General features: G+C 73.1%; 108 protein-coding genes, 1 tRNA gene and 5 pseudogenes (1 of these 114 cut by a window edge). 64 read left to right on the top strand and 50 right to left on the bottom strand.

The genetic code is table 11. The annotated features are described in order from the left end of the window. A protein-coding gene (locus tag K7640_RS30540) for a DUF2786 domain-containing protein (protein ID WP_308042484.1) crosses the window boundary here: on the bottom strand, positions 1–643 show its 5' portion. It extends 563 nt beyond the left edge of the window; the window shows 643 of its 1,206 coding nt (coding positions 1–643); it begins with the start codon at positions 641–643; its stop codon lies beyond the left edge, outside the window. 169 nt (positions 644–812) lie between these two features. Between K7640_RS30540 and K7640_RS07610 the strand changes: the two genes are divergently transcribed. The 4 genes from K7640_RS07610 (at position 813) to K7640_RS07600 (ending at position 3,368) form a co-directional block, all read left to right on the top strand. Further along, complete coding sequence (locus K7640_RS07610) at positions 813–1,325, top strand: response regulator (RefSeq protein ID WP_255608366.1); 513 nt, start codon at positions 813–815, stop codon at positions 1,323–1,325. Next, a complete protein-coding gene (locus K7640_RS30025; protein ID WP_308042483.1) occupies positions 1,326–1,478 on the top strand; it encodes a winged helix-turn-helix domain-containing protein in 153 nt (50 codons plus the stop codon). Between the two features lie 7 nt (positions 1,479–1,485). Next, positions 1,486–2,676 (top strand): cell wall metabolism sensor histidine kinase WalK, encoded by a 1,191-nt coding sequence (locus K7640_RS07605; RefSeq protein WP_222953997.1) that lies wholly within the window; start codon positions 1,486–1,488, stop codon positions 2,674–2,676. Between the two features lie 200 nt (positions 2,677–2,876). Further along, positions 2,877–3,368, top strand: coding sequence for a DUF2231 domain-containing protein (locus K7640_RS07600; RefSeq protein ID WP_222953996.1), 492 nt, complete (start codon positions 2,877–2,879; stop codon positions 3,366–3,368). Positions 3,369–3,377: 9 nt separating this feature from the next. Here K7640_RS07600 and K7640_RS07595 read toward each other — a convergent pair whose 3' ends face one another. The 5 genes from K7640_RS07595 to K7640_RS07575 all read right to left on the bottom strand — a co-directional run bounded on the left by K7640_RS07595 (position 3,378) and on the right by K7640_RS07575 (position 7,102). Beyond that, positions 3,378–3,806, bottom strand: coding sequence for an ATP-binding protein (locus tag K7640_RS07595; RefSeq protein ID WP_222953995.1), 429 nt, complete (start codon positions 3,804–3,806; stop codon positions 3,378–3,380). Between the two features lie 65 nt (positions 3,807–3,871). Next, positions 3,872–4,960 carry an ABC transporter ATP-binding protein gene (locus K7640_RS07590; protein WP_222953994.1) on the bottom strand — a complete coding sequence of 363 codons (1,089 nt, stop codon included), beginning with the start codon at positions 4,958–4,960 and terminating at the stop codon, positions 3,872–3,874. Between the two features lie 104 nt (positions 4,961–5,064). Further along, a complete protein-coding gene (locus K7640_RS07585) occupies positions 5,065–5,901 on the bottom strand; it encodes an ABC transporter permease (RefSeq protein WP_222953993.1) in 837 nt (278 codons plus the stop codon). Further along, complete coding sequence (modA, locus tag K7640_RS07580) at positions 5,898–6,689, bottom strand: molybdate ABC transporter substrate-binding protein (RefSeq protein ID WP_222953992.1); 792 nt, start codon at positions 6,687–6,689, stop codon at positions 5,898–5,900. Before modA ends, K7640_RS07585 begins: the two co-directional genes overlap by 4 nt. Further along, complete coding sequence (locus K7640_RS07575; RefSeq protein WP_222953991.1) at positions 6,689–7,102, bottom strand: molybdopterin-binding protein; 414 nt, start codon at positions 7,100–7,102, stop codon at positions 6,689–6,691. Before K7640_RS07575 ends, modA begins: the two co-directional genes overlap by 1 nt. Before the next feature lie 161 nt (positions 7,103–7,263). Between K7640_RS07575 and K7640_RS30745 the strand changes: the two genes are divergently transcribed. The 3 genes from K7640_RS30745 to K7640_RS07560 all read left to right on the top strand — a co-directional run bounded on the left by K7640_RS30745 (position 7,264) and on the right by K7640_RS07560 (position 11,294). Continuing rightward, a complete protein-coding gene (locus tag K7640_RS30745) occupies positions 7,264–8,415 on the top strand; it encodes a histidine kinase (RefSeq protein WP_222953990.1) in 1,152 nt (383 codons plus the stop codon). Continuing rightward, complete coding sequence (locus tag K7640_RS07565) at positions 8,412–9,107, top strand: response regulator transcription factor (RefSeq protein WP_222953989.1); 696 nt, start codon at positions 8,412–8,414, stop codon at positions 9,105–9,107. Before K7640_RS30745 ends, K7640_RS07565 begins: the two co-directional genes overlap by 4 nt. A gap of 69 nt (positions 9,108–9,176) precedes the next feature. Further along, positions 9,177–11,294, top strand: coding sequence for an MMPL family transporter (locus K7640_RS07560; protein WP_222953988.1), 2,118 nt, complete (start codon positions 9,177–9,179; stop codon positions 11,292–11,294). Positions 11,295–11,332: 38 nt separating this feature from the next. On the opposite strand, the gene rfbB is transcribed toward K7640_RS07560, so the two are convergent. After that, complete coding sequence (gene rfbB / locus K7640_RS07555; RefSeq protein WP_222953987.1) at positions 11,333–12,316, bottom strand: dTDP-glucose 4,6-dehydratase; 984 nt, start codon at positions 12,314–12,316, stop codon at positions 11,333–11,335. Between the two features lie 124 nt (positions 12,317–12,440). On the opposite strand from rfbB, the gene leuC reads away from it, so the two are divergent. Genes leuC through K7640_RS07540 form a run of 3 tightly spaced genes read left to right on the top strand, consistent with a single transcriptional unit; the run spans position 12,441 to position 15,336 of the window. Beyond that, the gene (gene leuC, locus K7640_RS07550) at positions 12,441–13,844 is read left to right on the top strand and encodes a 3-isopropylmalate dehydratase large subunit (protein ID WP_222953986.1); all 1,404 of its coding nucleotides are present in this window, start codon (positions 12,441–12,443) and stop codon (positions 13,842–13,844) included. Between the two features lie 14 nt (positions 13,845–13,858). Beyond that, positions 13,859–14,497: a 3-isopropylmalate dehydratase small subunit gene (gene leuD / locus K7640_RS07545; RefSeq protein ID WP_222953985.1), complete on the top strand. Its 639-nt coding sequence runs from the start codon at positions 13,859–13,861 to the stop codon at positions 14,495–14,497. A gap of 56 nt (positions 14,498–14,553) precedes the next feature. After that, complete coding sequence (locus K7640_RS07540; RefSeq protein ID WP_222953984.1) at positions 14,554–15,336, top strand: L-threonylcarbamoyladenylate synthase; 783 nt, start codon at positions 14,554–14,556, stop codon at positions 15,334–15,336. A gap of 69 nt (positions 15,337–15,405) precedes the next feature. Here K7640_RS07540 and K7640_RS07535 read toward each other — a convergent pair whose 3' ends face one another. Beyond that, the gene (locus tag K7640_RS07535) at positions 15,406–16,161 is read right to left on the bottom strand and encodes a cyclopropane-fatty-acyl-phospholipid synthase family protein (RefSeq protein WP_222953983.1); all 756 of its coding nucleotides are present in this window, start codon (positions 16,159–16,161) and stop codon (positions 15,406–15,408) included. A gap of 278 nt (positions 16,162–16,439) precedes the next feature. On the opposite strand from K7640_RS07535, the gene K7640_RS07530 reads away from it, so the two are divergent. Together K7640_RS07530 and K7640_RS07525 are read left to right on the top strand one after the other, a co-directional pair. After that, complete coding sequence (locus K7640_RS07530; protein WP_222953982.1) at positions 16,440–17,474, top strand: PHB depolymerase family esterase; 1,035 nt, start codon at positions 16,440–16,442, stop codon at positions 17,472–17,474. 73 nt (positions 17,475–17,547) lie between these two features. Further along, positions 17,548–17,880: a putative quinol monooxygenase gene (locus K7640_RS07525; protein WP_222953981.1), complete on the top strand. Its 333-nt coding sequence runs from the start codon at positions 17,548–17,550 to the stop codon at positions 17,878–17,880. Positions 17,881–18,324: 444 nt separating this feature from the next. On the opposite strand, the gene K7640_RS07520 is transcribed toward K7640_RS07525, so the two are convergent. Beyond that, positions 18,325–18,927 carry a TetR/AcrR family transcriptional regulator gene (locus K7640_RS07520; RefSeq protein ID WP_222953980.1) on the bottom strand — a complete coding sequence of 201 codons (603 nt, stop codon included), beginning with the start codon at positions 18,925–18,927 and terminating at the stop codon, positions 18,325–18,327. 70 nt (positions 18,928–18,997) lie between these two features. Here K7640_RS07520 and K7640_RS07515 point away from each other — a divergent pair, with 70 nt between their 5' ends. Further along, positions 18,998–19,552 carry a hypothetical protein gene (locus tag K7640_RS07515; RefSeq protein ID WP_222953979.1) on the top strand — a complete coding sequence of 185 codons (555 nt, stop codon included), beginning with the start codon at positions 18,998–19,000 and terminating at the stop codon, positions 19,550–19,552. Positions 19,553–19,809: 257 nt separating this feature from the next. Then, positions 19,810–20,268, top strand: coding sequence for a lamin tail domain-containing protein (locus K7640_RS07510; protein ID WP_222953978.1), 459 nt, complete (start codon positions 19,810–19,812; stop codon positions 20,266–20,268). Positions 20,269–20,373: 105 nt separating this feature from the next. Here K7640_RS07510 and K7640_RS07505 read toward each other — a convergent pair whose 3' ends face one another. Further along, positions 20,374–22,149 (bottom strand): ricin-type beta-trefoil lectin domain protein, encoded by a 1,776-nt coding sequence (locus K7640_RS07505; RefSeq protein WP_308042481.1) that lies wholly within the window; start codon positions 22,147–22,149, stop codon positions 20,374–20,376. A gap of 219 nt (positions 22,150–22,368) precedes the next feature. On the opposite strand from K7640_RS07505, the gene K7640_RS07500 reads away from it, so the two are divergent. The 4 genes from K7640_RS07500 to K7640_RS07485 all read left to right on the top strand — a co-directional run bounded on the left by K7640_RS07500 (position 22,369) and on the right by K7640_RS07485 (position 27,096). After that, positions 22,369–23,619: an extracellular solute-binding protein gene (locus K7640_RS07500; protein ID WP_222953977.1), complete on the top strand. Its 1,251-nt coding sequence runs from the start codon at positions 22,369–22,371 to the stop codon at positions 23,617–23,619. Between the two features lie 21 nt (positions 23,620–23,640). Further along, on the top strand, positions 23,641–24,528 hold the full coding sequence (locus K7640_RS07495) for a carbohydrate ABC transporter permease (protein WP_222953976.1): 888 nt from the start codon (positions 23,641–23,643) through the stop codon (positions 24,526–24,528). Positions 24,529–24,590: 62 nt separating this feature from the next. Next, entirely contained in the window at positions 24,591–25,352 is a 762-nt protein-coding gene (locus tag K7640_RS07490) for a carbohydrate ABC transporter permease (RefSeq protein ID WP_222954334.1), read from the top strand. Positions 25,353–25,383: 31 nt separating this feature from the next. Then, complete coding sequence (locus tag K7640_RS07485; RefSeq protein WP_222953975.1) at positions 25,384–27,096, top strand: amylo-alpha-1,6-glucosidase; 1,713 nt, start codon at positions 25,384–25,386, stop codon at positions 27,094–27,096. 19 nt (positions 27,097–27,115) lie between these two features. Here the strand turns inward: K7640_RS07485 and K7640_RS07480 are convergent, their stop codons facing one another. Next, positions 27,116–28,141 carry a LacI family DNA-binding transcriptional regulator gene (locus tag K7640_RS07480; protein WP_222953974.1) on the bottom strand — a complete coding sequence of 342 codons (1,026 nt, stop codon included), beginning with the start codon at positions 28,139–28,141 and terminating at the stop codon, positions 27,116–27,118. 502 nt (positions 28,142–28,643) lie between these two features. Here K7640_RS07480 and K7640_RS07475 point away from each other — a divergent pair. Further along, the gene (locus tag K7640_RS07475) at positions 28,644–29,954 is read left to right on the top strand and encodes a cellulose binding domain-containing protein (RefSeq protein WP_308042480.1); all 1,311 of its coding nucleotides are present in this window, start codon (positions 28,644–28,646) and stop codon (positions 29,952–29,954) included. A gap of 43 nt (positions 29,955–29,997) precedes the next feature. Here K7640_RS07475 and K7640_RS07470 read toward each other — a convergent pair whose 3' ends face one another. Then, positions 29,998–31,065 (bottom strand): LacI family DNA-binding transcriptional regulator, encoded by a 1,068-nt coding sequence (locus K7640_RS07470; protein ID WP_222953973.1) that lies wholly within the window; start codon positions 31,063–31,065, stop codon positions 29,998–30,000. 242 nt (positions 31,066–31,307) lie between these two features. Here K7640_RS07470 and K7640_RS07465 point away from each other — a divergent pair, with 242 nt between their 5' ends. Beyond that, the gene (locus tag K7640_RS07465; protein ID WP_222953972.1) at positions 31,308–33,134 is read left to right on the top strand and encodes an alpha/beta hydrolase-fold protein; all 1,827 of its coding nucleotides are present in this window, start codon (positions 31,308–31,310) and stop codon (positions 33,132–33,134) included. A gap of 61 nt (positions 33,135–33,195) precedes the next feature. Here the strand turns inward: K7640_RS07465 and K7640_RS07460 are convergent, their stop codons facing one another. Together K7640_RS07460 and K7640_RS07455 are read right to left on the bottom strand one after the other, a co-directional pair. Next, positions 33,196–34,887 (bottom strand): hypothetical protein, encoded by a 1,692-nt coding sequence (locus K7640_RS07460; RefSeq protein ID WP_222953971.1) that lies wholly within the window; start codon positions 34,885–34,887, stop codon positions 33,196–33,198. A gap of 193 nt (positions 34,888–35,080) precedes the next feature. Next, on the bottom strand, positions 35,081–35,719 hold the full coding sequence (locus tag K7640_RS07455) for a hypothetical protein (protein ID WP_222953970.1): 639 nt from the start codon (positions 35,717–35,719) through the stop codon (positions 35,081–35,083). 62 nt (positions 35,720–35,781) lie between these two features. Between K7640_RS07455 and K7640_RS07450 the strand changes: the two genes are divergently transcribed. The 3 genes from K7640_RS07450 to K7640_RS07440 all read left to right on the top strand — a co-directional run bounded on the left by K7640_RS07450 (position 35,782) and on the right by K7640_RS07440 (position 38,393). Beyond that, positions 35,782–36,675: a C40 family peptidase gene (locus tag K7640_RS07450; RefSeq protein WP_222953968.1), complete on the top strand. Its 894-nt coding sequence runs from the start codon at positions 35,782–35,784 to the stop codon at positions 36,673–36,675. 17 nt (positions 36,676–36,692) lie between these two features. After that, positions 36,693–37,268 carry a hypothetical protein gene (locus K7640_RS07445; protein ID WP_222953967.1) on the top strand — a complete coding sequence of 192 codons (576 nt, stop codon included), beginning with the start codon at positions 36,693–36,695 and terminating at the stop codon, positions 37,266–37,268. Positions 37,269–37,688: 420 nt separating this feature from the next. Beyond that, on the top strand, positions 37,689–38,393 hold the full coding sequence (locus K7640_RS07440) for a hypothetical protein (protein WP_222953966.1): 705 nt from the start codon (positions 37,689–37,691) through the stop codon (positions 38,391–38,393). An 84-nt stretch (positions 38,394–38,477) separates the two neighbouring features. On the opposite strand, the gene K7640_RS07435 is transcribed toward K7640_RS07440, so the two are convergent. Both K7640_RS07435 and K7640_RS07430 read right to left on the bottom strand, forming a co-directional pair. Beyond that, the gene (locus K7640_RS07435; protein WP_222953965.1) at positions 38,478–39,668 is read right to left on the bottom strand and encodes an MFS transporter; all 1,191 of its coding nucleotides are present in this window, start codon (positions 39,666–39,668) and stop codon (positions 38,478–38,480) included. 299 nt (positions 39,669–39,967) lie between these two features. After that, positions 39,968–41,980 (bottom strand): family 43 glycosylhydrolase, encoded by a 2,013-nt coding sequence (locus K7640_RS07430; RefSeq protein ID WP_374198071.1) that lies wholly within the window; start codon positions 41,978–41,980, stop codon positions 39,968–39,970. Between the two features lie 425 nt (positions 41,981–42,405). Between K7640_RS07430 and K7640_RS07425 the strand changes: the two genes are divergently transcribed. The 6 genes and pseudogenes from K7640_RS07425 to K7640_RS07400 form a co-directional block, all read left to right on the top strand. Next, positions 42,406–42,939 (top strand): SigE family RNA polymerase sigma factor, encoded by a 534-nt coding sequence (locus K7640_RS07425; protein WP_222953963.1) that lies wholly within the window; start codon positions 42,406–42,408, stop codon positions 42,937–42,939. Further along, positions 42,926–44,155 carry a hypothetical protein gene (locus K7640_RS07420; protein ID WP_222953962.1) on the top strand — a complete coding sequence of 410 codons (1,230 nt, stop codon included), beginning with the start codon at positions 42,926–42,928 and terminating at the stop codon, positions 44,153–44,155. Before K7640_RS07425 ends, K7640_RS07420 begins: the two co-directional genes overlap by 14 nt. A gap of 403 nt (positions 44,156–44,558) precedes the next feature. Continuing rightward, complete coding sequence (locus tag K7640_RS07415) at positions 44,559–45,935, top strand: glycoside hydrolase family 6 protein (RefSeq protein WP_222953961.1); 1,377 nt, start codon at positions 44,559–44,561, stop codon at positions 45,933–45,935. A 130-nt stretch (positions 45,936–46,065) separates the two neighbouring features. Further along, complete coding sequence (locus K7640_RS07410) at positions 46,066–46,761, top strand: DUF4386 domain-containing protein (RefSeq protein ID WP_222953960.1); 696 nt, start codon at positions 46,066–46,068, stop codon at positions 46,759–46,761. 85 nt (positions 46,762–46,846) lie between these two features. Then, positions 46,847–47,101: a hypothetical protein gene (locus tag K7640_RS07405; protein WP_222953959.1), complete on the top strand. Its 255-nt coding sequence runs from the start codon at positions 46,847–46,849 to the stop codon at positions 47,099–47,101. Between the two features lie 117 nt (positions 47,102–47,218). Beyond that, positions 47,219–47,338, top strand: a pseudogene (locus K7640_RS07400) (multicopper oxidase domain-containing protein); the annotation flags it as partial. Between the two features lie 42 nt (positions 47,339–47,380). Here K7640_RS07400 and K7640_RS07395 read toward each other — a convergent pair. From K7640_RS07395 to K7640_RS07385, 3 genes are all read right to left on the bottom strand, one after another. Further along, on the bottom strand, positions 47,381–48,133 hold the full coding sequence (locus K7640_RS07395) for a DUF305 domain-containing protein (RefSeq protein ID WP_222953958.1): 753 nt from the start codon (positions 48,131–48,133) through the stop codon (positions 47,381–47,383). An 82-nt stretch (positions 48,134–48,215) separates the two neighbouring features. Next, on the bottom strand, positions 48,216–48,692 hold the full coding sequence (locus K7640_RS07390) for a hypothetical protein (RefSeq protein ID WP_222953956.1): 477 nt from the start codon (positions 48,690–48,692) through the stop codon (positions 48,216–48,218). Between the two features lie 46 nt (positions 48,693–48,738). Then, positions 48,739–50,808: a copper-translocating P-type ATPase gene (locus K7640_RS07385; protein ID WP_222953955.1), complete on the bottom strand. Its 2,070-nt coding sequence runs from the start codon at positions 50,806–50,808 to the stop codon at positions 48,739–48,741. 96 nt (positions 50,809–50,904) lie between these two features. Here K7640_RS07385 and K7640_RS07380 point away from each other — a divergent pair, with 96 nt between their 5' ends. Both K7640_RS07380 and K7640_RS07375 read left to right on the top strand, forming a co-directional pair. Beyond that, the gene (locus K7640_RS07380; RefSeq protein WP_255608365.1) at positions 50,905–51,057 is read left to right on the top strand and encodes a hypothetical protein; all 153 of its coding nucleotides are present in this window, start codon (positions 50,905–50,907) and stop codon (positions 51,055–51,057) included. Beyond that, positions 51,054–51,365 (top strand): cation transporter dimerization domain-containing protein, encoded by a 312-nt coding sequence (locus K7640_RS07375; RefSeq protein WP_255608364.1) that lies wholly within the window; start codon positions 51,054–51,056, stop codon positions 51,363–51,365. Before K7640_RS07380 ends, K7640_RS07375 begins: the two co-directional genes overlap by 4 nt. On the opposite strand, the pseudogene K7640_RS30950 reads toward K7640_RS07375, so the two are convergent. Next, positions 51,284–51,467: pseudogene (locus tag K7640_RS30950) on the bottom strand (hypothetical protein); the annotation flags it as partial. The gene K7640_RS07375 and the pseudogene K7640_RS30950 overlap by 82 nt on opposite strands. Positions 51,468–51,470: 3 nt before the next feature. Between K7640_RS30950 and K7640_RS07370 the strand changes: the two are divergent. The 10 genes from K7640_RS07370 to K7640_RS07325 all read left to right on the top strand — a co-directional run bounded on the left by K7640_RS07370 (position 51,471) and on the right by K7640_RS07325 (position 61,451). Further along, positions 51,471–51,809 carry a hypothetical protein gene (locus K7640_RS07370; RefSeq protein WP_222953954.1) on the top strand — a complete coding sequence of 113 codons (339 nt, stop codon included), beginning with the start codon at positions 51,471–51,473 and terminating at the stop codon, positions 51,807–51,809. Further along, positions 51,761–52,153, top strand: a complete 393-nt coding sequence (locus K7640_RS07365) for an ester cyclase (protein ID WP_222953953.1) — start codon at positions 51,761–51,763, stop codon at positions 52,151–52,153. Before K7640_RS07370 ends, K7640_RS07365 begins: the two co-directional genes overlap by 49 nt. 156 nt (positions 52,154–52,309) lie before the next feature. Next, complete coding sequence (locus K7640_RS30015) at positions 52,310–52,669, top strand: hypothetical protein (RefSeq protein ID WP_255608363.1); 360 nt, start codon at positions 52,310–52,312, stop codon at positions 52,667–52,669. Positions 52,670–52,955: 286 nt separating this feature from the next. Continuing rightward, positions 52,956–53,045: a K(+)-transporting ATPase subunit F gene (kdpF, locus tag K7640_RS07355; RefSeq protein WP_222953952.1), complete on the top strand. Its 90-nt coding sequence runs from the start codon at positions 52,956–52,958 to the stop codon at positions 53,043–53,045. Continuing rightward, entirely contained in the window at positions 53,045–54,700 is a 1,656-nt protein-coding gene (gene kdpA / locus K7640_RS07350; RefSeq protein ID WP_222953951.1) for a potassium-transporting ATPase subunit KdpA, read from the top strand. The genes kdpF and kdpA overlap by 1 nt, the downstream gene beginning before the upstream one ends. Positions 54,701–54,705: 5 nt before the next feature. After that, on the top strand, positions 54,706–56,907 hold the full coding sequence (kdpB, locus tag K7640_RS07345; protein ID WP_374198070.1) for a potassium-transporting ATPase subunit KdpB: 2,202 nt from the start codon (positions 54,706–54,708) through the stop codon (positions 56,905–56,907). After that, on the top strand, positions 56,907–57,788 hold the full coding sequence (locus tag K7640_RS07340) for a potassium-transporting ATPase subunit C (protein ID WP_222953950.1): 882 nt from the start codon (positions 56,907–56,909) through the stop codon (positions 57,786–57,788). Before kdpB ends, K7640_RS07340 begins: the two co-directional genes overlap by 1 nt. A 74-nt stretch (positions 57,789–57,862) precedes the next feature. Further along, entirely contained in the window at positions 57,863–60,418 is a 2,556-nt protein-coding gene (locus tag K7640_RS07335) for a DUF4118 domain-containing protein (RefSeq protein WP_222953949.1), read from the top strand. Next, positions 60,415–61,101, top strand: a complete 687-nt coding sequence (locus tag K7640_RS07330) for a response regulator (protein WP_222953948.1) — start codon at positions 60,415–60,417, stop codon at positions 61,099–61,101. Before K7640_RS07335 ends, K7640_RS07330 begins: the two co-directional genes overlap by 4 nt. A gap of 277 nt (positions 61,102–61,378) precedes the next feature. Further along, positions 61,379–61,451: transfer RNA gene (locus tag K7640_RS07325), tRNA-Arg, on the top strand. Positions 61,452–61,514: 63 nt separating this feature from the next. On the opposite strand, the gene K7640_RS07320 is transcribed toward K7640_RS07325, so the two are convergent. Then, the gene (locus K7640_RS07320; RefSeq protein ID WP_222953947.1) at positions 61,515–61,985 is read right to left on the bottom strand and encodes a hypothetical protein; all 471 of its coding nucleotides are present in this window, start codon (positions 61,983–61,985) and stop codon (positions 61,515–61,517) included. 52 nt (positions 61,986–62,037) lie between these two features. On the opposite strand from K7640_RS07320, the gene K7640_RS07315 reads away from it, so the two are divergent. The 4 genes from K7640_RS07315 to K7640_RS07300 all read left to right on the top strand — a co-directional run bounded on the left by K7640_RS07315 (position 62,038) and on the right by K7640_RS07300 (position 66,888). Then, on the top strand, positions 62,038–62,334 hold the full coding sequence (locus tag K7640_RS07315) for a hypothetical protein (protein WP_222953946.1): 297 nt from the start codon (positions 62,038–62,040) through the stop codon (positions 62,332–62,334). Positions 62,335–62,387: 53 nt separating this feature from the next. Beyond that, the gene (locus K7640_RS07310; RefSeq protein WP_222953945.1) at positions 62,388–62,654 is read left to right on the top strand and encodes a hypothetical protein; all 267 of its coding nucleotides are present in this window, start codon (positions 62,388–62,390) and stop codon (positions 62,652–62,654) included. Between the two features lie 142 nt (positions 62,655–62,796). Beyond that, complete coding sequence (helR, locus tag K7640_RS07305) at positions 62,797–64,962, top strand: RNA polymerase recycling motor ATPase HelR (RefSeq protein ID WP_255608362.1); 2,166 nt, start codon at positions 62,797–62,799, stop codon at positions 64,960–64,962. A 144-nt stretch (positions 64,963–65,106) separates the two neighbouring features. Beyond that, on the top strand, positions 65,107–66,888 hold the full coding sequence (locus K7640_RS07300) for an adenylyl cyclase (RefSeq protein ID WP_222953944.1): 1,782 nt from the start codon (positions 65,107–65,109) through the stop codon (positions 66,886–66,888). Positions 66,889–66,963: 75 nt separating this feature from the next. Here the strand turns inward: K7640_RS07300 and K7640_RS07295 are convergent, their stop codons facing one another. Together K7640_RS07295 and K7640_RS07290 are read right to left on the bottom strand one after the other, a co-directional pair. Beyond that, a complete protein-coding gene (locus K7640_RS07295; protein ID WP_222954330.1) occupies positions 66,964–67,560 on the bottom strand; it encodes an ATP-dependent Clp protease proteolytic subunit in 597 nt (198 codons plus the stop codon). Positions 67,561–68,278: 718 nt separating this feature from the next. Then, positions 68,279–68,516: pseudogene (locus tag K7640_RS07290) on the bottom strand (helix-turn-helix domain-containing protein); the annotation flags it as partial. Between the two features lie 157 nt (positions 68,517–68,673). Here K7640_RS07290 and K7640_RS07285 point away from each other — a divergent pair. Continuing rightward, entirely contained in the window at positions 68,674–69,705 is a 1,032-nt protein-coding gene (locus K7640_RS07285) for a TrkA family potassium uptake protein (RefSeq protein ID WP_222953943.1), read from the top strand. Positions 69,706–70,451: 746 nt separating this feature from the next. Here the strand turns inward: K7640_RS07285 and K7640_RS07280 are convergent. From K7640_RS07280 to K7640_RS07270, 3 genes are all read right to left on the bottom strand, one after another. Further along, positions 70,452–71,486: a 2-oxoacid:ferredoxin oxidoreductase subunit beta gene (locus K7640_RS07280; RefSeq protein WP_222953942.1), complete on the bottom strand. Its 1,035-nt coding sequence runs from the start codon at positions 71,484–71,486 to the stop codon at positions 70,452–70,454. Further along, positions 71,479–73,323 (bottom strand): 2-oxoacid:acceptor oxidoreductase subunit alpha, encoded by a 1,845-nt coding sequence (locus K7640_RS07275; RefSeq protein WP_222953941.1) that lies wholly within the window; start codon positions 73,321–73,323, stop codon positions 71,479–71,481. Before K7640_RS07275 ends, K7640_RS07280 begins: the two co-directional genes overlap by 8 nt. Before the next feature lie 341 nt (positions 73,324–73,664). Then, a complete protein-coding gene (locus K7640_RS07270; protein ID WP_222953940.1) occupies positions 73,665–75,113 on the bottom strand; it encodes a hypothetical protein in 1,449 nt (482 codons plus the stop codon). Between the two features lie 132 nt (positions 75,114–75,245). On the opposite strand from K7640_RS07270, the gene K7640_RS07265 reads away from it, so the two are divergent. Further along, entirely contained in the window at positions 75,246–75,623 is a 378-nt protein-coding gene (locus K7640_RS07265) for an NADH-quinone oxidoreductase subunit A (protein ID WP_222953939.1), read from the top strand. Positions 75,624–75,701: 78 nt separating this feature from the next. Here K7640_RS07265 and folP read toward each other — a convergent pair whose 3' ends face one another. After that, positions 75,702–76,571 (bottom strand): dihydropteroate synthase, encoded by an 870-nt coding sequence (gene folP, locus K7640_RS07260; protein ID WP_222953938.1) that lies wholly within the window; start codon positions 76,569–76,571, stop codon positions 75,702–75,704. Between the two features lie 174 nt (positions 76,572–76,745). Between folP and K7640_RS07255 the strand changes: the two are divergent. The 5 genes and pseudogenes from K7640_RS07255 to K7640_RS07235 form a co-directional block, all read left to right on the top strand. After that, positions 76,746–77,268: pseudogene (locus K7640_RS07255) on the top strand (DivIVA domain-containing protein); the annotation flags it as partial. Between the two features lie 286 nt (positions 77,269–77,554). Next, a complete protein-coding gene (locus K7640_RS07250; RefSeq protein ID WP_222953937.1) occupies positions 77,555–78,052 on the top strand; it encodes an SRPBCC family protein in 498 nt (165 codons plus the stop codon). A 76-nt stretch (positions 78,053–78,128) separates the two neighbouring features. Next, the gene (locus K7640_RS07245; protein WP_222953936.1) at positions 78,129–78,716 is read left to right on the top strand and encodes a DNA-3-methyladenine glycosylase I; all 588 of its coding nucleotides are present in this window, start codon (positions 78,129–78,131) and stop codon (positions 78,714–78,716) included. Positions 78,717–78,779: 63 nt separating this feature from the next. Then, positions 78,780–79,424 carry a hypothetical protein gene (locus tag K7640_RS07240; RefSeq protein ID WP_222953935.1) on the top strand — a complete coding sequence of 215 codons (645 nt, stop codon included), beginning with the start codon at positions 78,780–78,782 and terminating at the stop codon, positions 79,422–79,424. A gap of 67 nt (positions 79,425–79,491) precedes the next feature. Then, on the top strand, positions 79,492–80,244 hold the full coding sequence (locus K7640_RS07235; RefSeq protein WP_222953934.1) for an SDR family NAD(P)-dependent oxidoreductase: 753 nt from the start codon (positions 79,492–79,494) through the stop codon (positions 80,242–80,244). Between the two features lie 16 nt (positions 80,245–80,260). On the opposite strand, the gene K7640_RS07230 is transcribed toward K7640_RS07235, so the two are convergent. Together K7640_RS07230 and K7640_RS07225 are read right to left on the bottom strand one after the other, a co-directional pair. Then, positions 80,261–81,052 (bottom strand): enoyl-CoA hydratase/isomerase family protein, encoded by a 792-nt coding sequence (locus tag K7640_RS07230; protein ID WP_222953933.1) that lies wholly within the window; start codon positions 81,050–81,052, stop codon positions 80,261–80,263. Between the two features lie 3 nt (positions 81,053–81,055). Continuing rightward, positions 81,056–81,874, bottom strand: a complete 819-nt coding sequence (locus K7640_RS07225) for a PaaX family transcriptional regulator C-terminal domain-containing protein (RefSeq protein WP_222953932.1) — start codon at positions 81,872–81,874, stop codon at positions 81,056–81,058. A 190-nt stretch (positions 81,875–82,064) separates the two neighbouring features. On the opposite strand from K7640_RS07225, the gene K7640_RS07220 reads away from it, so the two are divergent. Then, positions 82,065–82,232, top strand: coding sequence for a DUF3117 domain-containing protein (locus K7640_RS07220; RefSeq protein ID WP_013283866.1), 168 nt, complete (start codon positions 82,065–82,067; stop codon positions 82,230–82,232). 145 nt (positions 82,233–82,377) lie between these two features. After that, on the top strand, positions 82,378–83,844 hold the full coding sequence (locus tag K7640_RS07215; RefSeq protein WP_222954329.1) for a M17 family metallopeptidase: 1,467 nt from the start codon (positions 82,378–82,380) through the stop codon (positions 83,842–83,844). Positions 83,845–83,901: 57 nt separating this feature from the next. Here the strand turns inward: K7640_RS07215 and K7640_RS07210 are convergent, their stop codons facing one another. Beyond that, the gene (locus K7640_RS07210; RefSeq protein WP_222953931.1) at positions 83,902–84,522 is read right to left on the bottom strand and encodes an O-methyltransferase; all 621 of its coding nucleotides are present in this window, start codon (positions 84,520–84,522) and stop codon (positions 83,902–83,904) included. A 265-nt stretch (positions 84,523–84,787) separates the two neighbouring features. On the opposite strand from K7640_RS07210, the gene K7640_RS07205 reads away from it, so the two are divergent. Both K7640_RS07205 and K7640_RS07200 read left to right on the top strand, forming a co-directional pair. Beyond that, the gene (locus tag K7640_RS07205) at positions 84,788–86,107 is read left to right on the top strand and encodes a S1C family serine protease (RefSeq protein ID WP_222953930.1); all 1,320 of its coding nucleotides are present in this window, start codon (positions 84,788–84,790) and stop codon (positions 86,105–86,107) included. Positions 86,108–86,181: 74 nt separating this feature from the next. Further along, positions 86,182–86,622: a preprotein translocase subunit TatB gene (locus K7640_RS07200; RefSeq protein WP_222953929.1), complete on the top strand. Its 441-nt coding sequence runs from the start codon at positions 86,182–86,184 to the stop codon at positions 86,620–86,622. Positions 86,623–86,885: 263 nt separating this feature from the next. Here the strand turns inward: K7640_RS07200 and K7640_RS07195 are convergent, their stop codons facing one another. From K7640_RS07195 to K7640_RS07185, 3 genes are all read right to left on the bottom strand, one after another. Next, positions 86,886–88,031 (bottom strand): P-loop NTPase, encoded by a 1,146-nt coding sequence (locus K7640_RS07195; protein WP_222953928.1) that lies wholly within the window; start codon positions 88,029–88,031, stop codon positions 86,886–86,888. Positions 88,032–88,141: 110 nt separating this feature from the next. Next, complete coding sequence (locus K7640_RS07190; RefSeq protein WP_222953927.1) at positions 88,142–88,741, bottom strand: DUF1003 domain-containing protein; 600 nt, start codon at positions 88,739–88,741, stop codon at positions 88,142–88,144. Further along, a complete protein-coding gene (locus K7640_RS07185; protein WP_222953926.1) occupies positions 88,734–90,017 on the bottom strand; it encodes a magnesium transporter MgtE N-terminal domain-containing protein in 1,284 nt (427 codons plus the stop codon). Before K7640_RS07185 ends, K7640_RS07190 begins: the two co-directional genes overlap by 8 nt. A 33-nt stretch (positions 90,018–90,050) precedes the next feature. Here K7640_RS07185 and K7640_RS07180 point away from each other — a divergent pair, with 33 nt between their 5' ends. After that, positions 90,051–90,920, top strand: coding sequence for a PhzF family phenazine biosynthesis protein (locus K7640_RS07180; protein ID WP_222953925.1), 870 nt, complete (start codon positions 90,051–90,053; stop codon positions 90,918–90,920). A 54-nt stretch (positions 90,921–90,974) separates the two neighbouring features. Continuing rightward, positions 90,975–91,490: a hypothetical protein gene (locus K7640_RS30010; protein WP_255608360.1), complete on the top strand. Its 516-nt coding sequence runs from the start codon at positions 90,975–90,977 to the stop codon at positions 91,488–91,490. A gap of 127 nt (positions 91,491–91,617) precedes the next feature. On the opposite strand, the pseudogene K7640_RS07175 reads toward K7640_RS30010, so the two are convergent. Continuing rightward, positions 91,618–92,178: pseudogene (locus tag K7640_RS07175) on the bottom strand (HAD family hydrolase); the annotation flags it as partial. 102 nt (positions 92,179–92,280) lie between these two features. Here K7640_RS07175 and K7640_RS07170 point away from each other — a divergent pair. Together K7640_RS07170 and K7640_RS07165 are read left to right on the top strand one after the other, a co-directional pair. Continuing rightward, the gene (locus tag K7640_RS07170) at positions 92,281–93,234 is read left to right on the top strand and encodes a DMT family transporter (RefSeq protein WP_255608358.1); all 954 of its coding nucleotides are present in this window, start codon (positions 92,281–92,283) and stop codon (positions 93,232–93,234) included. 86 nt (positions 93,235–93,320) lie between these two features. Further along, positions 93,321–95,477, top strand: coding sequence for an APC family permease (locus K7640_RS07165; protein ID WP_222953922.1), 2,157 nt, complete (start codon positions 93,321–93,323; stop codon positions 95,475–95,477). Here K7640_RS07165 and K7640_RS30005 read toward each other — a convergent pair. The 3 genes from K7640_RS30005 to K7640_RS07150 all read right to left on the bottom strand — a co-directional run bounded on the left by K7640_RS30005 (position 95,467) and on the right by K7640_RS07150 (position 97,352). Beyond that, positions 95,467–96,117: a hypothetical protein gene (locus K7640_RS30005; protein WP_255608357.1), complete on the bottom strand. Its 651-nt coding sequence runs from the start codon at positions 96,115–96,117 to the stop codon at positions 95,467–95,469. The two genes, K7640_RS07165 and K7640_RS30005, sit on opposite strands and share 11 nt — an antisense overlap. Positions 96,118–96,196: 79 nt before the next feature. Next, a complete protein-coding gene (locus tag K7640_RS07155; RefSeq protein ID WP_222953921.1) occupies positions 96,197–96,487 on the bottom strand; it encodes a hypothetical protein in 291 nt (96 codons plus the stop codon). A 40-nt stretch (positions 96,488–96,527) separates the two neighbouring features. Continuing rightward, the gene (locus tag K7640_RS07150) at positions 96,528–97,352 is read right to left on the bottom strand and encodes an SDR family NAD(P)-dependent oxidoreductase (RefSeq protein WP_222953920.1); all 825 of its coding nucleotides are present in this window, start codon (positions 97,350–97,352) and stop codon (positions 96,528–96,530) included. 116 nt (positions 97,353–97,468) lie between these two features. On the opposite strand from K7640_RS07150, the gene K7640_RS07145 reads away from it, so the two are divergent. After that, positions 97,469–98,425 (top strand): CoA ester lyase, encoded by a 957-nt coding sequence (locus K7640_RS07145; RefSeq protein WP_222953919.1) that lies wholly within the window; start codon positions 97,469–97,471, stop codon positions 98,423–98,425. Between the two features lie 42 nt (positions 98,426–98,467). On the opposite strand, the gene K7640_RS07140 is transcribed toward K7640_RS07145, so the two are convergent. Next, a complete protein-coding gene (locus tag K7640_RS07140; RefSeq protein WP_222953918.1) occupies positions 98,468–99,001 on the bottom strand; it encodes a DUF4190 domain-containing protein in 534 nt (177 codons plus the stop codon). A 184-nt stretch (positions 99,002–99,185) separates the two neighbouring features. On the opposite strand from K7640_RS07140, the gene K7640_RS07135 reads away from it, so the two are divergent. Continuing rightward, entirely contained in the window at positions 99,186–100,022 is an 837-nt protein-coding gene (locus K7640_RS07135) for an SDR family NAD(P)-dependent oxidoreductase (RefSeq protein ID WP_222954327.1), read from the top strand. 64 nt (positions 100,023–100,086) lie between these two features. Here K7640_RS07135 and K7640_RS07130 read toward each other — a convergent pair whose 3' ends face one another. Further along, entirely contained in the window at positions 100,087–100,590 is a 504-nt protein-coding gene (locus K7640_RS07130) for a DUF4190 domain-containing protein (RefSeq protein WP_222953917.1), read from the bottom strand. Between the two features lie 177 nt (positions 100,591–100,767). On the opposite strand from K7640_RS07130, the gene K7640_RS07125 reads away from it, so the two are divergent. Continuing rightward, a complete protein-coding gene (locus tag K7640_RS07125; protein WP_222953916.1) occupies positions 100,768–101,964 on the top strand; it encodes an acyl-CoA dehydrogenase family protein in 1,197 nt (398 codons plus the stop codon). Between the two features lie 55 nt (positions 101,965–102,019). Here K7640_RS07125 and K7640_RS07120 read toward each other — a convergent pair whose 3' ends face one another. The 8 genes from K7640_RS07120 to K7640_RS07085 form a co-directional block, all read right to left on the bottom strand. Beyond that, positions 102,020–102,757, bottom strand: a complete 738-nt coding sequence (locus K7640_RS07120) for a hypothetical protein (RefSeq protein WP_222953915.1) — start codon at positions 102,755–102,757, stop codon at positions 102,020–102,022. 95 nt (positions 102,758–102,852) lie between these two features. After that, entirely contained in the window at positions 102,853–103,560 is a 708-nt protein-coding gene (locus tag K7640_RS07115) for a hypothetical protein (RefSeq protein WP_222953914.1), read from the bottom strand. A 44-nt stretch (positions 103,561–103,604) separates the two neighbouring features. Continuing rightward, positions 103,605–104,180 carry a PH domain-containing protein gene (locus tag K7640_RS07110; protein WP_255608354.1) on the bottom strand — a complete coding sequence of 192 codons (576 nt, stop codon included), beginning with the start codon at positions 104,178–104,180 and terminating at the stop codon, positions 103,605–103,607. 151 nt (positions 104,181–104,331) lie between these two features. Beyond that, positions 104,332–107,439, bottom strand: a complete 3,108-nt coding sequence (locus K7640_RS30740; RefSeq protein WP_222953912.1) for a tetratricopeptide repeat protein — start codon at positions 107,437–107,439, stop codon at positions 104,332–104,334. Next, a complete protein-coding gene (locus K7640_RS07100) occupies positions 107,436–107,879 on the bottom strand; it encodes a hypothetical protein (RefSeq protein WP_222953911.1) in 444 nt (147 codons plus the stop codon). The genes K7640_RS30740 and K7640_RS07100 overlap by 4 nt, the downstream gene beginning before the upstream one ends. A gap of 96 nt (positions 107,880–107,975) precedes the next feature. Next, complete coding sequence (locus tag K7640_RS07095) at positions 107,976–108,383, bottom strand: CoA-binding protein (RefSeq protein ID WP_222953910.1); 408 nt, start codon at positions 108,381–108,383, stop codon at positions 107,976–107,978. Between the two features lie 88 nt (positions 108,384–108,471). Beyond that, positions 108,472–109,191 carry a hypothetical protein gene (locus K7640_RS07090; RefSeq protein ID WP_222953909.1) on the bottom strand — a complete coding sequence of 240 codons (720 nt, stop codon included), beginning with the start codon at positions 109,189–109,191 and terminating at the stop codon, positions 108,472–108,474. A gap of 27 nt (positions 109,192–109,218) precedes the next feature. Beyond that, on the bottom strand, positions 109,219–110,265 hold the full coding sequence (locus K7640_RS07085) for an Rv2578c family radical SAM protein (RefSeq protein ID WP_222953908.1): 1,047 nt from the start codon (positions 110,263–110,265) through the stop codon (positions 109,219–109,221). A gap of 91 nt (positions 110,266–110,356) precedes the next feature. On the opposite strand from K7640_RS07085, the gene K7640_RS07080 reads away from it, so the two are divergent. Continuing rightward, a complete protein-coding gene (locus K7640_RS07080; RefSeq protein ID WP_222953907.1) occupies positions 110,357–110,773 on the top strand; it encodes a thiol-disulfide oxidoreductase DCC family protein in 417 nt (138 codons plus the stop codon). 56 nt (positions 110,774–110,829) lie between these two features. Here the strand turns inward: K7640_RS07080 and K7640_RS07075 are convergent, their stop codons facing one another. The 3 genes from K7640_RS07075 to trxA all read right to left on the bottom strand — a co-directional run bounded on the left by K7640_RS07075 (position 110,830) and on the right by trxA (position 112,734). After that, positions 110,830–111,771 carry an HTTM domain-containing protein gene (locus tag K7640_RS07075; RefSeq protein WP_222954326.1) on the bottom strand — a complete coding sequence of 314 codons (942 nt, stop codon included), beginning with the start codon at positions 111,769–111,771 and terminating at the stop codon, positions 110,830–110,832. Positions 111,772–111,776: 5 nt separating this feature from the next. Continuing rightward, positions 111,777–112,214 carry a hypothetical protein gene (locus tag K7640_RS07070; protein ID WP_222953906.1) on the bottom strand — a complete coding sequence of 146 codons (438 nt, stop codon included), beginning with the start codon at positions 112,212–112,214 and terminating at the stop codon, positions 111,777–111,779. A gap of 157 nt (positions 112,215–112,371) precedes the next feature. Beyond that, a complete protein-coding gene (gene trxA, locus K7640_RS07065; RefSeq protein ID WP_222953905.1) occupies positions 112,372–112,734 on the bottom strand; it encodes a thioredoxin in 363 nt (120 codons plus the stop codon). Between the last annotated feature and the right edge of the window lie 361 nt (positions 112,735–113,095).

Genomic DNA, 113,095 nt, shown 5'->3' with positions numbered 1-113,095 from the left:
CGGTGTCGTCGAGCAGCGCCTGGTCGATGCTGTGCCGGGCCATCAGCTCCTGCGCCTTGCCGGTCAACGCCTCCGCCTCCGCCGGGAAGGTGGTCGACTCGGCCTTGGCCAGCAGCGCGCGTACCCGGTCCAGCATCGGCGAGCCGGTCCGTGGGGCGCCGGCCCGGGTGGCCCCCGCCGGGGCGCCGGGCGGCGGGCGCAGCACCGCGATCGGTGGCAGCGACTCCAGCAGCACCAGGGCGTCCACCGCGTCCCGCAGCGCGGTGATCCGGTCCACGCCGGCGCCGCCGGCCCACCGGTCCAGCCAGTCGCCGTCCGGCGGCCCGCCCCAGCCGGCGAGCTGCTCGTCGAACCAGCCCGGCACCGGGCCGGGCAGCTCGGCGCGCTGGGCGACGGCCGCGTCCCGGACCAGTCGCGCGGCCCGCGGGTCGAGCCGCCGGGCGGCGATCCGGTCCAGGTCGACCGGTTGCCAGCCACGCGGCCACAGCCGGCCGACCACGCCGGTCAGCCGGGCCCGCAGCGCCGACCGCACCGCGTCGGGCTCGCCGACCACCAGCCGGTCCAGGGCCCGCTCCGCGGCGCGTACGTCCGCGGCACGCGCCGCCGTCACGGCCTCGCGGACCAGAACGTCACCGTCCGGCACGACTGTCCCCTTCGCGGTGCTCCTCGCGTCGGCCCGGCGGGCCGCTCACCGGCGGAACGGTACCGCCGCCGGCCCGACCACCGCCCCCGTACCGGCCGCCCGGGGGCGGCGAGGTGGCGCAACTCTCCCGTCCGGCGGCGGTCCGGCCGGCCGGGGGAATACTGGACGGATGGAGAGCGCCCGGCCCCGCCTGCTGCTGGTCGAGGACGACCGCGCGCTGACCGCGCTGCTGGCCGACCTGCTGACCGAGGAGGGGTACGCCGTCGACGTGGCCGGGGACGGGCACCGCGGCCTGCATCTGGCGCTGACCCGGGACTACCAGGTGCTGGTGGTGGACCGGGGGCTGCCCGCCCTGGACGGGTTGGAACTGGTGGCCCGGTTGCGCGGGCGCGGGATGACCTGCCCGGTGCTGCTGCTCACCGCCCGGGGCGCGGTGCAGGACCGGGTCGCCGGGCTGGACGCCGGGGCGGAGGACTACCTGGTCAAGCCCTTCGAGGTGACCGAGTTGCTGGCCCGGCTGCGGGCGCTGCGCCGGCGGCACCCGGAGTCGGCGGGCTGGCTGCCGGTGGGGCATCGGCGGCTGGACGTGGCGAACCGGCGGGTGTGTGACGGCGGCGCGGAGATCCCGCTCTCCGCCCGGGAGTTCGCCGTGCTGCACGCCCTGGCCGGCCGCCCGACGTAGGTGTTCACCCGGGCCGAACTGCTCAGCGCCGCCTTCGACCGGGCGGACGCCCCCGGCACCGTCGACGCCTGCGTGCACCACCTGCGCCGCAAGCTCGGCCGGCAGGTGGTCCGTACCGTGCACGGCCTGGGCTACCGGCTCGGCGCGGAGTGAGGCCGGGTTGGACGAGGCTCGGCTGATCCGTGCCCGCCGGCGCAGCGTGGCCCAGACGGTGGCCGCGATCGCCGCGGTGCTGCTGCTGGTCGGCGGGCTGACGTTCGTCCTCACCGGCCGGGCGGGGTCCCGGGCGCTCGACGCGGAGTTGCGCCAGGTCCTCACCCAGGCGGAGGACGTGGATGACCCGCCGCCCGGCGACCACCTGGCCCGGCTGCCCGCGGGCGGGGGTGCGCCGGAGATCACCCCGGGCGCGCCACCGGAGGTGGTCCGGGTCCTCGACGGCGCGGTCCGGCGGTCGCCGGCCCGGTACGACACCGACGCGGGCGACGACCGGCCGGTCCGGGTGCTGATCGCCCGGCGGGCCGACGGCAGCGTCTGGGCGGTCGCCGCCGACCTGCGCCCGCTGCGCGACGAGCGGCGGCAGCTGGCCGGTGCCCTGCTGCTGGCCGGGGCCGCCGGGCTGGCCGGCGCGCTGGCCGTGGCGGCGCTGCTGGCCCGGCGGGCGGTGGCGCCGCTGGCCACCGCGCTCACCCTGCAACGCCGGTTCGTCGCGGACGCCTCGCACGAGCTGCGCACCCCGCTCACCGTGCTGCACACCCGGGCGCAACTACTGGCCCGCCGGGCCCGCGCCCGGCCGGCCGGGGCGCTCGCCGACGAGTTGGCACAGCTGGTGGCGGACACCCGGGCGCTGGGCGACGTGGTGGAGGACCTGCTCGTCTCCGCCGCCGCCGAGCAGCAGCCGCTGCCGGAGACGGTGGTGGACCTGGCCGAGGTGGCCCGGGCGGTGGTGGCCGGCATGCGCGGCTACGCGGCCGAGCGGGACGTCGAGCTGCTCGTCGAGACGGCCGACGCGGCCCCGGTACGCGGTGCCGGCACGGCCCTGCGTCGGGCGCTGACCGCCCTGGTCGACAACGCGATCGGGCACGTACCGGCCGGCGGTTGGGTGCGGGTGGCGGTGCGCCGGGAGGACGGCCTGGTCCGGGCCCGGGTCGCCGACAACGGGGTGGGGCTCGACCCCGCCGACGCGGAGCGGCTCTTCGCCCGGTTCGCGCACGGCACGTCCGGCGCGGGCCGCCGCTTCGGCCTCGGCCTGGCGCTGGTGCAGCACGTGGCGCGGGCGCACCGGGGCACCGTCGAGGTGGCCGGCGCGCCGGGCGAGGGCGCGACCTTCACGCTGGCGCTGCCCGCCGCCTGACCGGCCGTGGCACTGTGCCGCCGTGCCGCCGTGCCGCCGTGGTGCTGTGCCGCCGTGGTGCTGTGGCGTTGTTCGGCCGTGGGGCCGTGGCGGGCCGAGCGGCGTCGGGTCGCGACCGCCCGGGGCCGGCCGGCCAAGAAATTCGCAAGAAACGGCGGCCAGGGTGGGTGGCGGACAACCACCGGACCGAGGAGTCATCCGTGTTCGACACCGTCAACGGACTGCCGCTGCATCCGCTCGTGGTGCACGCCGTCGTCGTACTCCTGCCGCTGGCCGCGCTCGGCGTGCTCGCGCTCGCGGTCCGCCCGGCCTGGCGCGGCCGGTTCGGGGTCCTGGTCGTGGCGGTCGCCGCCCTCGCCACCGCCGCGATCCCGCTGGCCACCGAGAGCGGGGAGAGCCTGGAGCACCGGGTGGGCGACCCCGGCCGGCACGCCGAGCTCGGTGACACCCTGCTCTGGTACGCCCTGCCGCTGCTGGTCGTGGCGCTGGGGCTGGTCCTGCTGCATCGCCGGGCCGTCCGCAGGGGTGACGGGCGGCGCCCGGCGACGCTGGGCGTGGTGGTCGCCGTGCTGGCGGTGGTGGTCGCGGCGGCGAACCTGGTGCAGGTCTACCGGGTGGGCGAGTCGGGCGCGAAGGCGGTCTGGGGCGACACCCCCGCGGCGCAGCAGCGCCCCGGCGGCGGGGACGACTGACCCGGCGGCTCAGGGGCGGGGGAAGGTGGCCCAGATATGCTTCGAGGTGTCGGTGGCGTACCAGCCGACATCGAGGGAGAACGCGCGGGCGAGTTGCAGGCCCCGGCCGCCGGAGCCGAGCGGCCGGGTGTCGGCCATCTCCGGCGTGGTGGACAGGTCGTGGTCGGCGACGTCGAGCACGAAGCAATCCGCCGCCTCCAGCAGCCGGACCGTGGTCGGTGGCAGGCCGTGCACCAGCGCGTTGGTGGCCAGCTCGGTGGCGACCAGGACGACCTGCTCGGGGATGTGGTCCAGCTCCTCGCCCTCCTTGAGCACGCGGCCGGTCAGCGCCTTGTGCAGGGAGGCGCGCAGGCCGCGCAGCTCCGCCCCGCTGGTCAGCTCCCAGCGCTGGATCTCGGTGGCTGCCGGCGGGGGCGGCGACGTCCGCAGTTCACCCATGATCTGTTCTTACCCCTCGTGGTCGCCCGCCACACCGGTACCCGGACCCGGGTGCGCACGTTCCGTCACCCCGGTCCGGGGCCGCCCCCGGCGGGGTAGGCGCGGGTCTCGGCGGCCTTGACCGCCGCCCAGACCGCCTGACCGGGCACCAGACGCAGCTGCGCCGCGGCGGCCGGCGTGACGTCGGCCGCCACCCCGAGCGGGCCGTCGAGCTGGATCCGCAGGTTGTCGCCGTGCCGCTGGACCCCGACCACGGTGGCCGGCCAGGTGTTGCGCGGGCTGCCGTCGGGCCGCCCGGCGTGCAGCGCGACGGCGGCCGGCGGGAAGGCGACGAAGGCGTCCCCGGTCACCCGGTCGGCCGTGGTCAGGGCCAGCCCCGCCCCGACCCGGACGGTGTGCCCCTCGCCCCGGCCCCGGTGCAGGTTGAGCCCGACCAGATGGGCGACGTAGTCGGTGCGCGGCCGGGCGGTCACGGTGGCGGCGTCGCCCTCCTGCACCACCCGGCCCGCCTCGACGATCACCAGCCGGTCGGCCAGCACCAGCGCGTCGAGCGGGTCGTGGGTGACCAGCAGCGCGGCGTTGCGGTGTGCGGTGAGGTGCCGGTGCAGTTCGGTACGCGTCTCCAGCCGGGTCCGCGCGTCCAGCGCGGCGAGCGGCTCGTCGAGCAGCAGCAGCGCCGGGTCGACGGCGAGCGCCCGGGCCAGCGCCACCCGCTGCGCCTGGCCGCCGGAGAGCTGGCGGGGCCGGCGGCGGGCGTACCCGTCGAGGCCCACCCGGTCCAGCCAGTCCGCCGCCCGGGCCCGCGCGGCCCGCCGGTCCAGCCCGTGCCGGCGCGGGCCGAAGGCCACGTTGTCGAGCGCGTTCAGGTGCGGGAAGAGCAGGTGGTCCTGGAACACCACGCCGATCCGGCGGCGCTCCGGCGGGACGAAGAGGCGCCGGTCGGGCCGGTCCAGGTCCACCCCGGCCACGGTGACGTGGCCGGCGGTGAGCGGATGCAGCCCGGCCAGCACCCGCAGCGCGGTGGTCTTGCCGGCGCCGTTCGGGCCGAGCAGCGCGACCACCTCGCCGGCGGCGATCCGCAGCCGCACGTCCAGCTCGAAGGCGTGCTGGTCGGCGACCAGGTGGGCGTCGAGCAGCGGCCGGTCGGCGCTCACCGGCCGGCCATCCGGCGGTTGCTCGGCGGCGCTCACGGGCCGGCCATCCGGCGGTCGCTCGGCGGCCCTCGTGGGCCGGTGGCCGCGCGGTTGCTCGGCGGCGCTCACGGGCCGGTGACCCAGCGGTCGCGGAGCGCGGCCAGGATGCCCACCGACACGGTGAGCAGGATCAGGCTCAGCACGACGGCGGCCTGCAGATCGGTCTCCAGGGCCAGATAGACGGCGAGCGGCATGGTCTGGGTCCGGCCCGGATAGTTGCCGGCGAAGGTGATGGTGGCGCCGAACTCGCCAAGCGCCCGGGCCCAGCAGAGCACCGCCCCCGCGACGACCCCGGGAGCCACCAGGGGCAGGGTGACGTGGGTGAAGGTGGTCCAGCGGCCGGCGCCGAGGGTCGCGGCGGCCTCCTCGTACCGGCGGTCGGCGCCGCGCAGCGCGCCCTCCACGGCGATGACCAGGAACGGCATCGCCACGAACGACTCGGCGACTACCACCCCGGTGGTGCTGAACGGCAGGGTGATCCCGAACGTGGCGTCCAGCCAGCCGCCGAGCAGGCCGCGCCGGCCGAAGACCAGCAGCAGCGCCACGCCGCCGACCACGGGCGGCAGCACCAGCGGGACGGTGACCAGCGCCCGGACCAGTCGCCGGCCGGGGAAGTCGACCCGGGCCAGCAGCCAGGCCAGCGGCACCCCGAGCAGCAGGCAGAGCAGGGTGGCCAGGGTCGCGGTCTGCACGGACAGGCGCAGCGCGGTGAGCACGCCCGGTGCGGTGAGCCGCTGCGGCAGCGTCGTCCACGGCGCCCGGGCCAGCAGCCCGACCAGCGGCAGGACCAGGAAGAGCAGGCCCAGCCCGGCCGGCACCAGCAGCGCGAGGGGCAGCCGCCCGGCCGCCGCCCGCCGCCGGGCCGCGTCGGACCGCCGGACGGTGCCGGGCGCGACGGTCATCCGACCGGGGGCGGCTGGAAACCGGCGTCGGTGAGGACCGCCCGGCCGGCGTCGGAGCGGACGTACGCGACGAACGCCCGCGCCCCGGCCGGGTTTCCGGCGGCCGTCAGCACCACGATCGGGTAGTCGTTGACCGCGCCGGCCGACTCGGGGAACTCCACCGCGGTCAGCTCGGGGGTGGCCCGCACGTCGGTGCGGTAGACCAGGGCGGCGTCGACCTCGCCCAGCTTCACCTTGGCCAGCGCGCCCTTGACGTCCTGCTCCAGGGTGACCGGGGTGAGGCGTACGCCGCTGTTGTCGAGGGCCTTGCCGGCCGCCTCGCCGCACGGCACCTGCGGGGCGCAGAGCGCCACCTTGGTGCCCGGTCGGATCAGGTCGGCCAGCCCGGTGACCCGCTCCGGGTTCTCCTTCGGCACGGCGATCACCAGCTGGTTGCGGACGAAGACGGCCGGCTCCCCGGCGGCGTCGCCCGCCTCGGTCACCGTACGCATCGGGCCGGGCGCGGCCGAGGCGAACACGTCGGCCGGCGCGCCCTGGGTGATCTGGGTGGCCAGCGCCGAGCTGCCGGCGAAGTTGAAGGTGACCCGGGTGCCCGGGTGTGCGGCCTCGAACTGCCGGCCCAGCGTGCCGAACGACTCGGTCAGCGACGCCGCGGCGAACACCGTGACGGTGCCCCGGACGGTGTCGGTGTCGGCGCCGGACGACGGGTCGTCGGCGCCCCCGCAGCCGGCCAGGGCCAGCACGGCGAGGGCGGCCACGGCGGCCGGCAGCCTACGGGGAGGTCTCATCAGCCGCTCCTCTGCTGACCGGGGGTCGGGGCGCGCTCCACCACCACGGTGGTCGACTTGATCACGGCGACGGCCACCGAGCCGACCCGCAGGTCCAGCTCGTCCACCGCCTCGCGGCTCATCAGGGACACCACCCGGAACGGGCCGGCCTGGATGTCGACCTGCGCCATCACCGTGTCCTTGACGACGGCGGTGACGATGCCGCGCAGCCGGTTGCGGGCCGAGGACCGCCCGGTGCCCTCCGGGTCGGCCGCGCCGGCCCGGACGAAGGCGGCCAGGTCGGCCCCGCCGATCACCCGGTGCCCGTGGTCGTCCCGGCTGGCCGGGAGGCGGCCGGCGTCGACCCAGCGCCGCACCGTGTCGGTGCTGACGCCCAGCAGCTCGGCGGCCTCGCCGATCCGGAATGCGGACACTCCGCCAGCCTAGTGCTTGCATCTGCCCGCGTAAAAGGCGCTCCCAGCTCGCACTTGCGGCTGGGATGTAAGGAGGGGCCCCTTATTAACAGACGTCTGTTAATAAGGGGCCCCTCCTTACATCCTGGCGCGGTGTGGGGGCGGGTGCCTACGGTGTCCCCGTGGTGAGCGGGCCGGCGGTGCGACCGTGGTTGGTGGACGGTGCGCTGGTGCTCGCGGTGTTCGCCGCCGCCGAGCTGGCCATCGCGACCGGGCACGAGGTCGAGGCCACCCCCCGCGACTGGCTCGCCTACGCGCTCGGGTTGGCGATGGCCGCGCCGCTGCTGCTGCGCCGGCGCTACCCGCTGATCGTGCTCTACCTGGTCACGCTGGCCCTGTTGCTCTTCTACGCGCTGGGCTACCCGGGCTTCCCGCCGGCGTTGGTGCTCGCCGCGCCGCTGTACTTCGCCACTCTCGCCGGCCACCTGTGGCCGGTGATCCCGGTGCCGGTGTTCTTCCTCGCCGTCGGCGGCGCGGTGAGCGTCCACCACGGGTTTCCGCCGCTGGAGTTGGTCGCCCTCTTCCTGCCCCAGGCCGCCGTCCTGGCGGTGGCGATGCTGCTGGGCGCCCTGGTCCGCAGCCGCCGGGCGTACGCCGCCGAGGTGCGGCACCGGCTGGCGCAGGGGGAGCGGGAACGCGAACTGGAGGCGGAACGGCGGGTGGCCGAGGAGCGGTTGCGGATCGCCCGGGAGGTGCACGACACGGTGGGGCACGCCATCGCCACCATCACCGTGCAGTCTGCGGCGGCGTTGCACCTGCTCGACCGGGATCCGGCGCGGGCCAGGGAGGCGCTGACCGCGATCCGGGGCACCGGCAAGGCGGCCCTGGCCGAGCTGCGCACCACCCTGGAGGTGCTGCGCGGGGACGCGGACACCCCGGCCGCCGACCGGGACGTGGGCCTGCACCGGCTGCCCGACCTGCTGGCAGCGGTCCGCGCCGCCGGCCTGCGGATCGAGTTCGACAGCGACGCGGACGGGCTGCGGCTGGCCGATCCGGTCGACCACGCGGCGTACCGGATCCTCCAGGAGTCGCTGACCAACGTGCTGCGGCACGCCGGGCCGCAGGCCCGCGCGGAGGTTCGGCTGCGCGCCGCGCCGGAGACGTTGACCATCGAGGTCGGCGACGACGGGGTGGGCGGGGGCGCGGCCGGCGGCGGGCGCGGGCTGGCCGGGATGCGGGAGCGCGCGCGGGCGCTGGGCGGGAGCTTCGACGCGGGCCCCGGCCCGGACGGCGGCTTCCGGGTACGGGCCGCACTGCCGAGGGGGACGACGTGATCCGGGTACTGCTCGCCGACGACCAGGGTCTGGTCCGGGCCGGGCTGCGCGCGTTGCTGGACTCCGCCGGCGACCTGGCGGTGGTGGGCGAGGCGGCCAACGGCGGGACGGCCGTCGCACTGGCCCGGGAGCTGCGGCCGGACGTGGTGCTGATGGACATCCGGATGCCGGACGTGGACGGGGTGACCGCCACCCGGCGGATCACCGAGGACCCGCGGCTGTCCGCGGTGCGGGTGGTGATGCTGACGACCTTCGTCGAGGAGGAGGACGTCTTCGCCGCGTTGCGCTCGGGTGCGAGCGGGTTCCTGGTGAAGGACGCCGAGCCGGAGGAACTGGTGCAGGCGGTCCGGGTCGTCGCCCGCGGGGACGCCCTGCTCTCGCCCGCGGTCACCCGGGCGGTGATCCGGCGTTCGGTGGGCGCCGCGGCCCGACCGACCGGGCCGCGCCGGGAGCCACCGGAGGTCGCCGCGCTGACCGCCCGGGAGCGGGAGGTGGTCCGGCTGGTCGCGGAGGGGTTGAGCAACGACGACATCGCCGCCCGGCTGGTGGTCAGCCCGCTGACCGCGAAGACGCACGTCTCCCGGGCGATGACCAAGGTCGGGGCCCGGGACCGCGCCCAACTGGTGGTGGTCGCGTACCAGAGCGGGCTGGCCACCGCCGACGGCTACTCCCCGGGGAGTACGTCCCGGTAGTAGCCGGCCGGGTCGGGTGCCTGCGCCGGCAGGACGCCCGGAGCCCGTACCCGGACGAGCATCGGCGTCATGGAAACGTCCTGGCTCTCCCGGCTCGCCGCCCTCTGTCACCGGCGCCGGCTCACCGTGCTCGCCGGTTGGCTCGTCGTGGCGGTGGCCGGGGTCCTCCTGGCCGCCCAGTACGGCGGTCCCACCTCCGACGACTTCAACACCGGGGCGACCCAGTCCGGCGTCGCCCAACGGCTGGTCGAGGAGCACTTCCCCGAGTTCACCAACGACGCGGTCACCCTCGCCGTACGCTCCGACGCCCCGGTCGACGACCCGGCGGTGCGGGAGCGGGTGACCCGGGTGGTCGAGGCGCTCGGCTCGGCCGAGCACGTGGCCGCGGTCACCTCCCCGTACGACGGGCCGGGGCAGATCTCGGCCGACCGGCACACCGCGTACGCCGTGGCGGCCCTGACCGTGCCCAGCGGTGAGATGCCGGTGGCCGAGACCGCGAAGCTGCTGGACACCATACGGGCGGCCACCGGGGACGGGGTGACCTTCGCACTCGCCGGCGGGGCCGTCGACGCGGTGGAGACGCCCGGTGGCGGGCCGGCCGACGCGGTGGGGCTGGCCGTCGCGGCGGTGGTGCTGCTGCTGGCGTTCGGCTCGGTCTTCGCGATGGCGGTGCCGATCGTCACCGCCGTCTTCGGGATCGCGGTCGGCCTGTCGGCGATGCAGCTGCTGCAACACCTGTTCCCCACGCCCGGCTTCGCCGCCGTGCTGGCCACCATGATCGGGCTGGGCGTGGGCATCGACTACGCGCTGTTCATCGTGACCCGCTACCGGGAGGCGCTGGCCACCGGCCGTACTCCCGCCGAGGCGGTGGTGGCGGCGGCCGGCACGGCCGGTCGGGCGGTGCTCTTCGCGGGCGGCACGGTGGTGGTGGGTCTGTGCGGCCTGCTCCTGACCGACCTGGGCTTCCTGCGCGGCGTCGCGGTCGGCTCGGCGGTCACCGTGGCGGTCACCATGCTCGCCGCGGTGACCCTGCTGCCGGCGCTGCTCGGCCTGCTCGGGCACCGGATCGACCGGCTCTCGGTGCACCGGCGGGCGGCTTCGGCCAACCCGTGGTCGGCCCGCTGGGCCGGGGCGGTCGGCCGGCACCCCGTGCCGGCGACGCTGCTGGCCGCGCTGGCGCTGCTGGTGCTGGCCGCGCCGGCGCTGGGCCTGCGGCTGGGCAGCCCGGACGCCAGCACCCAGCCCCGGGACACCAGCGCCTACCAGGCGCACCGCCTGCTCGCCGAGGGTTTCGGCGCCGGCTTCGACGCGACGCTCTCGGTGGTGGTCCGGCTGCCCGAGGGCGATCCGGCGCGGGTCGCCGCGCGGATCACCGGGCAACCCGGGGTGGCGTCGGTGAGCCCGGCGCGGCGCAGCGCGGACGGGGCGGTGGCCGTCCTCGCCGTCCAACCGACCACCGGCACCCAGGACCCGGCCACCATCGACCTGGTGCACCGGCTGCGCGCGGCGGTCGCCGGCCAACCGGCGTACGTGGGCGGCGCGGCCGCCGCCACCATCGACTTCGCCGAGCTGACCCGGGACCGGCTGCCCGTGGTGATCGTGGTGGTCGTCGGGTTGTCCCTGCTGCTGCTCCTGGTGATCTTCCGGTCGGTGCTGCTCGCCCTGAAGGCCGGCCTGCTCAACCTGCTCTCCATCGGCGCCTCGTTCGGGGTGCTGGTCGCCGTGGTGCAGTGGGGTTGGCTGGGTGAGGTGCTCAACTTCCCGACCGCGATGCCGGTGACCGCCTGGGTGCCGCTGATCATGTTCCCGCTGCTGTTCGGGCTCTCCATGGACTACGAGGTCTTCCTGGTCTCCCGGATCCGGGAGGCGTACGACGTGATGGGCGACACCCGGCGGGCGGTCCAGGCGGGGTTGGCGGGCAGCGCCCGGGTGATCAGCGCCGCCGCGGCCATCATGATCGCGGTGTTCCTCTCGGTGATGCTCGGCGCCGACCTCGGGGTCAAGCAGCTCGGCCTCGGCCTGGCCGTGGCGGTGTTCGTGGACGCGACGATCGTCCGGCTGGTGCTGCTGCCGGCGTCGATGGAGCTGCTCGGCCGGTTCAACTGGTGGCTGCCCGGCTGGCTGGACCGGGCACTGCCGGCCGTACGCCTGGAGGGCGCCCCGGCGCCCGCACCGGAGCTGAGCTGACCGGCTGAAAGGAGGGGGCCCTTATTAACAGACGTCTGTTAATAAGGGCCCCCTCCTTTCAGGGGTTCCCACCAGGCGCGGTTCTCCCGGTACCAGCGGACGGTGTCGGCGAGGCCGGCGTCGAAGGGGACCCGCGGCGCGTACCCCAGCTCTTCGCTGATCTTGGTGCTGTCCAGCGAGTAGCGGCGGTCGTGGCCCTTGCGGTCCGCCACCCGCCGGACCCGGTCCCAGTCGGCGCCGCACGCGGCGAGCAGCCGCCCGGTGAGCTCCCGGTTGGTCAGCTCGATGCTGCCGCCGACGTGGTAGACCTCGCCGGGGCGCCCCCGCTCCAGCACCAGCTGCACACCCCGGCAGTGGTCGTCGACGTGCACCCAGTCCCGCACGTGCTCGCCGTCGCCGTAGAGCGGCACCTGCCGGCCGTCGAGCAGGTCGGTCACGAAGCGCGGGATCAGCTTCTCGGGGAACTGGTAGGGCCCGTAGTTGTTGGCGCAGCGGGTGATCACCACGTCCAGGCCGTGGGTCCGGTGCGCGGCGCGGACCAGCAGGTCCCCGCCGGCCTTCGAGGCCGCGTACGGGGAGTTCGGGGCGAGCGGTTGGGTCTCCCGCCAGGAACCGGCGTCGATCGAGCCGTACACCTCGTCGGTGGAGACGTGCACGAACCGGCCGATCCGGTGCCGTACCGCCGCGTCGAGCAGGCACTGGGTGCCCAGCACGTTGGTGCTGACGAACGGCGTCGCGTCGATGATCGACCGGTCGACGTGCGACTCGGCCGCGAAGTGCACGACCACGTCGTGGCCGGGGAGGAGGTCGTCCAGCAGCGCGGTGTCGCGGATGTCGCCCCGGACGAAGGTCAGCCCCGGCCGGTCGGCGACCGGGGCCAGGTTCTCCCGGCAGCCGGCGTAGGAGAGCGCGTCTAGCGCGGTCACCCGGGCGTCCCGGCAGCCCGGGTAGCCCCCGGTCAACAGGGTACGGACGTAGTGGGACCCGATGAACCCGGCGGCGCCGGTGACGAGGACTCGCACACGCCGGAGCCTAGGTCATCCGCGGGCCCGCCGATCCCATCCCAACTGGTGGTCGGCTTTTGACCCTGGCCAGGCGCTCGGCCACTATTGGCCCAGAATGTAGACACGTAATCCACACTGTGAGATGAGGACCGTGGCCGAGAGAACGCTTGTCGAACGCATCTGGGCGGAGCACGTGATCGAGGGTGCCGGTGAGGAACTGATCTTCATCGACATGCACCTGATCCACGAGATCACCTCTCCTCAGGCGTTCGAGGGGCTTCGCGAGTCGGGGCGGCCGGTCCGCCGGCCCGACCTGACCGTGGCCACCGCCGACCACGACGTGCCGACCAGCAGCCGGCAGGTCCCGCTCGCCGACGAGATCGGCCGGCGGCAGCTCATGCTCCAGATCCGCAACTGCCGCGAGTTCGGCATCGAGCTGCACCCGATGAACAGCCTCGGCCAGGGCATCGTGCACGTCATCGGGCCGCACATGGGCCTCACCTTGCCCGGCATGACCATCGTCTGCGGCGACAGCCACACCGCCACCCACGGCGCCTTCGGCGCGGTGGCCTTCGGCATCGGCACCAGCCAGGTGGAGCACGTGCTGGCCACCCAGACGCTGCGGATGGCCAAGCCCAAGAGCATGCTGGTCCGGCTGACCGGCACCATCTCGCCGCAGGCCACCGCGAAGGACGTGGCGCTGGCGGTGATCCGCGCGATCGGCACCGACGGCGGCACCGGCCACCTGATCGAGTTCCAGGGCCCGGTGATCGACGCGATGAGCATGGAGGGCCGGATGACCCTCTGCAACATGGCGATCGAGGCCGGCGCCCGCAGCGGCCTGATCGCGCCGGACGAGACCACCTTCGCGTACCTCCAGGGACGGGAGCGGGTGCCCGCCGGGGCGGACTGGGAGCGGGCGAAGGCCGAGTGGGCCACCTACCGCAGCGCCCCGGACGCCGTCTTCGACACGGTGGTCGAGCTCGACCTGGACGGGCTGGGCCCGCAGGTGACCTGGGGGACCAACCCGGGGCAGACCATCGACATCGACGGCGCGGTGCCGGACCCGTCCACCATCACCGACCCGGGGGCCCGGGACGCCGCCACCCGCGCGCTGGACTACATGGGGTTGCGGCCGGGTCAGCGGATCGCCGACATCCCGATCCGGACGGTCTTCATCGGCTCCTGCACCAACGGCCGGCTGGAGGACCTGCGGGCCGCCGCCGACGTGGTCAAGGGCCGGGCGGTCGCCGAGGGGATCACCGCGCTGGTGGTGCCGGGCTCGGAGCAGATCAAGCGGCAGGCCGAGGCCGAGGGGCTGGACGCGGTCTTCACCGCCGCCGGCTTCCAGTGGCGCAACCCGGGCTGCTCGATGTGCATCGCCATGAACGGCGACGTGGTGGAGCCGGGCACCCACGCGGCCTCCACCTCCAACCGCAACTTCGAGGGGCGGCAGGGCCCGGGCGCCCGTACCCATCTCGTCTCGCCGCGGGTCGCGGCCGCCACCGCCATCTCCGGCCGTCTCACCGCCGCCGCGGTCGACTGAGAGGGGACCTCGTCATGGACAAGATCGAGACCATCACCGGCACCGCCGTGCCGCTGGACGCCTCCGACGTCGACACCGACCAGATCATCCCCGCCGTGTGGATGAAGCGGGTCGAGCGCACCGGCTTCCAGGACGGCCTGTTCCAGAAGTGGCGCCGCGACCCCGGCTTCGTGCTCAACCAGCCGGAGCGCGAGGGCGCCACGATCCTTGTCGCCGGCCCCAACTTCGGCTGCGGGTCGTCCCGCGAGCACGCGCCGTGGGCGCTGCGCGACTACGGCTTCAAGGCGATCATCGCGCCGAGCTTCGCCGACATCTTCCGCAACAACCTGCCCAACATCGGCCTGGTGCCGGTCACCCTGGACCCGTCGTCCTGCCGGCGGGTGCTGGACGCGGTGACCAAGGACGCCAGCGCGCCGGTCACGGTCGACCTGCTCGCCCGGACGGTCACCTGCGCGGCGGCCGGGGTGGTCGACGTCCCGTTCGAGATCGAGGAGGGGGCGCGGTACCGGCTGACCAACGGCAAGGACCTGATCGACCTCGCGCTCGACCTCGACGAGCAGATCCGCCGGCACGAGGAGCGCCGCCCGTTCTGGATGCCCCGCACCAACGGCCAGGTCGAGTCCCCGTTCGAACTCTCCGGCGTCGAGCAGTAGCACAGCCATCCGCCCCCGACCGGGGCAGTCAGCACGAGAAGCGAGGTTGATCTTTCATGACCACCACCGTGGCCCGGGTACAGTGGCCGGGCTCCGCGCCGGACGAGGCCGTGCACGCGCTGGCCGCCGAGGGCGGGCTGGTCGTGGCCGCGACGAAGGTCGGCTACATCCTGATGACCACCGACGGCGCCGGCCTGGAGCGCAAGTTCGACGCCAAGCAGCGCCGCCGGGACAAGCCGGGCGTGGTGCTCTGCGCCGACCTGGCGCAGCTCCAGGAGCTGGCCGTGCTCAACGACGAGATCCTGCGCTTCTACACCACCCACTGGGAGCAGGACGTCCTGCTCGGCTGCATCCTGCCGTGGCGGGAGGAGGCCAAGGCGCTGATCCCCGACCCGACGGCGCACGAGCTGGTGATGGACTCCCGGGGCACCAGCTGCTTCGTGATCCGGTTCGGGCGGCCGGCCGAGCAGCTGGTGGAGCGGATGTGGGCGTCGCGCACGCTCACCTTCGCCAGCTCCGCCAACCCGTCCGGGGTGGGCAACAAGGGCCGGGTCGACGGGATCGGCGCGCGGATCGAGGGGGAGGCGGACTTCATCCTCGCCGCCGACGACTACGTCGCCTCCATCCAGCCCGACAAGGACGAGCACAGCCGGCACGAGCAGGGCGTGATGGTCTCCATGGTGGACTCCGCCGGGGAGCTGGTGCCGGAGCAGCACGGCCAGCGGTCGGTCACCCCCTGCCCGGTGCTGATCCGCCGCGGCCTGGACTGCGACCGCATCATGGAAAACCTGGCCCAGACCTTCCCGTCCTGGGACTACCGCCACGGCCAGTACTACTGAGGTGTAAGGAGGGGCCCCTTATTAACAGACGTCTGTTAATAAGGGGCCCCTCCTTACACCCGCGCCGGGTCAGCGGCGGAGTAGCGCGAACACGCCCCAGCCGAGCAGTTCCCGCCGGAAGCGGACGTGCCGCAGCGGGTCCTCGGTCAGCTCCCGACGCAGCTCCCCGGCGAGTTCGTCGTCGGGGTTGGCGTCCAGCCAGCGGCGCAGGTTGAGCCAGTGCGCCGCCGCGTACCGGTCCCAGCTGTCCTGGTCGGCGAGGACCATCTCGACCAGGTCCCAGCCGAGGTCGCCGAAGAGCGCGACCAGGCCGGGCAGGTCGTGGAAGTCCTCCCTCGACTCGGCGTGGCACGCCCGCACGGCGTCCTCGTCCGGCGGTTCCCGCCGCCAGTAGGGCTCGCCGACCAGCGCCATGCCGCCGGGGCGCAGACTCCGGGCCAGGATCTCCAGCGTGCCGGGGACACCCCCGCCGATCCAGGTGGCGCCGACGCAGGCGGCCACGTCGACCGGCGATTCGGGTACGAACACCGCGGCGTCGCCGTGCGCGAACCGGACCCGGTCGGCGACGCCGAGTTCGGCGGCGCGCTCCCGGGCGGCGGCGGTGAAGGCGGTGCTGATGTCCACGCCGGTGCCGACGACGCCGTGGTCGCGGGCCCAGGTGCAGAGCAGTTCGCCCTTGCCGCTGCACAGGTCGAGGATCGAGGTGCCGGGCCGGAGCTTGAGCGCGCGGCCCAGCGTGGCCAGCTTGCCGGCGTCGTACGGGTTGAGGATGCGCAGGTCGCCCTCGCGGATGACGAAGCTACGTGGCAGGTCCAAGGCGGTCACTCCAGGTGGTGGATGCGGCTGTCGGGAAGGGCTGATGCTGGTCGGCTCGGCTCAGCACGCTCGGCAGCGGCACAAAAACACCCTCTTCGGTTCGCCGGAGTGACGGTGTGCCCAGGGTAGGGATCCGGGGGCGGTCGGGCCACCGGTATTCCCGGCGTGGCCGGTCCACATCGCCAACGCGTCGGCGGTGTCGCCGGCGCGGATATCTGCTGTGGTCTATGTCACGTTAGCGTCGGCGCACGCCGGCGCCGTCCCGCGCCGGCGGGACGGAGGACGCCATGACCACACCGCGGAAGACCACCACCACGCTCGTCGCGGCCCTGCTCCTGCTGCTGTCCCTCGCGGTGCCCGCCCGCGCCGCCGCCACGCCGTACACCAAGGCGCCGGTCGCCGGCTCGCTCGGCACCTACAACATCTCCGGGGTGTATGTCGCCGGGGTCTCCTCCGGCGGCTACCTGGCCACCCAGCTCCAGGTGGCGTACTCGGCGCGGATCCGCGGCGCGGCTATCTTCGCCGCCGGGCCGTACTACTGCGCGCAGAACAACGTCACCCAGGCGCTCTACGGCTGCGGGGACAACATCTACCCCACCTACGTGCCCACCCTGGAGAGCTACACCCGCACCTGGGCGTCGTACGGGTGGATCGACGGCACCGGCAACCTCTCCGGCCAGCCGGTGTACGTGTACCACGGCGGCAACGACAGGACGGTGCAGAAGTCCGTCACCGACGACCTGGTCCGCTACTACCAGGACTTCGGCGCCAGCGTCCGCTACGACAGCGGCAGCGCGGCCGGGCACGCGTGGGTCACCCCGTACGGCACGGTCGGTTGCACGTCGACCGCCTCGCCGTACCTGAACGACTGCGGCACTGACCCGCAGAACGCCCTGCTCGGCAAGCTCTTCGGCGCGGTCTCCGCGCCGAACACCGGCCCGCTCGGCGGCACGCTGGTCCGGTTCGGCCAGAACACCTTCGCCACCAACGGCTGGGCGAACGGGCTGAGCATGGACGCCAACGGCTTCGCGTACGTGCCGGCGTCCTGCGCCGCCGGGCAGAGCTGCCGGCTGCTGGTCGCCCTGCACGGCTGCGCCCAGGGCTATGCCCGGGTCGGCACCGCCTTCGTCGACCGGGCCAACCTCAACCAGTACGCCGACACCAACCGCACGATCGTGCTCTACCCGCAGGCGATCGCCACGGCGGTGAATCCGAACGGCTGCTGGGACTGGTGGGGCTACCTGGGCGCCACCAACTACCCGATCAAGGGCGGCGCGCAGGTGGAGACCATCATGAACATGGTCCGCCGGTTGGGTGGCTGAGCCCGCCGGGTACTGCTCGGAGTGACCGAGCCGTCCCGTCCGCCCAGGCAGGGTGGCCACGAGAGGAGAGCTGATGATCTTCATTACCGCGAAGTTCCGGGTCCGGCCGGAGGATGCCGACCGCTGGCCCGAGATCGCCGGCGACTTCACCCGGGCCACTCGCGCCGAGCCGGGCTGCCTCTGGTTCGACTGGTCCCGCAGCCTCGACGACCCCACCGAGTACGTGCTGGTGGAGGCGTTCCGGGACGACGAGGCCGGTGCCGCGCACGTGCAGTCCACGCACTTCCGCGAGGCCCAGCGGACGCTCCCGCCGCACCTGGCGGAGACGCCCCGGATCGTCAACGTGACGGTGCCGCAGGACGGCTGGTCGGAACTCGGCGAGATGGCGGTGCCCCCGCAGGGCTGAGCGGCCGGGCCGCCCCGGCCGGTTCCCTGGGTTTTCGGGGCCGTCCGGGGCGGTCCGTCCGTGTCGTGCGGGTCGCCCCAGAGTGGCTCGTGCGGGTCGCCCCGGGGTGGCCTGGGCACGTCGTCCGGGCTCCCTGAGGCCGGGCCAACCCGGTCGATTCATCCGTGCTGGGCGCCGCCGCTCTGCACTCCCTGGGACCGCGCCACCCCCGGTCGGCCCACCCCCGGTCGGCCCACCCGTGCTGGCGCCTTTGCTCTGCTGCCCCGGAGGCAACGGAAACGCCCGGAAAGTGTTGCGCGCGGGGCAGCAGAGCAAAGCGTGCGAGAGGGGTCCGGTGTCTCGAGCCCGGGCCATGGCCGGGCGTAGCGCGACCCGGGCCGCCGCCGTGCTCGTGCGAGAGGGGTCCGGTGTCCCAAGCCGGGCCACGGTCGCGGCGGGTGGCCGTCAGGCCCTCCGCTCGTGCCGCAGCCCGTCCAGGTGATCGGCCAGCAGCGCCCGGACCCGTTCCGGCGGCATCAGGTCGGGGTGCAGTAGGGCGTGCAGGGTGAGCCCGTCCAGCAGGGCGTGCAGCCGGGCCGTCTCCAGGTCCGGCTCGCGACCCGGGGCGACGAGCCCGTCGGCGGCGAGCGCGCCGATGGCCGAGGCGCAGACGCGCCGGACGCCGTCGTCGGCCTCCCGCATCAGCGTCCCGGTCTCCGGGTCGGTCCGGGTGCGCGCGGCGAGCATCAGCCAGACCTCGGCCTCGCGGGTGCGCTGCCGGTCCAGCGGGAGCACCTCCTCCAGCAGTTGCCGCACCGCCTCGCGGACCGAGCCGGGCCAGCTGCGGGCGGTCAGCCGCTCGGTCGCCCGGGCGATCACGTGCTCCATGGCGAAGGCGAGCAGTTCCCCCTGGGTGGCGAAGTAGTGCCGCAGCGCGCCGGGTGACCAGCCGGCCTCGGCGGCGACGCTGCGGACGGTGGCCGCCGCGACGCCGTCGCGGTAGACGACCTGCCAGAGCGCCTCGGCGAGTTCGGCGCGGCGTTCGTCCCGGTTGACGATCTTGGGCACCCGATCCTCCGGCGGTGGGCGTGACAGCCGTTGCTACGGTTATCGCACAGCGTACTAAAAAGGGGTGGTCATGCTGGTCGGACTGATCGTCGCCTGTGAGGTGGCTTTCTGGGTACTGCTGCTCGCCGGGCTCGTCGCGCGCTACCCGCTGCGCCGGCCGCGAGTGGGTGCCGCGCTGCTGATCGCGGTGCCCCTGGTCGACCTGGTGCTGCTCGGCGCGACGGTGGTCGATCTGTACGGCGGCGCGACCGCCACCTTCGCGCACGGCCTCGCCGCCGCGTACCTCGGCTTCTCGGTCGCCTTCGGTCACTCGATGGTGCGCTGGGCCGACCAGCGGTTCGCCCACCGGTTCGCCGGCGGGCCGCCGCCGGTCCGGCCGCCGCGGTACGGCCTGGCCCGGGCCAGGTACGAGTGGCGGGAGTGGGGCAAGGGCATGCTCGGCTGGGCGGTGGCCTGCGGGCTGCTGCTGGCCGCCATCCTGCTGGTCGGCGACGCTGAGCGGACCCGGGAACTGGAGTCCTGGATCGGCCGGCTCAGCCTGGTCATGGCCGGTTGGCTGATCTTCTGGCCGGTCGCGTACACGGTGTTCCCCAAGCGCCGGCCACCCGGCGTCGCCGCCGGGTGATCGGCCCGACGGCCGCCGGGGGTCCCTGCCGGACACCTCGCAGTGCAGGGTGGCGCCAGGGGCCTTCAGCGTGTCGGACTCCACAGTGTCACCTGTCATCGGATGGCCGCTCCGACAACTGATCGTCACCGCGACCGGACGGGCAGGTCGGGCTGCCCGGGAAGGGCTCGGCGGTGGCCTTCGCGTGGTAGCGGGCCGGTAGCCCCCCGTGGTTACGATCTTGCCCGCACCTGCTCTCTACCACCAGGGGGGACCACTTGAAGAGAAGGCTGATCGGGCTCGTCTCCGCGCTCGCGGTAACGGTCGGCGGGTCGCTGGCCGCCGCCGCCCCGGCGCACGCCGCCACCCCGGCCGTCATGATCACCAAGGTCTACTACGACTCCCCGGGCAAGGACACCGGAGCCAACAGCAGCCTGAACGCCGAATACGTCCAGCTGACCAACAAGCGCCGCACCGCCGTCAACCTGAAGGGCTGGACGCTGCGGGACAAGGCCAACCACACGTACAAGTTCGCCACGGACCTCCGGCTCCCCGCCGGCAAGAGCGTGGTCGTGCACACCGGAAAGGGCCGTAACACCAGCGCCCACCGCTACTGGGGCCGCTCCTGGTACGTCTGGAACAACACCGGTGACAAGGCGTTCCTGCGCAACGCGTCCGGTGGTCTCGTGGACAGCTGCACCTGGACCAAGAAAGGTAACGGCTACACGTCCTGCTGATCCGGCTCGGCCGCTGACGGCTGACCCGGTGCCGGCCGCTGAGGTGTTAAGCGGGGCCCCTTCCTATACCGAAAGCGTTAAGAAGGGGCCCCGCCTTTCACGCGGTCAGCTTCGCAGGGTCCACTTCTGGTTGGCGCCGTTGAGGCACTGCCAGAGCTGGATCCGGGTGCCGTTGGTCGTGCCGAACGCGCTGGCCTCCAGGCACAACCCGGACTGCGCGCCGGTGATCGAGCCGTCGGCGTTCAGGTTCCACTGCTGGTTGGCCTGGCCGTTGCAGTCCCAGATGATTACGGCGGTGCCGTTGGCGGTGCCCTGGCCGGAGGCGTCCAGGCACTTGTTGCCGTACACCGTCAGTTGCTTGCCCGCGGTGTAGCTGAAGCGCTGGTTGGTGCCGCCGTGGCAGTCCCAGAGCTGAACCTGGGTGCCGTTGGTGGTGGTGGAGCCGGGCACGTCGACGCACCGGCCGGATTGGCCGCCGACGATCTGGATGTTCTGGTTCGTCGGCGGCCCACCGCCGCCGGGCGGCAGCAGCGTGACCGTGGAGGTGTCGTTGATGTTCGCGTGCGACACGGTGACCGTCGTGCCGTTGTTCGCCAGGCTCACCACGCTGTCGCGGACCGTGACCGGGCCGGACACCGCCCCGCCGTTGTTGTGGGGGATGTTCTGCACCACCACCCGGACCTGGTTGTTCACCACGATCCCGGTGGTGGTGTCCAGGCGTTGGAGGTTGACTGTGACGTTGCCGGTGGTCGAGTTGCCGCCGACGAGGATCTTCGCGGAGCCGGTGTCGCGGGTGGCGAACGCGTCGTAGGAGGCGCTCGGGGTGACCGCGGCGATCTGGCCGGTCATCGAGCCGTAGTACTGGTAGGCCCACCATTCGCCCTTGGGCTGGTACTGCCCGGCGGAGTTGCGGGTGAGTAGGCTGGCCAGGTCGTTGTGCAGGTTCTGACCACCGGCCCAGTTCGCCCGCAGCCCGTCCGCGCCGGCGCGTTCCAGCCGGGCCAGGTACCACGCCCCGCCGGCCGGGTTCTGCTGGTTGGCCGCGCCGTACTCGTTGATCTGGTGCGGTCGCGGGTGCGCGATGCCCCGCGCGTCGAGCGTCTGGTTGGCGGTGGCCACGTTCGCCACCGGGTCGCCGGGCAGCGAGTGCCAGCTGAAGATGTCCGGCACCACGTTGTTGGCCTTCACGTAGTCCAGGAACTGGGTCCACCAACCACTTGTCGACGGCACGCACGCGCAGCTCGGCCCGACGATCAGCATGCCGGGGAACGCCGCGCGGATCCGCTGGTAGGTGCGTCGCCACAGCTCGAAGTACTGCGACTGGGGCCGGTTCCAGAACAGGCTGATGTTCGGCTCGTTCCAGATGTCCCACTGCACGGTGATCCCCGACGAGCGCACGTCGGCGAAGAGCCGGTCCAGGAAACGGTCGTAGTCGCTCCAGTCGCCGTTGTCACCGGGGTAGCGGCTGATCGAGGCGCCGTCGGCGCCCCACAGGTCGTGGTCGAGCAACACGAACGTGCCGCCCAGCGCGGCGGTCCGTCTCGCCTGCGCCACGGTGGCGTTCCACCGGCGGTCGTACCCACCGCCGACCCAGCCCTGGCCGGGTAGTTGCGCGCCGCCGGCACGCATCGCCCGGAACCGTACGTCCCGGAAGAAGCTGTCCGGCGGATTCTGGCCGTTCTCGGTCATCCCGTAGATCCAGCCCGATCCCCGGTAGGTCGGCGTACCCAGCGAGGCGGAGAAGTTGACGGTGAGCGACTCGTCGGCGGCCCGCGCGGGGGACGGGACGGCTGCGAGCGAGCAGGCGACGGCGAGGGCACCGGCGGCGATCCGGGCGGCGAGGCCACGGATCCGTGGTGCCCGGGCGTGGGGGAGGTTCACTGCGACTCCTTCGGCAGTGTGGTGGGGCTGCGGAGGACGCCCTAGCGAATCGATTCGCCGGGCAGCCTAGGCGTCGATGTCCATGGATGTCAACGCCGTGACCAGCTCGTCAAGATTCGGTATCGGCAAGCAGGGATCCATCGTCTTGACCGCATACATTCATCGGCTTATCTTCGGTCGAACCGATTCGCCAGATCGCTTCCCGAGAGGGGCCAACCCATGACGACATCCGGATGGCGGCGGGGCGTGGCCGGCGTCGCCCTCACCGCGCTCACGGCCGTCGGCGCCGTCACCGGCTGCTCCGCGGCCGACGGGCCGGCGGGCGGCGCCGGTGGCGCGTACACCGTCTGGGACCCGTACCCGCAGTTCGCCGGCGGGTCCGACTGGGAGAAGCTGCTCCAGAGCTGCGGCGCTGACGCGGGCGTGACCGTGCGCCGCACCGGCTACGACACCACGGACCTGACAAACAAGGCGTTGCTGGCGGCGCAGCAGGGCAACTCACCCGACGTGCTGATCGTCGACAACCCGGTGATCTCGACGCTCGCCCAGGCCGGCGCGCTGACCTCCGCGGACGAGACCAAGCTGGACACGTCGGCCTCCGCGCCCAACCTGCTCGGCGCCGGCCAACTCGACGGCAAGGCGTACGGCGTCCCGATCGGGGCGAACACGCTCGCGCTCTGGTACAACAAGGACCTGCTGGGCCAGGCCGGGGTGGACGTCGCGTCGATCAAAGACTGGCCGTCGCTGACCGCCGCGCTCGCGAAGGTCAAGGGCGCCGGCAAGAAGGGCATCACCTTCTCGGCGATCGGCACCGAGGAGGGCAGCTTCCAGTTCCTGCCCTGGTTCTGGGGTGCCGGCGCCCAACTGACCGCGCTGGACTCGCCACCGGCGGTGTCCGCGTTGACGCTCTGGACGGACTGGCTGACCCGGGGGTACGCGCCGAACTCCGTCATCAACAACACCCAGACGACCAGTTGGCAGGAGTTCGCCGGCGGTGACTACGCGTTCGCCGAGAACGGCACCTGGCAGCGGGCGAACGCCGAGAAGCTCGACTTCGCGTACGGCATCATCCCGGTGCCGGCCAGCGCCGGCGGCACCGCGCCGGCCCCCACCGGCGGCGAGTTCGTCGCCCTCCCGGTGCAGCGCGACACCGGCCGGTACGACGTCTCGACAAAGCTGGTGACCTGCCTGACCAGCCCGGACAACCTCCTGAAGACGGACACCACACTGTCGTACGTCGCCCCGGTGGCGGCGGTGCAGCAGACGCAGGTCACGGCGGATCCGGAGCTGAAGGTGTGGGTCGACGCGGTGAACGCCGCCAAGGGCCGCACCGGCGACAACCTCGGCACGAAGTACCCGAAGATCCCCGAGCAGCTGTGGACGGCCGTGCAGGGCGCGCTGAGCGGTGCGAAGTCGCCCCAGGCGGCGCTCTCCGCCGCCCAGGACGCGGCCGCCGCCGCCACCCGGTAGACCCGGCCGGACGCGCCGCAAATGAGCAGCACCCGCGGCGGTCGGTGGACGGCGTGGGCGTTCCTGGCCCCGGTGACCGTCTACCTGCTGGCCTGCTACGCCTACCCGCTCTACCGCAACGTCGAGCTGAGCCTGCGGCGCTACACCGTCCGGTCGTTCGTCTCCGGCGGCGCCCCGTTCGCCGGGCTGGACAACTACCGGGACGTGGTGACCCACCCGACCTTCGGGCCGGCGCTGGCGCACACGGCCGTCTTCACGGCGGTGTCACTGCTGTGCCAGTTCACCCTCGGACTGGCGCTCGCGGTCTTCTTCCACCGGCACTTCCCGCTGTCGCGGACGCTGCGGGCGCTGTTTCTCGTACCGTGGCTGCTGCCGCTCATCGTCTCGGCCTCGACCTGGTCGTGGCTGCTCAACAGCGAGGCCGGCGTGGTCAACGCCGCGCTCGGCGCGTTGGGCCTCGATCCGGTCAACTGGCTCACGTCTCCGCGCTGGTCGCTGGTCTCGGTCATCGTCGCGAACATCTGGATCGGCATCCCGTTCAACCTGGTCGTCCTGCACAGCGGCCTCCAGGCGATCCCGACCGACGTGTACGAGGCCGCGGCGCTGGACGGGGCGAGCGGGTCGCAACGGTTCTGGCGGATCACCTTCCCGTTGTTGCGCCCGGTGTCGGCGATCACGCTGCTGCTCGGGCTGATCTACACGCTGAAGGTCTTCGACATCATCTGGATCATGACCCGGGGCGGGCCGACGGATTCGTCCACGACGTTCGCCACCTGGTCCTACCGGCTCGGGTTCGGCAGCCTGCTGCCGGAGTTCGGCCCGGGCGCCGCGGTCGGCAACCTGCTGATCGTCGTCGCCCTCATCGGCGGGTTGAGCTACGTCCGGGCACAGCGGAGGCAGCGGTGGTGACGCGAGGACCGGCCCGGGCCGCCTGGTGGCGGACCGGCCTGGGCGTGGTGTTCACCGCGCTGATGCTGTTCCCGGTCTACTGGATGGTCAACGTCTCGTTCACCCGCGAGGGCGACCTGCGGGCCGACCCGCCGCACCTGTTCCCGGTCGACGGCACCGTCGACGGCTACCGGGTGGTGCTGCGCGAGCAGCTGCCCTACCTCGGCACCAGCCTGCTCGTCGGGCTCGGCACCGTGGCGCTGACCGTGGCCCTCGCCGCGCCCGCGGGATACGCGCTTGCCAAGTTGCGTCCGGTCGGCGGCGGTGCGTTGAGCTTCGTGCTGCTGATCGCGCAGATGGTCCCCGGGATCATCATGGCGATGGGGTTCTACGCCATTTACCTCCGGCTCGGGGTGCTCAACTCGGCGGCCGGGCTGGTGCTGGCCGACTCCACAATCGCCGTACCGTTCGGGGTGTTGATCTTCACGGCGTTCATGTCCGGCATCCCCGACGAGGTGTTGCAGGCCGCGCTCGTGGACGGCGCCGGCCGGTGGCGGACGTTCCGGTCGGTGGTCCTGCCGCTGAGCCGTGGTTCGATCATCACGGTGTCCCTGTTCGCCTTCCTCTGGGCCTGGTCGGACTTTCTCTTCGCATCCACCCTGGACGCCGGCGGCGCCAGCCGGCCGATCACCCTCGGCATCTACCGCTACATCGGCAACAACAACCAGGAGTGGAACGCGATCATGGCCACCGCCGTGGTCGCCTCCGTCCCCGCCACCGTCCTGCTGATCGTGGCCCAGCGGTACGTCGCCGCGGGCGTGACGGCCGGCGCGGTCAAGGACTGAGCCACCCGCACGACAGAAAGGCAGCCCTCCGATGACCGTCGCCCCCACCGGTCCGGCCTTCTCCGTCCGGGAGATCCCGTTCAGCCAGCACGGTTCCTGGCTCAGCGTCTCCCCGGTGGTCGCCGAGAACAGCTACGCCGAGGACCTGCACCTGATCTCGCACCGCAACGGCATGCACCCGGTGCTGCGGTTCACCCCGTCCGGCGACGCCACGGTGACGGCCCGGCCGGCGCTGCTGGGCTGGCACGACCGGGCCGGCCGGGTCGAGCTGACCTTCGCCAGCCCGGACACGGTGCGGCTGCGGGGCCGCGGCGCCGGATTGCGGATCACGGCTGCCGCCGCCACCCTCACCCCCTTCAGCGGGACCTACCTCTACGCCGACCCGGTTGCCTCCGCATCCGTGTTCACCTCCTACGAGACCGGCCGCCGATACCGGGTCACCGTGCTCACCGGCACCGCCGAGACGAGCGGCACGCAGGCCCTCGGCACCGCCGAACGGGGCCTGGTCCTGCCCGCGGACCAGGCGTGGGAGATCGCGATCGAGGAGTACGCGACGGCCCGGGGGCCGTACCTGTCGAGCGCGGACTTCGACGGTCTGGTGCACGCCGGTCGGGCCGACTTCGCGGCGTTCGTCGAGGCGGTGGCGCCCTGGCGCGACGCGGAGACGCCGGCCGCCGAGCTGGCCGCGTACGTGCTGTGGTCGGCCACGGTGGCGCCGGCCGGCTTCGTCACCCGCCCCGCCACCCTGATGTCGAAGCACTGGATGAACAAGGTGTGGAGCTGGGACCACTGCTTCAACGCGCTCGCCCTCGCGGCGGGGCACGCCGACCTCGCCTGGCACCAGTTCCACCTGCCCTTCGACCACCAGGACCCGGCCGGCGCGCTGCCGGACTCGGTGACGCACTCGGAGATCCTGCACAACTTCGTCAAGCCGCCCATCCACGGCTGGGCGTTGCGGCAGTTGCGGCGGCGGTCGGGCCGGGCGGTGCCCCGCGACGAGCTGGCCGAGGTCTATCAGCGGCTGGCCCGCTGGACCACGTTCTGGCTGGAGCACCGGCGGGTGCCCGGCCGGCGGCTGCCGCATTACCAGCACGGCAACGACAGCGGTTGGGACAACGCCACCACCTTCGACGACGGCCGGGTGGTCGAGGCGCCCGACCTGGCCGCGTTCCTGGTGACGCAGCTGGCGTACCTCGCGGAGCTGGCCACCGAACTGGACCGTCCGGACGAGGCGACGCGGTGGGCCGACGTTGCCGGCGAGGTGCGCGACGCGCTGCTGGGGGAGCTGTGGACCGGTGAGCGGTTCACCGCGCGCGACCCGTGGACCGGGCGGACCAGATCCAGCACCAGCCTGCTCGACCTCATGCCCGTCGTGCTCGGTGCGGAACTCCCGGCGCACGTCGCGGCCACCCTCGCCCGGCGCGTGGAGACCCACCTCACCGAGCACGGCCTGGCCACCGAGCCGCTGGACTCACCGCACCACCTGGCCGACGGCTACTGGCGGGGTCCGATCTGGGCCCCGGCCACCGTCCTGGTCGAGGACGGGTTGCGCCGGGCCGGGCACACCGGGCTGGCCGACGAGATCAGCCGGCGGTTCCGGATCCTGTGCGAACGGTCGGGCTTCGCCGAGAACTTCGACGCCAAGACCGGCGCGGGTCTGCGGGACCGCGCGTACACCTGGACCGCGAGCGGCTACCTGCTGCTCGCCGGCGACCACCGCCGCCGGCGGGCCGCGCGGGAATGACCGACCCGACGGTACGCCGTCAGCGGGCGGCGCGGGGCGCGGGCACCGGGCCGGTGCTGGCGCGCAGTGAGATCGGTGGCCGGTAGAGCCGGTGCCGGGGCGCGGTGGCGGGCGCGGCGATCCGCTCCAGCAGGAGCGCCACCGCCGCCGCGCCCATGTCGACGATCGGCACGTCCGCCGCGGTCAGCGACGGCCGGAAGTTCTCGGCCCAGTGCCGGGCGGCGACCCCGGTGAGGGAGAAGTCGCGCGGCACCACGAGCCCGGCGCTCTCCAGCGCCCGCTGCATGCCGGGCAGGGCCGCCTCGTTGACGGTGGCCACGGCGGTGACCTCGGGGTGGGTCGCCAGCAGTTCCTCGACGCACGCCTCGCCGGCCGAGACGTCGTCGCCGCAGCAGACGTCGACGCCGACCAGGCCGCGCTCCGCCGTCGCCTCGGCGAAGCCGGCGGACGCGCGGTTGCCGGGACCGTAGCCGGCGGCGACGAGTTCGGCCGACCGGTTGACCAGGGCCACGTGCCGGTGCCCCAGGTCGGCCAGGTGGTGCACGCAGCTGGCGATGAGGCCGCCGTAGTCCACGTCCACCCAGCTCATCCCCTGCGGCTGGGCGGTACGGCCGATGGTCACGAACGGCAGGCCGGTCTGCTCCAGCCGGCTCACCCGCTCGTCGGTGAGGCGGATCTCCATCAGGACCACGCCGTCGACGCGGCGGCCGGTGACGATGCGTTCGAACGACCGGTCGTGGTCGCCACCGGACGGCGACAGCAGAACGTCCAGGTCGACCCGCGCGGCGGCCTCGACCACGCTGGCGACGAAGCCGAGCTGCATGTCGGTGAGGCGCCGGCTCGCGGGCGGGATGACCAGGCCGAGGGTGCGGGTGCGGCCCTCCTTGAGGGCGCGCGCGCTGGCGTTGGGTCGGTAGTCCAACTCGTCGATGACGGCCTGGATGCGCTGCCGGGTGGCCGCCGAGACCGGTCGCTTGCCGCTCAACACGTACGACACGGTGCTGCGGGACACCCCGGCACGCCGGGCGATCTCACCGATGTTCATCCCGCTCCCGGCAACGGTCGTCGAATCGGTTCATCCGTACGCCCGGATCATAGCGCCGGCCCGCGACTGTTAACGCTCACCGCGCTCCCGCCGTGGTCGGACCCGGAAGTTTCCGGTTGGCGGGGCGAGAGTTTCGGTGCCCAGCTTCTCCTTCGTGAGCAGCTCAGAGCGGTCTGATCCGGACGGGGTCGCCGCCGAAGCGGACGGTGGTGACCGGTTGTTCCGCAACATCAGCGGTTGAATACGTTATCGATAAACTGCTATCTTTCGGCGCGGGAGCGAAGGGCACGCTCCCGGTCACCGGCAACGCGCCGACGAGGGCCACCCACCCTCCCGCCGCCGGCGACCAGTCCGGGCCGCCGTGCCGATGCCCGCCGACCGCAGATCGCCGCCGGAGGACCTCGTTCCTCGCAGGCCCGCTTCTCCCTGTCTTCCCGCAGGCGAAATCCGCACGCGCGGCACCAGCACCGGTCCACCACCACTGGCAAGGAGGCAAGCAACAGTGAAACGTACACAGCTTCTCTCGGTCTTCGCCGCCGCGGCCGTGCTCGTCGCGACGGCGGCCGGCGGCGTGCTGAGCGGCGGCCTCGGCGGCGCGGCGGCAGCCGCGACGAACGGCACCCTCGCGGCGACCGCGGGCTGCGGCAAGGCCCCCACGCTCACCAGCGGAACCCGCACGATCTCCAGCGGCGGACAGAACCGCAGCTACATCCTGCGGATCCCGGACGGGTACGACCGCAACCGCCAGTACCGGCTGGTCTTCGGCTTCCACTGGCTGAACGGTTCGGCGAACAACGTCGCCTCGGCCGGCTACTACGGGCTCCTGCCGCTGTCGAACAACAGCACGATCTTCGTCGCGCCGCAGGGCATCGACAACGGCTGGGCCAACACCAACGGCCGGGACCTGACCCTCTTCGACGACATCTCCCGGCAGGTCGAGAACGACCTCTGTGTCGACACGACCCAGCGGTTCGCGCTCGGTTGGAGCTACGGCGGGGCGATGAGCTACGCGGTGGCCTGCGCCCGGCCCACCGTCATCCGGGCGGTCACCGTCATCTCCGGCGCCAACCTCAGCGGCTGCAACGGCGGCACCCAGCCCGTGGCCTACTTCGGCATCCACGGCATCTACGACAGCGTGCTGAACATCTCCATGGGCCGGTCGCTGCGCGACACCTTCGTCCGGAACAACGGCTGCACCGCGCAGAGCCCGCGCGAGCCGAGCCGGGGCAGCCTGACCCACATCACCACCGCCTACACCGGCTGCCGCGCCGGTTACCCCGTGCAGTGGGCCGCCTTCGACGGCGACCACACCCCCAGCCCGGTCGACGGGTCGTCCAGCCCCAACGACTCCAGGACCTGGACCTCGGGGGAGATCTGGCGGTTCTTCAGCCAGTTCGAGTCCACCACCCCGCCGACGACCACCCCGCCGACCAGCACGCCCACGGCCACGCCGACGACCACGCCGACGGCCACGCCCACGGTCACGCCGACGACCCCGCCCCCGCCGACCGGCGGCTGCGCCGCCACCTACAGCACGGTCAACACCTGGCCCGGTGGCTTCCAGGGTGAGGTCACCGTGACCAACCGGTCCACCGCCGCGATCAACGGCTGGACCGTACGGCTGACCCTGGCCAGCGGCCAGGCCATCAGCAGCCTCTGGAACGGCGTCAACACGGGCACCACCGGCACCGTCAGCGTCCAGAACGCCCCCTACAACGGCGCGTTGGGCGCGAACGCCTCGACCACCTTCGGGTTCACCGCCACCGGCAACGGCGCCACCGCGCCCGGCAACCTCACCTGCACCAGTTCCTGAGCCGACCGGGCCCGGAGCCACCCGGCTCCGGGCCCGCCGGGCTTCAGCGTCGTCCGTCGCCGGGCGGCGCGACGGATTCGCGCATCCGTACGGGCATCGGCACCCGGTACGTGCGGTCGTCCGGCTCGGCGCCCTGGTGCCGCCGTTCGATCTCCGCGAACAGGACGTCGACGCTCTTCCGGCCGAGGTCGTAGTGGGGCAGGGCCACGGTGGTGAGCCGCGGGCGGGTCCAGGCGGCGATGGGGTGGTCGTCGAAGGACACGACGGACACGTCGGTGGGCACCTTCAGGGCGTGGTCGTCGAGCGCCTGGTAGGCGCCCAGAGCCAGCCGGTCGTTCAGGCAGATGAGCGCGCGCGGCCGCTCCCGCTCGAGTAGCTCCCGGGTCGCCTGGTACCCGTACTCCGGCAGCCAGTCGGCGCAGACCCGACCGCTGGCGAGGGCGACGCCGGCCGCGGCGAGCGCCTCGTGGATCCCGGTCAGCCGCTCGATGCCCGCGAGCGCCTCGGGGGGCACGTCCCGCGGGCCCGGCCCGGCGCCGATCGCGTGGATGCCCTCCCGGTGTCCGGCGTCCAGCAGGATGCGCGCCGCGGCCCGACCCGCTTCGACCTCGTCGGGCAGCACCGCGGGGAGGGCGGCGGCCCGCTCGGGTACGGCGTTCAGCAGCACGGCCGGACCGGTCAGGAGCGCGGCCGGGACCTCGACGGCGCGGGTGAACATCGAGGCGAGGATGATGCCGTCCACCCGGCGGTCGTGCATGGCCTGGAGCAGCCCTTGTTCGAGGTCGGCCTCGCCCTCGGTCTCGCCGATGAACAGCATCACGCCGCGTTCCCGGGCCGCCTCCAGCGCACCTTTGATCATGTCCCCGGCGAGGCGGGACGTCGCGACCGTGTCGGACACGAAGCCGATCGTCTGGGTCCGGCCCGTACGCAGGCCGACCGAGACGATGTTGCGGCGGTACTGCAACTCCTCCGCCGACTCGACGACGCGCCGTTCGACGCTCTGCGAGATCCGCATCTCGCGCCCGCGCCCGGACAGCACGAGCGACGCCGTGGTCGGGGAGACGTCCGCATGCCTGGCGACGTCGGCCAGGGTGACCCGTCGTGGGCTCACCGGACCTCCCACTTCATGAATCGGAAACGTCCTTGACATCGGAAGGTGTTCCCGGTCACACTACCCCCCGTCATGCTAATTCGATTTAGCCGCGCACTCGGTCCATCGAGTGCCGAACGGGTCATCACCCGACAGTCGGGGAGTCGGCGGTGGCCCACGGGCCCGCAGAGGAGAACTGTCAGATGAGGAAGGCGATCGAAAGGCGCAGCCTCAGCAGGCGTGCGATTTCGTTGCTCGCGTTCATGTCACTCGGTGCCGGTGCCATCGTCTCCGCGCCGGCCGCCGTCGCGGCCGAGGCCGCGATCGCGGAAGGCGCGACCGTCACGGCGGACACCAGTTCGCCGACCGGCTACACGGTCACATTCGTCTACCGCAACGCCGACGCCACGCAGGTCCGCCTGGCCGGCGACCTGACCCTGCTCGACGTCGCCACCGGCACCACCCGGTACCAGCCGGAAGCCTGGCAGCCGGGGCGGTACCACTCCGGCGGCACCGAGTTCCTCCGGGACATGACCAGGGATTCGAACGGCTACTGGTCGGTCTCGCTCCCGCTGCACGCCGGAGCGCTCAGCTACTGGTACCGGGTCTGGGACCCGACCAAGGGCTGGGCGAACAAGCGCATCTGGGACCCCGCCTCGACGAACCCCCGTCCCCCGGGCGAGTCGTCGTTCCGGGTCCGCAACAACGACGTCCTCGACGCCGTGTACGTGCCGTACGCCGAGAAGCAGAACGACCCGGTGCTCAAGGCGCGCGGGGAGTACGAGCTGCCGATCGCGGACCCCGCGAAGCGCGGCACCGTCACCTACATCCCCTACACCACGATCCTCGGCGACAGCGGCCACTACCTCGGCGTCTACCTGCCGGCCGGCTACGACCCCAACCGGGCGGAGCCGTACAAGGTCGCGTACCTCGCGCACGGCATCTTCGGTGACGAGACCGACTTCATGGTCCCGGCGAACGTCCCGAACATCCTGGACAACATGACGGCCAAGGGCGAGATCGAGCCCACCGTGGTGGTTACCATGGGGAACCACTTCACCGGCACCAGCCTCGGCTTCGCCTCCTACAACCAGACCAACGCCGCCAACAACCTGGTCCAGACGATCCTGCCGCTGATCGAGAAGAACTACCACGTCTCGACCAAGCGCGAGGGACGCGCCTACGCCGGGTTCTCCTACGGCGGCATGACCGGCGCCCACGTCATCCGCGGTTACCCGACCACGTTCGGCTTCTTCGGACACTTCTCCGGTAACCCGGCCCTCACCACTCAGGACTACGACAATGTCGCGGCCGCGGTCGGGGACGACGACCTGTTCGTGTTCCTCGGCAACGGGGTCTTCGAGGGCAACCTCAACGCCCAGAACACCATCGCGAACAACTTCCGGGCCCGTGGCTACACCGCCGCGACCACCCAGGTTCCCGGCGCGCACGACGGGATGACCGCGGGCCAGCTGTTCACGATCTTCGCCCGGGACTACCTGTGGTCGGGCGTCGACTCCGTGTCGGTGACGCCCGCGACCGCGGAGCTGACGAAGGGCTGGAACTGGGTCCGGCAGTTCAGCGCCAAGGTGACCACCAACGAGGGCGTGAGCCCGGCGGTGACCTGGTCGGTCAAGGGGGCGACCTCGGCGGACACCACCATCTCCACCGACGGTCGGCTCTCGGTGGCCGCCACGGAGCAGGCGTCGACGCTCACCGTCGTGGCGACGTCGGTGGTCGACCCGACCAAGTCCGGCTCGGCAACCGTCACCCTGACGGACCCGGGCACGGCGAGGACCGTGGTGAAGGCGAACGCCGCGCCGGCGTCGGTCGTCCGTGGTGACACGTTCACCCTGAACGTCGACGTGCGGGCCCAGACCCAGCACCAGAAGGCTCCGACGGTGACCGGCGAGATCGCCGTCACCTTCGGCGGCAGCACGCAGGTGGTGGCGCTGACCGACGGCGCGGCCGTCGTCGAGCTGCCGACGGCCGGGCTGAAGGCCGGGGGTTACCCGGTCCACGTCGCCTACTCCGGTGACTCGACCTACGCCCCCGACGCCGCGGAGCACCAGCAGCTGCGGGTCCGGTAACCAGTAGGAATGACGGGCCGGCGACCTTGTGTCGCCGGCCCGTCACTCGTCCGGCACCCGCTCAGCGTCGTTCGACGAGGAAGGTCTGGGCCGGAGTGCTGGCGCAGTCGGTCTGGATGAGCTGCACCCCCGCGTCCCGCCGCTCCTCGAAGACCCCGATGCAGTACGCCTTTCCCGGCAGCGAGCGCAGCCGGTAACCGCCGGTGACCGGCTCGAAGGTGAAGTGCTGAACCGGCCGCCCCGCGCCGCAGGCGTCGCCGGCCAGCAGGAGGCCGGCCACCCGACCGTCGTCGTCGATCGTCGCGCAACCGGGGCCGTACTCGGGATGGTCGAGCGTGATCCGGTATGCCGTGCCGGACACCTTCTCGATCGCGATCGGGGGCGACGCCGAGGCGCAGGAGTGCTGGCCCAACACGATCCGACCGGACGCCTTGTAGAGCTCCGGTCCTTCGCCCACGCACAGGCCCGAGAGGGCGACCCGTAGCCGTACCGGACCGGTGGGCAGGCCGGCGGGTGGCCCGGCAGGCGCCGACCGGCCGGTCGCCGGCGTCGTCGGCGGCGACGTACTCGTGCTCGTGCTTGCGCTCGTGCTCGGCCTGGCCGACGCCGTGGGGGCTGCGGAGCGGGACCGAGCCGGGGATCGGGACGGGGACGGGACGCTGGAGGGCACCACCGCCGGCAGGGTCTCGGGGTCGGCCTCGTCGAGCGGTGACTCCGCCGGACCGCCCGACCCCGCGGTGTTGCCGGGCGAGTCGCGCAGGGCGCGGGCCACCACCGCCACCGCGATGGCGGCCATCACCAGCACGAGTACGCCGGAGAGCACCCGACTCGCCCAGCCGGTCCGATACATGATCGGCGGGATCAGCCAACGGTGACCGGCCGGTCGGGGTACGTCCTCCGCCGGGTCGTGCCGGTGCACGCCGACCCACCGCTCGTCCGTCCGCTCCGCGGTCACGCTCGCCAACCGGCCGGCCGACGACGGTTGGTCCGGCTCCCCGGCACCCGGCTCCGTCGGCCCCTCGGTGGCGCCCGGATCGTGCGGCTCGGGCCCCAGGACGCCGGTGCCCGGGTGCTGCGGCGGCTCGGGCCGGAGGCCGCCGGTGTCCGGCGAGGGGACGGGCGACTCCGGGTCGGACAGCGGCACCGACCGCAGCACCGACGCCAGGACGGGCAGGCGCTCCGCGTCCGTCCGCGGGTCGGGGGACCGGCCGTCCTCGTCCGCCGGGCCCCGGCCGGCTGCCGGCTGCTCAGGCGGGCCAGGCGGCTGCTCGTCGGCTGTCGACCCGGGCGGGCCCCCGTCGGTTACCGGCTCGGGCGGCGCAGGCGGCTGCTCGTCGGCTGTCGGCCCGGGCGGGCCCCCGTCGGTTACCGGCTCGGGCGGGGCAGGCGGCTGCCCGTCGGTGAACCGGTGGGGGCCGTCGCCGGCCTCCGGCGCCCGCGCCGACTGGACCGCGAGCCGCTTCCGGGTGGCGAGCCACGACGCGGCGGTGGCCTGGTCCAGGCCGCAGGCCCGGACGAAGGCGGTCACCAGCGCCTCCCGGGGCAGGGCGCTGCGCCCCAGCACGGCGGCGATCGTGCTGTGCGGCAGCACCTCGCCGAACGCGTCCGCCCGGCGCTGCAACTCGCGGAAGGTGTAGCCGGACCACTCCTTCAGCGCCCGCATCGCCGCGACGAACTCCACCGGCGAGGTCGCGGCGAAGGGATCCGGGGCCGACCCGGATCTAGGCTGGACGCCGCCGGCGCCGTCGTCCATCGCGTGGCCCTCCGTCAGTCCACTACGGACAGCAGTGGTGTCGGCACGCGAGATTACACCCCGCAGCCAATGCGCGGGTGCCGGCTGGTGGGTGCGGCGGGACGCCTGCCCGCCACGAACGTGGCGGGCAGCTGTCCCGCCCGGCGAGGCCGGGCGGGACAGCTGCCGACTCTGTGCTGGTGGGATGCCCACGTCAGCGGACCACCACCCACTCGCCGGCCGAGTTCTTGCGGTAGACGCGGCTCTCCAGGCCGATGTACTTCGACGCCGCACCGCCGCCCACCTTCGCGGTGCCGGTCTGGACACAGTCGGGGTGACCGCCCCGGATCTTGACCCTGCCGATCTTCTTGTGCACCTCGAACAGGTACTCGTCGTAGACCGGGGTGACCCGCAGCTGGTACTTGCCCGGCTTCGGCTGGGTGTAGCTGAAGCTGACCCACACCGCCTGCTGCCGCTCGACGTTGAACCCGACCGCCGCCGAAACGACCGACTTCGACAGGCCGAACGTCGCGGAGACGGAATTGTGGACCCGGGTCTCATGTTGCAGCGTGATCACGCTGCCCTTGGCGTTTCCGGTGGCCTGCCAGTTCGCGCCACGCGGCCAGGTCCTGCTCGTACCGACATACCGCGTGTTCCGCACGACCTGGCCGGGCAGCACGCACCGGTCGCCGACGTCGGAGTTGACCGTGCCCTTCGCCGTCGAGGTCGCCGAGTGTCCGGCCGGGGCGGCGGAGGCGATCGCCGACGCGGCGGTCGCTCCGCCACCGACGACCACCGCGGCGACGACGAGTGGGATGAGCTTCGACTTCAGAATTTCCCGAACGGAATGCATGACCACCTCACGGTTGTGGCTGATCGGATGGATGTCGGCGTCGGGCCCGGAACGCCTCGGCAATGAGCACATACGACCGACCGTTGTTCCGCCCAGCCGAAACGGCGTTCGGAACTGATCCGGACAAGGGGCCGCCTCGCCATTCCGTACGGGACTGTCTCGCGCCGGTGTTCCGGACCTTCCCGTACGGCGGCGGGCCTTTCGAGACACCGGCCGAACAGGTGCACTCGTCGCGCAATCCCAACCCTGAGGAGTGGACCATGCTGAAACCGCACGACGATTCCGCGCCCACGCGCACCGTCCCGCCATCGCGACCAGATCCGCGGCACCACACCCGTGGACCCGGCCGGCGAGGCATTCTCGGGCTCCTGCTCGCCCTGACGTTCATCGGCGGCGCACTCGTCGGACTGACCGGCCTCGCCGGCGCCACGGCCGGCGGCGGCTGCTCCGGGAGCATCGCCGAGAAGGCGGTGTGCCAGGCCAGGGCGCAGAAGGGCGACCCGTACGTCTGGGGCGGCAAGGGGCCGAGGGTCTTCGACTGCTCCGGTCTCACCCACTACGCGTACCGAAGGGCCGGGCTGGACTGGCGCTATCGCACCGCGGCCGGACAGTACAGCTACGGGGTGCGCACGGGTCGGACCGTCTCCACCAGCGAGCTGCGTCCCGGCGACCTGCTCTTCTTCGACTGGGACGGCGGCGAGATCGACCATGTCGGCATCTACGCCGGGAACGGCAGGATGCTCCACGCGTCCAGCGGACGAGGGAAGGTCGTCGAGACCAGGCTGAACGGGTACTACCGCAGCCACCTGCTCAGGTCGGCGGTGCGTCCCGCACCCGGTTCGGCGGGATCGGACGACGGAGCGGAACGCAAGCGCACCACCGAGCCGACTTCGAAGCCGACGCGCAGCACCGAGCCCGACCAGATTCCGGTCGTGGTCCTTCCGTTCACCGGCTGACCCCGATCGGAGCCGACATGATGACCAAGCGAATCACCCAGCTGCTTCCGCTGCTGTTCGCCGCCGTGCTGATCGCGGGGGCCCTCGTGATCGCCGGCGGCTTCGCGAACGCGGCGCCCGTCTGCACCGATGCGGTCAGCCCGACCGACGACCGAACCCCCGCGGAACAGGAACCCGACGCGGGACAGGACGGGGACGGCCAGGCCGGCGACGGTGGCAGCGACCAGGAGGCCGACGGCGACGAGGGTGCCGACGGCGACGAGGACGAGGACGCGGGCGGTGACGAGGACGCGGGCGGTGACGAGGACGGCGGCACCGCCGGTGACGAGGACGCGGGCGGTGACCAGGACAGCGACGGTGACCAGGATGCGGGCGGCGACGGTGATTGTGCCGGCGACGACGGGACAGCCGATGCCGACGAGGACCCGGCTGACGAGGGCGGTGTGTCTGACGACTGCCTCGACACGGAACCCGTGGAGCAGCGGGTCGTCTCCGTCGTGCCCACCGGGGTGACCGACCAGCCTGGCGCCGTCGAGCCGAGCGAGCCGACGGCGGACGTCAACGGGGAGAGCGTGCCCTGCGAACGGCCCTGACCCGGTGACCCGTCCCGGGGTGGTCCTCGACATCGGGTGGACCACCCCGGGACGACCCGTGCCAGCCGCCGGCCCGCCAACTCGACCCGTTCGGGCCGGCGCACGCAGTTCCAGGTGAAAAACGGGATCGGTTCCCGCGGGCTTGACGCCTGCGGGTTATTTCATTCTCATCCCCGTGAACTCCCGATCGCCGCCATCAGAGCGGCTCGGAGCTGCGGGCACGGGCCGTGTCCCGTCCGAGGCAGGCCCGATACGGGACAAGGCATTGGCGTGCCGATTCGGGACACGGGCGCGAGCACGTCCCGGTCCGTCCCGTACGGCTTGACGTGTTGGGTAGCGCCTTTCGAACGGCTCTAGTGGTGATCGCAGCCCGGGAACTGCATTCATCCGAACCGAGAAATCGCGAAGGGAATCACCAGAATGAGTCACGACGTACCGACCGCGAACCCGCGTATGTGGGGTCGCCGCACCAATATTCTGTTGCTCGCGGTCGCCTTCACCGTGGTGGCGGGTCTGCTCGCCGGGATCGCCGGGATCTCCGCGGCGAAGTCGCGCGGTGGCCTGCCGGCCGACGTGGTCCGGGCCCTGGACAACGTGCAGCGGACGGGAGAGATGTCCGCAAAGGACCGCGCCGCACTGCGCAAGCACCGGTCGGTCGCCGCTCAGGTGATCGACCCTGCGAAGACCCGAATCGTCGACGTGTCGACCGGTGACACCGACGCGGGGACGGCCTCGCTCGCGGCCGGGGCGCTGACGGCCAACGCCGTAGCGGCCAAGAAGGCCGGTTGCCACCGGGCCGACCGGTACATCTCCTACCGGACGGTGCTCGGCGCCAAGGCGTTCGACTGGCACAAGGTGCTGCACTACTGCTGGTCCAAGAAGGGGAAGGTCACCATCAAGGAGCGCCGGCACTACATCAAGAACAACGACGGTTTCAACTTCGACCGTGGTCTGGTCAGCAACACGCAGAGCGGCAAGGGCACCGCGCACTACGCCTCGACCATGCAGGGCAGGGTCGAGAACTGCGTCACGAAGTACGGGTGCATCTCGGTCAAGAACCCGTACATCCGGTTCGTGGTGAACGGCAAGAAGGGTCTGCCGTACCAGATCTGGATGCGCAAGTAGTCCGCTGATACCGGTGGCCGGCGGGTCCGTGTGCAGCGGACCCGCCGGCCACCGGCGTGCCGGCGCGGGACAGCGCCCGGGGGATCAGCCGGGGGTGCGGCCGACCGCTCGCGACGGCCCCCGATCGCGGTGCGCGACCGCCCAGAGCGCCGCCGTGCCGAGCAGCGCCGCGGCGGGGGCGACCGCCAGGCCGTAGCGGGTGCCGGCCGACACCAGCGGGCCGGCGAGCGCGGAGCCGGCGGCGCTGCCCACCACGAACGCCGTGCTCACCCAGGCGAACGCCTCGGCCACCGTGCCGGGCGCGGCCAGCCGCTCGGCGGTGAGGAAGACGGCGGTCAGCACCGGCGGCAGCGCCAGCCCGCTGACGGCGAGCAGGCCGGCCATCGGGGCCGGGCCGGGCGCCAGCAGCAGCGGCAGGTAGCCGACCGTGAGCGCGGCGGCGAGCAGCGGCAGCCGGCCCGGGCCGCCCGGCCGGGCCCGGGTGTAACACAGGCCGCCGACGAGCGCCCCGGTCGCCTGCGCCGCCAGCAGCCAGCCGCTGAGCCGCCGGTCGCCGGCCGACTCGGCGTAGCCGGTCACCGCCACCGCGATGCTGCCGACCGCCGCGCCGACGCCGACCACGCCGAGCATCATCACCCCGAACCGGGGTACGCGCAGCGGCCCGGCCCAGTGCCGGACCGCGGCCACCCCGCGCCAGGCCCGGGCGGCGGGACTGAGCGCGTACATCGCGGTGCCGGCGAGCTGCACCACGGCGGCGGCGAGCAGCCCGGCGGCCGGCCCACCGACCGTCACCGCGAGCAGGGTGACCAGCGGTCCCACCACGAAGATCACTTCTTGGACGGCGATGTCCACCGTGTACGCCGTGGGCACCGTGGCCGGCGGCAGCAGGGCCGGCCAGAGCGTACGCAGGCACGCCTCCAGCGGCGGGGTGCCGAACCCGGCGAGCGCCGCCCCGGTGACCGCGGCGGCCAGGTTTCCGCCGGTGAGCGCCACCGTGCCGAAGCCGAGGCCGGAGACGAGCGCCGCCGCCCAGAGCACCGGTGGCTGCCGCCAACGGTCCACCGCCCGGGCGAGCAGCGGGGTGCCCACCGCCATGCCGGCGGTGTACGCGGCCACCAGCAGGCCGGCGGCGGCCAGGCTCATCGACTGGCGGGCGAAGAGCAGCAACGCCAGCGGGCCGCTGGCGGTGGGCAGCCGGCCGATCTGGCTGCCGATGAGGACCCGGGTGACCTGCGGCGCGCGCAGCACCGCCCGGATCGAGGTGTCGACGGACATGGGACATCGCTCCCGGAGTGAGGAAAACGGGCGAGGAGGCGTCGGGTGCGTCGGGCGCCTCAGGGAGCGAAGTCGGACCGCTCGTGGTCGTCGCCGTAGAGCGGGAGGGAGGGCGTGATCCACTGCGCGTACGCGGCCGCCGTGGCATGCACCGGGATCACCTGCCGACGGTAACCCAACCGGGGTGGCAGTGGTGACCCGGTCGATGGGTCGCCGTGGGCATCCGGCGGGCCGGCCGCGGCGCCGGTGGGGACGGTGGGGGCCGCCGCGACGGCGTGTTGCGGCGGCCCCCGGATCGGTCAGGGCGTGCTGAGGTCGAAGCGGTTGACGGTGACCGAACCGCCGAGCGACGAGGTGGCGTAGTTGAAGATGCCGTACCGGTAGCCCATGAAGAACGGCCAGTCATTGTTGAGGGTGTACGCCGGCCCGAGCGAGGTGAAGGTGACCCCGTCGGTGCTGTAGGAGAACCTCGCCTGCCGGCCGGTGCCGGGTCTGACGTCCGCGTTGACGCGCAGCCAGATCCGGCCGCCGGACACCGCCGCGCTGGCCCGTTCGGTGCCGGTGCTCGTGGTGTTCCAGTTGCTGTCCATGGACAGGCCGTCGACCATCGAGACCCGGGTCTGGCCGCCGTCGCGGCGCACCCCGATCCAGGCCGAGAGATGTCTCAGCATGGCCAGGCCGGACCGGTCACCGTCGCGCATTGTCGAGTAGTCCAGTTGGATCGTCGCGGTGGACGTCGGCCCCTGGATCCGGTGCGTCAACGTGTTGCGGGCCGCGTACAGGTCGTTGGTGACGGTGGCGGTCTGCAACCGCAGGCCGTTGTTGACCGAGAACTTCGTGGGGTCCGGGTTGTGGTTCCATTCCCAGCGCGGGTCGAGCGTCGGACCGGCGAAGGTGTCCGGGCCGATCATCGACTTGACCTGGCGCGGTGGCCGCGGCACGTTCGGGTACGGGTAGCTGGCGCCCCAGCCGCCGTTCACGGTCTGGACGCTGGGCCAGCCGTCCGAACTCCAGTTGATCGGCGCCATCACCGGGATCCGGCCGCCGGGGTACGCGTCGACGAACGCCATGTAGTACCAGGCGCCGTTCTGGGTCTGCACCAGGCCGCCCTGGTGCGGGATGCCGGCGCCGGAGACCGGGGTCGGCATGTTGAGCAGCACCTGCCGCATCTCGTACGGCCCCCACGGGCTGGTCGAGCGCAGCACGTACTGGCCGTTGGCCGGCCTGGTGACCCAGATGTAGTAGTAGTTGCCGCGCTTGTAGAACCGCGAGCCCTCCAGCGTCCCGACGCTCGACGGCGTGGTGAACACCTGCTGGGCGCGGACCTGACTGGTGCCGTCCGCCGACAACTGGGCCACGCTGAGGGTGCTGTTGCCGTACGCCACGTACATCGTGTCGTTGTCGTCGATGAGTAGCCCGGCGTCGTAGTAGCAGTTGTTGATCCGGGCCTTCTTCTGCCAGGTGCCGTCGACCGCCGACGCGGTGTAGACGTACGTCCGGTTGAACTCCACGCAGCCGAGCCAGTAATAGGTGCTGTTGCTCCTGCGGTAGTTGAACGCCGAGGCCCAGATGCCCTTGACGTAGGCCCGGCTCCCGCTCAGGTTGTAGTTGTTCGAGTCGAAGTCCAGGTTCGGCACCGCGTGCCCGGCGTACTCCCAGTTAACCAGGTCGTACGAGCGCAGGATCGGCGCGCCGGGGGAGTAGTGCATGGTGGAGGCCGTGTAGTAGTACACGTCGCCCACCCGGATGATGTCGCCGTCGGCGAAGTCCTGCCACACGATCGGGTTGGGGTACGTCGACGACGGTGGCCACGGCCCGTCGGTGGGTGGTGGTGGGCTGGTCGGTGAGGTCGTCGGTGACGGGGGCACCGGGGACGGCGTGTCGGTGACCGGCGGCGTGGCCGTCGGCGGGGTGTCCCCGCAGGTGACGCCGTTGAGGGCGAAGGTGGTCGGCACCGGGTTGCTGCCGGTCCAACTGCCGTTGAAGCCGAACGACACGCTGGCGTTCGTACCGATCGCGCCGTTGTAGCTGGCGTTGGTGACGGTGACGTTGGCCCCGGACTGGGTGTAGCTGCCGTTCCACAACTGCTGGATGGTCTGGCCGGCGCCGTAGGTCCAGGTCAGCCGCCAGCCGTTGACCGGGTCGCCCAGATTGGTGATGTCCACGTTGGCGCCGAAGCCACCCGACCACGAGTTGGTGATCGTGTAGGTGACCCGGCAGCCGCTCGCGGCCTGGGCGGACGTGGCGACTATCGCGGCGCCGGTCGTGCTGATCAGGGCGGCCAGCGTGCCGGCCAGCCAGAGTCGTCTGATGCGGTGCACGGCTTTCCTCCGATGCGGGCAGGTGGAACGTGGGTGGTGGGGGCGCGGGAAGGTGCGGTGGGGGTGCGCAGCGGCGCGACGCCCGACGTCCGCTGCGGCGCGCGGCGCCGGCGGTTGGCCCGGACGGGTCGACGGCGGGAAGGGCGGAAGACGTGCCGGTCTCCGGTTGCCCTCGCGGCTCGGCGATCCCGTTGCGGAGCGTGCCCTTCGCTCCGTCGTCGGGAAACTAGCATGTTATCGTTAACATCTTCAATGGGTGAACGTCGATGGATGCATCCACTGAACGCCGCGTTCGCGGTGCCGCGGCCTGGGAGCCGGCGGACCGCTGGGCCGGTGCGCGGGCGACGAGTCCCACGCCCGTGCAACCTTCCGGTCGGCTGGCGCCGTTCTACCTCCGTCACAAGGAGGCAGTCGACGTGAAAGCCGAAGACGAGCAAGCATTCCGCGAGTTCGTGACGTCACAGATGGCGTCGTTGCGCAAGCTCGCGTACCTGACCTGCGGCGACTGGCACACGGCGGAGGACGCCGTGGCCAACGCGCTGGTCAAGCTCTATCCCCGGTGGCGGAAGTTGGACCGGCCCGACCTCTATGTCAAGACCATGGTCTACCGGGCCGCGATCGACGAGACCCGGCGGCCCTGGCGGCGCGAGCGATCGGCCGGCGACGCCATGCCGGACGTCGCACAGCAGGACCCGGCCGCGGCGGCCGACGAGCGGATGCGCCTACGCGCGGCGCTCGACGCGGTGCCGGCCCGGCAGCGGGCCGCCGTCGTACTCCGGCACTACCTGGGTCTGAGCCTGGAGGACACCGCCCGCGTCCTCGACTGCACGGTGGGCACAGCCAAGAGTCAGGTCTCCCGCGGCCTGACGAAGCTGCGCGAGTCACTCGCTGACGAACACATCAATCTCACTGGCAAACCGATGGAGGAGTGGACACATGCAGTTGCCTGATCTGGTGGACGCCGTGACGGCCGACGAGCCGCCGATGACCCGAACCGCCGACGACATCATCGCGGCGGGGCGGCGGGCCGACCGACGCCGCCGGGCCGGGTTCGCGTCGGCCGGCGCGGCCGGTCTGGTCGTGGTCGCGGTCGCCGGCGCGTTCGCGCTGCCGACCCTGAGCACCGAGCCGAACACCCCGGTCACGCCGGCCCCGGCCGGCGCGACGACGGCCGGGACCGCCCCGCCGCCGTTCACCTTCACCTTCCGCGGGTACGACGCCGGCACGCTGCACGTGCAGGACCCGATCGCCACGTCCACCGCGTACCAGATCGCCTCCGTCTATTCCGACAACCACACCTCCAACGACAAGCCGGTCACGGCGGAGGAGGCCGAGGCGCAAAGCGACAGCGTCGAGCGGAAGAGGAACGGGAAGGCCGCCGGGGGGAAACCGAGCCTGTGGGCCTATCTGACCGTCTACCGACCGGGCGCCTTCGACCCCGCCGGGATCAAGGACGGCAGGAACGTCACCGTGGCCGGGCGCAGGGGCGTGCAGGCGACGCTGCCGGTCGGCCTGGACCCGCAGCGCCCAATGGACGCGGGTAACAAGCTGTTCGCCTGGGAGTACGCCGACAATGCCTGGGCGGCCGTCACGTCCTTCTCCAGCGACCGGGCCACCCCGAGCTTCGAGGACCTGGGCGGCCTCGTCGAGGGCCTCAAGCCCAGCCCGCCGAGGCCGGCCCGGGTGCCGTTCACGGTGGGCTACGTGCCAGACGGCTACCTGCCGCTGCAGACCGGCACGCACGCCATGCCCGGGCTCAGCGGCATCGCCACCGCCCGGGCCGGTGACTACGGCGGCGCGACGTACACCCGGCCGGGCCTGCCCACCTCGGGCCTGACCGCGCCGTACGACGCCGTCGAGGGCACCATCAGGGACGGCTTCCACATCTTCGTCACGCCGAGCACCAGCGCGAACCAGTCGCCGGAGGCCGGCACGACGAAGTGCCACCAGGTGGACAAGCGGCGCGCCCGGGAGGTCGGTGTCCCGATCGGCGACTTCTGCAACATCTGGAGCGCCGACGGAAAGATGCTCCTCCAGGTCAGTGCCACGGGGTTCGACAACACCCTGCCGCAGGCCGAGCTGTTGAAGATCGCCAAGGGGATCACGGTCGCCGACGTCGACGACGAGTCGACCTGGACCCCCGCCGCCGACGCCCTGCGGCCGTAACGGCCAGGATCGGACGCCACGGCCCAAGGCTCGGGCTGATCGCCACGGCGACCACGGCACTGTCGACTCGGCAGCGCCGGTCGCCGTGGCGACACCCGGCCGACGTCCGGTCGGGTTCCCGGCGTCGTGGCCCGGGTCGGCGCCGAGAGTCAGCCGTCGGCCTGCGCGGGCACCCGAGGTCCGCGCCCCGCGGTACTGCTGTCCGGAAAGGCGAGCGCGTCGAAGAACTTGTCCGACTCCGCGCCTTCCTGGCGGGCGGCAGTCGGCGAGCCAGCCCGAAAAACGCGGCCCGCAAGGCATCGACGTGTCTACACATCTTGGCAGCGGCGTGCGCCTCCGCTACCGTCCATGGGAACGCTCCCATGAACTTAGACACATCTATGTGATCAGGAGGAAACACGTCGTGGCTATCCTCTCCTCGCTCCGGCGCAGATCGGCGGCCGTCAGCGTGGCGGCCGTCGCGGGCGCCACCGCCGTCGGCGTCTGCCTCGCCGTCGGCAGCGCCTCCGCCGGCACGCTGTCCGGATCGCTCTACCGCGACCCGAGTTCGGCCGTGGTCCGCTGGGTCGCCGCCAACCCCGGCGACTCGCGTACGGCCGTCATCCGCGACAAGATCGCGAGTCAGCCGCAGGCCCGCTGGTTCGCCAACTTCAACCCGTCGACCGTGCAGTCCGAGGTCTCCGGGTTCGTCGGCGCCGCCAACGCGGCGCAGCAGATCCCGGTGCTCTCGGTGTACGAGATCACCAACCGGGACTGCGGTGGGGCCAGCGCCGGTGGGGCGCCGGACCTCAACCAGTACCAGACGTGGGTGTCCAACTTCGCCAGAGGGCTCGGCAACCAGACCGTCATCATCATCCTGGAAACCGACTCGCTCGCCCTGCTGACCTGCCTGAGCAGCGGCGAGATCAGCGCCCGCAACCAGGCGATCACGACGGCCACCCGGACCATCAAGGCGGGCAACCCCAACGCCAAGGTCTACCTCGACGGCGGCCACTCCACCTGGAACAGCGCGAACGAGACGGCCAACCGGCTCCGGGCGGCCGGCGTGCAGTACGCCGACGGCTTCTTCACCAACGTGTCGAACTTCAACTCCACCTCCAGCGAGGCGAACTTCGGCCGGGCGGTCATCTCCGCCCTCAACGGCATGGGCATCTCGGGCAAGCGCCAGGTCATCGACACCAGCCGCAACGGGGGCGCCAGCGGGGACTGGTGCGCCGACGACAACACCGACCGGCGCATCGGGACGTACCCGACGACCAACACCGGCGACGCCAACATCGACGCGTACCTCTGGGTGAAGCCGCCGGGGGAGGCGGACGGCTGCCGCTACACGGCCGGATCGTTCCAGCCCGACCTGGCCTACAGCCTGGCCAACGGCGCGCCCAATCCGCCCACCACCACGCCGCCGACCTCGGCCCCGCCGACCTCGGCCCCGCCGACGACGGCTCCGCCGACCACGGCTCCCCCCACCACCCCGCCGCCGACCGGTAACGGCTGCACCGCGTCGGTCGCGCTCAACCAGTGGTCCGGCGGCTTCACCGCGAGCGTGAACGTCACCGCCGGCTCCGCCGCCATCAACGGCTGGACCGTGACCATCACGCTGCCCGGCGGCACCGCGATCACCGGCACCTGGAACGCCCAGGCCAGCGGCTCCAGCGGGACCGTCCGGTTCACCAACGTGGGCTACAACGGACAGGTCGCCGCCGGCCAGACGACCAACTTCGGCTTCCAGGGCACCGGTAACGGCCCCGGCGCGACGGCCACCTGCGCGGCCGCCTGACCCCACCCGACGCTGCGGCCCGGCGCGGAGGATCACCCTCCGCGCCGGGCCGTTCCCGTCCTGCGGTACGGGCTGGACCTGGCACCCGTGACCATCGTCAATGGAATGACAGAGCCGGAAAGGAGCCGCCATGGACCCGCTGAGGAGGACCGCGCTGGTCGCGGGCGCGTGCTACGTGCTCACCTTCGTCTCGATCCCGACCGTCGCCCTGTACGGTCCGGTGCGCGAGGCGGACTACATCCTCAGCGCCACGTCGGACACTCCGGTCGTCATCGGTGGCATCCTCGAGGTGATCGTCGCCCTCGCCTGCATCGGTACGGCCCTCGTGCTGTACCCGGTGGTCAGGCGGCAGGGCGAGGCGCGGGCGCTGGGCTTCGTCGGTGCCCGGGTGCTCGAAGCGGCCGGCATCTTCATCGGCGTCGCGAGCCTGCTGACAGTCGTGGCGTTGCGCCGGGCCGGGGCCGGCGCGGACACGGCGGTCACCGGCCAGGCGCTGGTCGCCTTCTACGACTCGGTCTTCCTGCTCAGCCAGGGCTTCCTCCCGGCCGTGAACGCCCTGCTGCTGGGTTCCCTGCTCTACCAGTCACGCCTGGTGCCGCGGGTGCTTCCGGTGCTCGGACTCGTCGGGGCGCCCCTGCTCGTCGTCTCCGACGTCGGCACCCTGTTCGGCCTCTGGGACCGGCTGTCGCCGGTGGCGGCGGTCGCGGCCCTCCCCATCGCGGTGTGGGAGTTCTCGCTGGGTGTCTATCTGATCGTCAAGGGCTTCCGGCCCTCCCCGGTCACCGCGGAACTGGTCACCGTCCCCCGGCCCGTCGCAGCGCGGTGACGTCCCCGGACCGGCCCGCGCCCAGCGGGAAGCGGTAAACGACGCATCGGCAGCGGTCGGCCGACGGTGCGCGGACAATGGGGGAATGAAGCGAGAGGTACGCCTGATGCGGTTGACCGGGACGCGCGCCGACGGCGCGGTGGCGACCGGGGCTCGGGCCGCGGGGGCCGCGTCGGCCGGTGCCCTCGCCGTCGGGGCGCTGGCCGTCGGGGCCGTGGCCGTCGGGGCGCTGGTCATCGGGCGGCTGGCTGTTCGCCGGGCGGTCGTACGGGAGCTGCGCGTCGGTCGGTTGGAGATCGATGAGCTGGTGGTGCACAGCCGACCCGACGTCGAGGAATGATCCGAGCGGGCTGTCTCCCCGCATTCGTGGCGGGCGGACTGCGGGTCCACGGTGTCAGGACCCGGCGCAGCACCTCATCCTGCTCGTAGCCGACGCGCCGCCCCCACGGTCGTGCCGGCCCGGCAGACCGTCACCGTCGACCGTGACGCCGACAACCCGGGTCAGTGGATGACCCACTGCCACAACGCCTATCACGCCGGGGCCGGCATGATGATCAATTTGGCGTACGTGTCCTGACGGGTGCGGTGGCCGGACCTGTCCGGCCACCGCGCCACACCGTCAGATCCTCGCCAGAATGTCCTTCATCGTGTCGATCTCGGTCTGCTGGGTGGTGCTGATCCGCCCGGCGAGCTCCTTGGCGTCGCTGTTGGCGCCCTGGGCGGCCTCGGTCCGGGCCATGGTGATCGCGCCCTCGTGGTGGGCGATCATCATGGTGAGGAACTGCCGGTCGAAGTCGCGGCCCGAGGCCGCCGCCAGCCGGGTCATGTCGGCGTCGGACATCATGCCCGGCATGCCGTGATCCATTCTCGGCATCCCGGAGCCGGTCGGGCTGGCGCTGCCGCCGTGGTTCATCCCCGGCATTCCGCTGCCGCCCTGGCTCATCCCCGGCATGGCGCTGCCGCCGTGGTCCATGCCCGGCATGCCGCTGCCGGGCACGGCGGTGGACGTCCCGGTGGGCGTCGGCGCGCCCCAGGCGGTCAGCCAGCCGCTCAGCGTGGCGATCTCCGGCGCCTGGGCGTCCTTGATCTGGGCGGCGAGCTGCTTGACCTGCGGGTCGGTGGCCCTTGTGGCGGCCAGGTCGGCCATGGCCACGGCCTGCTGGTGGTGCGGGATCATCATCTGCGCGAACATCACGTCCGCCGCGTTGTGCGCCGCGACCGAGGTGCTGTCGGCCGGGACGGTGGCGGTGGGCGAGCCGTGTCCGCCGCCGGTCGCGCTGTGGTCGTCGCTGCTGCCGCAGCCGACCAGGAAGGCGGCGGCGGTGAGGCTCACGCCGGCCACGAGGGCACGGCGCAGGAAGGTTCGGGACATGACGAAGTAAGCCTTTCGGAATCGGTGAACATGCGCGGAAGCGGGCGCGGGGGGCACCAGAGTCCCCGTCGCGAGGGCGTTCCTAAATGCGCAGCACCGACACCGCGGTGACACGTTGGCCCATCGGGGACCACGCCGGCGGGCCACGGGAAACCGCCACGGACGGCTGGCGGCGGTCCCGGGGCATGGCGCCCGTTCGGCGCAGAAGCAGGGCAGCCGTCAGCGCCAGCGAAACCCCGAACGCGCCGACGACCGCCAGGCACACGGCCCACCCGGGCATGTGCCCCGGCGCACCGCTCGGCGCGGCGTCCAGCCCGGCGCACTGGCCCCCGGCACACCCATGAGGGACGGCCACGTCCATCGCGGCAATCGCCGTCGTCAGGACCGCTCCCGGCGGCGTCTCCGCATGCGTGCTCGCAGGCACGGCCGACCCGTGGTGCTGGCCGGTCATGGCAGGCTGGTGGCCCAGACTGTGCATCGCCGTGAGCCCGATCAGGGTGGCGGTCAGCAGCACGAGGCGGACGAGCCATCCGCCTCGTGCTGCCGACATACCGGTCACGGCCACAACGCTACCGGCCGCCTGCCGGCTCGCGTCGCGAACCTGGTCACCCCGTCTCCTGCGGGCGCAGCCGCACCCGGCGCAGCAGTTGGGCGTTGAGCGCCACCACGATCGTCGACGCGGACATGAGCACGGCCCCGACGGCAGGGCTGAGCGTCACCCCGGCCCAGGCCAGCGCCCCGGCAGCCAAGGGAAGGGCAACCACGTTGTAGCCGGCGGCCCAGGCGAGGTTCTGGATCATCTTGCGGTAGGAGGCCCGGGACAGGGTGATCACCCCGGTCACCCCGCGTGGATCCGACGAGGCCAGAACCACTCCGGCGGACTCGATGGCCACGTCGGTGCCGGCGCCGATGGCGATGCCCACGTCGGCGCGGGCCAGGGCCGGGGCGTCGTTGACCCCGTCGCCGACCATCGCCACCCGCAGGCCCCGCTTCTGCAGGTCCGCCACGGCGTCGTCCTTGTCGGCGGGCAGCACCTCCGCGTACACCTCGTCCTCGCCGGCCCGGAAGCCGAGGTCGGCGGCGACCGCCTCGGCGACCGGCCGGGCGTCCCCCGTGATCATTACGATCTTGCGCACGCCCTGGGCGCGCAGGTCGGCGATGGCCTGCCGAGCCTCCGGGCGAACCTCGTCGGCCAGCGCGAGGGCCCCGACCACGGCGCCCCCGTCGCCGTCCATCCGCAGCAGGTGCAGCACCGCCGATCCCCGGCCGGCCCATTCCCGGGTACGGGCGGTCAGTTCCTCGGACACCGTCGCGCCCATCTCGCGTAGCAGCGTCGGGCCGCCGACGGCGTACGTGACCCCGTCGACCTCGGCCTGCACGCCCCGGCCGGTCAGCGACCGGAACCCGGACGCCCGGCGGGACAGCTGTCGCTGCCGTGCGGCGGCGACGATCGCCCGGGCCAGCGGATGCTCGCTGTCCGCCTCGACCGCGCCCGCGATGGCGAGCACCTCGTCGTCGCCGGTACCGGCGGTACCGGCCACCCCGGTCACGACGTGCTCGCCGCGGGTCAGGGTGCCGGTCTTGTCGAACAGGACCGCGTCCACGGTACGCATCCGCTCCAATGCGAGTCGGTCCTTGACCAGGATGCCGCCCTTGGCCGCCACGGCGGTGGACAGGGCGATCACCAGGGGGATGGCCAGGCCGAGGGCGTGTGGGCAGGCGATCACCAGCACGGTCACGGTGCGTACCACCGCCTCGCCGAGGTTTCCGACGAGGGTCCAGACGGCCAGGGTGACCACGGCGGTGGCGGTGGCGATGTAGAACAGCCAGGCGGCGAACCGGTCGGCGAGCACCTGCGCCCGGCCGCTGGACTGCTGCGCCTGCGCGACCAGCCGCTGGATCCCCGCCAGTGCGGTGTCCTCGCCGACGGCGTCGACCCGGACCCGGATCGCCGCGTCGGTGGCGACCGTGCCCGCCACCACCCGGTCGTCGACGCCCTTCGCCACCGGCCTGGACTCACCGGTGATCATCGACTCGTCCAGCTCGGCGCCGCCGTCAACGATCTTCCCGTCGGCCGGCACCCGGGCGCCGGGTCGGACCAGCACCACGTCACCGACGCGCAGGTCGGACACCGACACCGGCTGCGGCTGGCCGCCCTCGTCGACGCGTTCGGCGTCGTCGGGCAGCAGCGCGGCCAGCGCGGAGAGCGCCCCCTGGGCCTGCCCGATGGCCTTCATCTCCTGCCAGTGCCCGAGCAGCATGATGGTGACCAGCGCGGCCAACTCCCACCAGAAGTCCAGGTCGAACGCGCCCAGCGCGGTGGCCAGCGACGCCACGTACGCCACCGTGATCGCCATCGCGATCAGCAACATCATGCCCGGCGCCCGGTCCCGTACCTCTCGGACCGCGCCCTGCAGGAACGGCCAGCCGCCGTACACGAAGACGACGGTTCCCAACACCGGCCCGACCAGCTCCATGCCGGGAAAGTCCAGGCGATAGCCGAACCAGTCCATCACCATGTGACTGGTGACGACGATCGGCACGGTGAGGACCAGGGCCAGCCAGAACTTGCGGCGGAACACCTCCGGGTCGTGCCCGGCGTGCTTGTCGTGCCCACCATGCCCGGCGTGCTGCGCCGTCGGGTGACTCTCCTGCTCAGAGGTCTCTTGGGACATCTCGCCACCTTCCTTCGCCACCACCATATACCCCCTTGGGGTATCAGTCGGTATGTCGTGGCTCACCGCCGTCACCGGGGGTGACTGTCTGGGTGTATGCCGCACGTGGTGGTGTCCGAGAAGATCCCTAACAACCAGCAGGCCATTTCCGGCATCGCCGGGTGGCTCGGCAAACGCCGCAAGCCGATCCGCTGGGCCGTCGACCCTGCGCGGCGGACCCGCGTCGCTGCTGCTGACGATCCTGTTTGACCGGGGCCCGACGTCCGCTACGTCGGCGGCACGGTCACCTCGCGTACCGCATCCGGGTCGGCCGGCAGATCGGCCACCGCCTGCACGCCGAAGCCGACCTTGTCGTCGACGCGAACCGGACCCTGATCGTCGCGCACGAGATCGCCGCCGCCGCCGAACACCAAATGACCCACGCCGTGCCCCGGCTCACCACCGCCACCGTCCACACCGACCCGCACAGCCATCCCGGCGCGGAAAACTGCCACAGTGCACTGACCGGCATGGCGCGGAGTCTGTCGCCGAACGGCAGCGTGGCGGTTCCGGTGTAGAGGACGATCCCGGCGATGAAGTCGTCGCCGAGGCGGTCGGCGAGTCGGCGCAGCCCCTCGGAAGTCTTCGGGTCCGACGGTGCTGGCTGCTTTGACTTCCGGCGGGTGGCCGTGGGCAGTCCGGCGCTCATCGACGAGTTCACTCCCGCCGCCGACCCGGCCGCGGCCCACGCCACGGCGGTGGCCGCCGAACTGCAACTGGCCGGTCACACCGCCGTGGTGGTGTTCGCCGACGGCCAGCCCATCGGGGTGCTCGCGCTGGCCGACCGCATCCGCGCCGAGGCCGCCCGCACGCAGCTTCCTGGTGGGCCGCGTCACGTTGTTCAGTACCGATCGGTGCAGAAGTGCTACGGTGGTTCCGTACCGATCGGTGCAGAAAAGGGAAGGGAAACAAAATGTCCGAGTTCGACATCCGGGACTTCTACCAGCGCTATGTCGATGTGATCAACGCGCATCAGTGGGACCGCGTGGGGGAGTTCATGGACGAGACCGTTCTCTTCCACGGTCAGACCGTGACGCGCGAGCAGGGGATCGCCAACTTCGAGAGCCTCACGGAGGCCATCCTCGACCTTCGGTGGGAGGTCAAGGACCTCGTCATCGCCGGTGACATCATCGGCACTCACGCCATCCTCCGCGGTACCCCGGTGAAGGAATGGCTCGGGGTGGCCCCGAACGGCAAGCCAATTGAGGTGCACGAAATCACGGTCTACAAGGTCAGCGACGGCAAGTTCGTCCAGATGTCCAACGTTTGGGACATCGAGGCCATCCGGAAGCAACTGTCGACCTGAATCGCGAGCGCTCCCACCGCTACGCCGCCAAGCCCAGGAGCCCGGGAAGTCCCGGGCTCCTGGGCTTGGCCCGTATCGCCAGCACTCGCTGGGCGGTCGAGGACCTGAGCGTGGCCGGGCTGCCATCGTGCCGAACTACTGGTCCACACCGCCGGCATGACCGAGTACGACAGCGCCGCCAGACTCACCGCCCACGCCGGCTCGGCACCCGTCTCCCGTGACTCCGCAACGGTCTCAGGCGACCATCGGCAGCCCCGCCGCTTTCACCGGAGACTACGGCCGCATTCTGTGGATGGCCGCCTTCACCGCCGCCCGAGAATGCCCCACGCGTACCTACTACGAAAAGAACCGCCGCCAAGCCATTCTCGCGCGTCGACGCGACCCTGGTTCCGCCGGCCACTCCACCCTGCCCGCCAAGATCGCCCGGAGTCACCTGGAGACTCGAGCTTTGGTCCTGGAGCATCACGCAGGCTGGCTGGTGGATCAACGGCGAGCGTGGGGGGTCTGTGGATCTAACGGCACCTCTCTGTGTCAAGGCGTTGGCAGCGGAGAGGTCTCCAACGAGACAGCCCCAGCGTGGGCGTGAAAACGGCGTGAAGAATCGCCGGTTCGCCGTGATGGTCGCGTGATAGCCCCTGTCGTGAAAGGGCGGGCGGCGGTGTGATTGCCCGGCACGGCCGGGGGTCGGCCGTGACGAGCTGGTCCGGAATGAGGAGTCAGACGTGTCTGACCTGGTGTTCGTGGCATTGACGGTGGCGCTGTTCGCAGCGCTCGCCCTGCTGGTGAGGGGTGTGGAGAAGCGGTGAGCGCCGTCAACGCCGTCGGTCTGGTGCTGGCGATCGCCCTGGCCGTGTTCCTGGTGATCGCCCTGTTGTTCCCGGAGCGGTTCTGATGACCACGACGACGGCCGGGGTGCTGTTCGTGCTGTCGCTGGTGGTGGTGCTGGTCGCCGTCTACCGGCCGTTCGGCGATTACCTGTACCGGGTGGTCTCCGACACCCAGTCGACCCGCGTTGAGCGGGGGATCTACCGCCTGGCGGGGGTGAACCCGGCCGTCGGGCAGTCCTGGGGCGTGTACGCCCGCGCCGTGCTGGCCTTCTCCGCCGTCTCGATCCTGTTCCTTTACGCGTTCCAGCGGCTGCAGAACCACCTGTGGCTGTCGCTCGGCTTCGACCCGGTGGTGCCGCACGGCGCGTGGAACACCGCCGTGTCCTTCGTGACCAACACCAACTGGCAGTGGTACTCGGGCGAGTCGACCATGGGCCACCTCGTGCAGATGGCCGGCCTGGCGGTGCAGAACTTCCTCTCCGCCGCCGTCGGCATCGCGGTCGCGGTGGCGCTGGTCCGCGGGTTCGCCCGCAGCCGCACCGGCGAGCTGGGCAACTTCTGGGTCGACCTGACCCGGATCACCCTGCGGATCCTGCTGCCGGTCGCCGTGCTCGGCGCGGTCGTCCTCATGGCCGGCGGGGTGGTGCAGAACCTCTCCGGCGGCACCGACGTGACCACCCTGACCGGCGGTACGCAGCACCTCACCGGCGGCCCGGTGGCCAGCCAGGAGGTCATCAAGGAGCTGGGCACCAACGGCGGCGGCTTCTACAACGCCAACAGCGCCCACCCCTACGAGAACCCCACAACCTGGACGAACTGGATCGAGATCTTCCTGATCCTGCTGATCCCGTTCAGCCTGCCCCGGGTCTTCGGCCGGATGGTCGGGCAGCACCGGCAGGGCTACGCCATCGCCGCGGTCATGGCGATCCTCGCCCTGGCCAGCATCACCCTGACCAACGTGTTCGAGCTGGCCGGCAACGGCACGGTGCCGCAGGCGGTCGGCGCGGCCCTGGAGGGCAAGGAGGTGCGGTTCGACGTGTCGAACTCGGCCACCTTCGCCGCCGCCACCACCCTCACGTCGACCGGCGCGGTCAACTCGTTTCACGACTCCTACACGCCGCTGGGCGGGATGATGACGCTGGGCAACATGATGCTCGGTGAGGTCGCCCCCGGCGGCGTCGGCTCCGGCCTCTACGGACTACTGATCCTCGCGGTGATCACGGTGTTCGTCGCCGGCCTGATGGTCGGCCGGACCCCCGAGTACGTGGGCAAGAAGATCAGCTCGCGCGAGATCAAGGTCGCGTCGCTGTACTTCCTGGTCACCCCGGCGCTGGTGCTGGCCGGCACGGCGGCGGCGTTCGCCACCGGCAACAACGCGACCGCGCTGAACGCGGGCCCGCACGGCCTGTCGGAGGTGCTCTACGCGTTCACCTCGGCGAGCAACAACAACGGCTCCGCGTTCGCCGGCATCACCGTCAACACGCCGTGGTGGAACACCGCGCTGGGGCTGTGCATGCTGCTCGGCCGGTTCCTGCCGATCATCCTCGTCCTCGCGCTGGCCGGCTCCCTCGCCCGCCAACAACCCACCCCCGCCTCCGAGGGCACCCTGCCCACCCACCGGCCGTTGTTCGTCGGCATGGTCGTCGGCGTCACGGTGATCCTCGTGGCGCTGACCTTCCTGCCCGCGCTCGCCCTCGGCCCCCTGGCAGAGGGGCTGTGACCACCATGAGAGACAACGACATGACCACCTCCACGCCGGCACCGCACGGTACGGCGGACGCCCCCACCGCCGGCACACCCGCCACCCACGGCAACCGCGGCGGAGGTCTGCTCGACCCGAGGCAACTCGCCCGCTCCCTGCCGGATGCGCTGCGCAAGCTCGACCCGCGCACCCTGTGGCGCAACCCGGTCATGCTGATCGTCGAGACCGGCGCCGCCTTCACCACCGTCCTCACCGTGGCCGACCCGTCCGTGTTCGCCGTCGCGATCACCGTCTGGCTGTGGCTGACCGTGCTCTTCGCCAACCTCGCCGAGGCCGTCGCCGAGGGCCGGGGCAAGGCCCAGGCGGCCGCCCTGCGCCGCGCGAAGACCGACACGGTCGCCACCCGCGCCCTCGACTGGACCGCGGGCGCCGCCCCCGGCACCTACCGCACCGAGAGCGTGCCCGCCCCGCAGCTGCGGCAGGGCGACATCGTCGTGGTCGAGGCCGGGGAGGTCATCCCCGGCGACGGGGACGTGGTCGAGGGCATCGCCAGCGTCGACGAGTCCGCCATCACCGGCGAGTCCGCCCCGGTCATCCGCGAGTCCGGCGGCGACCGCAGTGCCGTCACCGGCGGCACCAAGGTCCTCTCCGACCGTATCGTCGTCAAGATCACGCAGAAGCCCGGGGAGAGCTTCATCGACCGGATGATCAACCTGGTGGAGGGCGCCAACCGGCAGAAAACCCCGAACGAGATCGCGCTGAACATCCTGCTCGCCGCGCTCACGATCATCTTCCTGCTGGCCGTGGTCACCCTTCAGCCCCTCGCGATCTTCGCCAAGAACTTCCAGGCCGCCGCGCCGGACACCGCTGCCGTCACCGGCGGCGGTGTCACCGGCATCGTGCTGGTCTCGCTGCTGGTCTGCCTGATCCCCACCACCATCGGCGCGCTGCTGTCCGCGATCGGCATCGCCGGCATGGACCGCCTGGTGCAGCGCAACGTCCTGGCCACCAGCGGCCGGGCGGTCGAGGCCGCGGGCGACGTCAACACCCTGCTGCTCGACAAGACCGGCACCATCACCCTCGGCAACCGGCAGGCCGCCGAGTTCGTCCCCGTCGACGGCATGACGGCCGTGCAGGTGGCCGACGCGGCGCAGCTGTCCAGCCTCGCCGACGAGACCCCCGAGGGCCGCTCCATCGTGGTGCTCGCCAAGAACGACTTCGGCCTGCGGGAACGCGAGCCCGGCCTCATCCCGCACGCCACGTTCGTGCCGTTCGCCGCGCAGACCCGGATGAGCGGCGTCGACCTCACTGCGGGCGACGGCCCGGCGCGGCGCGTGCGCAAGGGCGCCGCCGCCGCGGTGATGAAGTGGGTACGCGACAACGGCGGCCACCCCACCGAGCAGGTCGGCCAGATCGTCGACGAGATCAGCGGCGTCGGCGGCACCCCCCTGGTGGTGGCCGACCACCTCGACGGGCAGCCGGCCCGCGCCCTCGGTGTCATCCACCTCAAGGACGTCGTCAAGGCCGGCATGCGGGAGCGGTTCGACGAGATGCGCGCCATGGGCATCCGGACCGTGATGATCACCGGGGACAACCCGCGGACCGCGAAGGCGATCGCCGACGAGGCCGGCGTGGACGACTTCCTCGCCGAGGCCACCCCGGAGGACAAGCTCGCCCTCATCCGCAAGGAGCAGGAGGGCGGCCGGCTCGTCGCGATGACCGGCGACGGCACCAACGACGCCCCCGCCCTCGCGCAGGCCGACGTCGGCGTGGCCATGAACACCGGCACGTCGGCCGCCAAGGAGGCCGGCAACATGGTCGACCTCGACTCCGACCCGACCAAACTCATCGAGATCGTGGAGATTGGCAAGCAACTGCTGATCACCCGCGGCGCCCTGACGACCTTCTCGATCTCCAACGACATCGCGAAGTACTTCGCGATCATCCCGGCCATCTTCGCCGGCATCTACCCCGGCCTGGACACGCTCAACGTGATGCGGCTGGCCAGCCCGGCCTCGGCGATCCTGTCCGCGGTCATCTTCAACGCCCTGGTCATCATCGCGCTGATTCCGCTGGCCCTGCGCGGGGTCCGTTACCGGCCCGCCGCCGCGTCGACGCTGCTCGGCCGCAACCTGCTCATCTACGGCCTCGGCGGCGTGATCGTGCCGTTCGTCGGCATCAAGCTCATCGACCTGCTCATCCAGCTCATCCCCGGGATCTCGTGATGCGCCTACCCACCTGGCTCGCCCAGCACCTCGCCGCCCTGCGTACGCTGCTCGTGTTCACCGTCCTGCTCGGCCTCGCCTACCCCCTGGCCCTGGTCGCCGTCGGCCGGATCCCCGGCCTCGCCGACCGCGCCGACGGGTCGCTACTGACCGCGGACGGCCGCCCGGTCGGCAGCGCCCTGATCGGGCAGTCGTTCACCGACGCGGCCGGCAATCCCGTCGGTCGCTACTTCCAGTCCCGCCCCTCCGCCGCCAGCGACGGCTACGACCCCACCGCCAGCGGCGCCAGCAACCTTGGCCCGCAGGACATCGTCGACACGATCGCCACCGACCCCGACGACTCCCGGCAGAGCCTGCTCACCCAGGTCTGCCAGCGCAGCGCCGCCGTCGGCCAGCTCAACGGCGTCGACGGTCGCCGCCCCTACTGCACCCCGGACGGAGTCGGGGCCGTCCTGGCGGTGTTCCGCCGCGACGGCCTGACCGGCCCGGCCACCCGGGTGGTCAGCGTCAACCAGAGCGCACCCGCCGCCCCCTTCCTCGCCGACTACGAGGGCGTGCCGGTGGAACTGGCCACGCCCGGCGAGGACTACCGGGCCGCCGGCGCCACCATCGTCCCCATCCGCGGCGACGCACCGGCGCAGCCGGTGGTGCCTGCCGACGCGGTCACCGCCAGCGGCAGCGGCCTCGACCCGCACATCTCCCCGGCGTACGCGGAGATCCAGATCGCGCGGGTGGCGCGCGAGCGCGGCGCGGACCCCACCGCGGTCCGGCGTCTCGTCGAGCAGCACACCACCGGCCGGGCGCTCGGCTTCATGGGCGCTCCCGCGGTGAACGTGCTGGAACTCAACCTCGCCCTGGACGCGGAGTTCCCGACACGCTGACCTCACGGCATCCGGGCTGGAACGCTGGCATCGTCCAGCCCGGGTACTGCGAGGCTGTTCAGAGGAGGCTGACCGTGCCACGAGGGGAACTGCGCATCTACCTCGGTGCCGCGCCCGGCGTCGGCAAGACCTACGCCATGCTCGAGGAGGCGCAGCGCCGCGCCGAACGCGGCACCGACGTGGTCATCGGCCTCGTCGAGACCCACGGCCGCCCGCACACCGCCGCCATGATCGGCACCCTGGAGGTCGTGCCGCGCCGCACGATCGCCTACCGGGGCGCCGAGTTCACCGAGATGGACCTCGACGCGGTGCTCGCCCGCCGGCCCGAGATCGCCGTGGTCGACGAACTCGCCCACACCAACGTTCCTGGCTCCCGCCACGACAAGCGCTGGCAGGACGTGTGGGAACTCCTCGACGCCGGCATGAGCGTGCTCACCACCGTCAACATCCAGCACCTGGAGTCGCTCAACGACGTCGTCGCCCAGATCACCGGCACCACCCAACGTGAGACCGTCCCCGACGCCGTCGTGCGCGTCGCCGAACAGGTCGAGCTGGTCGACATGACCCCGGAGGCGCTGCGCCGCCGGATGGCGCACGGCAACATCTACCGACCCGACAAGATCGACGCCGCGCTCGGCAACTACTTCCGCGTCGGCAACCTCACCGCCCTGCGCGAACTCGCCCTGCTCTGGCTCGCCGACAAGGTCGACGCCCAACTCGACGCCTACCGCGCCCAACAGGGCATCTCCGCCACCTGGGAAGCCCGCGAACGCGTAGTCGTCGCCCTCACCGGCGGACCCGAGGGCGAGACGCTGATCCGCCGCGCGGCCCGCATCGCCGCCCGCGGCAAGGGCGCGGACCTGCTCGCCGTCCACGTGGCCCGCAGCGACGGCCTCGCCGGCGCTGACCCCGCCCAACTCGCCCGGCAACGGATCCTCGTCGAAAGCCTCGGCGGCACCTACCACCACGTTCTCGGCACCGACATCCCCGCAGCCCTGCTCGACTTCGCCCGCGGCGTAAACGCCACCCAACTCGTCCTCGGCGCCAGCCGCCGCGGCCGCTTCGCGCAGCTGTTCTCCCGCGGTGTCGGCGTCACCACCACCGCGCTGTCCGGTCCCATCGACGTCCACCTGGTCACCCACCCCGAGGCCGGACGCGGCCGCCGCACCGCGACGGTGCCCGCCGCCCTGTCCCGCCGTCGCCGGCTGCTCGGCTTCGCGCTCACTGTTCTCGGCATGCCAGGCCTGACGGCGCTGCTCACGGCGCTGCCCGATCTCACCCTCACCAACGACATCCTGATCTTCCTCACCGCCGTCGTCGGCGTCGCCCTGATCGGCGGACTCTGGCCGGCGCTGCTCGCCGCCCTCGCCGGCTCCCTCCTGCTGAACTGGTACTTCACCCCGCCATTCCACACGCTGACCATCGCCGAAGCCGACAACCTGCTCGCCCTCGGCGTCTTCGTCGGCGTCGCACTCGCCGTCAGCTGGGTCGTTGACGTGGCCGCCCGACGCACCCGCGAGGCCGCCCGCGCCTCCGCCGACGCCCAGACCCTCGCCACCGTCGCCGGCAGCGTGCTCGGCGGCGAACGACCGCTGCCCGCCCTACTCGACCGGCTCCGGGAAACCTTCGCGCTGCGGTCGGTCAGCGTGCTCGAAGCGACCGAGACCGCCGGCGGCCGGCCGGACCGGACCCGCGACGAAGCCGCCTGGCGGGTCGTCGCCAGCGTCGGCGACACCCCCGCGACCCACCCGGGCGCTGGCGAGACCGCCGTGCCCGTCGACGACCGGCTCACCGTCGTACTCTCCGGTCGCCGGCTCCAAGCCGCCGACCGGCGGATCGTCGAGGCGTTCGCCGCGCAGGCCGCCGTCGCGCTCCGCCAGGAACGACTCGCCGAACAGGCCGCCGCCGCCCGCCCGCTCGCCGAGGCCGACCGGATGCGCACCGCACTGCTCGCCGCGGTCAGCCACGACCTGCGCACCCCCCTCGCCTCGGCCAAGGCCGCCGTGTCCAGCCTGCGCAGTCACGACGTCGACTTCGACCCCGACGACCAAGCCGAACTACTCGCCACCGCCGACGAGTCCCTCGACCGGCTCGGCCAACTGGTCGCCAACCTGCTCGACATGAGCCGGCTACAGGCCGGCGCCCTCGGCGTTCACCCCGTACCCATCGGACTCGAGGACGCCGTACCCCTGGCCCTGGACGAACTCGGCCCACCCGCCGCCGACGTGCGCACCGACATCCCCGCCGACCTGCCCGCCGCCACCGCCGACCCCGGCCTGCTGCAACGCGTCCTGGTCAACCTCGTCGCCAACGCCGTACGGCACAGTCCACCCGGGCAGCCGCCCATCGTCACCGCCAGCGCCCACTTCGGCCAGGTCGAGGTCCGCGTCATCGACACCGGCCCCGGCCTCCCCGAAGACCAGTGGGAACACGTCTTCCTGCCCTTCCAACGCCTCGGCGACCGCGACACCACCACCGGCGTCGGCCTCGGCCTCGCCCTGTCCCGCGGACTCGCCGAGGCCATGAACGGCAGCATCACCCCCGAGACCACCCCCGGCGGGGGACTCACCATGGTCCTGCGGCTTCCCGCCGCCACCCCCACCGACCGCACGAAGGGCCCGCAGGAATGACCCGAATCCTGGTGGTCGACGACGAACCGCAGATCCTGCGCGCCCTGCGCATCAACCTGCGCGCCCGCGGTTACGACGTCGACGTCGCCGCCACCGGCGCCGCCGCCCTCAAGACCGCCGCCAGCCACCCGCCCGACCTCGTCGTGCTCGACCTCGGCCTGCCCGACCTCGACGGCGTCGACGTCATCCGCGGACTCCGCGGCTGGACCACCGTCCCGATCATCGTCCTCTCCGGCCGCGCCGGCAGCGACGACAAGGTCACCGCCCTCGACGCCGGCGCCGACGACTACGTCACCAAACCCTTCGGCATCAACGAACTCCTCGCCCGCATCCGCGCCGTCACCCGCCGGCTGTCCACCGCCCCGCTCGACCCCGCGGCGAGCACGGTGCGAGTCGGCCGCCACACGGTCAACCTCGCCGACCGAACCGTCACCCGCGACGACGGCACCGAGGTCCGGCTCACCCCCATCCAGTGGAGCGTGCTCGAGAAGCTGCTGCGCCACCCCGGCAAGCTGATCACCCAGCGCCAACTGCTGCAGGAGGTCTGGGGCCCGGAGTACCACGACGAGACCGGCTACCTGCGCCAGTACATGGCCCAACTACGCCGCAAGCTCGAGGACAACCCGGCCAGGCCACAGCACCTCATCACCGAACCAGGCATGGGCTACCGCTTCCGCCCCTGACAATTCGCAGCCGGCCGGCCGTTGGCCGCTAGAGCAGGCGGCGCGGCACACCATGATCTTGCATGATGTGCCCGGTGTGTGCTCTCCAGCGGATGCCAACCCGGGTCAACCGGTGTCAGCGCGGGTCGCCGCGGCCAACCGCTGGTCGCAAGCCGGGGTTAGTGTGCTCGGGGTGTGGTCCTGGGCTGGGTGAACAGGGGTGCCGGTGACGTGGGCGAACGCGGGCCGCTCCCTGCCACCCCAGGTGAAGGCGCAGCTCGCTAGACTGGGCCCTCGCGCCCCCGTAGCTCAGGGGATAGAGCATCGGTTTCCTAAACCGTGTGTCGCAGGTTCGAATCCTGCCGGGGGCACCTCAAGGCCAGCACAACGGCCGCCGATCTGTGGCGGGTTGCCCACTGAGTTCCGAGAACGCGTCAGCGGCTCTCGTCCAGCGTGCCGACGCGCAACTGAACCTGGTCGCCCTGCCATTCCTCCCGAGACCCGGGTGGCGGCATCTCCACGCCGGCAATGCCGGCGGGGGCGGAAAACTCCCCACGAAGGCGATGGATCAGCTCCTGGGCTTCCTGGCGCGTCGACGGAGAGTTGTGCGGATCGTCGATGCTCAGGCCGAGTACGGCCGCACCGTCGTCGGTGCACGTGATCATCGCCCAGGCGTAGTCGGGGCTGCGCAGGTACAGCGTGAACGCGTCACGGCCGCTCCACCGGAGGTCGGCCAGGGCCGCGGCATCGGCGTCGGTCGCTGTGCCGGTGACGTAGCTGCGCAGGAAAGCGGACAGGCGGGCCTCGCCGGGGTCGTCGGTGTCGACATAGCGGTCGAGGAATGCCCGGAGGATCTCGGGGGAGAGCTGCGGTATCCAGACGTAGATGTCCCAGCAGAGGGCCACCCGCCAACCGTAGGCGGGCGACGGGCTGGCGTCGATCGACGATACTCACGGCGTGATCGACAAGGACCCCCACACCCCTCGGCTGCCGCGCGTCCCGCATCCGGCCGACAGCCCGGCGTTGCCCACCTACATGCTCATCTTCTTCGTGCTCGGCCTTGCCGGGTTCGCCGCGCACGGCCTGGGGGACGGCCGGGAAGCGCTGATCATCGCGATCATCGTCTCGGCGGTGTTCTTCGCGTGCTTCCTGATCCTGTTCGCGGTCTACTGGACCGGCTACCTGCTGAAGGGGCACGCCGTCTGGCAGGCCGAGCGCCGGGCCGGGGCGGACGGGGCAGCCGGCGACCAGTAGCCGGCGCCCGAGCGATGCCAGCCGCGACGCGTCGTGCGGATAACGTCCGGCGCATGGAGGTTTTCCTGCTCTGGCATGTGCGCCACGCGTGGTCGGCCGACGGGCGGCCGGTGACGCATCGCGACGAAGCCGGCGAGTTGGTCTGGGACGAGGCGGAAGGTGACGACCTCAAACTGCTCGGCGTCTATTCGTCGGCGGCGCGAGCGGAGGCGCGGGCGCGGCGGGCCAGGGCGTTGCCCGGCTTCCGTGCGGAACCCGACTGCTTCTATATCGGGAGCTACACCCTCGACCAGGACGAGTGGAGGGAAGGCTTCGGATGAGCGAAGGCTGCGCAGCAAAAAAGCAGGGAGAAATCCCTGCCACTCTTAACGTATAGCGCGACCGGGGGCTTGTGGCAAGCCCCCGGTCCTGGCGCACAATCGTCGGCCGAAGCGCAGAATCTACGCAAATGGGGGACGCGAGATGCGCGTGTTGCCGACGTACGACATGACCGAGGGTGCGTTCGACCTTCCCGACCACCTCGCCGCCAAGGCCGACCCGGCGTTGATCGCCGCCGACGAGCGGCACTTCGCGGCCATCGCGGAGAGCCTTCGGCGATCGATCGACGAGCTCTCCGACCAGCTCGACGACGTACGCCGGCAGGCCGGCGGCAAGGGTCGCCGGGCGCTGGACCGGGACCAGGAGGTCCGCCGGCTGACCACCCGGCTGCGTACCCTGCGTCGGTTCGGGTTGGACCTGTGCCTCGGGCGGATGGTCGCCGACGGCGAGGAGCCCGGGTACGTGGGCCGGCTCGGCCTCACCGACGGCGCGGGTCGCCGGCTGCTGCTCGACTGGCGTTCTCCGGCGGCCGAGCCGTTCTTCGGCGCGACGCACGCCAACCCGATGGGCCTGGCCAGCCGCCGCCGGTACCGCTGGACCCGGGGCCGGATCAGCGACTACTGGGACGAGGTGTTCACCGCGGACGGGCTGGCCGGGCACGCCGCGCTCGACGACCAGTCCGCCTTCATCGCCAGCCTGGGCGGTTCCCGGTCGCACCGGATGCGGGACGTGCTCGGCACCATCCAGGCCGACCAGGACGCGATCATCCGCGCCGGTTCGAAGGGCGCGCTCGTCGTCGACGGCGGTCCGGGCACGGGGAAGACCGTCGTCGCCCTGCACCGCACCGCGTACCTGCTCTATGCCGATCCGCGGCTCGGCCACCGGCGGGGTGGGGTGCTGTTCGTCGGCCCGCACCAGCCCTACCTGGCGTACGTCTCCGACGTCCTGCCCAGTCTCGGCGAGGAGGACGTGCAGATCTGCACCCTGCGCGACCTCGTCCCGGAGGGGGCCGCGGCGGGGGTGGAGGCCGACCCGGAGGTGGCCCGGCTGAAGTCCTCCGCGGAGCTGGTGCGGGCCGTCGAGGCGGCGGTCCGGTTCTACGAGGAGCCGCCGACCAGGGGCATGACGGTGCCGACCGACGACGCGGACATCCGGCTGAGCGCCGACGACTGGGCCGAGGCGTTCCGGGCGCCGGGGCCGGGCACCCCGCACAACGAGGCGCGCGACGAGATCTGGGCGGAGCTGATCGCCATCCTGGTCGACAAGTACGCCGGCGACGAGCCGGCGGAGCTGGTCCGCCGGTCGCTGTTGCGCAACCGTGAGCTGGCCGCCGCGTTCCACCGGGCCTGGCCGCTGCTCGACCCGACCGACCTCGTCGCCGACCTCTGGTCGGTCCCCGCCTATCTGCACCGGTGCGCTCCCTGGCTCACGGTCGACGAGATCCGGAAGCTGCGCCGCGACGACCCCCGGGCCTGGACGGTGGCCGACCTGCCGCTGCTGGACGCCGCGCGCCAGCTGCTCGGCGACCCGGAGGCGTCCGCCCGCCGCCGCCGGCAGGAGGCCGCCGTCGCCGCCGAACGCGACCGGATGGCCACGGTCGTCGCCGACCTGATCGAGGCCGACGTGTACGACGACGGGGAGGGGGTGCTGACCATGCTGCACGGTCAGGACCTGCGGGACGCCCTGGTCGACGAGGATGCGCTGCGCGACGCCGATCCCGACCGGCTCGCCGGCCCGTTCGCGCACATCGTGGTGGACGAGGCCCAGGAGTTGACCGACGCGCAGTGGCAGATGCTGCTGCTGCGCTGCCCGTCGCGCAGCTTCACCATCGTCGGCGACCGCGCGCAGGCCCGGCAGGGGTTCCCGGAGTCGTGGCGGGAACGGCTCGAACGGGTCGGGTTCGACCGGATCGCCCTGGCCTCCCTGGGCATCAACTACCGGACGCCGAAGCAGGTAATGGCGGCGGCCGAGCCGGTCATCCGGGCCGTGCTGCCGGACGCCAACGTGCCGACGTCCATCCGCGACGGTGACGCGCCCGTCCGCCACGGGTCCGCGGCGGAGCTGGGCGCGGTCCTCGACGGCTGGCTCGCCGCGCACCCGGAGGGGACGGCCTGTGTCATCGGTGATCCGACGTTCCGCGAGACGGCCCGGGTCCGCTCGCTGACCCCCGAGCTGGCGAAGGGGCTCGAGTTCGACCTGGTCGTCCTCGTCGATCCGGAGGCGTTCGGCTCGGGCGTCGAGGGCGCGGTCGACCGCTACGTCGCGATGACCCGGGCCACCCGGCAACTCGTCGTCCTCACCACCTCCTGAGCTGGCGGCCGGCCGTCGAAGTTCCGGAACCGGCGCACCCTGGCGCGAGCGGGTGCGGATGGGGTAGGAACAGGACGTCCGCGTCGGAGAGCGCTCTCTCAGCTCCCCGGTGCCTCGTACCCACCACCATGAACAGGCAGGCAGATGAGATCACTGGACCCCTCCCGCCGCCGCTTCCTCACCCTCGCCGCGTCGACCGCCTCGCTGACCGCCCTGGGCCTCCCGGCCACCGCGGCCGCCGCCCGGCCCGGCGCCACCGACCGCGACCCCGACTTCGGCCCGAACGTCTTCGTGTACGACCCGAGCACCCCGACCGCCGAGATCCAGGCGACCCTGGACCGCCTCTTCAGCAGCCAGTTCCGCAACGAGATGGGCGGCGAGCGGTACGCCGTCCTGTTCAAGCCCGGCCGGTACGAGGTCGACGCCCGGCTCGGCTACTACACGACGGTGGCCGGCCTGGGCCGGCACCCCGACGACGTGGAGATCCACGGCGCGGTCCGCGTCGTCGGCCAGCCCGACCCGAACTCGCCGGCCGGCATCTCCGCGCTCACCAACTTCTGGCGCTCGGCGGAGAACTTGTCGATCAGCCCCACCGACTGGTCGAACCAGTGGGCGGTCTCCCAGGCCGCCCCGATGCGCCGCGTGCACGTCAAGGGCATCCTCTGGCTGGAGCCGGGCAATGGCGGCTACTCCAGCGGCGGCTTCATCGCCGACTCCAAGGTGGACGGCATCACCATCAACGGCTCCCAGCAGCAGTGGCTGACCCGGGACAGCGAACTCGGCGGCGACTGGACGAACGGGGTGTGGAACCAGGTCTTCTCCGGGGTGCTCGGCGCCCCCGCACAGGGCTTCCCCGACCCGCCGTACACCACCCTGCCGACCAGCCCGGTGACCCGGGAGAAGCCGTACCTCTTCGTGGACGCCGCCGGCCGGTGGCGGGTCGCCGTGCCCGGCCTGCGCCGGGACACCGCCGGCACCACCTGGGCCGGCGGGGCCGGGACGGTCCGGTCGCTGCCGCTGAGCGACTTCTACCTGGCCCGGCCCACGGACAGCGCCAAACGGATCAACCAGGAGCTGTCCCGCCCCGGCCGGCACCTGCTGCTCACCCCCGGCGTCTACCACCTGGACCGGGCACTGCGGGTCAAGCACCCGGACACCGTCGTGCTCGGCCTCGGCATGCCCAGCCTGGCCCCCACCACCGGGGACGCCGCGCTGCGCGTCGAGGACGTGCCCGGGGTCCGGATCGCCGGGGTGCTGGTCGACGCCGGACCGGTCGAGTCCGCGGTGCTGGTCGAGGTCGGCCGGGCGCACGGGCGGCGGATCCCCGCCGGCAACCCGACCTCGCTGCACGACGTCTTCTTCCGGATCGGCGGCCCGTGGGTCGGCCGGGCCCGGACCAGCCTGGTCGTCAACAGCGACCACACCATCGTGGACAACATCTGGGCGTGGCGCGGCGACCACGGCAACGGCATCGGCTGGGACGCCAACACCGCCGCCACCGGCGTGGTGGTCAACGGCGACGACGTGACCGCGTACGGGCTCTTCGTCGAGCACTACCAGCGCTATCAGACGGTGTGGAACGGCGAGCGCGGGCGGACGATCTTCTATCAGAGTGAGCTGCCCTACGACCCGCCGAGCCAGGCCGCCTGGTCCGGCCCGACCGGCCGGGGCTGGGCCTCGTACCGGGTCGCCGACCACGTGCGCCAGCACGAGGCGTGGGGTCTCGGCGTCTACTCGTACTTCAACCAGGGGGTCGACATCCGCTGCGACCGGGCGATCGAGGTGCCCCGCCGGGCGGGGGTCCGGCTGCACGACATGATCACCGTCTTCCTCGACGGCAGCGGCGGCATCGAACGTACCGTCAACGACGTCGGCACCCCGGTGGTCGGCTCGTACGGCACCAGCCCGGTGGTCAGCTACCCCTGACGGGCGCGGGGCGTGGCCGGCGGGGCTTCCCGCCGGCCACGCCCGGTTCCGGCCGCCCCCGTGTCGGCCGGCCGGTCAGCGGCCGATCTGGTCGGCCGAGCTGATCACCTGGTCGATCAGGCCGTACTCGCGGGCCTGCTCGGCGGTGAACCAGCGGTCCCGGTCCGAGTCGCGCTGGATCTCCTCGAAGGTGCGGCCGCTGTGCTGGGCGATCAGCTCCTGCATGGTCCGCTTGACGTACAGCATGTTCTCGGCCTGGATGGTGATGTCCGCGACCGTGCCGCCGAAGCCGCCGGACGGCTGGTGCATCATGATCCGCGAGTGGGGCAGCGCGAACCGTTTGCCCGCCGCGCCCGCGCAGAGCAGGAACTGCCCCATCGACCCGGCCAGCCCGAGCGCCAGGGTCGCCACGTCGTTCTTCACGTAGCGCATGGTGTCGTAGACGGCCATCCCCGCGGTGACCGAGCCGCCCGGCGAGTTGATGTAGAGCGTGATGTCCCGGTCGCTGTCCTCCGCCGCGAGCAGCAGGATCTGCGCGCAGATCTGGTTCGCCGACTGGTCGGTGACCTCGGTGCCGAGGAAGACGATGCGTTCCCGCAGCAGCCGCTCGAAGACCTGGTCGCCGAAGGACGGCTGGCCGTCGTTGAGCATCCGCACGCCGTACTCGATCATCATGGCGACCACCCTCCGCGCCGGTGGGCGACCTGCACCGCCCGGGGACCGGCCCCTCCAGCCTGCGGCGCGCGACGGCCGCGGTCCCAGCGGTTCTGCCGGCGGCAGATCCGCCGTGGGCAGAATCGCGCCGGCTACCCGACGGTCAGCCGCCGCCGGCGGGCCCGGGCCCGCCGGCGCGCCAGCACCCCGGAGGTACGCGGGCCGGAGCGCCCGGTCGGCGCGGAGGCGGTCAGCCACACCCGCAGCCCGGCCCCGCCCACCGGCGAGCCGAGCCGCACCGCCGGCGGGGCACCGAGCGGGTCCCCGAGGCGGGGCAGCGCGGCCACCACGTGCGGCAGCACGGCGCCCACCTGCGGCGCCCGCCCGGCCGGGCGGGTGGAGTGCGGCCGGGGCGTCGCGGCCTGGAAGCCGACCGGCGGGCCGGCGACCGGCTGGTGCCCGACCGAGCGGGTGGGGTGCGGCCGGGGCGTCCCGGCCTGGAAGCCGACCGGCGGGCCGGCGGCCGGGCGGGTGGGGTGTGGCCGGAGCGTCCCGGCCTGGAAGCCGATCGGCACGCCGACGACCGGCTGGTGCCCGGCCGGCATCGCGTCCGGCCGGCGGCCGGCCGGGGACGTCGCGCCGACGGTCGGCCGGCCGCCGGCCCGGGGCTGGGGGCGGGCCGCGCCGACCCAGGGCTGGGAGTGTGCCGCGCCGGACCGGGGCGCGGCCGGGATGCGCGGCTCCACCCGGCGCAGGTCGTTGCGGGCCTCCTCGAGCAGGTCGGAGAGGCTGATCCCGAGGGCACGGCAGATCGCGGCGAGCACCTCGGAGGAGGCCTCCTTGCGGCCGCGTTCGACCTCGGAGAGGTAGGGCAGGGAGACGCCCGCGGCCTCGGCCACCTCGCGCAGCGTGCGGCGCTGCCGCAGCCGGATCCGCCGCAGCACCCCGCCGATCACCCGTCGCAGCAACGACATGCGGACCTCGCTCTCGCGCCTCGACCTCGCGGACCTTCCCATCATGCCCTGCGGCGGGCGGCCGTGTCGGCCCCCGGTCGGCGACCCCGCCGTGCGGATTCCCCGGCACCGGCTATGTTGTGCTCGTGCAGGTGACGGCGGCGGATGGGACCCGAGGGTGATCCATTTTCCCGCGCAACGGCGGGGGCCGCTGAGCGCGCTGAGTCTGCGCCTGCTCGCCGCCCTGGGCCTGGTGTTCCTCGTGGTCGGCGCGGTCTGGATCGGCCGGGACGGCTACCGCGACGTCAACGAGGACGGCCTGACCCTACTGGACTGCTTCTACTACGCGGTGGTGTCGCTCTCCACCACCGGGTACGGCGACATCACCCCGGCGTCCCAGTCGGCTCGGCTGACGAACGTCCTGCTGATCACGCCCGCCCGGGTGATCTTCCTGATCATCCTGGTCGGCACCACCCTGGAAGTGCTGACCGAGCAGTACCGGACCGGCCGTCGCCTGTCGCGGTGGAGGAGAACCGTGAAGGACCACGTCATCATCTGCGGCTACGGCACCAAGGGCCGCAGCGCGGTCACCGCCCTGCTGGAGAACGGCCTGGACAAGTCCCGGATCGTGGTGGTGGAGCGCAACGGCGCGGCGCTGCGGCAGGCGACCTCGGCCGGACTGGTGGCGATCGAGGGCTCGGCGACCCGCTCCACGGTGCTGGAGGAGGCGCACGTCCGCACCGCCAAGGCGGTGATCATCGCGACCGACAGCGACGACGCGTCGGTGCTGGTGGCGCTGACCGTCCGGCAGCTCACCGCCGGCCAGGTCCGGATCATCGCGGCGGTCCGCGAGGCGGAGAACGCCCCGCTGCTGCGGCAGAGCGGCGCGCACCACGTGATCGTCTCCTCGGCCACCGCGGGCCGGCTGCTCGGCCTCTCCACCTCCGCGCCGCCCCTGATCGACGTGGTGGAGGACCTGCTCACGCCCGGGCAGGGCATGGCGCTGGCGATGCGCTCGGCCGAACGGCACGAGGTGGGCAAGTCCCCCCGCGAACTGGAGTCGCTGGTGATCGCGCTGGTCCGGCGGGGCAAGGTGGTCACCCTGGCGGACCGGGCCGGCGCGGTCGTCGAGACCGGCGACATGCTGGTCCACGTCCGCGACGACCGCCCCACGGCGTCCACCGCCCCCACCTCGTCCCCCCGCGCCTGACGTCCTGCGCGTCTGACGTCCTGCGCGTCTGACGTCCTGCGCGTCTGTGCCTCGGGCTCGGGCGAGATGCCGCATGTCGGGCCGTCCCGGGCCTCCGGTCAGGCCGGGCTGCGGCATGTCGGGCCATCCGGGCCTGGGCTCGGGCGGGTTGCGGCATCCGGGGCCGTCCGCGCGTCGGGTGGGGGCGGGTTGCGGCATCTCGGGCCGTCCGCGGGTCGGATGAGTCCCCGGCGCTGCTGTCCGCACCGGCCGGCCGGCGATGGTGGCACCGAGCGGCGGCTATGTGCCGCTCATTCGAGCGGGAGCTGCCGGCCGGCGGCGGTGGGTCCGGTGGGCGCCTACCAACTTGATGTCGTAAACGAATCAAACGGCCGTCCAGCGCGACATGATTGCCCGTTTTGCCCGCTGCGGTGATTCGTTCACGACATCAAGTTGGTAGGCGGCCGAGGGGCACACCCCACGACCGACGGTGCACTCACGGTGACCGCGCGTCCGCGCTGACTGCGCACCCGCGCTGACCGGCACCCGCGCACTCACGCCGACGGCGCACTCAGGCCGACCGCGCACCCGCGCTGACTGCGCACTCACGCTGACTGCGCACTCGCGCCGACCGCGCATCCGCGCCGACCGCGCATCCACGGTGACCGGGCGCACCCGCTCCGACCCCGCCGACCACGCACCCGCGCCGACCGGGCGCACCCGCGCCGCCCGACCGCGACGTCGTGTCGGGTCGGGCGGCGGTCGGGTCAGTTGATGGTCCAGGTGTCGCCGGTGGCGAGCAGGGCGGCGAGTTGCTGCTCGGGGGTGTCGCTGACCTTGGCCTTCGCGGTGGCCACCTGCTCCTGCACCACGCCGTCGTAGGACGGGCGGTCGACGTTGCGGAACACCCCGATCGGGGTGTTGCGCAGGTCCAGCCCGGGCAGCCGGGACAGCGCGAAGGCGTACGCCGGGTCGTTGACCGTGGCGTCGTGCACCACGATCTCCTCCGCCGGGGTGGCCGCCGTCTCCCGGACCTCCAGCCCGAAGCCGCCCGGCGGGTGGACGACGCAGAACTGGCCGTCCTTACCGAAGGTGATGGGCTGCCCGTGCTCCAGCCGGATCAGGAAGTCGTCCCGGGTGGCCGGCTCCTTCAGCGTCTCGAACGCGCCGTCGTTGAAGATGTTGCAGTTCTGGTAGATCTCCACGAACGCCGAGCCCTGGTGCTCGGCGGCGGCCCGCAGCACCGACTGGAGGTGCTTGCGGTCCGAGTCGATGGTGCGGCCGACGAAGGTCGCCTCCGCGCCCAGCGCCAGCGAGAGCGGGTTGAACGGGGCGTCCGCCGAGCCGACCGGGGTCGACTTGGTGATCTTTCCGACCTCGGAGGTGGGCGAGTACTGCCCCTTGGTCAGGCCGTAGATGCGGTTGTTGAAGAGCAGGATCTTCAGGTTGACGTTGCGGCGCAGCGCGTGGATCAGGTGGTTGCCGCCGATCGACAGCGCGTCGCCGTCACCGGTGACCACCCAGACCGACAGATCCGGCCGGGACACCGACAGGCCGGTGGCGATCGCCGGCGCGCGGCCGTGGATCGAGTGCATCCCATACGTGTTCATGTAGTACGGGAAGCGCGACGAGCAGCCGATCCCGGAGACGAAGACGATGTTCTCCCGCGGGATGTTCAGCTCGGGCATGAACTGCTGGACGGCGGCCAGGATCGCGTAGTCGCCGCAGCCGGGGCACCAGCGCACCTCCTGGTCGGACTTGAAGTCCTTGGCGGTGAGCTTGAGGGCGACGGGCTCAGACATTCTTCAGGACCTCTTCCAGCATCGTCTCCAGCTCGGCGGCGGTGAACGGCAGGCCGCGGACCTGGTTGTAGCCGATCGCGTCGACCAGGTACCGCGCCCGGATCACGTGGGCGAGCTGGCCGAGGTTCATCTCGGGGATGACTACCCGGTCGTAGGAGCGCAGCACCTCGCCGAGGTTGGCCGGCATCGGGGCCAGGTGGCGCAGGTGCGCCTGGGCGACGGAGAGCCCGCGCTGGCGCAGCCCCCGGCAGGCGGCCCCGATCGGCCCGTACGTGGAGCCCCAGCCGAGCACCAGCAGCCGGGCGTCGCCGTCCGGGTCCTCCACCTCGATGTCCGGCACCGGGATGGTCTCGATCCGGGCCGCCCGGGTGCGCACCATGAAGTCGTGGTTCGCCGGGTCGTACGAGATGTCGCCGGTCTTGTCGGCCTTTTCCAGGCCCCCGATCCGGTGCTCCAGGCCGGGCGTGCCGGGGACGGCCCACGGCCGGGCCAGGGTCTCCGGGTCGCGCAGGTAGGGCAGGAAGGTGCCGTCGGAGCCGTTGGGCTCGCTGGCGAACTCGACCCGCAGGTCGGGCAGGGACGCCACGTCGGGCAGCAGCCACGGCTCGGAGCCGCTGGCGATGTAGTTGTCCGACAGCAGGATCACCGGGGTGCGGTAGGTCAGCGCGATCCGGGCCGCCTCGATGGCCGCGTGGAAGCAGTCCGAAGGCGACTTCGGCGCGATCACCGCGACCGGCGCCTCGCCGTGCCGGCCGTACAGGGCCAGGTTCAGGTCGGCCTGCTCGGTCTTGGTGGGCATGCCGGTGGACGGCCCGGCCCGCTGCACGTCCACGATGACCAGCGGCAGCTCCAGCGCCACGGCGAGCGAGATGGTCTCGCTCTTGAGCGCCACGCCCGGACCGCTGGTGGTGGTGACCCCGAGCGAACCGCCGTACGAGGCGCCGAGGGCGGCGCCCACCGCGGCGATCTCGTCCTCGGCCTGCATCGTGATCACGCCGAACTTCTTGTGCTTGCTCAGCTCGTGCAGGATGTCCGACGCCGGGGTGATCGGGTAGGCCCCGAGGAAGACCGGCAGCCCGGAGCGGACCCCGGCGGCGACCAGGCCCAGCGACAGGGCGGCGTTGCCGGTGATGTTCCGGTAGGTGCCCGACTGCATCTTGGCCGGCTTGACCTCGTACCGGACGGCGAAGTCCTCGGTGGTCTCGCCGAAGTTCCAGCCCGCCTTGAAGGCGGCCACGTTCGCGGCCACCAGCTCGGGCCGGGCGGCGAACTTACGCTCCAGGAACCGGAGGGTGGACTCGTACGGCCGGGAGTACATCCAGGAGAGCAGGCCGAGGGCGAACATGTTCTTGGCCCGCTCGGCGTCCTTCTTGGACACCTCCTGCTCGGCCAGCGCCCCGACCGTCATCGAGGTCAGGGCCACCGGGTGCACCACGTAGCCGGCGAGCGAGTCGTCGTCCAGCGGGCTGCTCGCGTATCCCACCTTGGCCAGGTTGCGCCGGGTGAACTCGTCGGTGTTGACGATGATGTCCGCGCCGCGCGGCAGGTCGGCCAGGTTGGCCTTGAGCGCGGCCGGGTTCATCGCCACCAGCACGTTGGGCGCGTCGCCGGGGGTGAGGATGTCGTAGTCGGCGAAGTGCACCTGGAAGCTGGACACGCCGGGCAGGGTCCCGGCGGGGGCGCGGATCTCCGCGGGGAAGTTCGGCAACGTGGAGATGTCGTTGCCCAGCTGCGCGGTCTCGGAGGTGAACCGGTCGCCGGTCAACTGCATGCCGTCGCCGGAGTCGCCGGCGAACCGGATGACCACCCGGTCCAGTTGACGGATCTGCTTGGTCACTGTGCCACCTTCGTTCGCGACTGCGGGGCTCGCAAGACCGGCTCACTCCTGGCGCTCACGCCTGCACCTCGTTTCGTCCAGCGCCTTCGCGGAGGCGGCTGAACATGATGGTGACCCCGCCGTGCCCGGCCACGTGACCTCCCTGACGCGCCGCTGCGCCCGGCCCACGGATGGCTGGCCCGGCCCGCTTGGTTTCTCACTCAGAGCCTACGTCGGATGGGTGGGTCGACTCCGCCGGAGGCCCGACGAATGGGACAGGATCGCACGATGGAATATGCCAATTCACGACGTTTGCGGCCACCCGCCGTAATCGAGATCACGGTCGGGTGGCGCGCCCCCGGTCAGTCGGTGGAACCCGGGGCCGGCGCGGCCGGTGGGTCGGCGAACCGCCGGCGCAGCGACGAGGTGGCCAGCCCGAGGGCGAGGATCACCAGCAGGCCGGAGACGGTGACCAGCAGGACGGCGGTGTGCCGTACCGACAGGCCACCCCCGTCGCCGCCACGCTGCCCGGCCGCGGCCAGCACGCCCTGCGAGCCGGTCGGCGCGACGGTGGCGACCGGCGGCGTGGTCAGCGCCGCCGCGGCGGTGATCCGGAAACTCATCTGCATCTTCCGGGACGGCCCGTTGCGCGGGTCGAGCAGGCCGGAGACCGCGCCGGCCAGCGGGCTCTGCCGCTGCGCCGCCGTGGTCGCGGCCACGACGAACCGCAGCTCGGCGCTGCGGCCGGCGGCCACCACCCCGACGTCACACCCGGTACGCCCGTCCGGCTGCGCCGTGCAGCCGGCCGGCAGGTCCGGCACGCTCACCCCGGCGGGCAGGGCCAGCTCGACCCGACCCCGGGCGTCGACCTGGCCGGTGTTGCCCAGCCGGACGGCGAGCGGGCTCGGTGCGCCGGTGATGTCGAAGGCGAGCGGGTCGGCGTGCAGCGAGATGCCGGGCACCGGCGGGCCGGGCGGGAAGAGCACCGCGAAGCCCTCGTCGTCGGCGGCCGTGCCGCTCGCCGAGGGGGAGTAGGCGTTGACCCGGACCGAGCCGCTGAGCGGCATCCGGCGCCAGGCGTCGCCGTCGACCCGTACCCGGACCTGGGCGCTGAATCGCGCGCCGGGCGCGGCCGTCCACTCCCCGCAGCGGTAGCCGCGGGTGCCCACCGGGGCGCAGCCGGGGGTGCCGGCGTCGGCCAGTCCCGGCGGCAGCGTGTAGCCGAGCCGGACCTGCTCGGTGACCGTGCCGGTGTTGGCCACGGTGACCAGCAGGGTGGCCGGCGTGCTGCGGGCGTTCCAGTACGTGTCGGCCAGCACCAGGTCCTCGGTGGTCACCCGGACCCCCAGCTCGCCGCGCGGCGGTTGCGCCGGCGGCGGCGGGCCGGCGGGCGGCGCGGCCGGCGGCGGGGGCGGCGGGGGCGGGGGCACCGGGGCCTTCGCGGTCGGCGAGGTGGTGGACGGCGACGGTCGGGCCGGTGCGGGGGCGGTGGTGGTCGGCGCCGGGGCGGTGGTGGTGGGCGCCGGCGGGGTGGTCGCCGGGGGCGGGCTCACCGTGGGCGGGGCGCTGGTCGGCACCGGGTCGGTGGTGGCCGTCGGCTCCGGGGTCGGGTCGTCGCCCGGTTCGGCGGTCGGTTCGGGGAGCACCACGCCCGGGCCGGTGGCCGTGACGGCCGCGCCGTGGACCGGGCCGGCGGTCGCGGGGCCGGCCAGCGCGGCGGCGGCCAGCACGCCGGCGGCGAGGGCGGCCGCGAGCGCCGATCCGGTGCGCCGACCGGCGCGGCGGACCCGGCGTACGTCGTGGCGCGCCATCTGACCTCCGTGACTCTGGGTGAAGATGTTCATCGTCTGCAACAGTTGCCTTGGTGCACTAGTACCCCCGTGGAAACAAATCCGTAACAGCCTCGGACCGCTGCGCGTTCCGGGGCGGTAGGCTGACTCATCGTGACCGGTTACCTGGGCTCTTACCTGACGCTCGGGCTGTTGCTGCTCGCCGGCGTCGCCTTCTTCGGCATAGCGTTCTCGGCCAATCGGTTGTTACGTCCTGCCCGACCGGCCGATCCCGTCGGCAAGCGGGCGACCTACGAATGCGGCCTCGACCCGGTCGGCGGCGACTGGGCTCAGGTGCAGATCCGTTACTACGTGTACGCCTTCTTCTACGTGCTGTTCGCGGTGGAGGCGGTCTTCCTCTTCCCCTGGGCGGTGGTCTTCGACCGGCCCGGCTTCGGCCTGGTGACCGTGGTCGAGATGGCGGTCTTCGTGGGCGTACTGGCCCTCGGCATCCTCTACGCGTGGCGCAAGAACGTGCTCCGCTGGAGCTGACCCGGGTTGGGTTAGGAGGGGGCCCCTGTTATCGCCTACGCGATAGGAAGGGGCCCCGCCCAACAGGTGTGGGCGCGCTCAGGCGAGGCCGCGCCGGGTGGCCGCCGGCGGCCGGTCGCCGCGGATCGAGGCCACCATGTCGAGCACCCGCCGGGTCGGCGCCACCTGGTGGGCGCGGAACACCCGGGCGCCCAGCCACGCCGAGACCGCCGTCGCGGCGAGCGTGCCCTCCAGCCGCTCGGCCACCGGCAGGTCCAGCGTCTCGCCGATGAAGTCCTTGTTGGAGAGGGCGACGAGCAGCGGCCATCCGGTGCCGGTCAGCTCGTCCAGCCGGCGGGTGATCTCCAGCGAGTGCCGGGTGTTCTTGCCGAAGTCGTGTGCCGGGTCGATCAGGATGCCGTCCCGCCGTACGCCGAGCGAGACCGCGCGTTCGGCGAGCCCGGTCACGGTGGTCACCACGTCGGCCACCACGTCGTCGAAGGCGGCCCGGTGCGGCCGGGTCCGCGGCGCCAGCCCGCCGGCGTGCGAGCAGACCAGCCCCGCGCCGGTGCGCGCGGCCACCCGGGCGAGCGCCGGGTCGGCCCCGGACCAGGTGTCGTTGAGCAGGTCCGCGCCGGCGGCGACCGCCTCGACCGCCACCTCGGCCCGCCAGGTGTCGATGGAGATGACCACGTCGGGGAAGGCGGCCCGGACGGCGGCGATGGTGTCCACGGTCCGGTCGATCTCCTCGGCCACGTCGACCTGTTCGCCCGGGCCGGCCTTCACCCCGCCGATGTCGATGATGTCGGCGCCCTCGGTCACCGCCCGCTCGACGGCCCGCAGCGCACTGTCCGCGGCGAACGTCGCGCCCCGGTCGAAGAAGGAATCCGGGGTGCGGTTGACGATCGCCATCACCACCAGCTCGCCGGGGGCGAAGGTCCGCCCACCCAGCCGCAGCGCCCCGGCCATGCCCCGCCTCCCGCCTGCCCGTCCGCCGGCGGCCACCCGGCCGGCGCCCCCGACGCTAACCGGTCCGCCGACGCCGCGCGCCGCCGGGCGGTTCCGGTGGCCGGACGGCACGAGCCGGTACCGGAGCGGGTGTGGGGGTCGCTCCGGCGCGATCGGCATGCCACGATTCACTCCATGGGTCAGGTTCTGCTCCTTCTGGTCGTCGCGCTGACCGTGGCGGCGGTGGTGTTCGGGGTGACCGTGCTGGTCTCCGGCCGCGATCCCGGCTTGGCGCCGGTCGAGCCGGATGGGCGCGCGATCCCGCTGCCGGGCACCCGCCCGCTGCGCGAGTCGGACGTCGGCGAGGTCCGCTTCGACACCGCGCTGCGGGGCTATCGGATGGCCCAGGTCGACCAGGCGCTACGCCGGGCGGCGTACGACATCGGCTACAAGTCGGAACTGATCGACGTGCTGGAGGCCGAGGTCAAGGCGCTGCGCGAGGGGCGCACCGAGGACGCCGACGCGCTCCGGCAGGCCCGCGATCAGGCGGCCGAGGCGGGCGCGGCCGAGCCGGACTCGACCCCCGCTGAAGCGGTCGGCACGGGCGTGATCGAGCTGGGCACGGTGGACGGCCCCGGCCGGACCGCCGTCGGGACCGGCGAGGGCGAGACCGGCGCCCCGGCCACCAGCGAGGAGCCCACCACCAGGGACGCGACCGGCGGCGCGCCGGCCAGCACCGCGCCCGCCAGCACCGCGCCGACCGATGCCGGGCCGACCACGACCGGAACGGCCGCCGAGCGGGCCGACGCCGACCGGGCGAGCGCTATGGGCCCGGTCGAGGGCGCGAGCGGCACGGGCCCGGCCGAGGGGGAGCCGACCAGGGCGACCGGCCCGAGCGGGGCGACCGCTGCCGCCGGCCCCGCCGAGGGTGAGTCGTCCGGAGCCCCGGACGACGCTCCCGAGTCGCCCGGGCGGTCCGGCGAGACGGTCCGGTCGGAGTCGGTGTGACCGGCCCGGAGGGCGGGGACGGCCTGCGCGAGGCCGCCCGGCCCGGGGCCGGCGAGGTGACCGCGACGGTGATCGTCGACGCCCCGGCCGAGCGGGTCTTCGCCGCGTTGACCGCCTGGGAGCGGCAGTCCGACTGGATCCCGTTCACCACCGTGCGGGTGGTCGAGGGGGACGGCGGCGAGGGCAGCCTGGTCGAGGCGGTGACCGCGGTCGGGCCCGCCGTCCTGCGGGACGAGATGCGGGTGGTCCGGGTGGACGCCCCGTACGAGGTCGGCGTGGTGCACTGCGGCCGGATGCTGCGTGGCCCGGGGGTGCTGCGCTGCACCCCGATGGCGCGGGACCGGACCCAGGTGGTCTGGCACGAGTGGTTCCACCTGCCGGGCGGCGCGGCCGGCCGGGTGGCCTGGCCGGTGCTCTGGCCGGGTTCGAAGTTCGGCCTGACCCAGGCGCTGCGGAAGTTCGGCCGCCTGGTGGAGCAGGGCCGCCTGCCCTGACCCGGGCGCGTCCCCGGCGTCGATGAGGACCTGCGGGCGGTCCGGGCTGTCGGTGGGGCCGCCTACCGTATAGGGCGTGACTGACCTGGTGATCGGCCCGGACGGGCGGGCGCGCTGCGCGTGGGGGGCGAGCACCCCCGACTACGCGGCCTACCACGACGAGGAGTGGAGCCGGCCGCTGCACGGCGACGACGCGCTCTACGAGCGGCTGACGCTGGAGGCGTTCCAGTCGGGGCTGTCCTGGCTGACCATCCTGCGCAAGCGGCCGGCCTTCCGGCTGGCCTTCGACGAGTTCCGGATCGAGGCGGTGGCTGGCTACGGCGAGGCGGACGTCGCCCGGCTGCTGGCCGACGCGGGGATCGTCCGCAACCGGGCCAAGATCGAGGCGGCGGTGGCCAACGCCCGGGCCGCGCTGGAGCTGCCCGGCGGGCTCTCCGCCCTGCTCTGGTCGTACGCGCCGCCGGCCCGGCCGGCCCGGCCGGAGTCGTTCGCGGCGGTGCCGGCGCTCACCCCCGAGTCCACCGCGCTGGCCAAGGCCCTGAAGAAGCGCGGTTTCCGCTTCGTCGGCCCGACCACCGCGTACGCGTTGATGCAGGCCACCGGGATGGTCGACGACCACCTGGCCGGCTGTCACGTGCCGGCGCCGGTGCCGAGCCGGGCGTGATCCCGGCGGCGTCGGGCCGACGTGCCGGGCGGGTCGACCGCCGGGCGTGATGGGATTGCGGGCATGACCGACACCGACCACCGGACCACCGGTACGACGGACCCGGACGGCGCCGACCCGACCGGCGCGGGTGCCTGGGCGGTGCTGCTGCCCCCCGGCCGGTACGAAGCGGAGCGGCTCGTCCACCACGACGTGCTGGAGCTGACCGGCCTGGCCGAGGCGGCCCTGCCCCGGCCCGGCGACCGGGTCGCGGTGCTGGCCGACGAGCCGCCCCGGCTGGTGGCCCTGGGCCGGGTGGGCCCGGCCGGCGGGGCGGGGCGCGCGGCCCCGGAGGATCCGGAGGACCCGGATTCCGCGCCGGGCCCGGTGGAGCTGGTGGTGACGTACACCCGGCGGGCCTTCGACGCGCCGGTGCCGATCGACGACCTGCCGCTGGCCGGCCCGGTCAGCGCGCTGGACGAGGTGACCTTCCGGCGGCTGGCCGACCGGCTGGGTCCGCCGCCGCGCCGCCGGTCCTGGCTGGTCAGCCTGGACCTGCCGATCGAGGCGGCCACCCCGGCCGAGGCGGTCGGCCTGTTCTGGTCGTACGTCCAGGAGTTGGGCCCGCGCGAGCTGCCGGCCTTCGTCTCCCCGGCCGGCGACGAGCTGGCCATGCAGGCGTTCGTGCTCGGCGAGGCGGCCAACCAGGATCCCGAAGAGGACGACTGAGCCGCCGGCGCCCGGTTACCGTGCGGGTGACGGCCGGCGGCCACCGGCCCGCGCCGAGGGGGGTCCGATGCGGTTCCAGGACAAGGTCGTGTTCGTCACCGGGGGCGCCTCCGGGCTCGGTGCCGCCACGGCCCGCCGGTTCGCCGCCGAGGGCGCCAAGGTGGTGGTCGCGGACATCAACCGGGACGGGGCCGAGCAGGTCGCGGCCGAGCTGCCGGACGGCTGGGCGGTCGGGGTGGACACCGGCGAGGCGGCCTCGGTGGAGCAGGGCGTCGCGGACGCGATGCAGCGGTACGGCCGGCTCGACGTGATCTTCAACAACGCGGGCATCGACGGGCAGCAGCAGCCGCTGCACGAGATGGACGTGGCGAACTGGGAGCGGGTCCGCCGGATCAACGGCGACGGCGTCTTCCACGTGCTCAGATACGGCATCGCGGCGATGCTGCGCGGCGGCGGGGGCGCGGTGGTGAACACCTCGTCGACCACCGCGCTGGCCGCCCAGGAGAACATCTCCCCGTACACCTTCACCAAGGCCGGCATCGTGGGTCTGACCCGCTCCGCGGCGATCGAGTACGCGGCCCGCGGCATCCGGGTCAACGCGGTCGCGCCCACGGTGGTGATGACCCCGCTGGTCGAGCACTTCATCGACAGCGCCCCCGACCCGGGGCAGATGCGCCGGCAGATGGAGGCGTTCAACCCGAAGCCCGGCATCCCCACCCCGGACGACGTGGCCGGGGTGGTGCTCTTCCTCGCCTCGGACGACGCGGCCTGGATCACCGGCCACACCATCCCCATCGACGGCGGCTACGTCGCCCGCTGACCGGGCCCGCTGCCCGTCAGCGGCCCTCGAAGACCGGCTTCTGCTTGTTGACGAAGGCCATCGTGGCGGCCCGGTGGTCGGCGGTGCCGCCGCAGATCGCCTGGGCCTGTGCCTCGGCGGCCAGCGCGTCGGCGAGGGTGCCGGCGTCGGCGATGGAGAGCTGCCGCTTGATCGCCCCGTACGCGACGGTCGGGCCGGCGGCGAGCCGGGCGGCCAGTTCCTGCGCGGCCGGCAGCACCCGCTCGTCGTCGTCGACGAGCGTGTTCAGCAGGCCCAGCCGGCAGGCCTCGTCGGCGGAGATCGGCTCGGCGAGCATCAGCAGCTCGACGGCCTTGGCGTGGCCGACCAGCCGGGGCAGCGTCCAGGAGGCGCCGGTGTCGGCGGCCAGCCCGACCCCGGCGAACGCCATCAGGAAGCGGGTCTTCGGGCCGCCGATCCGGAAGTCGGCCAGGAAGGCCAGCGAGGCGCCGGCGCCGGCGGCCATCCCCCGGACCGCCGCGACCACCGGCTTGGGCAGGTTCGCCAGCCGGGCCGCGATCGGGTTGTAGTGGGCGCGCACGGTGTCCAGCGGGTTCGCGTCGCCGGCCTCCAGGGTCTGCACGTGCTCGCGCAGGTCCTGCCCCGCGCTGAACGAGCCGCCCGCGCCGGTGAGCACCACGGCCCGGCAGGAGCGGTCGGCCTCCAGTTCGGCCAGGGTGTCCCGGAGGGCCTCCTTGAGCGCCACGTCGAGCGAGTTCAGCGCCGTGGGGCGGTTGAGGGTCAGGGTCACCACGGCGTCGGTGCGGTCGACGAGCAGCGGCTCGGTCACGTTCTAACGACCCTTCTGTCGGGCGGTCCGGTTGGCGGCGTCGAGGCACTGCTCGACGTAGCGGTCGGCGGCCGGCCGGAGCCGGGCCGCGTGCCGGTCGAAGAAGCTGGCCGCGGCGGTGCCGGGCCAGCGCTCGGGCAGCAGCGCCGGGGGCAGCTGCGGGTCCCGGAAGAGGAAGGTACGCCATGCGTGCACCAGCCGGAACCGGGCGGCGTACGCCTCCTCGTCGCCGCTGCGCACGGTCACCCCGGACAGCAGCGGGCGCTGCTCGGCGACGAACCGCTCGTAGGCCTGCCCGATCTCGGCCAGGTCCCAGGCCCGGCGGACCACGCCCATCGCCCCCGCGGTGCCGGCGTGGTGGGCGGCGTTGAACCGCTCGTAGCGCACCCCGGCCTCGGTGAGCAGCAGGTCCACGTCCTCGCCGGGGCGGGTGGCCACCCAGGTCTGCTCGTCGAGGGTGCCGTAGCCGAGGTAGCTCAGGTTGGCGGCGAGTCGCTGCCGCTCCCGGCGGGTGGTGGGGGCCTGGAGGACCAGGAGGTCGAACCGGCCGTCCCAGCTGACCCGTCCGGTCCGGTAGATCCGGGCGGCCGCCTCGTCGAGTCGTCGGGCGGCTTTCGGTGTGATCGAATATCCGGGTCCGGAGGCCAGCCGGAGCGGGTCGAGCCAGCCCTGGCGGACCATCCGGGAGACCGCGGTGCGCACCGCCGGAGGGGCGATCCCGAGCGGCGACAGCAGTTTGACCAGGGCGGCGACCGGTGCGCGGCCACCCCTCGGCCGGAGGTGGTCGCCGTACAGGTCGAAGAGTGCCGACCGTGCCTGCATGACCGCACATTGTGACAGGCCTTCTCAAGATAAGCTAGATGCTGTTACATCAATGCAGCTTCAGTTTGGGTCCGGCGGTGTTCATCAGGGAAAATCGTTGGTCGACACCCCCGCGAAGGCTGCGGTGGTTTATGGCGAAGAGGCTGTGGGGCAACCCACCGACCCTGGTGTAGGTCTGAGGGGAGACAACATGGCGGCGATGAAGCCGCGGACGGGCGACGGTCCGCTGGAAGTCACCAAGGAGGGCCGCGGCATCGTCATGCGGGTCCCGCTGGAGGGTGGTGGCCGGCTCGTCGTCGAGATGACTCCCGACGAGGCCACCGCGCTCGGCGACGCGTTGAAGGCAGCCGCCGGCTGATCGACGGCGCGTACCGGGCGGCGACTGTGTCCGGGCGATTCGTCAATCCCTGAGCCACCGGCCTCCGCCGGTGGCTCAGGGCCTTCGCACCCTGGGGCCGGGCCAGAGCTGCCCGCCCATGATCTTTTCGGAGGTACGGTCCAGCGTGCTGGCGATCCGTCTGACCACCGGGCCGGAGCGGCTCGACACCCTCGTCCTGCCCGTCCGACCGGGCGGGCCGGCCGACGCCGGAGCCTCCGCCGAGCTGGTGCCGACCGCGTCGGCGCTCCCGGACGACGTGCTGGCCGAGGCCGCCGCGCTGGCCCCGGTCGCCCGGCTCACCGGCCGGGCCGGGCAGACCCGGGAACACCTGCGCCCCACCCGTACGCCGGAGCGGCTGCTGCTGCTCGGCGTCGGCGACGGCGACGAGCAGGGGTGGCGGGTGGCGGGCGCGGCGCTGGCCCGGGCCGCCAAGGCCGAGCCGCGGCTCGCCGTGGCGCTGCCCGACGACGCCCCGGCCGCGGTCCGGGGCCTGGTCGAGGGGCTGCTGCTCGGCTCGTACCGGTTCCGGCTGACCGAGGCCGGCGAGGCCCCGGCGCTGCGCGAGGTCGACCTGCTGGTGACCGACGTCGAGGCGTACCGGGAGGTGGTCGAGCTGGCCCGGACGACCGCCGAGAACACCCGGCTGGCCCGGGACCTGACCAACATGCCCTCCTCGGTGAAGAACCCGCAGTGGTTCACCGCCCAGGTGGAGGCCGCCGCGGCCGGCACGCCCGACCTGCACCTGCGGGTACGCGGCCCCGAGGAGCTGGCCGCCGAGGGCTTCGGCGGCATCCTGGCGGTGGGCGGCGGTTCGGCCAGCGGCCCCCGCCTCGTCGAGCTGGACTGGCGACCGGCCGGCGCGAAGCGGCACGTCGTCCTGGTCGGCAAGGGCATCACCTTCGACACCGGCGGCATCTCGATCAAGCCGCGGGACGCGATGAAGCTGATGCGCAAGGACATGGCCGGCGCCGCCGCCGTGATCGGCGCCACCCTGGGCGCCGCCGCGCTGGGCCTGCCGGTGCGGGTCACCACGCTGGCGCCGCTGGCCGAGAACATGGTCAGCGGGTCCGCCTTCCGCCCGGGCGACATCATCCGCCACTACGGCGGGCTGACCAGCGAGAGCACCAACTCCGACGCCGAGGGCCGGCTGGTGCTCGCCGACGCCCTCGCGTACGCGGTCGCCGAGCTGCGCCCCGACCTGCTGGTCGACCTGGCCACCCTGACCGGGGCCAACGCGGTGGCGCTGGGCAAGCGCACCGGCGCGCTCTACAGCGACAACGACGAGCTGGCCGACGAGCTGCTGGCCGCGATCGCCGCGGCCGGCGAGTCGGCCTGGCGGATGCCGCTGGCCGCCGACTACGTCGAGCACCTCGGCAGCGACCTGGCCGACCTGCACAGCTCGCCCGCCGGCGCCAGCTCGGTGACCGCCGCGCTCTTCCTCCGCGAGTTCACCGGCGACCTGCGCGAGCGCTGGGTGCACGTGGACATGTCCGCGCCGTCCTGGGCCGAGGGCGACGACGCCGAGCTGACCAAGGGCGCGACCGGGTGGGGCGTACGCGGCCTGCTGCGCTGGCTGGCCACGCTCGACTGAGCGACGCCAGCGGCCCGCGTTCCGGCGCGCGAGCGCCCCACCTGCGGCGTGGTGGGCTCAGCAGCGCACCGCGGCCAGCAGGCCGTGGCCGACGGGGAGCAGCGCGGGCACCCAGTGCTCGGACTCCCGGATCGCCTTGATCGTCTCGCGGACGGTCACCGTCGCCACGTCGCGGGCGGCGGGATCGCCGATCCGGCCGCCGGCGAGCGCGCCGTTGAGGGCGAGCACCCCGCCCGGGCGCAGCAGCCGCAGCGCGGCGTCCACGCAGGCGCTGAACCCGGTCACCTCCGCGTCCACGAAGACCAGGTCGTACGCCCCGTCGGCGAGGCGGGGCAGCACGTCCAGCGCCCGTCCGGTGATGATCCGGGTCCGGCCGGACGGGAAGCCGGCCTCCACGAAGATGCGGCGGGCGATCCGCTGGTGCTCCACCTCGACGTCGATGGTGGTCAGCACCCCGTCGGCGCGCATGCCGCGCAGCAGCCAGACGCCGCTGACCCCGGTGCCGGTGCCGATCTCCACCACCGCCCGGGCGTTGCCGGCGGCGGCCAGCAGCCGCAGCGCGGCCCCGGCGCCCGGGGTGACCGCGTCGACGCCCACCTCGTGGGCCAGGCTGCGCGCGGTGCGCAGCACCAGGTCCTCGGTGACGTACGTCTCGGCGAACTGCAACACCTGGGCCATCGAGCTGCCGGAATTGGCGACCGTGGCGATGGGACACCTCCGGGCGGCGGGAGTGGTGCGAGGGGCGGGTTGGCGGTATGAGCCTAGAGGCGAGGCCGTTCGGGCGCAGCCGCGCGTCCGCCGTCGGCGATCACGGTCGGCAACCGGTGACTCGACGCGCGCCATCCGTGCAATCCTGGATGCGGTGTCCCGATGGTCGCGGCGGGTTCGGTTCCGGCCCCCGCCGCGTCGGACGGGACCCGGGAACGAGTGGGAGGGCACCGACGTGACCGACGGGTGGGACTGGCGCCGGCCCGGTGATACCCGGGCGCCGGCGGGACAGCCGGGACCCGGGACGCCACCGGCCGGCACGCCGGCGTCGACGGGCGCCCGGGGCGACGCGCCGTCACCGTGGTGGTCCGACGCCCTGGCCGACCCGTGGCGGGACCCGTACGCCCCGACGGCGGTGGTCGTCCCGGCCCCCGGCCCGGACGGCGCGGCCGAGCCGGAGCCGGTCACCGACCCGGACGCCGGGGGCCGGCCGAGGCTGCGGCTGCTGCTGCTCATCCCGCTGATCACCGCGCTGCTCGCCGGCGCCCTGGGCGGGGCACTGGGCTACGCCTTCGCGGTGCACGGCGGGGCCGGCCGGGGGGCCACCCTGGGCGCTCCGGCCGAGGCGCCGGCGCTGGCCCAGCGCAAGCCGGAGTCGCTGGCCGGGGTGGCCGAGCGGGTGCTGCCCAGCGTGGTGACCGTCCGGGTGACCAGCCTCGGCGGCACCAGCGAGGGCTCCGGCTTCATCGTCAGCCCGGAGGGGCACGTGATCACGAACGACCACGTGGTCTCCGGCAGCGTCGGCAAGGCGTCGGTGATCTTCAACGACGGCAGCTCGGCGCCGGCCACCGTGGTGGGGCAGGATCCGGAGTCCGACATCGCGGTGATCAAGGTTTCCCGGACCGGGCTGAAGCCGGTGGAGTTCGGCGACTCCGACTCGCTGGCGGTCGGTGACCCGGTGCTGGCGATCGGCTCGCCGCTGTCGCTGGCCAACACGGTCACCGCCGGCATCGTCAGCGCCCTGGACCGCACCATGCAGGCGGGGGAGCCGGGCGGGCCGACCCGCTACTACGCGGCGATCCAGACCGACGCGGCGGTCAACCACGGCAACTCCGGCGGCCCGCTGGTCGACGGGGCGGGCCGGGTGGTCGGGGTGAACTCCACCATCAAGTCGCTGGTCGCCGACGGGCAGGAGGCGGGCAACATCGGTCTCGCCTTCGCCATCCCGATCAACCAGGCGAAGCGGATCACCCAGGACATCATCGGCACCGGCAAGGCCCGCCGTACGGTGATCGGCGCCCAGGTCGGCGGCCCGAACGCGGGCACCGGCGACGGCGTCCGGTTGCAGCAGGTGGAGCCGTCCGGGCCGGCGGCCGGGGCGGGCCTGCGGGCCGGCGACGTGGTCCTGCGACTCAACGGCCGGCCGATGAGCGAGCCGACCGACCTGATCGCATTGGTACGCAAGTTCGCGCCGGGTTCGGTGGTGACGGTCGAGTACCGGCGGGGCGCCAACCGGCAGAACACCTCGGTGACCCTCGCCGCAGATGCCAAGTGAGCACCCCGCACCTCTTGCCGGACCGGCCTCCCAGGTGCGTAGTCTTTGCCTGACGCCGACGAGGAGGCCCAGCCGTGTTCGAGAACCTGAACTGGTGGGAGATCGGTACGCTGCTGCTCCTGGCACTGCTGATCTTCGGTGACCGGCTGCCTCAGGTGATCTCCGAAGGGCTGCGAATGGTGCGCAACCTGCGCAACATGGCGCAGAACGCCACCGGCGACCTGAGCCGCGAGCTGGGCACCGACATCCAGCTGGAGGATCTGCACCCGAAGGCGTTCATCCGCAAGCACCTGCTCAGCGAGGAGGACGAGCAGGCGATCCGGAAGCCGCTCCAGGGCGTCTACGACAACCTCCGGGCCGACGTGACGGGCGTGCACAACGACCTGAAGGACGTCGCCTCCGCCGCCGACATCAGGTCGACCAACGGGCGGTCGGTCACTGCCACCGGTGACGTGGCCGCCGCGGCGCCCGCCCCGGCGCCCCGCTCGCACGCATACGACGACGACGCCACCTGATCCCTCGCCTCGCCTCAGCCCGGCATGCGGCACCCCGCGCCGTCCGGCCGGTGGGTCGGGCCGAGTCGCGGCATCCGGGGCCGTCCGCGCCGAGGGTCAGGCCACTTCGCGGCATCTCGGGTCCGGCGCCTCGCGTCAGCCCGGCATGCGGCATCCCGGGCCGTCGGGGCGGCGGGTCAGGCCGACACACCGCATCCCGGGGCATCCCGGCGGCCGGTCAGCGCCGGGACGCGGGATGAGCGGGCGCGGATGCGGGGTATGGGTCAGCGGCCGGCCGGCTTGAGCCCCAGCGGCTTGCCGAGCAGCGACTCGCGGCGTACCGCCAGCCGGTCGGCGACGGTGTCCAGCGCCCGGGCGGCGGCGGCGTCCGGCTGGGCGAGCACGATCGGGAGGCCGGCGTCGCCGCCCTCGCGGACCCGGGTGTCCAGCGGGATCTGGCCCAGCAGCGGCACCTGCGCGCCGATGGTCCGGCTCAGCGAGTCGGCGACGGCCTGGCCGCCACCGGCACCGAAGACCTCCATCCGGGACCCGTCGGGCAGCTCCATCCAGGACATGTTCTCGATGACGCCGACCACCCGCTGGTGGGTCTGCAGGGCGATCGCGCCGGCCCGCTCGGCCACCTCGGCGGCGGCGGCCTGCGGGGTGGTGACCACCAGGATCTCGGCGTTGGGCAGCAGCTGCGCCACCGAGATGGCGATGTCGCCGGTGCCCGGGGGCAGGTCGAGCAGGAGGACGTCCAGGTCGCCCCAGTAGACGTCGGCGAGGAACTGCTGGAGGGCGCGGTGCAGCATCGGGCCGCGCCACACCACGGCGGCGTTGCCCGGGGTGAACATGCCGATCGAGATCACCTTCACGCCGTGCGCCTGCGGCGGCATGATCATGTCTTCGACCCGGGTCGGTGCCCCCTCGGCGCCGAGCATCCGGGGCACCGAGTGGCCGTAGATGTCGGCGTCGACCACGCCGACGGCGAGCCCCCGGGCGGCCAGCGCGGCGGCCAGGTTGACCGTGACGCTGGACTTGCCGACGCCACCCTTGCCGCTGGCCACCGCGTACACCCGGGTCCGCGAGCCGGGCTGGGCGAACGGGATGACCGGCTCGGCGGTGCCACCGCCGCGCAGCTTGGACTGGAGCTCCTGGCGCTGCTCCGGGCTCATCACGCCGAAGTCGATCTCGACACCCGTCACGCCCGGTACGCCGCCCACGGCGGCGGTGATGTCGGCGCGCAGCTTGTCCTTCAGCGGGCAGCCGGCCACGGTGAGCAGCAGCTCGACGCGGACGACACCGTCGTCGCCGATCGCGGCGGAGCGGACCATGCCCAGCTCGGTGATCGGCCGGCGGATCTCCGGGTCGTTGACGGTGGCCAGGGCGGCCTGGATCGCGTCGGAGATGGTGCTGACGGGTGCTGACATGCCCGCAATGCTACGTCGGTGGGGATCGCGTCCCCGCGACGGTGTGAGCGAATCGATGCCCGTCCCGCAACCGCCCGGACCGGGACGATCGGTACGTCCGGCCCGGCCGCTCAGCGCTCCGACCGGCCGTCCCGCACGTAGTCGCTGTCGAGATCGTCGCGGGGCTCGCCGAGCGGCTCGTCACCCCGCATGCTCCGGTCCTGCTGGCGCCGTTCCAGCTTGTGCCGCCGCTCGGCGGCCTCGTCCAGCTCCTCGGCCAGCCGGGCCAGCTCGGAGCGGAGGAAGTCCCGGGTGGCGACCTCGCCCATGGCGATGCGCAGCGCGGCGATCTCCCGGGCCAGGTATTCCGTGTCCGCCTTCTGCATGGTCGCCTGCCGGCGGTCCTCGTCCAGCGCCACCCGGTCCCGGTCCGTCTGGCGGTTCTGCGCGAGCAGGATCAGCGGCGCCGCGTAGGACGCCTGCAGGGAGAGCACCAGGGTCAGGAACGTGAACGTGTACGGGTCGAACCGCAGGTCCGCCGGGGCGAGCGTGTTCCACAGGAACCAGGCCGCGAGGACCAGGGTCATGTAGACGAGGAAGTTCGCCGTACCCATGCCCCGGGCGATGCCCTCGGCCCACCTGCCGAAGGTCTCCCGGTCGATCCGGGGCAGCCGGACGCCGCGGGGCTCGCGCGGCTGGTCGAGCCGCTCCGCCCGTCGCTGGTCAGCCATCGGCGCCGTCCAGCGTGTCCTGGGTGGCGGCCGGGGCCGGCCCGGCGTCGCGGTCCCGCCAGTCCCGCGGCAGCGAGTGGTCCAGCACGTCGTCCACCGTCACCGCGCCCACCAGCCGGTTGTTCCGGTCGATCACCGGCATCGCGACCAGGTCGTAGGTGGCCATCCGGCGGGTGATCTCCGGCAGCGGGGTGCCGGGCCGCAGCGGGTCTATGTCGTTGGCCACCAGGCCGCCGAGCAGGTCGGCCGGGGGATCCCGGAGCAGCCGCTGGAAGTGCACCATGCCGAGGTAGCGCCCGGTCGGCGTGGTCATCGGGGCGCGGGTCACGAACACCTGCGCGGCCACCGCCGGGGAGAGCTGTGGTTCCCGGATCCGGGCCAGCGCCTCGGCGACGGTGGCGTCCGGGGGCAGGATCACCGGCTCCGACGTCATCACGCTGCCGGCCGTGCCGGCGCTGTATTTCAGCAGCTGGCGGACCGGGTCGGCCTCGTCGGGCTCCATCAGGTCGAGCAGTACGTCCTGCTCGGGCGGGGGCAGCTCGTTGAGCAGGTCGGCGGCGTCGTCCGGGTCCATCTCCTCGAGCACGTCGGCGGCCCGTTCCCGGTCCAGCGCGGCGAGGATCTCCACCTGGTCGTGCTCGGGCAGCTCGCTCAGCACGTCCGCCAGCCGCTCGTCGTCGAGCGCCGCGGCGACCTCGTTGCGGCGGTCGTCGGGCAGGTCCTGCAGGGCGTTGGCCAGGTCGGCCGGGCGCATGTCCTCCAGCACGGCGAGCAGGTTGGCGGTGCCCCGGCCCTCGCCGACGTCGCTCAGCCCGCCCACCCGGTCCCACTCGACCTGGTGCAGGTGGCCGCGCCGGCCCAGCCGGCCGGTCTGCTCGCGGACCGCCACCCGGGTCAGCGACCACTCGCCACCGCGGCTGCACTCCATCGCCACGTCGACCACCGCGCCCGGTTGGCCGCCCTCCAACCGGACCCGGCGGTCCAGCAGCTCCTGGAGGACCAGCAGCTCGTTCGGGCGCTTCTCGAACCGGCGCAGGTTGAGCGTGCCGCTGCCGAGCACCACCGCGTCGGAGTCGATGGAGGTGATCCGGTTGATGGAGAGGAAGATGCGCCGGCGCATCGGCATCTCGGCCACCAGGCCGACGACCTCCGGCGGTCGCTGGGTCGCCCGGATCCGTGCCACCGCGTCACGGACCCGACCCACCTGGTCGCCGTTCGGATCGAAAACGGCCACTCCGGCGAGTCGGGCGATGTAGACCCGGGTCGGCGTGCTCACGGGCACCAGCCTAAGCGCCTAGTGTTTATCAACATGTCGACCCTGTCCTACGAGATCGTGGACGTCTTCACCGACCGCCCGTACGCGGGGAACCCGCTGGCGGTGGTGTTCGGCGCCGAAGGGCTGGCCACCGAGCAGATGCAGGCGCTCGCGGTGGAGTTCAACCTCTCCGAGACGGTGTTCGTGCTGCCGCCCACGCAGGTCGGCGCCACCTACCGGGCGCGGATCTTCACCCCGGTCGCGGAGCTGCCCTTCGCCGGGCACCCCAGCGTCGGCGCGGCGGTCACCGCCAGCCGGCGCGGGATGTTCGCGGCGGGCCGGGTCGCCCAGGAGTGCGGCGCCGGCGTCCTGCCGATCGAGGTCACCGCGACCGGGGCGACGCTCACCGGCGGCACGCCCACCCTCGGCCCGGAGCTGGACCCGGAGCCGCTGCTGGAGATGGCCGGCCTGGACGCCGCCGACCACGCCGGGCCGGCGCCCCGGGTGGCCGGGTGCGGGCTGGAGTTCCCGTACCTGCCGGTGCGGCCGGACGCGGTGGCCCGGGCCCGGGTGAACGCGGCGGCGGCGGAGCGGTACGGCGTGGAGCACGTCAGCGTCTTCTCCTGGGACGCCGCCGCGCAAACGGCCCACGCCCGGATCTTCGTGCCCGGTCTGGGGGTGCCCGAGGATCCGGCGACCGGTTCGGCCGCCCTCGGTCTCGGGGTGTGGCTCGTCGCCAGCGGGCTGCTGCCCGGTGACGGCACCCACCCGTACACCGTGCGGCAGGGCATCGAGATCCACCGCCCGTCGGTGCTGGCCTGCACGGTGACCACGAGCGGCGGCGCGGCGGTCGGGGCGACCGTCGCCGGCCAGGTGATGGCGGTGGCCCGCGGCGAGATCCTGATCCCACCCTTCGTCGGCTGACCACCCGGCCCGGTCCGGCTGTCCGGGCGGGCCGGGGTGCGAGAGGATGCCCGCATGACGGACGAGGTGCAGGCCCGGGAGAGCACGCCGCTGGTCGACGAGGCGGCGAAGAAGGCCGCCGTCGCCTGGGTGAGCGTCACCGACGGGCCGGCGCTGGCGCTGTGGTGCATGCCGCTGGAGGGTGACCTCTTCGTGGTCAGCGGCCCCGGCGAGCAGTCCGCCCCCGGGCTGGCCGACGCCACCGAGGCCCGGGTCACCCTGCGCGGCGACCACGGCGGCCGGATCGTCACCTGGCCGGCCCGGGTGACCCGGGTGACACCCGGCAGTGCGGGCTGGGAGACGGCCGCGCCGCTGGTGGCCGCCAAGCGGCTGAACGCGCCGGGGGCCATCGCTGACCTGGTCGCCCGGTGGGCCGCCGACGGTTGCGCGCTGAACCGGCTCAGCCCGGCCGGCCCGCCGGCAGCGGGCGCCGACCTGCCGGCCGGGTCGCTGGCCGAGCCGCCGCGCGGCGCGCCGGTGGTGCGGGTGACCCGCCGGCCGTTCCGGTTGCACCGCGTCCGTCGGCGCTGACCGGCGCCCGGTCGACCAGCTCCACCACCCCGGGCAGCGCGGTCACCGCCGGGCCGGCCCAGTCCGGCTCGGGGTCGAAGACCAGGTGCCGGGCGAGGTCCGGGGCGGCCAGCCGGACGGCGGTCAGCCCCACCCGCGCCGCGCCGCTCAGCTCGCGGCTGCCGCCGTCACCGACGTAGAGGCAGTGCTCGGGGGCCACGCCCAGCCGCCGGCAGGCGGTCAGGTAGAGCTCGGGATCCGGCTTGCACCGCCCGACCCGCACCGAGAACACCCGCGCGTCGAGCAGCGGCGCGACCGGCAGCTCGGGCAGGAACGCTGGCAGCTCGTGGGTGCAGTCGCTGACCAGGGCGGTGCGTACGCCCCGGCGGCGCAGCGCCGCCAGCACCGGCACCGCCTCGGGCCGCAGCCGGGTGTCGGCGCGTACCGCGCGGTGGCGGGAGGCGAGCGCCGCGCGCAGCGCCTCCGCCGAGGGGCGCACGCCGAGCTGGTCGCACACCCAGCGCAGGGTCGCCTCGGCCCCGCCCAGCGACCCGCTGGCCCGCTGGTAGTAGCTGCGGTCGAGCACCTCGGTGAGCCGTTCCCCCGGGCAGCCCAGCAACTCGGCGGTGAGCCGGTGCCCCCGGCCGCGGGGGGAGGGACAGGTCAGCGTGCCGAAGAAGTCGAACAGCACCGCCTGGTACCTGGGCATGGGGAGACGCCTCCAGGGCGGTCGAGGGGTCAGCGGGCGCGCGGACCTTCATGATCGTAACCAGTTGCTGACCATCCGTGGTGCCCGCCGGACGTGTGAGGATTGCTCACCGTGCAGCCATCCCCACCCCGCCCGCCACTCGATCCGCTGACCGGCGCCGCCGTCGCGCTCGCCGTGGTCGCGGTCTCCTCCTCCGGACCGTTGATCGCCTTCGCCGCCGCGCCCGCCCTGGCGATCGCGTTCTGGCGGAACGCGCTCGCCGTCGCGGTGCTCGGGCCCTTCTCGCTGCTCGGGAGGCGGGCGGAGTTCCGCCGGCTGACCGTCGGCGCCGGCCGGCGGGAGGGCTGGTTCTGCGTACTCTCCGGGGTGGCGCTCGCCGCGCACTTCGCCACCTGGATGCCGGCGGTGCAGCTCACCTCGGTCGCCACCGCGACCGCGCTGGTCGCCACCCAGCCGGTGTGGCAGGGGTTGATCGCCCGCGGGCAGGGGCGGCGGCTGCCGGCGGTGGTCTGGGCCGGCATCGCGGTGGCGGTGGTCGGCGCGGCGCTCGCCACCGGCGCCGACGTCACCGTCTCGGGTCGGGCGGTCGCCGGTGACCTGCTCGCGGTGGCCGGCGGGATGTTCGCCGCGGTCTACACGGCGTTCGGTGAGCGGGCCCGGGGGTCGCTCAGCACCACCACCTACACCACCGTCTGCTACGGGGTCTGCGGGGCGGTCCTGCTGGTCGTCTGCCTGGTCGCCGGGCTGCCGCTGACCGGGTACGACGGCGGCACCTGGCTGGCCATCCTGGGGCTGGTGGCCGGCGCCCAACTGCTCGGCCACTCGATGTTCAACTACGCCCTGCACCGGATCTCGGCCACCACGGTCAGCGTGCTGATCCTGCTGGAGGTGCCCGGGGCGGCCCTGATCGCCTGGTGGTGGCTGGGGCAGGCGCCCCGCCCGCAGGCCCTGCCCGGGCTGGCGCTGCTGCTGGTCGGGGTGGCCGTGGTGGTGATCGGCGGCGCCCGCGCCGCCCGCCGGGCAAGGAGGGGCCCCTTGTTAACAGACGTCTGTTAACAAGGGGCCCCTCCTTGCATTTCGGCCACCCGGCGGCGCTGCTTCCGTGACAGTGCAGGAGGGGAGCGTTGCGGGAAGGGGCGCTGATGCAGCCGGACGAGGCCGGGGGCGGCACCGCCGTCACCCCGTCGGCCGAGTTCCCACCGCTGCGCCCCGACGAGGTCGCCACGCTGCGCCGGATCGGCGCCCGCTGGCAGCCGGACCGGCCGGCCGGGGGGCTGCCCGTCGACCCGACCCTGGACCGGTACCGGGGCCGGCCGGCCCCCACCCGGTTCGGCCGGCTGGCCCCGATCGAGATGTTCGCCGGGCAGCCCGGCGAGCTGGTCGCCACCCCGCCGGCCCACGAGCCGCGTTCCCGGCCGGCCCGCGCCGTGTCCCGGCTGCGCCGGGTGGTGCTCGGCCCGCCGCTGCGCAGCTCCGCCGTGCTCTACGAGCGGATGCGCAAGCTGGTGGCCCTGCCGATCCTCTCCTCCGACCTGCTCAGCTCGGTGGCGTACGGGCCGGAGGCGATGCTGACCGTGCTGGTGCTGGCCGGGAGCGGGGCGCTGGGCCTGTCGCTGCCGCTGGCCGCCGCGCTGGTGCTGTTGATGATCGCGGTCGGGCTGTCGTACCGGCAGACCATCCCGGCCTACCCGCACGGCGCCGGTTCGTACATCGTGGCCTCGGACAACCTGGGCGTCACGCCGGGGCTGACCGCCGCCGCCGGGCTGATGCTCGACTACGTGCTGACCGTGTCCGTGTCGGTGGCCGCCGGGGTGCACGCGGTCACCTCCGCGCTGCCCGCGCTGGCGCCGTTCAACGTACCGCTCGGGGTGCTGGTGATCCTGGTGCTGCTCGCCGGCAACCTGCGCGGGGTGCGCACCGCCGGCAACATCTTCGTGCTGCCCACGTACGCCTTCGTGGTCGCGGTCCTGGCGTTGCTCGTGGTCGGCTGGTGGCACGCGGCCGGGCGGGGGTTCGCGCCGGTGCCCCCGCCGCCGGTGCCGGCGGCCGAGGGGCTGGGCCTGCTGCTGGTGCTGCGCGCGTTCGCCTCCGGGGCGGTGTCGATGACCGGCATCGAGGCGGTCTCCAACGCGGTGCCGGCGTTCCGCCCCACCGAGTGGCGCAACGCCCGGACCACGCTCGGCTGGATGGTGGCCATGCTGGTGGTCCTCTTCGCCGGGCTGACCGTGCTGATCCACCTGGACGGCCTGGTGCCCCGGCCGGAGGAGACCCTGCTGTCCCAGTTGGGCCGGCTCACCTTCCCGGCCGGCCCCTGGTACCCGCTGCTCCAGGCGAGCACCGCGCTGATCCTGCTGCTGGCGGCGAACACCGCCTTCAACGACTTTCCCCGGCTGCTCTTCTTCATGGCCCGCGACGGCCACGCCCCACGCCGCTTCCTGCACATGGGGGACCGGTTGGCGTTCAGTAACGGGCTGGTCGCGCTGGCCACCGCGGCGACTGTCGTCTTCGTCGCGTTCGGCGGGCACACCGCGTCGCTGATCCCCCTCTACGCGGTGGGGGTGTTCCTCGCCTTCACCCTGTCGCAGAGCGGGATGGTGGTGCACTGGCGGCGGCACCGGGGGCGGGGCTGGCGGCGCCGGCTGGGGCTCAACGCGGTCGGGGCGGTGCTCTCCGGGCTGGTGCTGCTGACCGCCGCCGTCGCCAAGTTCGCCGAGGGCGCCTGGGTGGTGGTGGTCGCGGTGCCGCTGCTGGTGCTGCTCTTCCACCGGGTGCACCGGCACTACGCCCGGCTGCACCGGGCGCTGGCCCTGCACCCGCCGACCGCGGGCCCGCCGGCCGGGCCCGCGGTCGCGCCCACCCCCGGGTCCGCCGAGGGCGAGGAACTGCCCCAGCAGGTACGCCACCTGGTGGTGGTGCCGATGGCCCGGCTGAACCGGGCCTCGCTGCGGGCCCTGGCGTACGCGGCCTCGCTCGGCCAGCCGACGCTGGCGGTGCACGTCGCCCCGGAGGACGCCGAGGCGGAGCGGTTCCGCGAGCAGTGGCGGGCGTGGGGCGACCACGTGCGGCTGGAGACCATCGTCTCCCCGTACCGGGCGGTGATCGGGCCGCTGGCGCACTACCTGGAGGCGTTGCACGCCGCCGGGCCGGAGCTGACGCTGACCGTGATCGTGCCGGAGGTGGTGACCCGCCGCCGCCGGCACCGGCCGTTGCACAGCCGCGCCGAGCAGCGGCTGCGGGACGCCCTGCGGGCGCTGCCGGGCGTGGTGGTGACCAGCGTCCCGGTGCACCTCACCGAGTGAGGAACGGGGCGAAGTGCTCCTCGACCAGGTCGGTCACCGCCACTGCGTCCCGGCTGCCGTCCACCTCGATCACCCGTACGCCCAGCTCCCGGGCCCGGGCCACGGCGTCGGCGGCGACCAGCTCGTCGCGGGCCAGCCGGCTGCGTACCGCCCGCTCGGGGTCGCTGACCCCGTCGTGTCGGGCGGTGGCCCGGGGCAGCCGCTCGCGCTGGTACGCCCGGAACTCCGGCGTGGGCACCAGCACCACCACCTGACGGCTCGACTCGACCAGCGGGACCACCAGCTCGGGACGCAGCCCCCAACCCTCGGCGATCACCCGCCGGCCGGTGACCAGCGCGCTGAGGTCGTCCAGCACCCACTCGAAGCGGCGCGGGAAGCCGGCCAGGGTCTCGGCGGCCATCCGGGCGGGGTCGGTGTGCACCCAGGCGGCGTCCGGGTCGGGGCCGGCGGGCGGCTCGGCCCGGCGGACCCGGTCGGCGATCCGCCGGTCGTCGTGCCCCCGGGCGTCGTGCCGGTCGTAGAGGTACGCGGTCAGCCCGTGCCGCAGGGCCAGGGTCACCGCGACCGTGGTCTTGCCGGCCCACTGGGCGCCGCCGATCCACAGCGCCCGGCGGGCGGTGGCCATCGCGTCGAATTCCATGCCTCGACCATGGGTGCCCACCGCGCCAAGATCAAGTCTTGTTCTCGCCGGCCCACCGTGATGAAGTGAGGGAGCGGGATCAGACCTCGCGTACTTCCAGCACCCGGGTGGTCGGCGCGTCGTCGCCGAGCGCGCCGCGCAGCGCGACCCGCTCCGGGTCGACCAGGAACGCGTCGTAGCCGGCCCGGTCGGCGAACCGGATCACGTGCACCTCGTTGCCGTCGTCGGTGCGCAGCCGCCGTTCCAGCTCCCCGCGGTGCCGCCCGAGCAGGGCCAGCACCGCGTCCTCGTAGCGCCGGCCCGCCTCGACCGCGCCGCCGGCCATCTCGACCAGGGCGACCAGCAGCACCCCGGCGTTCCCCGTCGTCATGGCGGGAAGTATGCCAGCGGGGCGGGCCGCCGGGGGCCCGTCAGCCGTCGATGCCCACGGCCTCGGCGCTGGCCGTCCAGAGCCGGGCGGCCAGTCCCGGGTCGGCCGCCTTGCGCAGCGGCCGGCGCGGCCGGCGGTCGGCGTAGTAGCCGCCGTCGACCAGCCGGTCCGGGTCCTGGTTGGCCAGCCAGACCAGCGTTTCGGCGCCCTTCTCCGGGCTGCGGAACGGCAGGAACCGCATGCCGATCGCGACCAGCCGGCTGTCCGCCCCGAACCGGGTCCGCACCACGCCGGGATGGAAGGAGTACGCGGGGACGTCCGGCCAGCGCCGGGCGGCCTCGGCGGCGAACAGGATGTTTGCCTGCTTGCTGGTCCCGTACGCGCGCATCGGCCGGTAGTGGCGCAGCGCGGCGTTCAGGTCGGCGGGGTCGAGCCGGCCGCTGCGGTGGGCGCCGGAGGCGGTCACGACCAGCCGGCCGACCCGGTCGGCGAGCAGGTTGCTCAGCAGGAACGGGGCCAGGTGGTTGGCCTGGATGGACAGCTCGAAGCCGTCGACGGTGGTGACCGGTTGCAGCACGATCGCGCCGGCGTTGTTGGCCAGCACGTCGATCCGGTCGTACGCGGCGCGCAGCCGCTCCGCCAGCCGCCGCACGTCGTCCAGCACGGCGAAGTCGGCCCGGAACAGCTCGGGTCGCTCGCCGGAGGCGTCGCGTACCCGGTCGCCGGCGGCCTGTAGGCGGGCCGGGTCCCGGCCGACCAGCACCACCCGGTCGCCCCGCCGGGCCAGGTCGACGGCGGCGGCCAGCCCGATGCCGGAGCTGGCCCCGGTCACCACCACGATCCGGCGCCCAGTGAGATCTTCCACAGGTCCATTCACCCCGGTCACGGCACGAGGTTACCGTGGCGTCAACAAGCCTTTGTGATCGTTAAGGTCCGTCATCTTCGCCGGCGTGCCCGCCGGACGCTGGAAGGAGCGCATCCATGGCCGCAGTCGGTCGCCCCCGCCGGTCCTGCCTCGCGGTACCCGGCTCCAGCGTCAAGATGCTCGGCAAGGCTCAGGGGCTCCCGGCCGACCAGGTCTTCCTCGACCTGGAGGACGCGGTCGCCCCGCTGGCCAAGCCGGACGCCCGCAAGAACATCGTGGCCACGCTCAACGAGGGTGACTGGGCCGGCAAGACCCGGGTGGTCCGGGTCAACGACCTGACCACGCCGTGGACCTACCGGGACGTCATCGAGGTGGTCGAGGGCGCGGGGGCCAACCTCGACTGCATCATGCTGCCGAAGGTGCAGAACGCCGGCCAGGTGCAGTGGCTGGACCTGACCCTCACCCAGCTCGAGAAGACCCTCGGCCTGGAGGTCGGGCGGATCGGCATCGAGGCGCAGATCGAGAACGCCGTCGGCCTGGTGAACGTCGACGAGATCGCGGCCGCCTCGCCGCGGGTCGAGACCATCATCTTCGGCCCGGCCGACTTCATGGCCTCGATCAACATGAAGTCGCTGGTGGTCGGCGCGTTGATCCCGGACTACCCGGGTGACCCCTACCACTACATCCTGATGCGGATCCTGATGGCCGCCCGGATGCACGACAAGCAGGCCATCGACGGGCCGTTCCTGCAGATCCGGGACGTCGACGCGTTCCGCGAGGTGGCAAAGCGGTCCGCCGCGCTCGGCTTCGACGGCAAGTGGGTGCTGCACCCCGGCCAGATCGACGCCGCGAACGAGATCTACTCGCCGGCCCAGGCCGACTACGACCACGCCGAGCTGATCCTCGACGCGTACGAGCACTACACCTCGGAGGCGGGCGGCCGGCTCGGCGCGGTGATGCTCGGCGACGAGATGATCGACGAGGCGTCCCGGAAGATGGCCCTGGTGATCTCTGCCAAGGGTCGCGCGGCCGGGATGACGCGCACCTCGACCTTCACCCCGCCGGCGGAGTGAGCGGCGGCGGGCCGTCCCGCGCCGGGGCGGCCCGTACCCGCGTCAGTAGCCGGTGCTGGACGAGGAGCCCTGGCTCGCCGCGAAGATGATCAGGCCCACGATGACGACGGTCGCCAGCACCGCGATGACGGTGGCGATCCAGCCGACCACGATGCCGGCGGTCGCGAAGCCCTCGCCGCCCTCGCCCCGCTCCCGGATCTGCCGGCGGGAGACGTAGCCGAGGGCCAGGCCGACGATGCCGACGTAGCCGCCGAGGCCGTACGCGCAGAGGCCGAGCGCGCCGATGATCGACACCACCATCGAGGCGATGGCCAGGCCGTTCTGCGGCGGGCCGGGCCGGTAACCGGGCGGCGGGTAGCCGGCCGGCGGATATCCGTACGGCGCGCCGCCGGGCGGCGGGTAGCCGGGGGCGGCGTACGGGTCGCCCGCCTGGAGCCCCGCATACGGGTCGACCGGGCCGGCCTGGGCCGGCACCGGGCTCCCGCCGAGCGGCAGGGTCGGGTCGGCCGGGGGCGTCGACTGCGGAGCGGGCGCGGCGGGGTCGTGCCAACCACCGGACGGCGGGGGATAGCTCATGCGGGTTCTCTTCCGTTCAGCTCGGGATGCGCGGTCAGGGTAGCCAGCGCGGACCAGATCGGGGCACCCGCTTCCCGGGTGCCTCGTTGCCCGCAGCGGCCGTAGGCGGCAGGATCTCGGCATGGCACATGACGCGCGGGGCGCCGACCGGGGTCGACCGAGACGGGACGTCAGCCGGCCCGGGGTGGCCCGGCGCAGCCGGCTCGCGGCCGGCGCCACGGTGGCGAGCCGCGACGAGCAGGTGCCGCTGCCCGAGCCGGTGACCACCCGGCTCGACGGCCGGGTCGCGCTGGTGACCGGGGCCGGCAGCCCGGACGGCATCGGGTACGCGATCGCCCGCCGGCTGGCCGACCTGGGCGCCCGGGTCGCGATCGTCTCGACCACCCGGCGGATCCACGACCGGGCCGGCGAGCTGGGCGTGACCGGGTTCGTCGCCGATCTGACCGACGAATCGGAGGTGGGCGCGCTGGCCGACGCGGTGACCGAGCAGCTCGGCGACGTCGAGGTGCTGGTCAACAACGCCGGGCTGGCCAGCCGGGCGAGCCCGGAGGTGCTCCGGCCGGTGGCCCAGCTCAGCTACGACGAGTGGCGCGGCGAGATCGACCGGAACCTGACCACCGCGTTCCTGTGCAGCCGGGCGTTCATCGGCGGGATGGCCGAGCGCGGCTGGGGTCGGGTGGTCAACCTCGCCGCCACCGCCGGCGCGGTGAACGCCCTGCCCACCGAGGCGGCGTACGCGGCGGCGAAGGCGGGCGTGGTCGGGCTGACCCGGGCGCTGGCGATGGAGATGGTCGCCGACGGGGTGACCGTGAACGCGGTCGCCCCCGGCACCATCCACACCGCCGCCTCGACCCTGGCCGAGCTGAAGCAGGGCCACGGCACCCCGGTCGGCCGCCCCGGCACGCCGGACGAGGTGGCCGCGGCGGTGGCCTTCCTCTGCTCACCGGCCGCGTCGTACATCACCGGGCAGCTGCTGGTGGTGGACGGCGGCAACAGCGTCCGCGAGTCGCAGTTCCGGTGAGCCGCCGGGGTCGGTGGCGGTGGCTCGGGGGCTCGGTAGTCGTGGCCCGGGTGCGAGCCGGCGGTCAGTAGCCGTGGCCCGGGTTGGAGCCGGCCCAGAAGGCGAACGCGATCCAGCCGCAGCAGGCCAGCAGGCCCAGCGCGGTGAAGACGTACCCGAGGATGAGCCCCCAGGTGGCGAGCTGGTCGCCCTCCTCGCCGGTCTGCCGGATCTGCCGCTTGGCGAGGTAACCCAGGACGATCCCGGCCGGCGAGAAGACGAAGGCGAAGACCAGCGACAGGATCGCCAGCACGTTCGTGCCGCGCGCCGGCCCGCCCCAGCCGGGCGGACCGTAGTGCCCGGGCGCCCCGTGATACCCGTGCGGCCCGGCCGGCCCGTGCGGCCCGGGCGGGGGCCCGTAGTCCCCGGGTGGCCCGGGCTGCCCGGCCCGGGGGCCGTACTCCCCGGGTGGCCCGTAGGACGGCGGCTGCTCGCCGGCCGGCGGGCCCCATGCCGGCGGCTCCCCGGCGGGCCGCTCGTACGGCGACGGCGGCTGGTCGGGCTCTCCCGGTGGTGGTGGATGTGCCATCGCGTTCACCCCTCCGCCGCAGGTCAGAGACGTTCTCTCTTGCGGACGCTACCGGCAGCGGTGAACCTTTTCACAGCGGTTGTGTGGACCGGTCACCTTGGCCTCGCCGGGCGCGGGGCCGATACTGACCGAGCGTTCAGTTACCCCCGAGTAATGCGCCGATCCCCGGAGGCTGAGATGGCCCGACTCGCCCAGACGCCCGGCCTGACCGACGTGCAGCGGTCGATCCTGGAAACCGTGCGGGAGTTCGCCGACAAGGAGATCATCCCGCACGCCCAGCGGCTGGAGCACGCGGACGAGTACCCCACCGACATCCTCGACGGGATGCGCGAGATGGGGCTGTTCGGGCTCACCATCGCCGAGGAGCACGGCGGGCTGGGCGAGTCGCTGCTGACCTACGCGCTGGTGGTCGAGGAGTTGTCCCGGGGCTGGATGTCGATCTCCGGCATCGTCAACACGCACTTCATCGTGGCGTACCTGATCTCCCAGCACGGCTCGGCCGAGCAGCAGGCCCGGCTGCTGCCGAAGATGGCCACCGGCGAGGTGCGCGGCGCGTTCTCGATGTCGGAGCCCGAGTGCGGGTCGGACGTCTCGGCGATCAAGTCGAAGGCGGTCCGCGACGGCGACGACTACGTGCTCAACGGCCAGAAGATGTGGCTGACCAACGGGGCGTACTCGTCGGTGGTGGCCACCCTGGTCAAGACCGACACCGGGGCCGACTCGGTCTACGGCAACATGAGCACCTTCCTGCTGGAGAAGGAGCCCGGCTTCGGCGAGACCGCGCCCGGCCTGACCATCCCCGGCAAGATCGACAAGATGGGCTACAAGGGCGTCGAGACCACCGAGATGGTGCTCGACGGCGTCACCGTGCCCGCCTCCGCCGTGCTCGGCGGCGCGGAGCAGGTCGGCCGCGGCTTCTACCAGATGATGGACGGCATCGAGGTCGGCCGGGTCAACGTGGCCGCCCGCGCCTGCGGCATCTCCCTCCGGGCGTTCGAGCTGGCCGTCGCGTACGCCCAGCAGCGCAAGACCTTCGGCCAGCCGCTCGCGAAGCACCAGGCGATCGCCTTCAAGCTCGCCGAGATGGGCACCAAGATCGAGGCCGCGCACGCCCTCATGGTCAACGCCGCCCGGCTCAAGGACGCCGGCCAGCGCAACGATGTCGAGGCCGGCATGGCCAAGCTGCTCGCCTCGGAATACTGCGCCGAGGTGGTCCAGGAGGCGTTCCGCATCCACGGCGGCTACGGCTACTCCAAGGAGTACGAGATCGAGCGGCTGATGCGCGAGGCGCCGTTCCTGCTCATCGGCGAGGGCACCTCGGAGATCCAGAAGACCATCATCTCCCGCGGCCTCCTCAAGGAGTACAAGCTGTAAGGAGGGGCCCCCTGTTAACGCATTCTGTATAGGCGGGGCCCCCGCTTAACACCCGTCACCCGGCCGGCTCGGGTGCGGTCACCGGCAGGCCGACCGCCAGTGTCTCGGGCCGGTGCCGGAAGTGTTCGATCGCCGCGACCAGCCGCTCCTCGGGCACCGCGGTGTCCCGGCCGCCGACCACCGGCGCCGGGTCGGTCGACCGCCAGGTGGCCGGTCGCAGCCGCACCCCGTCGATCCGGCCGTCGCTGCGGTGCGGCACGACCAGGTCGATGTTCGTCCACCCGTACGCCCGGCGGCCGTGCCGGATGCCGCTGGCGGTGAGCGCGAGCCGCCCGGTGAAGCGCACCGCGCCGTAGCCGGCCCGGCCTGCCAGCACCGCCGCGGACGCGACCAGCAGCGCCCGCCCGGCAGCGCCCCACCACTCTTCGTTCGGCAGGACCGTGGCCAGCGCCCCCGCGATGGCGACCGTCACCAGCGCGTCTCCCAGCAGGTCGACCCAGCCGGCGAGCGACCGGCGGGCGACCAGGCCGGCTTCCACCGCGTCCCGGCCCGCCACCCGGTTGTGCCACCGCAGCCGGCCGTCGCGTCGCGGCCGCCACCGCTTCGACAGCAGGTGCAGCCCGGTCACCACCCAGACGGCGAAACCGAGATCGTGCGGCTCCGCCGCCACCAGCCGGAACAACCCGGCGGCCAGCAACGCCGCCACCGCCGCGCCGACCGCGCCGGCGAGCAGCCGCCGGCCCCACAGGCCGTCGCCGAGGGACGGTAGGCGGCCGGGCCGCGACTGAGACATGCGCGCAGGGTACGGCCGCTCCGCTACCGCCCGGCGGTAAGGAGGGGCCCCCTGTTAACGCATTCTGTATAGGCGGGGCCCCCGCTTAACACCCGTCAGCCGCCGAGCGCCGCCGCCAGTCGGCGCTGTTCCTCGGCGTCGCCGATCCCGGCACGGCGCTCCGGGTGCGCCCGGTAGTAGCGGATCGCGGCGGCCAGGTAGGCCGGCGACACGTCGAAGTCCCCGGTCCGCAACCAGAGCTCGTCGCGCCGCCGCAACAGCCGCCCCTCGACCAGTTCCGGCTGTTCGAGGAAGAGCCGCACCGCCCGGTCGTGCTCCATGGCGTGGATCGGCATGGCCGGGTCCAGCGCGGCCCACGGCACCCGCACCGGCCGTACCCACTGCCGGGCGACGATCCCGGCGGCGGTGAGCGCGATCCGGGGAGTGCGCCGCCACTGGGCGGCCACCAGGTTGGCCAGCACCGCGAGCACCGCGCCGCCCAGCAACCACCCGACCGGGTCGCGCCGCCAGTCCCCTTCGTACTGGAGCAGTTGGTAGGGCAGCCACGCGGTGACCACCAGCGGCAGGCTGAGCACGCCGCGGGGTGGCGCGTACAGCTCGCCGGGGCCGACCCGCAGCTCGCGCCGGCCGGAAGGCCGGAAGGCGGTGACGCTCAGGCCGGCGAGCAGGCCCAACGCCGCGAGCACCACCGGCAGCGGGCCCGTCGGCTGACGCCGCACCAGCAGCCCGCCGACGACGCCGAGCGCCAGCGCGGTGAGCAGCGCGATCCGCTGCCGCCGCAACGCCCCGTCCGCCGTACGCATGCCGGCAGGGTACGCGAGCGGCGCACCGGCGGACCGGCGGTGATTCAGCGGTACTGACGGGCCGGCAGGTGCCGGCGTGCCCGGGCGACCAGCGCCGCCGGGTCGTCCGCGTAGAGCCGGATCTCGCGCACCGGACGGCTCGGCCCGGCGGGCAGCGGGACCTGGATCGGTGCACCGAGGACGACGTCCACGCTGGTCTGGCTGCCGGCGCAGATGTGCAGGACGTCGTCCTCGACCTGGATGGTGCGGCTGGAGGGCAGCGAACGGTAGCGGGCGCCGACCGTGGCGACGGCCGACCAGGGCAGCGTGACGTCGACCGAGGTGCCGTTGCGGATCCGCAGCCCGTCCGCGCCGAGCAGGTGGGGATGCAGGCGCAGGCTGGCGAAGAGCCCGATCATCCACAGCACACCCCAGACGCCCAGCGCCAGCGCGGCGTACCGGACCCAGGTCCAGGGCACGGTGTGCCGCAGGATCAAATCCAGGATCGGAATCTCGATCACGGAGAGGCCGATGAAGACACCGAGAATCGGGCTCACCACCCCCACGTAGCTGAACGCCTCCGCGCCGGGTGGCGGTGCCACGGGCCGGCGGAGCACCAGGCGCGCCAGGCTCCGCCACATGCCTGTTTCGTACGCCACCGCGCGGCGCCACCGGGACGGCGTCGCTTGATCCATCGCTCACCTCGCCCCGCTCGTTTTGCGATGCAAGTGCAATGTAAAACGTTCACCGGCAGCATGTCAATGCAGTCGCAATGTGACCGACGGCGGGCCCCTACCGGCCCGACATCGCGCGTAAACCGTCACGGACCTCGCGCGCCAGGTCGTACTCCTCGTCGAGCCCGGTCTGCAGCCGGCTGAGGTGGGCGTACCGGTGCACCGCCTCGTCGGCGGCGGCCAGGGCGGCCGGCAGCTCCACCCGGAGGATCGACCGGACCATGGCGAAGCTCCGCACGGCCTGGGCGGCCTCCGGGCTGTCCCGCCCCGCCTCGTCCAGCGCGCGGTACCGCTCCACCGCCTCCGCGCTGCTGGCCAACGCCTCCGCACGCCGGCCGGCCTCCGCCGCGACGAGGCCGAGATTCATGAGCGCGAGGGCGAGGCCCGGCCCGTAGACGGCGGGGTTGGTGGCGACCACGCGGCGGCGGATCTCCACCGACTCCCGCAGGAACGCGAGGGCCTTGCGGCGGCGGCCCCGCGCGACCAGGTGGGTCGAGTGGTTGCTCAGCGCCACGGCCAGGTCGGGCAGGTGCGCCCCCGGATTGCGGGCGGCGACCCGGCGCCAGGCGGCAAGCGCCTCACTGCTTGCCCGCTCCGCCTCCGCCGGGCGGCCCGCCCTGTCGAACGCGACGTCCAGATTGGACAGGCCCGAGGCCAGTGCCACCTCGAACGCGGCCGGGTCACCTCGACTGAGGCGACGTCGGATCCGTACGCATTCCTCGGCCGCGCCGAGCGCCTCGTCCGTCCGGCCGACGATCATCAGGTGTGCGGCCAGATTGTTCAGCGAGCTGGCGAGGTCGGGCTCGAAGGCGGCGGGCTCGGCGGCGGCCAGCCGGCGGCGGATCCGGACGGCGGCGGTGGTGGCGTCGAGGGCGTCGGTGCGGCGCCTGAGCGCCGAGTGGACCCGGCCGAGATTGTGCAGCGCGTTGCCCAGCCCGGGCTCGTGCGCGGCCGGATTGCTCTCGGCGAGCCGCCGCCGGATCCGGACCAGCTCCTCGATCGCCGACGCGGCCTCGGCATGACGACCCAGCTTCATCAGCTGGGCGGCGAGGTTGTTGAGCGAGGTGGCGTAGTCGGGCAGGAAGGCGCCGGGCTCCGCCTCGACCAGCCGGCGACGCAGCCGTACCGATTCGGTCGTCGCGGCGAGCGCCTCCTCCCGACGCCCGAGAGCGGAGAGCGCCGCGCCGAGGTGGTACGTGGCATCCGCGAGGCCGCGCGGCGCCAACGGGGCGTCGGGGTCGAGCCGACCCAGGATGCCCACCGCCTCGCCGATCGGGGCCAGCGCCTCGTCCGGCCGGCCCGATCGGACCAACAACGCGCCCAACGTGCTCAGCGAGTTGGCCAGCCCCTCCGCGGTGCGGCCCGGATCACCCGCGGCCAGGCCGCGTCGCAACCGGACCGACTCCGTCGCGGCGGTCACCGCCTCCGGCAGCCGCCCCAGCTCCGCCAGCCGGCCGGCGAGGGCGTTCAGCAGGACGGCCAGGGAGGAACGGGACGTGGTGTCGTCCGCCCGGATCCGGTCTCGGCAGACGGCCACGGCCTGCTCGGTGACCGCCAGCGCCTCCTCCCGCAGGCCGGCCGCGCTCAGCCGGGCGGCGAGCTGCTCCCGCAGTTCGACCTGGGTGCCGGGGTCGACCGTACGAGCGAGCCGGTGCCGGGTGAGGCGACGCGCGACGGCCGCCATCGCCGGATCCAGCTCGACGTCGCGTCCGTCCGGGAAGAGTTCCTCGATCCGTTCCAGCAGGTCGAGATCGGCCTCCTCCGCCTCGGCCAGCAGGATCAGGGCGGCGTTGCCCGCCTCGACCGCCAGCCGGGGACGGCGCCGCAGCAGCGGGTGCAGGTGCGCACGGCCGACGTGCGGCCAGCGGGCGGCGCCGGCCGCGAGGAACGTCACCGCCCGGACGACCTGAGCCGTGGGCCGATCCCCGGCGCCGAGCCGATCGAGAAGGTCCGGGGTGACCGGGCCGGCCCACTCCTGGGCGGGGTAGTCCGCCGCATGCCCGGGCAGCGTCAGCGCCAGGAAGTCCTCGGCGAGCCGGTCCGGATAGAGCGGCTCCAGCACCATGTCCCGGCCCGCCTGCTCCGGCGGGTAGCAGACCGCGTGGTCGGCGACGATCCGCTCGGGCTCCGGGTCCCACCCGAGGCCGGCCAGGAGCTGGGTGGCGACGGGGCGAGCGGTCGGCCCGGCGAGTGCCGCGGTGAATACCATCCGGTTCATCAGCGGTGGCCGAGTGCGGAACGTCCGGTCGGCGCCGTCCTGCCACCGGGCGGCCCAGTGCAGATGCTCCCGGTCCAGCAGATAGAGCGTCAGGCCGGCGAGGTCGGGCGGCGCTCGGCGACCGGTCGCGTGCGCGTCCACCGCGACCAGCGCCGCCATGTGCACCGCCAGGGTGAGCCCGAGGTCGGGGTGGTCCAGGGAACCGGGCGGGCGGATCGGATCGGGGTCGGTGCCGTACACGGACGCGAAGCTGTCCCGGGCGGCGTCGAACATCTCCACGCGCGACGACCGGTCCTCGGGCAGCGGCGCGAGCTGCTGCTGCGAGGTGGCGGCCCGGTGGTTGGCCACCGTGGCCCGCACGGTCGGCCAGGCATCGGCCGTCCGAGCCAGCAGCAGCACCCGGGTCGGCAGCTCCGAGCGGTGCAGCATGGCGTTGCTCAGCAACCAGGTCAGGTGGCTCAGCGGCCATCGGTCGGCGTAGTCGACGACCAGCAGCAACCCCGGCCGGTCGTCCGTGCTGAGGTCCTGGCTGCCGGGCGGTGGTAGCACCGTGCCGGGCCCGTGCGTGGCGGTGACGACCCGCCAACCGTGCCCCGCCGACCGGTCGGCGAACTCGGCCGCCAGGCGGGTCTTGCCCTGGCCGCCCGCGCCGTGCAGCCAACGGACCGCCAGCCGCGGCCCGTCCTCCCGCCACCGGAGCAGCTCCGCCAGCTCGTCGGACCGGCCGGTGAAGGGTACGACCGCCAGCCGGGCGTTGAGCATCCGACTGGGCGCCTCCCGCAGCCATCGCGGATCCGCCGGCGGCACGCCCCGCCAATTCTCCAGCAGATACAGCGGCACACCGTCGCCGAACACGTGGATGTCGGCGCCGATGACGCCGTACGCGAATCCCGCGGTGGCCGTGACGATCTGCGTGGGTCTCGACGAGGGGCCGTCCGGCGGGTTCACCGGCCGGTCTCCGGTGGACGCACCGACCCGTGGTTGTGGATGTCACCACCTACCGTGCCCTGCGCGACCGACCCGGTGCCGGAGGCGGTGACGTGCTGGACCACCGTCGGCGTCCCGGGCCGCCCGGCCTGCGCCGCCTCCGCCCACGCGCGTAGCTCCCGAGCCACTTCCGGGTGCTCCATCAGCAGGTCGGTGAGCCGGGTCTGCCACGTCGCCGCCAGCCGCTCGCGCAGGACGTCCCGTTCGGTGGGGACGGCACGGCTGATCTCCGTAGCGTCCTCGTCGAGCTGGCGGAGCACGACCTCCCGCCGTCGGGCTCCGGCCCGGTCGAACAACCGGCCGAGGCCGTCCCGGGCGCCGGTCCAGAGGTCGGTGCCTGCCGCGCCCATGGCGGCGGCACCGCCCGCCGCGGCCAGCGCGGTGATCCATTCCGCGACCAACGGAAACCTCCGTCAGAGATCATCGATGCGGTCCGTCGTTACCGGGTTACCACACGGTGATCGATTCGCCAAGCGCGCGGACGGCCGCGGAGGCGCTCAGCCGACCCGGGTCAGGCCGCCGGCCGCCCGCTCGACGATCAGGCACCGGTCCTCGACGTAGTCGATCCCCGCCTCCTCGGCGATCCGGCGCGCCTCCGCCGAGACGATGCCGAGCTGCAGCCAGACGGCGGGCGCGCCGATCTGCACCGCCTGCCGGACCACCTCGACCGCGTCCCGCGCCGGCCGGAACACATCCACCAGGTCCACCGGGTGCGGGATGTCGGCCAGCGTCGGGTACGCCTTCTCGCCGAACAGCTCGTCGACCGTCGGGTTCACCGGGATGATCCGCCAGCCGTGCCGCTGCATCTCCAGGGGCACCCGGTGCGCGGCTTTGCCCGGGTCGCGGGACGCGCCCACGACGGCGATCACGGCGGAGTCGGCGAGGATCTCGCGAGCGCTACGCATCCCCCGAGCGTATCCCGGGTGCAAGGAAGGGGCCCTTGTTAACGCTTCCGGTAGAGCAGGGGCCCCCGCTTAACACTTTCGGTCCGGGTCAGGCCGCCTCGTCGAGCAGTTGTCGCAGCCGCGCGTACTCCTCGTCGGTGCCGATGGCCGCCCGCTCCGTGGGGCGGGTCGTGTAGTGCCGCAGTACGGCGGCCAGCTCGGTCGGCGCCACGTCCAGCTCGGTCACCGCCACGGCCTCCCGGTTCCGGCCCCAACCCCGGACCCGGAGCAGCTCCGGCCGGTTGACCGGCAGCGAGATGATCCCGGTGCCACGGGGCGAGCCGACCCGACCGGCCGGGTCCAGCGCCGCCCAGGGCACGAAGATCTCGCGCTCCAGGTGCCGGTGGGTGATGCCCTCCGGTGTCACCTCCACGCCGGGCGCCCGCCGCCAGCAGATCGCGGCGAAGCCCACCGCGACGGTCCCGAACAGCGCCACCAGCGCCGGCAACGAGGTCCGTAGCGCGGTGTCGACCGCCTGGTACGTCGCGAAGCCGACCAGCAGGGGCGCGAAGCCGACGCCGGCGCGGGGCGGCACATAGAAGGCGTGCTCCCGTACGTCGACCCGGAGCCGTCCGCGGCCCGGCCGGGCGCGGAACAGGCGCACCGCCGCACCGAGCAGGAGCACGAGCGGCAGCAGGCCCAGCAGGCGGGCCGGCCCGCCCGTGGCATATCCCCAGTGGGCCAGCGGGGCGACCAACGCGCCGACGACGAGGGCGGACACCACCATGATGCGTTGCCGGCGGCGCGCCGCCGCGATGCTCTCCCGCACGCCCGACACCGTAGGCGAAGCGGACCACTACAGCAGGGTGAGCTGCTCCGCCGCCGGCGGTGCGGGCTCGTCGTCGAGCCGTCGGTTGTCGCCCACCTCGGCCCGGTGCAGCCCGTGCCGGCGGGCCGCCATTCGCACCCGCGCGGTCAGCTCCCGCTGGTACGCCTGCGGCGCGTATGACCCGGCGCGGTAGAGCTCGCGGTAGCGGGGGACCAGGTGCGGGAACTCCCGGGCCAGCCAGTGCGCGTACCACTCGCGGGCGCCGGGGCGCAGGTGCAGCGCCAGCGGGGTCACGCTCGACGCCCCGGCCGTGGCGATCGCGGACACGGTGGCCTCGATCGACTCGTCGTTGTCGCTCAGGCCCGGCAGGATCGGCGCCATCAGCACGCCCACCTCGAAACCGGCGTCGGCGAAGGCGCGGACCGCGTCCAGCCGTCGCCCCGGGCTGGGCGTGCCCGGCTCCACGGACCGCCACAGCGCCTCGTCGACGAAACCCACCGAGAACGAGACGCCGACCCGGGCCACCTCGGCGGCCCGGCGCAGCAGCGGCAGGTCGCGCAGGATCAGCGTGCCCTTGGTGAGGATGGAGAACGGGTTGGCGAAGTCGCGCAGCGCCTCGATGATCGGCGGCATCAGCCGGTAGCGTCCCTCGGCGCGCTGGTAGCAGTCCACGTTGGTGCCCATCGCGATGTGCGCGCCGCGCCAGCGCGGCGCGGCCAGCTCGCGGCGGACCAACTCACCGGCGTTGACCTTGACGATCACCTTCCGGTCGAAGTCCTCCCCGGCGTTCAGGTCGAGGTAGGTGTGAGTGTTCCTCGCGAAACAGTAAACGCATTGATGGGAACAGCCCCGATATGGGTTTATCGTCCACTGGAACGGCACCCGGGACTCGCCGGGCACCCGGTTGATGATCGACTTGGCGCGCACCTCGTAGAAGGTCATCCCGGCGAAGCCGGGGGTGTCGAAGGTGCGCACGGTCGCGCCGGGCAGCGCCAGCGGCAGGGGTGGCGTCGCTGGCGCTGACCCGTCGGGATGCCCCTCGTCCGGGGGAGCGGAGAGGTTCTCCCAGCGCATGACCCCCATTCGAACACGTGTACGACATGAGTGCAAGTGACGCGCCGGACACCGGGCCCCGTGGCGCACCCGGCGGGTGGAGGATGGACCCATGGAGTCGACCTTCGTCTACGACGGCGACTGCGCCTTCTGCACCCGCTGCGCGCAGTTCATCGAGCGCCGGATCCCCACCACCGCCCGGGTGGTGCCCTGGCAGTTCGCCGACCTCGCCGCGCTGGGCCTGACCGAGGCGGAGTGCGAGGATGCGGTGCAGTGGGTCGGCGCCGACGGGTCCCGGGCTGCCGGCCCGGACGCCATCGCGAAGCTGCTCGGCGGCAGCGGCCGGCTCTGGCGGGTGGCCGGTGCGGGGCTGGGCCTCCCGCCGGTCCGGCTGGCCGCCTGGCCGGCGTACCGCTGGGTGGCCCGCAACCGGCACCGGCTGCCCGGCGGCACGGCCACCTGCGCGCTGCCGCAGGAGGCCCGGGAGCGGCTGTACGGCCCGACCGGCCAGCCCGCCCCCGACGCCTGACCGCGGCCCGGGTCCACCCCGCGCCCCTCAGGGCGTGACCGGACCCTCCGCGCACGTCACGGCGCGGCGGGGCCGACCGCCGGCGCCGGCCCGCTGAGCGCCTCCGGCTCCTCGGACCGGATGGCACCGGCCGGGGCGGCCACGCCTGCGGGTACGACCGCGCCGGCGGCGGGCTGCCGGCCGAGCAGCCCGCGCAGCCACCACACCGGACGGACCCGCTCCAGCGGCAGGAAGCTGGTCATCGCCACCAGGTGCGGGGCGAACGAGATGGTGATGGTGGCCATGGTGACCGCGTGGAACGAGTAGAAGAACCCGACGGTGGTCAGCCGCCAGCGCTCGGGCACCAGGAACACCACGGGGCTGAGCAGTTCGAAGGCGACGATGCCGAACTGGGCCAGGATCAGCAGGTGCGGCACCTGGGCGATCAGGTCGGCGAGGTCGGTGCCCCGGCGGATGATCGCGCGGGCCAGCGTCGAGCCGGTCAGCCAGTCCAGCCCGCCGAAGCGCAGCTTGGCCCAGGCGGCGAGGAAGTACGTACAGATCACGGCGAGCTGGGTGACCCGCAACGCCCAGCCGGCCGCCTCGCTGCGGGTCGGGTCGCCGTGTCGGGCCCGCCCGACCGTGGCCAGCGCGGCCAGCGCCACCAGCAGGCCGAACCGGTCGTGGTCGACCTTGCCGTAGCTCATCGCGATGATCATCCACTCGAGGTAGAGCGCGAAGACGCTCCAGCCGAGCAGCCGGGGGGCCCGGCCGGTGGCGGCCAGCAGCGCGAGCGCCAGCAGCACCCAGAAGATCACCGTGACCAGGGTTGGGGTGGGGGTGGGCAGATGCAGCAGCCGGCCGACGAGCAGCGGCCGGTACAGCTCGCCCGGCACGCTGGCGTGGGTGCGCACCCAGGGGGTGAAGAAGAGCAGGTCGCCGACGACGAAGAGGTGGATCAGGGTACGGAAGGCGGCGAGCCGGCCGAGCGGGACCGGCTCGGTCAGCCAGCGGGTCAGCCGGCTCACCGGATCTCCCAGCGGGCCACCGTCTCGTCGACGTACCTGCCGGTGGGGCGACCGTCGGAGATGCCGTGCCAGCGCACCACGATGCGTACCTCGGTCAGCGCCGGGCCGTCGGGGTGCCGTTCGGTGTACGCGTTCGCGACCTCGCTGAGCAGCTCCGGGTCGTTGCTGTAGCGGCTCTGCTGGCCCTCGATCTCGGCCCGCCGGATGCCGGTCGCGGCCTGGCCCAGCTCGATCACCCGGCCGGTGCGGTCGACCCCCTCGACCCGGGTGTCCGGGGCGGGCTCGTCGGGCGGGTTGCTGGTGGCGTACATCCGGAATGGCCCGAACGGGAAGTCGTCGTCGGAACCCCAGAGCGTGCCGGCGAGCACCACCGCGAGACCGACCGCGGTCGCACCCAGCCGAACCGCGCGCCCACGGCTGGTCAAGGTCTCCATCGGTTCGTGACGATACGGGATGACACCCCCCGAAGGGGGTCCTTCCGTCGTCCATTCGTCGCTGTCCGTGTCGCCAGTTCGGCGGTCCCCGCCCCGGGGCGTACGACGACTCCGGCCGGGTCCCGTGCGGGACCCGGCCGGGGTGTGTCGTTTCGGCTCAGTGCTTGTGTTCGGCCAGCTTCTTGCGGACGTCGTCCATGTCGAGTGCCTCGACCTGCTCGATCAGGTTCTCCAGCGCCGACTCGGGCAGGGCGCCCGGCTGGGCGAAGACGATCACACCGTCCCGGATCGCCATGATCGTGGGGATCGAGCGGATGTCGAACTTCGCGCCGAGTTCCTGCTGGGCCTCGGTGTCGACCTTGCCGAAGACGATCTGCGGATGCTTCTCCGAGGAACGCTCGTATACCGGAGCGAACCGCTTGCACGGGCCGCACCAGTCGGCCCAGAAGTCGACGAGCACGATCCCGTCGCGCTCGGTCACCTCGTCGAAGTTGGCCGTGGTCAACTCAACGGTAGCCATTGCAATCTCCGATCACCGCTTATCACCTACGTCCGGTGGAACGAGGTCCGGTCTCTCGGAATTCCCGGTGGGCGGTGGGCAAAACACCGGCCCTGGCCGGCCCGCTGCCGCATCGAGGATGGTCTGTGGAACCGGCCCCCTGCGGATCGCATGTGCAGCTCGCACTTGCGTGACCAACGGTGATGGGAGCGATTCCATAGAGATCGTCCGATTATCCGGCTACGAATCGGTAACTTCCACTCTGACAAGGCGCTATCAGGCTCATGGAGATCGCTCAGACGACAAAATCAAGTAACGGAGAGTAATGTAACAAAAAGGTAAATGTGATGTCGCTCTCTATCGATCCCGGGCCACGTACGGC

Origin of the sequence: Micromonospora sp. PLK6-60 (genome assembly GCF_019890675.1) — a bacterium.
Taxonomy (GTDB): domain Bacteria; phylum Actinomycetota; class Actinomycetes; order Mycobacteriales; family Micromonosporaceae; genus Micromonospora.
Note: the sequence above shows the minus strand (reverse complement) of the source record. Positions and strands in the feature narration are given on the sequence as shown.

Bases quoted from the DNA above. Each gene is read 5' to 3' on its own strand.
- K7640_RS07610 (WP_255608366.1), top strand. From the start codon at position 813: ATGGAGAGCGCCCGGCCCCGCCTGCTGCTGGTCGAGGACGACCGCGCG.
- K7640_RS07595 (WP_222953995.1), bottom strand. From the start codon at position 3,806: ATGGGTGAACTGCGGACGTCGCCGCCCCCGCCGGCAGCCACCGAGATC.
- K7640_RS07585 (WP_222953993.1), bottom strand. From the start codon at position 5,901: ATGACCGTCGCGCCCGGCACCGTCCGGCGGTCCGACGCGGCCCGGCGG.
- modA (WP_222953992.1), bottom strand. From the start codon at position 6,689: ATGAGACCTCCCCGTAGGCTGCCGGCCGCCGTGGCCGCCCTCGCCGTG.
- K7640_RS07560 (WP_222953988.1), top strand. From the start codon at position 9,177: ATGGAAACGTCCTGGCTCTCCCGGCTCGCCGCCCTCTGTCACCGGCGC.
- leuC (WP_222953986.1), top strand. From the start codon at position 12,441: ATGAGGACCGTGGCCGAGAGAACGCTTGTCGAACGCATCTGGGCGGAG.
- leuD (WP_222953985.1), top strand. From the start codon at position 13,859: ATGGACAAGATCGAGACCATCACCGGCACCGCCGTGCCGCTGGACGCC.
- K7640_RS07540 (WP_222953984.1), top strand. From the start codon at position 14,554: ATGACCACCACCGTGGCCCGGGTACAGTGGCCGGGCTCCGCGCCGGAC.
- K7640_RS07530 (WP_222953982.1), top strand. From the start codon at position 16,440: ATGACCACACCGCGGAAGACCACCACCACGCTCGTCGCGGCCCTGCTC.
- K7640_RS07525 (WP_222953981.1), top strand. From the start codon at position 17,548: ATGATCTTCATTACCGCGAAGTTCCGGGTCCGGCCGGAGGATGCCGAC.
- K7640_RS07515 (WP_222953979.1), top strand. From the start codon at position 18,998: ATGCTGGTCGGACTGATCGTCGCCTGTGAGGTGGCTTTCTGGGTACTG.
- K7640_RS07500 (WP_222953977.1), top strand. From the start codon at position 22,369: ATGACGACATCCGGATGGCGGCGGGGCGTGGCCGGCGTCGCCCTCACC.
- K7640_RS07495 (WP_222953976.1), top strand. From the start codon at position 23,641: ATGAGCAGCACCCGCGGCGGTCGGTGGACGGCGTGGGCGTTCCTGGCC.
- K7640_RS07490 (WP_222954334.1), top strand. From the start codon at position 24,591: ATGCTGTTCCCGGTCTACTGGATGGTCAACGTCTCGTTCACCCGCGAG.
- K7640_RS07485 (WP_222953975.1), top strand. From the start codon at position 25,384: ATGACCGTCGCCCCCACCGGTCCGGCCTTCTCCGTCCGGGAGATCCCG.
- K7640_RS07480 (WP_222953974.1), bottom strand. From the start codon at position 28,141: ATGAACATCGGTGAGATCGCCCGGCGTGCCGGGGTGTCCCGCAGCACC.
- K7640_RS07465 (WP_222953972.1), top strand. From the start codon at position 31,308: ATGTCACTCGGTGCCGGTGCCATCGTCTCCGCGCCGGCCGCCGTCGCG.
- K7640_RS07460 (WP_222953971.1), bottom strand. From the start codon at position 34,887: ATGGACGACGGCGCCGGCGGCGTCCAGCCTAGATCCGGGTCGGCCCCG.
- K7640_RS07455 (WP_222953970.1), bottom strand. From the start codon at position 35,719: ATGCATTCCGTTCGGGAAATTCTGAAGTCGAAGCTCATCCCACTCGTC.
- K7640_RS07450 (WP_222953968.1), top strand. From the start codon at position 35,782: ATGAGCACATACGACCGACCGTTGTTCCGCCCAGCCGAAACGGCGTTC.
- K7640_RS07445 (WP_222953967.1), top strand. From the start codon at position 36,693: ATGATGACCAAGCGAATCACCCAGCTGCTTCCGCTGCTGTTCGCCGCC.
- K7640_RS07440 (WP_222953966.1), top strand. From the start codon at position 37,689: ATGAGTCACGACGTACCGACCGCGAACCCGCGTATGTGGGGTCGCCGC.
- K7640_RS07435 (WP_222953965.1), bottom strand. From the start codon at position 39,668: ATGTCCGTCGACACCTCGATCCGGGCGGTGCTGCGCGCGCCGCAGGTC.
- K7640_RS07420 (WP_222953962.1), top strand. From the start codon at position 42,926: ATGCAGTTGCCTGATCTGGTGGACGCCGTGACGGCCGACGAGCCGCCG.
- K7640_RS07410 (WP_222953960.1), top strand. From the start codon at position 46,066: ATGGACCCGCTGAGGAGGACCGCGCTGGTCGCGGGCGCGTGCTACGTG.
- K7640_RS07405 (WP_222953959.1), top strand. From the start codon at position 46,847: ATGAAGCGAGAGGTACGCCTGATGCGGTTGACCGGGACGCGCGCCGAC.
- K7640_RS07395 (WP_222953958.1), bottom strand. From the start codon at position 48,133: ATGTCCCGAACCTTCCTGCGCCGTGCCCTCGTGGCCGGCGTGAGCCTC.
- K7640_RS07385 (WP_222953955.1), bottom strand. From the start codon at position 50,808: ATGTCCCAAGAGACCTCTGAGCAGGAGAGTCACCCGACGGCGCAGCAC.
- K7640_RS07380 (WP_255608365.1), top strand. From the start codon at position 50,905: ATGCCGCACGTGGTGGTGTCCGAGAAGATCCCTAACAACCAGCAGGCC.
- K7640_RS07365 (WP_222953953.1), top strand. From the start codon at position 51,761: ATGTCCGAGTTCGACATCCGGGACTTCTACCAGCGCTATGTCGATGTG.
- K7640_RS30015 (WP_255608363.1), top strand. From the start codon at position 52,310: ATGACCGAGTACGACAGCGCCGCCAGACTCACCGCCCACGCCGGCTCG.
- kdpA (WP_222953951.1), top strand. From the start codon at position 53,045: ATGACCACGACGACGGCCGGGGTGCTGTTCGTGCTGTCGCTGGTGGTG.
- kdpB (WP_374198070.1), top strand. From the start codon at position 54,706: ATGAGAGACAACGACATGACCACCTCCACGCCGGCACCGCACGGTACG.
- K7640_RS07340 (WP_222953950.1), top strand. From the start codon at position 56,907: ATGCGCCTACCCACCTGGCTCGCCCAGCACCTCGCCGCCCTGCGTACG.
- K7640_RS07330 (WP_222953948.1), top strand. From the start codon at position 60,415: ATGACCCGAATCCTGGTGGTCGACGACGAACCGCAGATCCTGCGCGCC.
- K7640_RS07310 (WP_222953945.1), top strand. From the start codon at position 62,388: ATGGAGGTTTTCCTGCTCTGGCATGTGCGCCACGCGTGGTCGGCCGAC.
- helR (WP_255608362.1), top strand. From the start codon at position 62,797: ATGCGCGTGTTGCCGACGTACGACATGACCGAGGGTGCGTTCGACCTT.
- K7640_RS07300 (WP_222953944.1), top strand. From the start codon at position 65,107: ATGAGATCACTGGACCCCTCCCGCCGCCGCTTCCTCACCCTCGCCGCG.
- K7640_RS07295 (WP_222954330.1), bottom strand. From the start codon at position 67,560: ATGATCGAGTACGGCGTGCGGATGCTCAACGACGGCCAGCCGTCCTTC.
- K7640_RS07280 (WP_222953942.1), bottom strand. From the start codon at position 71,486: ATGTCTGAGCCCGTCGCCCTCAAGCTCACCGCCAAGGACTTCAAGTCC.
- K7640_RS07270 (WP_222953940.1), bottom strand. From the start codon at position 75,113: ATGGCGCGCCACGACGTACGCCGGGTCCGCCGCGCCGGTCGGCGCACC.
- folP (WP_222953938.1), bottom strand. From the start codon at position 76,571: ATGGCCGGGGCGCTGCGGCTGGGTGGGCGGACCTTCGCCCCCGGCGAG.
- K7640_RS07240 (WP_222953935.1), top strand. From the start codon at position 78,780: ATGACCGACACCGACCACCGGACCACCGGTACGACGGACCCGGACGGC.
- K7640_RS07235 (WP_222953934.1), top strand. From the start codon at position 79,492: ATGCGGTTCCAGGACAAGGTCGTGTTCGTCACCGGGGGCGCCTCCGGG.
- K7640_RS07225 (WP_222953932.1), bottom strand. From the start codon at position 81,874: ATGCAGGCACGGTCGGCACTCTTCGACCTGTACGGCGACCACCTCCGG.
- K7640_RS07220 (WP_013283866.1), top strand. From the start codon at position 82,065: ATGGCGGCGATGAAGCCGCGGACGGGCGACGGTCCGCTGGAAGTCACC.
- K7640_RS07210 (WP_222953931.1), bottom strand. From the start codon at position 84,522: ATGGCCCAGGTGTTGCAGTTCGCCGAGACGTACGTCACCGAGGACCTG.
- K7640_RS07195 (WP_222953928.1), bottom strand. From the start codon at position 88,031: ATGTCAGCACCCGTCAGCACCATCTCCGACGCGATCCAGGCCGCCCTG.
- K7640_RS07190 (WP_222953927.1), bottom strand. From the start codon at position 88,741: ATGGCTGACCAGCGACGGGCGGAGCGGCTCGACCAGCCGCGCGAGCCC.
- K7640_RS07180 (WP_222953925.1), top strand. From the start codon at position 90,051: ATGTCGACCCTGTCCTACGAGATCGTGGACGTCTTCACCGACCGCCCG.
- K7640_RS30010 (WP_255608360.1), top strand. From the start codon at position 90,975: ATGACGGACGAGGTGCAGGCCCGGGAGAGCACGCCGCTGGTCGACGAG.
- K7640_RS07165 (WP_222953922.1), top strand. From the start codon at position 93,321: ATGCAGCCGGACGAGGCCGGGGGCGGCACCGCCGTCACCCCGTCGGCC.
- K7640_RS30005 (WP_255608357.1), bottom strand. From the start codon at position 96,117: ATGGAATTCGACGCGATGGCCACCGCCCGCCGGGCGCTGTGGATCGGC.
- K7640_RS07155 (WP_222953921.1), bottom strand. From the start codon at position 96,487: ATGACGACGGGGAACGCCGGGGTGCTGCTGGTCGCCCTGGTCGAGATG.
- K7640_RS07145 (WP_222953919.1), top strand. From the start codon at position 97,469: ATGGCCGCAGTCGGTCGCCCCCGCCGGTCCTGCCTCGCGGTACCCGGC.
- K7640_RS07140 (WP_222953918.1), bottom strand. From the start codon at position 99,001: ATGAGCTATCCCCCGCCGTCCGGTGGTTGGCACGACCCCGCCGCGCCC.
- K7640_RS07130 (WP_222953917.1), bottom strand. From the start codon at position 100,590: ATGGCACATCCACCACCACCGGGAGAGCCCGACCAGCCGCCGTCGCCG.
- K7640_RS07125 (WP_222953916.1), top strand. From the start codon at position 100,768: ATGGCCCGACTCGCCCAGACGCCCGGCCTGACCGACGTGCAGCGGTCG.
- K7640_RS07120 (WP_222953915.1), bottom strand. From the start codon at position 102,757: ATGTCTCAGTCGCGGCCCGGCCGCCTACCGTCCCTCGGCGACGGCCTG.
- K7640_RS07115 (WP_222953914.1), bottom strand. From the start codon at position 103,560: ATGCGTACGGCGGACGGGGCGTTGCGGCGGCAGCGGATCGCGCTGCTC.
- K7640_RS07110 (WP_255608354.1), bottom strand. From the start codon at position 104,180: ATGTGGCGGAGCCTGGCGCGCCTGGTGCTCCGCCGGCCCGTGGCACCG.
- K7640_RS07095 (WP_222953910.1), bottom strand. From the start codon at position 108,383: ATGCGTAGCGCTCGCGAGATCCTCGCCGACTCCGCCGTGATCGCCGTC.
- K7640_RS07085 (WP_222953908.1), bottom strand. From the start codon at position 110,265: ATGCGCTGGGAGAACCTCTCCGCTCCCCCGGACGAGGGGCATCCCGAC.
- K7640_RS07080 (WP_222953907.1), top strand. From the start codon at position 110,357: ATGGAGTCGACCTTCGTCTACGACGGCGACTGCGCCTTCTGCACCCGC.
- K7640_RS07070 (WP_222953906.1), bottom strand. From the start codon at position 112,214: ATGGAGACCTTGACCAGCCGTGGGCGCGCGGTTCGGCTGGGTGCGACC.
- trxA (WP_222953905.1), bottom strand. From the start codon at position 112,734: ATGGCTACCGTTGAGTTGACCACGGCCAACTTCGACGAGGTGACCGAG.